Origin of the sequence: uncultured Pseudosulfitobacter sp., assembly GCF_963976325.1 — a bacterium.
Lineage (GTDB): Bacteria > Pseudomonadota > Alphaproteobacteria > Rhodobacterales > Rhodobacteraceae > Pseudosulfitobacter.
On sequence record NZ_CAXBJW010000001.1, the window covers coordinates 504,205 to 616,123 of the forward strand.

General features: G+C 62.8%; 110 protein-coding genes and 1 tRNA gene (2 of these 111 running past the window's edge). 52 read left to right on the forward strand and 59 right to left on the reverse strand.

Annotated elements, in window-relative coordinates:
* On the reverse strand, positions 1-260 hold the 5' portion of the coding sequence (locus tag AAC077_RS02495; protein ID WP_339766360.1) for a hypothetical protein. The gene continues 457 nt to the left of window position 1, outside the view; only the first 260 of its 717 coding nucleotides appear in the window; the start codon lies at positions 258-260; the stop codon falls past the left edge of the window.
* A gap of 173 nt (positions 261-433) precedes the next feature.
* Between AAC077_RS02495 and AAC077_RS02500 the strand changes: the two genes are divergently transcribed.
* Positions 434-1,306, forward strand: a complete 873-nt coding sequence (locus AAC077_RS02500) for a glycosyltransferase family 2 protein (protein ID WP_339766361.1) — start codon at positions 434-436, stop codon at positions 1,304-1,306.
* Here the strand turns inward: AAC077_RS02500 and AAC077_RS02505 are convergent.
* From AAC077_RS02505 to AAC077_RS02515, 3 genes are all read right to left on the reverse strand, one after another.
* The gene (locus AAC077_RS02505; protein ID WP_339766362.1) at positions 1,303-2,190 is read right to left on the reverse strand and encodes an alpha/beta hydrolase; all 888 of its coding nucleotides are present in this window, start codon (positions 2,188-2,190) and stop codon (positions 1,303-1,305) included. The two genes, AAC077_RS02500 and AAC077_RS02505, sit on opposite strands and share 4 nt — an antisense overlap.
* A 108-nt stretch (positions 2,191-2,298) precedes the next feature.
* Positions 2,299-3,684: a M20/M25/M40 family metallo-hydrolase gene (locus tag AAC077_RS02510; RefSeq protein ID WP_339766363.1), complete on the reverse strand. Its 1,386-nt coding sequence runs from the start codon at positions 3,682-3,684 to the stop codon at positions 2,299-2,301.
* Positions 3,685-3,741: 57 nt separating this feature from the next.
* Positions 3,742-4,038 (reverse strand): 5-aminolevulinate synthase, encoded by a 297-nt coding sequence (locus AAC077_RS02515; protein WP_339766364.1) that lies wholly within the window; start codon positions 4,036-4,038, stop codon positions 3,742-3,744.
* A 402-nt stretch (positions 4,039-4,440) separates the two neighbouring features.
* Here AAC077_RS02515 and hemA point away from each other — a divergent pair, with 402 nt between their 5' ends.
* The 3 genes from hemA (at position 4,441) to ispG (ending at position 8,265) form a co-directional block, all read left to right on the forward strand.
* Positions 4,441-5,676 (forward strand): 5-aminolevulinate synthase, encoded by a 1,236-nt coding sequence (gene hemA / locus AAC077_RS02520; protein WP_339766365.1) that lies wholly within the window; start codon positions 4,441-4,443, stop codon positions 5,674-5,676.
* Between the two features lie 116 nt (positions 5,677-5,792).
* The gene (locus AAC077_RS02525; RefSeq protein ID WP_339766366.1) at positions 5,793-7,025 is read left to right on the forward strand and encodes a RodZ domain-containing protein; all 1,233 of its coding nucleotides are present in this window, start codon (positions 5,793-5,795) and stop codon (positions 7,023-7,025) included.
* 112 nt (positions 7,026-7,137) lie between these two features.
* Positions 7,138-8,265 carry a flavodoxin-dependent (E)-4-hydroxy-3-methylbut-2-enyl-diphosphate synthase gene (ispG, locus tag AAC077_RS02530; protein WP_339766367.1) on the forward strand — a complete coding sequence of 376 codons (1,128 nt, stop codon included), beginning with the start codon at positions 7,138-7,140 and terminating at the stop codon, positions 8,263-8,265.
* A gap of 115 nt (positions 8,266-8,380) precedes the next feature.
* On the opposite strand, the gene AAC077_RS02535 is transcribed toward ispG, so the two are convergent.
* Together AAC077_RS02535 and AAC077_RS02540 are read right to left on the reverse strand one after the other, a co-directional pair.
* Positions 8,381-9,130 carry a DsbA family protein gene (locus AAC077_RS02535; RefSeq protein WP_339766368.1) on the reverse strand — a complete coding sequence of 250 codons (750 nt, stop codon included), beginning with the start codon at positions 9,128-9,130 and terminating at the stop codon, positions 8,381-8,383.
* A gap of 3 nt (positions 9,131-9,133) precedes the next feature.
* Positions 9,134-10,450: a M48 family metalloprotease gene (locus tag AAC077_RS02540; RefSeq protein ID WP_339766369.1), complete on the reverse strand. Its 1,317-nt coding sequence runs from the start codon at positions 10,448-10,450 to the stop codon at positions 9,134-9,136.
* A 68-nt stretch (positions 10,451-10,518) separates the two neighbouring features.
* Here AAC077_RS02540 and AAC077_RS02545 point away from each other — a divergent pair, with 68 nt between their 5' ends.
* The 6 genes from AAC077_RS02545 to AAC077_RS02570 all read left to right on the forward strand — a co-directional run bounded on the left by AAC077_RS02545 (position 10,519) and on the right by AAC077_RS02570 (position 20,868).
* Positions 10,519-11,661 carry an aminotransferase class I/II-fold pyridoxal phosphate-dependent enzyme gene (locus AAC077_RS02545; RefSeq protein ID WP_339766370.1) on the forward strand — a complete coding sequence of 381 codons (1,143 nt, stop codon included), beginning with the start codon at positions 10,519-10,521 and terminating at the stop codon, positions 11,659-11,661.
* Between the two features lie 72 nt (positions 11,662-11,733).
* Entirely contained in the window at positions 11,734-12,951 is a 1,218-nt protein-coding gene (locus AAC077_RS02550; protein WP_339766371.1) for an N-acetylmuramoyl-L-alanine amidase, read from the forward strand.
* A 220-nt stretch (positions 12,952-13,171) separates the two neighbouring features.
* Entirely contained in the window at positions 13,172-15,661 is a 2,490-nt protein-coding gene (locus AAC077_RS02555) for a penicillin-binding protein 1A (RefSeq protein WP_339766372.1), read from the forward strand.
* Between the two features lie 108 nt (positions 15,662-15,769).
* Positions 15,770-16,894, forward strand: coding sequence for a peptide chain release factor 2 (gene prfB, locus AAC077_RS02560; RefSeq protein ID WP_339766373.1), 1,125 nt, complete (start codon positions 15,770-15,772; stop codon positions 16,892-16,894).
* A 153-nt stretch (positions 16,895-17,047) separates the two neighbouring features.
* On the forward strand, positions 17,048-19,405 hold the full coding sequence (locus AAC077_RS02565; RefSeq protein WP_339766374.1) for a hypothetical protein: 2,358 nt from the start codon (positions 17,048-17,050) through the stop codon (positions 19,403-19,405).
* Between the two features lie 50 nt (positions 19,406-19,455).
* Complete coding sequence (locus AAC077_RS02570; RefSeq protein WP_339766375.1) at positions 19,456-20,868, forward strand: amidase; 1,413 nt, start codon at positions 19,456-19,458, stop codon at positions 20,866-20,868.
* A 16-nt stretch (positions 20,869-20,884) separates the two neighbouring features.
* Here AAC077_RS02570 and AAC077_RS02575 read toward each other — a convergent pair whose 3' ends face one another.
* The 3 genes from AAC077_RS02575 to AAC077_RS02585 all read right to left on the reverse strand — a co-directional run bounded on the left by AAC077_RS02575 (position 20,885) and on the right by AAC077_RS02585 (position 23,181).
* Positions 20,885-21,100 carry a hypothetical protein gene (locus AAC077_RS02575; RefSeq protein WP_339766376.1) on the reverse strand — a complete coding sequence of 72 codons (216 nt, stop codon included), beginning with the start codon at positions 21,098-21,100 and terminating at the stop codon, positions 20,885-20,887.
* A complete protein-coding gene (locus AAC077_RS02580) occupies positions 21,097-22,251 on the reverse strand; it encodes an aromatic ring-hydroxylating dioxygenase subunit alpha (protein ID WP_339766377.1) in 1,155 nt (384 codons plus the stop codon). Before AAC077_RS02580 ends, AAC077_RS02575 begins: the two co-directional genes overlap by 4 nt.
* Before the next feature lie 132 nt (positions 22,252-22,383).
* Positions 22,384-23,181 (reverse strand): helix-turn-helix transcriptional regulator, encoded by a 798-nt coding sequence (locus AAC077_RS02585; RefSeq protein ID WP_339766378.1) that lies wholly within the window; start codon positions 23,179-23,181, stop codon positions 22,384-22,386.
* A 132-nt stretch (positions 23,182-23,313) separates the two neighbouring features.
* On the opposite strand from AAC077_RS02585, the gene AAC077_RS02590 reads away from it, so the two are divergent.
* Entirely contained in the window at positions 23,314-23,709 is a 396-nt protein-coding gene (locus tag AAC077_RS02590; protein WP_339766379.1) for a hypothetical protein, read from the forward strand.
* Positions 23,710-23,765: 56 nt separating this feature from the next.
* Here AAC077_RS02590 and ilvN read toward each other — a convergent pair whose 3' ends face one another.
* From ilvN to AAC077_RS02610, 4 genes are all read right to left on the reverse strand, one after another.
* The gene (gene ilvN / locus AAC077_RS02595; protein WP_339766380.1) at positions 23,766-24,326 is read right to left on the reverse strand and encodes an acetolactate synthase small subunit; all 561 of its coding nucleotides are present in this window, start codon (positions 24,324-24,326) and stop codon (positions 23,766-23,768) included.
* Positions 24,327-24,338: 12 nt separating this feature from the next.
* Positions 24,339-26,090, reverse strand: a complete 1,752-nt coding sequence (locus tag AAC077_RS02600) for an acetolactate synthase 3 large subunit (RefSeq protein ID WP_339766381.1) — start codon at positions 26,088-26,090, stop codon at positions 24,339-24,341.
* A gap of 308 nt (positions 26,091-26,398) precedes the next feature.
* Entirely contained in the window at positions 26,399-27,055 is a 657-nt protein-coding gene (locus AAC077_RS02605; RefSeq protein ID WP_339766382.1) for a response regulator transcription factor, read from the reverse strand.
* Positions 27,056-27,067: 12 nt separating this feature from the next.
* Positions 27,068-28,561, reverse strand: coding sequence for a cache domain-containing protein (locus tag AAC077_RS02610; RefSeq protein WP_339766383.1), 1,494 nt, complete (start codon positions 28,559-28,561; stop codon positions 27,068-27,070).
* Between the two features lie 241 nt (positions 28,562-28,802).
* Between AAC077_RS02610 and AAC077_RS02615 the strand changes: the two genes are divergently transcribed.
* The 3 genes from AAC077_RS02615 (at position 28,803) to AAC077_RS02625 (ending at position 33,428) form a co-directional block, all read left to right on the forward strand.
* On the forward strand, positions 28,803-29,891 hold the full coding sequence (locus tag AAC077_RS02615; protein ID WP_339766384.1) for a twin-arginine translocation signal domain-containing protein: 1,089 nt from the start codon (positions 28,803-28,805) through the stop codon (positions 29,889-29,891).
* Between the two features lie 139 nt (positions 29,892-30,030).
* Positions 30,031-30,999 (forward strand): C4-dicarboxylate ABC transporter permease, encoded by a 969-nt coding sequence (locus AAC077_RS02620; RefSeq protein ID WP_339766385.1) that lies wholly within the window; start codon positions 30,031-30,033, stop codon positions 30,997-30,999.
* A 74-nt stretch (positions 31,000-31,073) separates the two neighbouring features.
* Positions 31,074-33,428, forward strand: coding sequence for a TRAP transporter large permease subunit (locus AAC077_RS02625; protein WP_339766386.1), 2,355 nt, complete (start codon positions 31,074-31,076; stop codon positions 33,426-33,428).
* 131 nt (positions 33,429-33,559) lie between these two features.
* Here the strand turns inward: AAC077_RS02625 and AAC077_RS02630 are convergent, their stop codons facing one another.
* The 5 genes from AAC077_RS02630 to AAC077_RS02650 form a co-directional block, all read right to left on the reverse strand.
* Positions 33,560-34,603 (reverse strand): nitronate monooxygenase, encoded by a 1,044-nt coding sequence (locus AAC077_RS02630; protein ID WP_339766387.1) that lies wholly within the window; start codon positions 34,601-34,603, stop codon positions 33,560-33,562.
* A 60-nt stretch (positions 34,604-34,663) separates the two neighbouring features.
* Positions 34,664-35,479: an arginyltransferase gene (locus AAC077_RS02635; protein WP_339766388.1), complete on the reverse strand. Its 816-nt coding sequence runs from the start codon at positions 35,477-35,479 to the stop codon at positions 34,664-34,666.
* A gap of 81 nt (positions 35,480-35,560) precedes the next feature.
* The gene (locus AAC077_RS02640) at positions 35,561-35,998 is read right to left on the reverse strand and encodes an RDD family protein (RefSeq protein ID WP_339766389.1); all 438 of its coding nucleotides are present in this window, start codon (positions 35,996-35,998) and stop codon (positions 35,561-35,563) included.
* 71 nt (positions 35,999-36,069) lie between these two features.
* Positions 36,070-36,480: a DUF2852 domain-containing protein gene (locus tag AAC077_RS02645; protein ID WP_339766390.1), complete on the reverse strand. Its 411-nt coding sequence runs from the start codon at positions 36,478-36,480 to the stop codon at positions 36,070-36,072.
* Positions 36,481-36,627: 147 nt separating this feature from the next.
* On the reverse strand, positions 36,628-37,092 hold the full coding sequence (locus AAC077_RS02650; RefSeq protein WP_339766391.1) for a YbaK/EbsC family protein: 465 nt from the start codon (positions 37,090-37,092) through the stop codon (positions 36,628-36,630).
* 478 nt (positions 37,093-37,570) lie between these two features.
* Between AAC077_RS02650 and AAC077_RS02655 the strand changes: the two genes are divergently transcribed.
* The 7 genes from AAC077_RS02655 (at position 37,571) to AAC077_RS02685 (ending at position 45,475) form a co-directional block, all read left to right on the forward strand.
* A complete protein-coding gene (locus AAC077_RS02655; protein ID WP_339766392.1) occupies positions 37,571-40,354 on the forward strand; it encodes a glutamine-synthetase adenylyltransferase in 2,784 nt (927 codons plus the stop codon).
* Positions 40,354-40,623, forward strand: coding sequence for a hypothetical protein (locus AAC077_RS02660; protein ID WP_339766393.1), 270 nt, complete (start codon positions 40,354-40,356; stop codon positions 40,621-40,623). Before AAC077_RS02655 ends, AAC077_RS02660 begins: the two co-directional genes overlap by 1 nt.
* 567 nt (positions 40,624-41,190) lie before the next feature.
* Entirely contained in the window at positions 41,191-42,141 is a 951-nt protein-coding gene (locus AAC077_RS02665; protein ID WP_339766394.1) for a class II glutamine amidotransferase, read from the forward strand.
* 59 nt (positions 42,142-42,200) lie between these two features.
* Positions 42,201-42,785: a poly-gamma-glutamate hydrolase family protein gene (locus tag AAC077_RS02670; RefSeq protein WP_339766395.1), complete on the forward strand. Its 585-nt coding sequence runs from the start codon at positions 42,201-42,203 to the stop codon at positions 42,783-42,785.
* A 166-nt stretch (positions 42,786-42,951) separates the two neighbouring features.
* On the forward strand, positions 42,952-43,656 hold the full coding sequence (locus AAC077_RS02675) for a DUF6778 family protein (RefSeq protein ID WP_339766396.1): 705 nt from the start codon (positions 42,952-42,954) through the stop codon (positions 43,654-43,656).
* Positions 43,657-43,694: 38 nt separating this feature from the next.
* Positions 43,695-44,927, forward strand: a complete 1,233-nt coding sequence (locus tag AAC077_RS02680) for a class I SAM-dependent rRNA methyltransferase (protein ID WP_339766397.1) — start codon at positions 43,695-43,697, stop codon at positions 44,925-44,927.
* An 8-nt stretch (positions 44,928-44,935) separates the two neighbouring features.
* A complete protein-coding gene (locus AAC077_RS02685) occupies positions 44,936-45,475 on the forward strand; it encodes a PIN domain-containing protein (protein WP_339766398.1) in 540 nt (179 codons plus the stop codon).
* Here the strand turns inward: AAC077_RS02685 and AAC077_RS02690 are convergent.
* Complete coding sequence (locus tag AAC077_RS02690; protein ID WP_339766399.1) at positions 45,472-46,158, reverse strand: M48 family metalloprotease; 687 nt, start codon at positions 46,156-46,158, stop codon at positions 45,472-45,474. The two genes, AAC077_RS02685 and AAC077_RS02690, sit on opposite strands and share 4 nt — an antisense overlap.
* Positions 46,159-46,196: 38 nt before the next feature.
* Positions 46,197-47,351: a cytochrome P450 gene (locus AAC077_RS02695; protein WP_339766400.1), complete on the reverse strand. Its 1,155-nt coding sequence runs from the start codon at positions 47,349-47,351 to the stop codon at positions 46,197-46,199.
* Positions 47,352-47,488: 137 nt separating this feature from the next.
* Between AAC077_RS02695 and AAC077_RS02700 the strand changes: the two genes are divergently transcribed.
* Positions 47,489-47,989: a YetF domain-containing protein gene (locus AAC077_RS02700; RefSeq protein ID WP_339766401.1), complete on the forward strand. Its 501-nt coding sequence runs from the start codon at positions 47,489-47,491 to the stop codon at positions 47,987-47,989.
* On the opposite strand, the gene AAC077_RS02705 is transcribed toward AAC077_RS02700, so the two are convergent.
* The 5 genes from AAC077_RS02705 to AAC077_RS02725 all read right to left on the reverse strand — a co-directional run bounded on the left by AAC077_RS02705 (position 47,986) and on the right by AAC077_RS02725 (position 52,240).
* A complete protein-coding gene (locus AAC077_RS02705; protein WP_339766402.1) occupies positions 47,986-49,173 on the reverse strand; it encodes a VWA domain-containing protein in 1,188 nt (395 codons plus the stop codon). The genes AAC077_RS02700 and AAC077_RS02705 overlap by 4 nt on opposite strands.
* On the reverse strand, positions 49,173-49,340 hold the full coding sequence (locus AAC077_RS02710) for an apolipoprotein acyltransferase (RefSeq protein WP_339766403.1): 168 nt from the start codon (positions 49,338-49,340) through the stop codon (positions 49,173-49,175). The genes AAC077_RS02705 and AAC077_RS02710 overlap by 1 nt, the downstream gene beginning before the upstream one ends.
* Before the next feature lie 13 nt (positions 49,341-49,353).
* A complete protein-coding gene (locus AAC077_RS02715; RefSeq protein WP_339766404.1) occupies positions 49,354-50,709 on the reverse strand; it encodes a DUF2927 domain-containing protein in 1,356 nt (451 codons plus the stop codon).
* Positions 50,709-51,164, reverse strand: a complete 456-nt coding sequence (locus tag AAC077_RS02720; protein ID WP_339766405.1) for a GNAT family N-acetyltransferase — start codon at positions 51,162-51,164, stop codon at positions 50,709-50,711. Before AAC077_RS02720 ends, AAC077_RS02715 begins: the two co-directional genes overlap by 1 nt.
* Before the next feature lie 233 nt (positions 51,165-51,397).
* Positions 51,398-52,240, reverse strand: a complete 843-nt coding sequence (locus tag AAC077_RS02725; protein ID WP_114295667.1) for a MoxR family ATPase — start codon at positions 52,238-52,240, stop codon at positions 51,398-51,400.
* A 139-nt stretch (positions 52,241-52,379) separates the two neighbouring features.
* Between AAC077_RS02725 and dksA the strand changes: the two genes are divergently transcribed.
* Entirely contained in the window at positions 52,380-52,835 is a 456-nt protein-coding gene (gene dksA, locus AAC077_RS02730) for an RNA polymerase-binding protein DksA (RefSeq protein ID WP_339767926.1), read from the forward strand.
* A complete protein-coding gene (locus tag AAC077_RS02735) occupies positions 52,835-53,983 on the forward strand; it encodes an FAD-dependent monooxygenase (protein WP_339766406.1) in 1,149 nt (382 codons plus the stop codon). The genes dksA and AAC077_RS02735 overlap by 1 nt, the downstream gene beginning before the upstream one ends.
* 55 nt (positions 53,984-54,038) lie before the next feature.
* Here AAC077_RS02735 and xth read toward each other — a convergent pair whose 3' ends face one another.
* Both xth and AAC077_RS02745 read right to left on the reverse strand, forming a co-directional pair.
* Positions 54,039-54,821 carry an exodeoxyribonuclease III gene (gene xth, locus AAC077_RS02740; RefSeq protein WP_339766407.1) on the reverse strand — a complete coding sequence of 261 codons (783 nt, stop codon included), beginning with the start codon at positions 54,819-54,821 and terminating at the stop codon, positions 54,039-54,041.
* A gap of 68 nt (positions 54,822-54,889) precedes the next feature.
* On the reverse strand, positions 54,890-55,213 hold the full coding sequence (locus tag AAC077_RS02745) for an iron-sulfur cluster assembly accessory protein (protein WP_339766408.1): 324 nt from the start codon (positions 55,211-55,213) through the stop codon (positions 54,890-54,892).
* Positions 55,214-55,316: 103 nt separating this feature from the next.
* On the opposite strand from AAC077_RS02745, the gene AAC077_RS02750 reads away from it, so the two are divergent.
* From AAC077_RS02750 to AAC077_RS02780, 7 genes are all read left to right on the forward strand, one after another.
* Positions 55,317-56,456 (forward strand): deoxyguanosinetriphosphate triphosphohydrolase, encoded by a 1,140-nt coding sequence (locus tag AAC077_RS02750; protein WP_339766409.1) that lies wholly within the window; start codon positions 55,317-55,319, stop codon positions 56,454-56,456.
* A 155-nt stretch (positions 56,457-56,611) separates the two neighbouring features.
* Entirely contained in the window at positions 56,612-58,345 is a 1,734-nt protein-coding gene (gene argS, locus AAC077_RS02755; RefSeq protein ID WP_339766410.1) for an arginine--tRNA ligase, read from the forward strand.
* An 81-nt stretch (positions 58,346-58,426) separates the two neighbouring features.
* Positions 58,427-59,422, forward strand: coding sequence for an SPOR domain-containing protein (locus AAC077_RS02760; RefSeq protein ID WP_339766411.1), 996 nt, complete (start codon positions 58,427-58,429; stop codon positions 59,420-59,422).
* Positions 59,419-60,408, forward strand: coding sequence for a beta-N-acetylhexosaminidase (gene nagZ, locus AAC077_RS02765; protein WP_339766412.1), 990 nt, complete (start codon positions 59,419-59,421; stop codon positions 60,406-60,408). Before AAC077_RS02760 ends, nagZ begins: the two co-directional genes overlap by 4 nt.
* Before the next feature lie 23 nt (positions 60,409-60,431).
* Complete coding sequence (locus AAC077_RS02770) at positions 60,432-61,214, forward strand: ScpA family protein (protein WP_339766413.1); 783 nt, start codon at positions 60,432-60,434, stop codon at positions 61,212-61,214.
* 4 nt (positions 61,215-61,218) lie between these two features.
* Complete coding sequence (gene scpB / locus AAC077_RS02775) at positions 61,219-61,869, forward strand: SMC-Scp complex subunit ScpB (protein ID WP_339766414.1); 651 nt, start codon at positions 61,219-61,221, stop codon at positions 61,867-61,869.
* A gap of 68 nt (positions 61,870-61,937) precedes the next feature.
* On the forward strand, positions 61,938-62,219 hold the full coding sequence (locus tag AAC077_RS02780; RefSeq protein WP_339766415.1) for a hypothetical protein: 282 nt from the start codon (positions 61,938-61,940) through the stop codon (positions 62,217-62,219).
* Positions 62,220-62,332: 113 nt separating this feature from the next.
* Here the strand turns inward: AAC077_RS02780 and AAC077_RS02785 are convergent, their stop codons facing one another.
* The 8 genes from AAC077_RS02785 to AAC077_RS02820 all read right to left on the reverse strand — a co-directional run bounded on the left by AAC077_RS02785 (position 62,333) and on the right by AAC077_RS02820 (position 68,420).
* On the reverse strand, positions 62,333-63,409 hold the full coding sequence (locus AAC077_RS02785; RefSeq protein WP_339766416.1) for a 2'-deoxycytidine 5'-triphosphate deaminase: 1,077 nt from the start codon (positions 63,407-63,409) through the stop codon (positions 62,333-62,335).
* A 62-nt stretch (positions 63,410-63,471) separates the two neighbouring features.
* Positions 63,472-63,548 (reverse strand) — tRNA-Pro (locus tag AAC077_RS02790).
* A 57-nt stretch (positions 63,549-63,605) separates the two neighbouring features.
* Entirely contained in the window at positions 63,606-64,955 is a 1,350-nt protein-coding gene (locus AAC077_RS02795; RefSeq protein ID WP_339766417.1) for a MerR family transcriptional regulator, read from the reverse strand.
* 4 nt (positions 64,956-64,959) lie between these two features.
* On the reverse strand, positions 64,960-65,262 hold the full coding sequence (ihfA, locus tag AAC077_RS02800) for an integration host factor subunit alpha (protein ID WP_089422185.1): 303 nt from the start codon (positions 65,260-65,262) through the stop codon (positions 64,960-64,962).
* A 109-nt stretch (positions 65,263-65,371) separates the two neighbouring features.
* The gene (locus AAC077_RS02805; RefSeq protein WP_339766418.1) at positions 65,372-66,343 is read right to left on the reverse strand and encodes a beta-ketoacyl-ACP synthase III; all 972 of its coding nucleotides are present in this window, start codon (positions 66,341-66,343) and stop codon (positions 65,372-65,374) included.
* On the reverse strand, positions 66,340-67,431 hold the full coding sequence (plsX, locus tag AAC077_RS02810; protein WP_339766419.1) for a phosphate acyltransferase PlsX: 1,092 nt from the start codon (positions 67,429-67,431) through the stop codon (positions 66,340-66,342). Before plsX ends, AAC077_RS02805 begins: the two co-directional genes overlap by 4 nt.
* A 27-nt stretch (positions 67,432-67,458) precedes the next feature.
* Positions 67,459-67,665: a 50S ribosomal protein L32 gene (rpmF, locus tag AAC077_RS02815; protein WP_028956368.1), complete on the reverse strand. Its 207-nt coding sequence runs from the start codon at positions 67,663-67,665 to the stop codon at positions 67,459-67,461.
* A gap of 200 nt (positions 67,666-67,865) precedes the next feature.
* Positions 67,866-68,420 carry a DUF177 domain-containing protein gene (locus AAC077_RS02820; protein ID WP_339766420.1) on the reverse strand — a complete coding sequence of 185 codons (555 nt, stop codon included), beginning with the start codon at positions 68,418-68,420 and terminating at the stop codon, positions 67,866-67,868.
* 92 nt (positions 68,421-68,512) lie between these two features.
* On the opposite strand from AAC077_RS02820, the gene AAC077_RS02825 reads away from it, so the two are divergent.
* From AAC077_RS02825 to AAC077_RS02835, 3 genes are all read left to right on the forward strand, one after another.
* Entirely contained in the window at positions 68,513-68,965 is a 453-nt protein-coding gene (locus tag AAC077_RS02825) for an outer membrane protein assembly factor BamE (protein WP_339766421.1), read from the forward strand.
* Between the two features lie 34 nt (positions 68,966-68,999).
* Positions 69,000-69,722 carry a GNAT family N-acyltransferase gene (locus tag AAC077_RS02830; RefSeq protein WP_339766422.1) on the forward strand — a complete coding sequence of 241 codons (723 nt, stop codon included), beginning with the start codon at positions 69,000-69,002 and terminating at the stop codon, positions 69,720-69,722.
* A gap of 155 nt (positions 69,723-69,877) precedes the next feature.
* Positions 69,878-71,692 (forward strand): ATP-binding cassette domain-containing protein, encoded by a 1,815-nt coding sequence (locus AAC077_RS02835; RefSeq protein ID WP_339766423.1) that lies wholly within the window; start codon positions 69,878-69,880, stop codon positions 71,690-71,692.
* Here the strand turns inward: AAC077_RS02835 and AAC077_RS02840 are convergent.
* Together AAC077_RS02840 and AAC077_RS02845 are read right to left on the reverse strand one after the other, a co-directional pair.
* Positions 71,689-72,234: a sugar O-acetyltransferase gene (locus AAC077_RS02840; protein ID WP_339766424.1), complete on the reverse strand. Its 546-nt coding sequence runs from the start codon at positions 72,232-72,234 to the stop codon at positions 71,689-71,691. The two genes, AAC077_RS02835 and AAC077_RS02840, sit on opposite strands and share 4 nt — an antisense overlap.
* Positions 72,235-72,264: 30 nt before the next feature.
* Positions 72,265-73,101 (reverse strand): GNAT family N-acetyltransferase, encoded by an 837-nt coding sequence (locus AAC077_RS02845; protein ID WP_339766425.1) that lies wholly within the window; start codon positions 73,099-73,101, stop codon positions 72,265-72,267.
* A gap of 84 nt (positions 73,102-73,185) precedes the next feature.
* On the opposite strand from AAC077_RS02845, the gene AAC077_RS02850 reads away from it, so the two are divergent.
* Positions 73,186-73,317 (forward strand): hypothetical protein, encoded by a 132-nt coding sequence (locus AAC077_RS02850; protein WP_339766426.1) that lies wholly within the window; start codon positions 73,186-73,188, stop codon positions 73,315-73,317.
* On the opposite strand, the gene tyrS is transcribed toward AAC077_RS02850, so the two are convergent.
* Positions 73,314-74,567, reverse strand: a complete 1,254-nt coding sequence (gene tyrS / locus AAC077_RS02855) for a tyrosine--tRNA ligase (RefSeq protein WP_339766427.1) — start codon at positions 74,565-74,567, stop codon at positions 73,314-73,316. The genes AAC077_RS02850 and tyrS overlap by 4 nt on opposite strands.
* A gap of 66 nt (positions 74,568-74,633) precedes the next feature.
* Here tyrS and AAC077_RS02860 point away from each other — a divergent pair, with 66 nt between their 5' ends.
* Positions 74,634-75,740 carry an anhydro-N-acetylmuramic acid kinase gene (locus AAC077_RS02860; RefSeq protein ID WP_339766428.1) on the forward strand — a complete coding sequence of 369 codons (1,107 nt, stop codon included), beginning with the start codon at positions 74,634-74,636 and terminating at the stop codon, positions 75,738-75,740.
* On the opposite strand, the gene AAC077_RS02865 is transcribed toward AAC077_RS02860, so the two are convergent.
* A complete protein-coding gene (locus AAC077_RS02865) occupies positions 75,737-76,159 on the reverse strand; it encodes a cupin domain-containing protein (RefSeq protein WP_339766429.1) in 423 nt (140 codons plus the stop codon). The genes AAC077_RS02860 and AAC077_RS02865 overlap by 4 nt on opposite strands.
* Before the next feature lie 45 nt (positions 76,160-76,204).
* Here AAC077_RS02865 and AAC077_RS02870 point away from each other — a divergent pair, with 45 nt between their 5' ends.
* Both AAC077_RS02870 and AAC077_RS02875 read left to right on the forward strand, forming a co-directional pair.
* A complete protein-coding gene (locus AAC077_RS02870; protein ID WP_339766430.1) occupies positions 76,205-77,296 on the forward strand; it encodes an FAD-dependent oxidoreductase in 1,092 nt (363 codons plus the stop codon).
* Positions 77,297-77,602: 306 nt separating this feature from the next.
* Entirely contained in the window at positions 77,603-79,321 is a 1,719-nt protein-coding gene (locus tag AAC077_RS02875) for a histidine kinase N-terminal 7TM domain-containing protein (RefSeq protein ID WP_339767928.1), read from the forward strand.
* A 13-nt stretch (positions 79,322-79,334) separates the two neighbouring features.
* Here AAC077_RS02875 and AAC077_RS02880 read toward each other — a convergent pair whose 3' ends face one another.
* Genes AAC077_RS02880 through AAC077_RS02890 form a run of 3 tightly spaced genes read right to left on the reverse strand, consistent with a single transcriptional unit; the run spans position 79,335 to position 82,071 of the window.
* Positions 79,335-79,847 (reverse strand): GNAT family N-acetyltransferase, encoded by a 513-nt coding sequence (locus tag AAC077_RS02880; RefSeq protein WP_339766431.1) that lies wholly within the window; start codon positions 79,845-79,847, stop codon positions 79,335-79,337.
* On the reverse strand, positions 79,847-81,121 hold the full coding sequence (gene eno / locus AAC077_RS02885; protein ID WP_339766432.1) for a phosphopyruvate hydratase: 1,275 nt from the start codon (positions 81,119-81,121) through the stop codon (positions 79,847-79,849). Before eno ends, AAC077_RS02880 begins: the two co-directional genes overlap by 1 nt.
* Positions 81,118-82,071, reverse strand: a complete 954-nt coding sequence (locus AAC077_RS02890; protein WP_339766433.1) for a DMT family transporter — start codon at positions 82,069-82,071, stop codon at positions 81,118-81,120. The genes eno and AAC077_RS02890 overlap by 4 nt, the downstream gene beginning before the upstream one ends.
* 134 nt (positions 82,072-82,205) lie before the next feature.
* Here AAC077_RS02890 and AAC077_RS02895 point away from each other — a divergent pair, with 134 nt between their 5' ends.
* Positions 82,206-83,558 (forward strand): potassium transporter TrkG, encoded by a 1,353-nt coding sequence (locus AAC077_RS02895; protein WP_339766434.1) that lies wholly within the window; start codon positions 82,206-82,208, stop codon positions 83,556-83,558.
* Between the two features lie 17 nt (positions 83,559-83,575).
* Here the strand turns inward: AAC077_RS02895 and AAC077_RS02900 are convergent, their stop codons facing one another.
* Complete coding sequence (locus AAC077_RS02900) at positions 83,576-84,277, reverse strand: NYN domain-containing protein (protein ID WP_339766435.1); 702 nt, start codon at positions 84,275-84,277, stop codon at positions 83,576-83,578.
* Between the two features lie 79 nt (positions 84,278-84,356).
* Positions 84,357-84,767: a Fur family transcriptional regulator gene (locus AAC077_RS02905; RefSeq protein ID WP_339766436.1), complete on the reverse strand. Its 411-nt coding sequence runs from the start codon at positions 84,765-84,767 to the stop codon at positions 84,357-84,359.
* A 364-nt stretch (positions 84,768-85,131) separates the two neighbouring features.
* On the opposite strand from AAC077_RS02905, the gene AAC077_RS02910 reads away from it, so the two are divergent.
* Positions 85,132-86,448 (forward strand): DEAD/DEAH box helicase, encoded by a 1,317-nt coding sequence (locus AAC077_RS02910; RefSeq protein WP_339766437.1) that lies wholly within the window; start codon positions 85,132-85,134, stop codon positions 86,446-86,448.
* Positions 86,449-86,630: 182 nt separating this feature from the next.
* On the forward strand, positions 86,631-87,239 hold the full coding sequence (locus tag AAC077_RS02915) for a LysE family translocator (protein ID WP_339766438.1): 609 nt from the start codon (positions 86,631-86,633) through the stop codon (positions 87,237-87,239).
* Positions 87,240-87,249: 10 nt separating this feature from the next.
* Here AAC077_RS02915 and AAC077_RS02920 read toward each other — a convergent pair whose 3' ends face one another.
* Positions 87,250-87,963 carry an MBL fold metallo-hydrolase gene (locus AAC077_RS02920; protein WP_339766439.1) on the reverse strand — a complete coding sequence of 238 codons (714 nt, stop codon included), beginning with the start codon at positions 87,961-87,963 and terminating at the stop codon, positions 87,250-87,252.
* A gap of 94 nt (positions 87,964-88,057) precedes the next feature.
* On the opposite strand from AAC077_RS02920, the gene AAC077_RS02925 reads away from it, so the two are divergent.
* Both AAC077_RS02925 and AAC077_RS02930 read left to right on the forward strand, forming a co-directional pair.
* A complete protein-coding gene (locus tag AAC077_RS02925; protein WP_339766440.1) occupies positions 88,058-88,423 on the forward strand; it encodes a helix-turn-helix domain-containing protein in 366 nt (121 codons plus the stop codon).
* A gap of 57 nt (positions 88,424-88,480) precedes the next feature.
* On the forward strand, positions 88,481-89,356 hold the full coding sequence (locus AAC077_RS02930; RefSeq protein WP_339766441.1) for a DMT family transporter: 876 nt from the start codon (positions 88,481-88,483) through the stop codon (positions 89,354-89,356).
* A 77-nt stretch (positions 89,357-89,433) separates the two neighbouring features.
* Here AAC077_RS02930 and AAC077_RS02935 read toward each other — a convergent pair whose 3' ends face one another.
* From AAC077_RS02935 to AAC077_RS02945, 3 genes are read right to left on the reverse strand one after another with little or no spacing between them, the layout of a single operon-like run.
* Positions 89,434-90,852 (reverse strand): YdiU family protein, encoded by a 1,419-nt coding sequence (locus AAC077_RS02935; RefSeq protein WP_339766442.1) that lies wholly within the window; start codon positions 90,850-90,852, stop codon positions 89,434-89,436.
* A 45-nt stretch (positions 90,853-90,897) separates the two neighbouring features.
* Complete coding sequence (locus AAC077_RS02940; protein ID WP_339766443.1) at positions 90,898-91,347, reverse strand: N-acetyltransferase; 450 nt, start codon at positions 91,345-91,347, stop codon at positions 90,898-90,900.
* Complete coding sequence (locus AAC077_RS02945) at positions 91,344-92,285, reverse strand: nucleoside hydrolase (protein WP_339766444.1); 942 nt, start codon at positions 92,283-92,285, stop codon at positions 91,344-91,346. Before AAC077_RS02945 ends, AAC077_RS02940 begins: the two co-directional genes overlap by 4 nt.
* A 128-nt stretch (positions 92,286-92,413) precedes the next feature.
* Here AAC077_RS02945 and AAC077_RS02950 point away from each other — a divergent pair, with 128 nt between their 5' ends.
* Complete coding sequence (locus AAC077_RS02950) at positions 92,414-93,298, forward strand: hypothetical protein (protein ID WP_339766445.1); 885 nt, start codon at positions 92,414-92,416, stop codon at positions 93,296-93,298.
* A 10-nt stretch (positions 93,299-93,308) separates the two neighbouring features.
* Here AAC077_RS02950 and mazG read toward each other — a convergent pair whose 3' ends face one another.
* Positions 93,309-94,133 (reverse strand): nucleoside triphosphate pyrophosphohydrolase, encoded by an 825-nt coding sequence (gene mazG, locus AAC077_RS02955; protein WP_339766446.1) that lies wholly within the window; start codon positions 94,131-94,133, stop codon positions 93,309-93,311.
* A 75-nt stretch (positions 94,134-94,208) separates the two neighbouring features.
* Between mazG and AAC077_RS02960 the strand changes: the two genes are divergently transcribed.
* The 3 genes from AAC077_RS02960 to AAC077_RS02970 are packed head-to-tail and all read left to right on the forward strand — an operon-like array spanning position 94,209 to position 96,795.
* Positions 94,209-95,378, forward strand: a complete 1,170-nt coding sequence (locus AAC077_RS02960; RefSeq protein ID WP_339766447.1) for a M20 aminoacylase family protein — start codon at positions 94,209-94,211, stop codon at positions 95,376-95,378.
* 3 nt (positions 95,379-95,381) lie between these two features.
* On the forward strand, positions 95,382-96,332 hold the full coding sequence (gene speB, locus AAC077_RS02965; RefSeq protein ID WP_339766448.1) for an agmatinase: 951 nt from the start codon (positions 95,382-95,384) through the stop codon (positions 96,330-96,332).
* A 49-nt stretch (positions 96,333-96,381) separates the two neighbouring features.
* The gene (locus tag AAC077_RS02970) at positions 96,382-96,795 is read left to right on the forward strand and encodes a DUF1499 domain-containing protein (RefSeq protein ID WP_339766449.1); all 414 of its coding nucleotides are present in this window, start codon (positions 96,382-96,384) and stop codon (positions 96,793-96,795) included.
* Here AAC077_RS02970 and AAC077_RS02975 read toward each other — a convergent pair.
* Positions 96,736-97,023, reverse strand: coding sequence for a hypothetical protein (locus AAC077_RS02975; protein ID WP_339766450.1), 288 nt, complete (start codon positions 97,021-97,023; stop codon positions 96,736-96,738). The two genes, AAC077_RS02970 and AAC077_RS02975, sit on opposite strands and share 60 nt — an antisense overlap.
* Positions 97,024-97,085: 62 nt before the next feature.
* On the opposite strand from AAC077_RS02975, the gene prfA reads away from it, so the two are divergent.
* The 3 genes from prfA to AAC077_RS02990 all read left to right on the forward strand — a co-directional run bounded on the left by prfA (position 97,086) and on the right by AAC077_RS02990 (position 99,832).
* Positions 97,086-98,135 (forward strand): peptide chain release factor 1, encoded by a 1,050-nt coding sequence (gene prfA / locus AAC077_RS02980; protein ID WP_339766451.1) that lies wholly within the window; start codon positions 97,086-97,088, stop codon positions 98,133-98,135.
* A gap of 14 nt (positions 98,136-98,149) precedes the next feature.
* Positions 98,150-98,974, forward strand: coding sequence for a peptide chain release factor N(5)-glutamine methyltransferase (prmC, locus tag AAC077_RS02985; protein WP_339766452.1), 825 nt, complete (start codon positions 98,150-98,152; stop codon positions 98,972-98,974).
* A 213-nt stretch (positions 98,975-99,187) separates the two neighbouring features.
* Positions 99,188-99,832, forward strand: coding sequence for a DUF4167 domain-containing protein (locus AAC077_RS02990; protein WP_339766453.1), 645 nt, complete (start codon positions 99,188-99,190; stop codon positions 99,830-99,832).
* 80 nt (positions 99,833-99,912) lie between these two features.
* Here the strand turns inward: AAC077_RS02990 and rsmA are convergent, their stop codons facing one another.
* From rsmA to lptF, 6 genes are all read right to left on the reverse strand, one after another.
* Positions 99,913-100,755 (reverse strand): 16S rRNA (adenine(1518)-N(6)/adenine(1519)-N(6))-dimethyltransferase RsmA, encoded by an 843-nt coding sequence (gene rsmA / locus AAC077_RS02995; protein WP_339766454.1) that lies wholly within the window; start codon positions 100,753-100,755, stop codon positions 99,913-99,915.
* A 64-nt stretch (positions 100,756-100,819) separates the two neighbouring features.
* Complete coding sequence (gene pdxA, locus AAC077_RS03000; RefSeq protein WP_339766455.1) at positions 100,820-101,794, reverse strand: 4-hydroxythreonine-4-phosphate dehydrogenase PdxA; 975 nt, start codon at positions 101,792-101,794, stop codon at positions 100,820-100,822.
* On the reverse strand, positions 101,791-102,996 hold the full coding sequence (locus tag AAC077_RS03005; RefSeq protein ID WP_339766456.1) for a peptidylprolyl isomerase: 1,206 nt from the start codon (positions 102,994-102,996) through the stop codon (positions 101,791-101,793). The genes pdxA and AAC077_RS03005 overlap by 4 nt, the downstream gene beginning before the upstream one ends.
* An 11-nt stretch (positions 102,997-103,007) precedes the next feature.
* On the reverse strand, positions 103,008-105,194 hold the full coding sequence (gene lptD / locus AAC077_RS03010; RefSeq protein WP_339766457.1) for an LPS assembly protein LptD: 2,187 nt from the start codon (positions 105,192-105,194) through the stop codon (positions 103,008-103,010).
* Position 105,195: 1 nt separating this feature from the next.
* On the reverse strand, positions 105,196-106,293 hold the full coding sequence (gene lptG / locus AAC077_RS03015; RefSeq protein ID WP_339766458.1) for an LPS export ABC transporter permease LptG: 1,098 nt from the start codon (positions 106,291-106,293) through the stop codon (positions 105,196-105,198).
* Positions 106,290-107,423: an LPS export ABC transporter permease LptF gene (lptF, locus tag AAC077_RS03020; protein ID WP_339766459.1), complete on the reverse strand. Its 1,134-nt coding sequence runs from the start codon at positions 107,421-107,423 to the stop codon at positions 106,290-106,292. The genes lptG and lptF overlap by 4 nt, the downstream gene beginning before the upstream one ends.
* A 215-nt stretch (positions 107,424-107,638) precedes the next feature.
* Between lptF and AAC077_RS03025 the strand changes: the two genes are divergently transcribed.
* Complete coding sequence (locus tag AAC077_RS03025; protein WP_339766460.1) at positions 107,639-109,102, forward strand: leucyl aminopeptidase; 1,464 nt, start codon at positions 107,639-107,641, stop codon at positions 109,100-109,102.
* Positions 109,103-109,105: 3 nt separating this feature from the next.
* On the forward strand, positions 109,106-109,555 hold the full coding sequence (locus AAC077_RS03030; RefSeq protein WP_339766461.1) for a DNA polymerase III subunit chi: 450 nt from the start codon (positions 109,106-109,108) through the stop codon (positions 109,553-109,555).
* 19 nt (positions 109,556-109,574) lie between these two features.
* Here AAC077_RS03030 and AAC077_RS03035 read toward each other — a convergent pair whose 3' ends face one another.
* The 3 genes from AAC077_RS03035 to AAC077_RS03045 all read right to left on the reverse strand — a co-directional run.
* Positions 109,575-110,156 (reverse strand): TIGR02281 family clan AA aspartic protease, encoded by a 582-nt coding sequence (locus AAC077_RS03035; protein WP_339766462.1) that lies wholly within the window; start codon positions 110,154-110,156, stop codon positions 109,575-109,577.
* A 26-nt stretch (positions 110,157-110,182) separates the two neighbouring features.
* Entirely contained in the window at positions 110,183-110,809 is a 627-nt protein-coding gene (locus AAC077_RS03040; RefSeq protein WP_339767930.1) for a MarC family protein, read from the reverse strand.
* Positions 110,810-110,897: 88 nt separating this feature from the next.
* Positions 110,898-111,919, reverse strand: partial view of an ABC-F family ATP-binding cassette domain-containing protein gene (locus AAC077_RS03045; RefSeq protein WP_339766463.1) — the 3' portion only. It continues 826 nt past the right edge of the window; only the last 1,022 of its 1,848 coding nucleotides appear in the window; its start codon lies beyond the right edge, outside the window; the stop codon is at positions 110,898-110,900.

The window sequence follows — 111,919 nt, forward strand, 5'->3', positions numbered from 1 at the left end:
AGCGATTGCAGCTCGGGCGTGGTGTGCCACGGCTTGTTGTGCATCGACAGCGCCCAGGCGTCCGCGCGCCGCACACAGGCGATCAGCGCGAGGTCGGGGGGGATGGCGGCGGCATGGGGAAACCCGTGCTTCCACCCCAGCGCCTCGGTCGGCGTCAGTGTGGTGTTGCGCCCCAGCAGACGTTTGACAAAATTGGTGCCCGAAGACCGCTCGCCCAGCACTTGAAACCGGGTGATGGTGGTGTCGGGGGCGCGGCGCACATGCAGGCCGAATGTGGCAAAATTGGCAGGTATCAGCGGTCAGGTCCTCGATCACGGGCAAAATGCGCAATTAACGATTCTCTTGTAGCAGCCAAGCCGTTACGGTGCGAGACAAAGCACCGCCCCGGCCCAAGGGGCGGACCAAGAGCAGAATATAGAAGCAAGGTGACGTGATGCAGACAGTGGCTGTGGTGACAATGGTGCGCGACGATGCGTTTTTCCTAAAGGCGTGGCTGCGCCATTATGGCGAGATGTTCGGGCGGCAGAACTGCTATGTCATCAACCACGGTTACGGCGAAGAGGTGGCGGAACTGGCCAAGGGCTGCAACATCATCGGCATTCCGGGCGATCCGCACAAAAACTTTGACGTCAAACGCTGGAGCTTGCTGAACAACCTGTTTGGCGGGCTGCGTCGCTATTACAACCACGTCATCGTGGGCGATGTGGACGAGCTGGTGGTGGTCGATCCCGACGCCGGTGTGAACCTGCTGCAATGGCTGGAAAAGGCGGACACCGACCGCGTTTACACCCCCGTCGGGCTGGAGGTGATCCACCGCATCGACATCGAGGACCAGCCCGCCGATGATATGATTCTGGGGCCGCGCCGGCACGTGCGCATTGCGCCGCATTATTCCAAGCCGTCCATCGTCTCGACCCCTGCGAAACTGTCGCGGGGCGGGCATTTTGCGCAATACCCCAAGCTGCACACGCCGGACGAGTTGTATCTGCTGCACCTGAAGTTCTGCGATTTCGGCGCCTACACCGGGGCCATGGACCGCCGCAACGCGGTCAGCGCCGACGTGGGCGTGGGGTTCAAGCAGGCCAGCATCGGGCGGCACTGGTTCGCCGAGGCGCGGGGCGAGGACCGCGCGGTGTTCGAAGGGTTTGCCGAGCTGCCGATGCAGGACGATTTCGACATGCGCCCCGTGCGCCGCAAGATGCACCGCAGCTTCAAGGCGCGCGGCGACACGGGGTATTTTGAATTCGACCGTCCGAACTACAAAGGACAGTACCTGCTGCCCGAGCGGTTCAACGGTATTTTCTAGGCCGCGTCGGGCTGCACCGACAGTAAAAAGTCCAATATCCTGGCGGCTGTTTCCAACGGATGTTGGTCGGGAAAGAAATGCCCGCCCGGCAGCGTGTCGACCTGCATGTTCGACAGCCGGTTCACCCATGTGGCCCCCACATCGTAATGCTTGGCCATCACCCCGTCGGCTCCGCTCAGAACCAGCGCGGGGCAGGCCACGCGGCGGCCCATGTCTGCGGCGTCCAGTGCCATGTCGTGGTCAATCGCGGCGCGGTAGTCGTCGCACATGGCGCGGATGGTGTCGGGGTCGCGCCAAGCGGTGCGGTATTGCTCCAGCGCGTCGGCGTCATAGGTGTCCAGCGCGCCCTTGCCCCAGCCGGTCAGGCAGTATTCGAAATAGGCGTCCGCGTCGTGTCCGATCATGGTTTCGGGCATCGGTGCGGGCTGGGCCAGAAAGAACCAGTGGTAATAGGCGCGCGCGACCTCATGTTGCAGGTCGGTCAGCAGCAGGTAAGTGGGCACGATGTCCATCAGCGTCAGCGACCGGATGGCGTCCGGGTGATCCAGCGCCGCGCGATGCGACGTGCGCCCGCCACGGTCGTGGCCCACAAGGTGAAAGCTGTCGAACCCCAGATGCGCCATCAGCGCCACCTGATCGGCGGCCATCTCGCGGAAGCTGTAGTTTTCCGCGCCTTGCGGTTTCGAGCTGGCGCCATAGCCCCGCAAATCTGCGGCGACGGTGGTAAAGTGCTGCGCCAGCGTCGGTGCAATGCCGTGCCACATGGCGTGGGTCTGCGGAAAGCCGTGCAACAGCAGCAACGGCGGACCGCTGCCCGCCATGGTGTAGTGGATGCGCTGGCCGTTCACGTCGACGGTGGCGCTGGTAAAGCCCTTGATGGTCATCGGTTTGCCCTTCATATCTGCGGGGGCCCACCGCTTTTGTCGGTGCAGTGGGGGCCAGCCCCCACACCCCCGGAGTTTATCCGGCAAGATGAAGGGGCGGGGCGGTGTCTACTTGCTGAGCGCGTCCAGGATGCGGACCCAGCTTCGCATGCCCTTGTGAAAGCTTTCCATGTCGTATTTTTCGTTGGGCGAATGGATCTGGTCGTCGTCCTTGCCAAAGCCGATCAGCATCGGCGTGGTGTCCACCAGGTTCTGGAAATGCCCCGCAATCGGGATCGAGCCGCCGCAGCCGATATAGGCGGCGGGCACCTGCCATTCGTCGCTAAGCGCTTGCCGTGCGGCCTCGAACGCCGGGTCGTCGGTTTCGAACATCGACGCGCGGCCGTTGCTGTGGCCTTTGAACTTGACCTCGCAGTCGGCGGGCAGGGCGTCCTGCACCATCTTGCGGAAACTGTCGCGGATGGCGTCGGGGTCCTGATCGCCCACCAGACGGAACGAGATTTTGGCGTGCGCTTGCGACGGCAGAACGGTTTTGAACCCCGCGCCGGTGTAGCCGCCCCAGATGCCGTTGACCTCGCAGGTGGGGCGCGACCAGATCATCTCGATGGGGGTTCGGTCCTGTTCACCTGCGGGCACCGACAGGCCCACGTCTTCCAGAAACGCGGCATGATCGAACGACAGGCCCTGCCACTGCGCGCGCATCTCTTCAGGCAGTTCGGGCACGCCGTCGTAAAACCCGGGCAGGGTGACGCGGCCCTGATCGTCGTGCAAGCCTGCCAGGATCTTGCTGAGCACGCGGATCGGGTTGATCGACACGCCGCCATACATGCCCGAGTGCAGGTCCTTGCTGGGTCCGGTGATGGTCAGTTCGTCGCCCATCATCCCGCGCAGCATGGTGACGATGCCGGGGGTTTTGCTTTCGAAGAGGCCGGTGTCGCAGATCAGCGCAAAGTCGGCGGACAGCTCGTCGGCGTTTTCCTTCATGAAGGGCACCAGCGACGGCGATCCTGATTCTTCCTCGCCTTCGAAGAAGAATGTGATGCGGCAGGGCAGGGTGCCGTTCACGGCCTTCCACGCGCGGCATGCCTCGACGAAGGTCATAAGCTGGCCCTTGTCGTCGGCAGCACCACGGCCGCGGATCATCTTGCCCTTGGGTGTGTCTTCGACTTGCGGGTCAAAGGGATCGCGGTCCCACAGCTCAAGCGGGTCGACCGGTTGCACGTCGTAGTGGCCGTAAAACAGCAGGTGCGGCCCGTTGCCGTCTGCGTCGCCGTCCACATGGCCCACCACCATCGGGTGCCCAGGCGTCGCGCGTTTGGTGGCTTCGATACCGATGCTTTGCAGATCGGCCACAAGCCAGTCGGCGGCGGTGTCGCAGTCGCCGGCAAAGGCCGGATCGGTCGAGATCGACGGGATGCGCAGCAATTCCAGCAGACGGTCGGTGGCCTGGGACAGGTTGGTGTCGATATGGGCGAGCGTGGCGTCGAGAGACATGTCGGTTCCTTGCAAATATCAGATTTGCGGCGACCGTATCAGCCAGCGGCGCGGTGTCTAGTGCTCGGCGCAGACCAATGCGAAACCGGCCAGCACCAGCGCCGCACCGCCCAGTTGGCTGAGGCTGATGCCGCTTTGCGCCCAACTGGCATAGGCCAGCACCAGCACCGTTTCGGTCACCACGATGCCTAAGTAGACCAGCGGCAGGCTGGCATGACGCAGCAGCGTGATTTCGGCCAGCGCGGCACCCGCCAGCCCCAGCCCGATGATCGCAAAGCTGAGTGCGGGCGGGGTGTGTGCGGACAACTTCATGCCGATGGTGGCCAGGGCATAGCCGCTGGCGGTGATCGTCATCAGAAATAATGTGGGAAACAGGGCAAGGGACGTGTTCATAACAATAGCTTTCCAAAAACCTGACGGGCGGACGGTGGTCTGCAATGCTTTGGGGCGATGCGGAATATTGCATCGCTTTGCTGTTGCAGCGCGGAAATTGCGTGTGCCGGCCTATCACCCAATCTTGTTGACCGGAGTGGCAACGTCACGGTGAACCATTCGGGATTTTTCGCACAGTCAGGTAAACCCTACCTCACGAAGCGGACGGATCGTGCGGCCTTGATATAGATCAAAGCTGCGACATCGTGCGCAGGGCATATGCATTGAAACCGGCGGCGGTAACCTATAACCGTTCCAAAAACCCGACCTATGGGGTATGGTTGCCACGCGCTTCGCCACCCCAACGACCAGGAGTTTCCTTTCGTGGACCACACCAAGGACTATGGCGCGCAGCTTGATGCCGCACTGAACCGTCTGCACGAAGAAGGCCGCTATCGCACCTTCATCGACATCGAACGCCGCAATGGCCAGTTCCCCCACGCGGTGCGCACGCGCACCGACGGGTCCGAGCAGGACATTACCGTTTGGTGTGGCAACGACTATCTGGGCATGGGCCAGCACCCCGTTGTTCTGGCCGCCATGCACGAGGCGATTGACGCCACCGGCGCGGGTTCGGGCGGGACGCGCAACATTTCCGGCACCACGGTCTACCACAAGCGGCTCGAGGCCGAACTGGCCGATCTGCACGGCAAGGAACAGGCGCTGCTGTTCACATCGGCCTATATCGCCAATGACGCAACGCTCAGCACGCTGCCCAAGCTGTTCCCGGGGCTGATCATTTATTCCGACGCGCTGAACCACGCCAGCATGATCGAGGGCGTGCGCCGCAATGGCGGGGCCAAGCGTATCTTCCGGCACAACGATGTCGCCCACCTGCGCGAACTGCTGGCGGCGGACGATCCTGCTGCGCCCAAGCTGATTGCCTTTGAATCCATCTATTCGATGGACGGCGACATCGGCCCGATCAAAGAGATCTGCGATCTGGCGGATGAATTCGGCGCGCTGACCTATCTGGACGAAGTGCATGCCGTGGGCATGTACGGCCCGCGTGGTGCCGGTGTGGCCGAACGTGACGGGTTGATGGACCGCCTGGACATCATCAACGGCACATTGGCCAAGGCATTTGGCGTCATGGGCGGCTATATTGCCGCCAGCGAACGCATGTGCGACGCGATCCGGTCCTATGCGCCCGGTTTCATCTTTACCACGTCGCTGCCGCCTGCGGTCGCGGCAGGGGCGGCGGCCTCGGTCGCCTTCCTGAAAACCGCCCCCGAACTGCGCGAGGCGCACCAGTTGCAGGCACGTATCCTGAAGATGCGGCTCAAGGGGCTGGGCCTGCCGATCATCGACCACGGCACACATATCGTGCCGGTGATCGTGGGCAATCCGGTGCACACCAAGTTGCTGTCGGACCTGCTGCTGGAAGATCACGGCATCTATGTCCAGCCGATCAATTACCCCACCGTGCCCCGCGGCACCGAGCGTTTGCGGTTCACGCCATCGCCGGTTCATGGTCCGCGCGAACTGGATGCATTGGTCAAGGCAATGGACGGTCTGTGGTCACATTGTGCGCTGAATCGCGCCGAATTGTCCGCCTGACATCACAGGTAGGTGAATTCTATATTGCCATGTGTTAAGCTGTGTTTAACAACAAACCTGCGTCGAATCGGGCATGGCGCACGGGTTTCAATAAACGGTTAATACGGGGCGAGGGTATGATCGGGCGGAAAACTCCCAAGATCATTGAGCAGAACGCAGATCCGAAAGGGTTTGACGATTTCGAATTGCGCCTTGGCGATGTCATGCGCGGCGAACGTGCCACGCTTGGCAAATCGCTGCTGGACGTTCAGCGCGAACTGCGGATCAAAGCCAGCTATATCGCCGCCATCGAAAACACCGATCCCACGGCGTTCGACACCCCCGGTTTCATCGCGGGCTATGTGCGGTCCTATGCGCGCTATCTGGACATGGACCCCGACCGCGCCTTTGCCGCCTTTTGCACGGAAAGCGGCTTTTCGGTGGCGCACGGCATGTCCGCCGAAGCTTCGGTCATCAAAAAGCCCAGCCGCGAGGACCGCCTGTCGCGCGACCGTGGCAACAGTGACATTTTTTCCGCGCCCAGCACGCCCTTTGTCCCTACGGGCGAGGGGTTCTTCAGCCGGATCGAACCCGGCGCCGTCGGATCGTCGCTGGTTCTGATCGCCCTGATCAGCGCCATCGGCTTTGGCGGCTATTCGGTGCTGCAAGAAGTGCAGCGCGTGCAGGTGTCGCCGGTGGATCAGACGCCGGTGGTGCTGTCGGACCTTGACCCATTGCAAGGCGCGTCGGTGCAACAGCCCGGCCTTGACAGCGCATCCGAAAATTCGCCCTCGGCGCTGGACACACCGCGTATCGAAGCGTTGGACCGGCTGTATCGCCCGCAGGCGCTGGACGTGCCGGTTTTGGTGGCCCGCGACGCTCCCATCGCGACGATTGATCCGCGTTCGGTCGGCAACTTTGGCCAGGATCCCGCCCAAGGTTCGGATCTGGACACACCGGTTCTGGCAGGGGCCGAGCCGCTGAAACCTGAAACACCCTCTGTGCCGCAAGTGGTTGAAAACGAAGCGCCCGCGTTGCAGATGGTTGCCGTGCGCCCCTCTTGGGTGCGTGTGCGCGGGGCCGATGGCACCGTGATCTACGAAACCGTGATGCAGCCCGGCGACACATGGACCGCCCCCGCCACCGAAGAGCCGCCCGTGCTGCGGACCGGCGAAAGCGGCGCGATCTATTTCGCGATGAACGGCAAGTTCTACGGCCCCGTTGGCCCCAATGGTTCGGTCACCTCGAACCTGCCGCTGGAAATCGCTGGATTGCAGGAAGCCTATCTGCCGGTTGATATCAATACCGACCAGGGCCTTGTGCGCTATGCCGAAGCCAGCGCGACTGCGCAGACTGTTCTGCCGGACTGATCCATTCCGACAATTCATTGCCGGTCGCGGGCATTGCCTGCGGCTGACGGTTGCGCAAGGCCCGCGCAGCGCATAGGTCTGTCGTTGAACCGATAGCCGAAAGAGGCGCAAAATGTCGCTTAATCACATCCGCCCGTGGCGCAACATCTACCGCCGGGAAAGCCGTCAGATCATGGTGGGCAACGTGCCCGTGGGTGGCGGCGCACCGATCACGGTGCAGACCATGACCAACACGCTGACCACCGATGTGGCGGGGACGCTGGCGCAGATCAACGCGGCCACTGACGCAGGCGCCGACATCGTGCGCGTGTCCGTCCCCGACGAGGACAGCGCCCGCGCGATGAAAGAGATTTGCGCCAATTCACCGGTGCCGATCGTGGCCGACATCCACTTCCACTACAAACGCGGCATCGAGGCCGCCGAGGCGGGCGCCGCCTGCCTGCGCATCAACCCCGGCAACATCGGGTCCGAGGCACGGGTCAAGGAAGTGATCAGGGCCGCGCGCGACAACAACTGCTCGATCCGCATCGGCGTGAACGCGGGCAGTCTGGAAAAGCACCTGCTGGACAAATACGGCGAGCCGACCCCCGACGCGATGGTCGAATCCGGTCTGGATCACATCAAGATCCTGCAAGACAACGACTTTCACGAATTCAAGATCAGTTGCAAAGCCTCCGACGTGTTCATGGCCGCCGCCGCCTACCAAAAACTGGCCGAGGCCACCGACGCCCCCATTCACCTTGGCATCACCGAGGCGGGTGGGCTGACGTCGGGCACGATCAAATCGGCCATCGGTCTGGGCAACCTGCTGTGGATGGGCATCGGTGATACGATCCGCGTCAGCCTGTCCGCCGATCCGGTCGAAGAGATCAAGGTCGGCTATGAGATCCTGAAATCGCTGGGCCTGCGCCATCGCGGCGTCAACATCATCAGTTGTCCCAGTTGCGCGCGTCAGGGCTTTGACGTGATCAAGACCGTCGAAATCCTCGAAGACCGCCTGTCCCACATCAAGACGCCAATGAGCCTCAGCATCATCGGCTGCGTGGTCAACGGCCCCGGCGAGGCGCTGATGACCGACGTGGGCTTTACCGGCGGCGGCAACGGGGCAGGGATGGTCTATCTTGCAGGCAAGCAATCCCACAAACAGTCCAACGCCGACATGATCGAACACATCGTCGAACAGGTCGAGAAAAAAGCCGAAGAACTGGCCGCAGCCGAAGCCACCGAAGCAGCAGAATAACCGCGCTTCTTTTGGCCCAAAATATCCCGGGGGAGCGCCGCAGGCGCGGGGGCAGAGCCCCCGCTCTTTAATAGAACTTGGGCAGAGCCCCCACACCCAGACCTGAATAAAACGCTTACCCGCGCTTTTCGTCGACCATCTGCATCATCTGGTCATAAGGCAGATAGCCGCGCAGCATCTCGTCGTGCATCACGAATGTCGGCGTGCCGGTGATCTGCAACCGCTGCGCCAGCGCGCGGGTGTCCACGATGCGCTGTGTCACCTCATCCGAATCCATACCCGCGACGATCTTGTCTGCGTCAAAGCCCAGCATATTGGCCAGACGGCTCAGCACTTCGACACTCAGATCGCCGTTCATCGTCATCAGCGCATCGTTCAGCGTGTGATAGGCTTCTGGTCCTTCGGCGATCAGCGTCGATATGGCAAAACGCGAGGCCATCAGGGACTGTTCACCCAGGATCGGGAATTCCTTGACGATCAGGCGGATGTTGCCGTCGGTTTCCAGCAGCTTGGCCACTTCGCCGTGGGCGCGTTTGCAGTACCCGCATTTGTAATCCAGGAATTCCACCAGCGTGATGTCGCCATCGGGATTGCCGCCGACAAAGGAATATCCGTCGTCAAAGATCGCATCGGCGTTGTCCGACACCATGGTCAGGTCGGCCTGTTCCTGTGCCACGGCCTGCTGTTCTTCCAGCAGGTTGACCGCTTCGATGATCACTTGCGGGTTTTCCAGCAGATAGGCGCGTACCTGTTCACCGAAATCCTGACGCTCGCTGTCGGACATGGCCGAAATGTCAAAGGCCGCCGCAGGCAGGGCAAGCGTCACGGTGGCCGCAGCAGCGGCAAGAAGGCGGTTGATCGTCATGGATTATCTCCGTTTTTTGCGTTTTTCGGCGCGTTCACTGGCAATCAGCACATCCTGTGCCCGTTGCCAAGGCCCCGATCCGGTGGCCAGCAGACCGCTGGCGCGTTTGGCGTGAATTCCGGCGTCTTCCATCCGGCCCGACAGGGCATAGCGTTCGGCCGTCACCAGCGCTGCCATGCCGGTCTGGCCGGATTTTGCATAGGCCACCGACAGATCGCGCAGCATGGTGCCATCGCGGAAATCGATCACGCGGGCTTGCTCCAGCGTGGTGCGTGCAGCGGCGATGTTGCCTGTGGCCAGCAAGGCGCGGCCATAGCCGGCCAGCAGCAGCGCATCGCGCGGGGCCAGTTTGACCGCTTGCCCGTATGCAGCGACGGCGGCCTGAAACTGGCGTGCATCCATCGCGATGTCGCCCTTGGCGGCATGAAAAAACGGGTCGCCGGGCCGCGTGGCGATGGCATTGTCGATGGCGCGCAGGGCCTGTTTGGTGCGTGACTGACGCGTTTCCGCGATGGCCTCGCGCAGGAAAGCCACGTCCTTGTAGCCGCTTTCGCCGGTCCGCCGCAGCGTCCATTTCGGCGCGCGGGTGTGGGCGCTGATCTTGCCTTTGACACGTTCGAACCAATAGGCGGCGGTCGGGTTCGGCCCGACGCCGTTGCCGTATGTCACGACATAGGCTTCCATCGCCCGCAACCGGTCGCGCGACAGCGGGTGCGATCGTGCGTAAGGGTCCTGGCGTGCTTCGGCCAGCATGTCCTGTCCGCGAAACAGCTCCATCACTTCCAGGAACCCGCGCGGATCGGCACCGGCGGCGCGCATGAACCGCACGCCCGACTGGTCGGCAGACGATTCTTCGGCGCGTGTGTGTGTCAGAAACCCCCGCTGCGCCGCCGATGTTGTGCCAAGCGCCAGACCGGCCGCCGCATCGCCATTGCCCGCAGCCGCAGCAACCGCGGCCAGCGCCAGCCCCAATCCTGCCAGCGTGCGCGCGTTGCCCATGTTGGTCATCCGCCGCGTGATGTGCCCGTTGGCGATATGGGCGGCCTCGTGGGCCAGCACGGCCTGCAACATCTCGGCAGAGGTGGCACGGTTGATCAGCCCGTGGTTGACGAAAATCGCGTCATTGCTGACGACAAAGGCGTTCAGGTCGCCATCGTTCACCACCAGAATTTTGACCTGTGCCGGGCTTAGCCCCGCGGCCCGCAGGATGGGCGATGCCAGTTGCGCCAGCCCGTATTCGACATCTGCATCGCGCAGCAATTCGATGGCACGGGCCGGCTGCGCCAGCAGCATGGCCAGCGTCAGGACAATTGCCCCCATTGACGACAGGGGCAAAGCCCTATGAAAAGCACCGGAATTCCACATTCGCGCAGCATAGGAGACAAGTGATGAAAACCTCAAGACGCAGCGCCGTTGATCCCTTTATCGTGATGGACGTGATGGAGGCCGCGCGGGCTGCCGAAGATGCGGGCCGTCACATCATCCACATGGAGGTCGGCCAGCCCGGCACCGGTGCGCCGCGTGCGGCAACCGATGCGCTGGCGCGGGCCATGAATGACGGGCCTTTGGGCTATACCGTGGCCCTGGGGTTGCCAGCGCTGCGGGCGCGCATCGCGCAGATGTATGGTGACTGGTACAACGTCGATCTGGACCCGTCGCGCGTGGTGGTCACATCCGGATCGTCCGGGGGCTTTATCCTGGCGTTCACCGCGCTGTTCGACACCGGCGACCGCGTGGCGATTGGTGCGCCGGGCTATCCCAGCTACCGCCAGATCCTGCGGGCGCTGGACTTGCAGGCGGTCGATCTGCCCGCAGCGCCCGAAAACCGCTATCAGCCGGTGCCTGCGGATTTTGCCGATATGGACATCGCGGGGCTGATGGTCGCCTCGCCCGCGAACCCGACGGGGACGATGCTGGATCAAAGGGCGATGGGCGCGCTGATCGACGCCACCCACGCCAAGGGCGCGTCGTTCATCAGCGACGAGATTTATCACGGCATCGAATACGAGGCCAAGGCTGTGACGGCACTTGAGGTGACGGACGAGGCCTATGTGATCAACTCGTTCTCGAAATACTTCTCGATGACCGGCTGGCGCGTTGGCTGGATGGTGGTGCCGCCCGATCACGTGCGTGTGGTCGAACGGCTGGCGCAGAACATGTTCATCTGCGCGCCCCATGCGGCACAGGTCGCGGCGCTGGCGGCGATGGATTGCGAGGACGAGTTGCAGGCCAACATGGACGTCTACCGCGCCAACCGCGCGCTGATGCTGGACGGGCTGCCCAAGGCGGGGTTCACGAAGATCGCGCCGCCTGATGGTGCGTTTTACGTCTATGCCGATGTGTCGGATCTGACCGATGACAGCCGCGTGCTGGCGGCGGACATTCTGGAACGGGCAGGGGTCGCGGTGACGCCGGGGTTGGATTTCGATCCGCTGCGCGGGCATCAGACGCTGCGCTTTTCCTATGCCCGCAGCACGCAGGACATCGCTGAAGGACTGGCGCGGCTCAAGGCGTATATGGATGCGCGATAATCACATGCTAAACACTGGCGCCGGTGGGGTGGCTGGGTTAGTGTGCCGCCAATTAAAAACGGGGCGGGCATAATGCGGCATGTGATCCTGATGATATGTGCGCTGGCGCTGGCCAGCGTGCAACGTGCCGATGCGCAAGAGCTGACCGGGCTGGCCCGTGTCGATGCCACACGCAGCACCCTGTCCGACGGCTGGTTCGGTGGCACCAAGCTGACCATTGGCCTTAATCAGGGCGTGCCGTTCCGCGTGTTCCATCTGGACAGCCCGATGCGGCTGGTCATCGACTTCCGCGAGGCCGACTGGACAGGTGTCGACGCGGCCAAACTGCTTGCCAACAGTAAAAAGGTCACCGCCGCCCGCTTTGGCCCCTTTCGTCCGGGGTGGTCGCGGCTGGTGCTGGATCTGGCCGATCCGCTGCTGCCCTCGAACATCGCCATGCCCATCGACACCAGCACCGGTGCCGCCATCCTGACCGTCGATCTGGTCAAGGCCACGCCCGAGGCTTTTGGCGCAGGTGCCGGCGCGCCCAAGGATGTCGCCTGGGCCACGCAGGCCGCGAATGTGCCCGAAGTGGTGGCCCCCGACGACAGCTTTGTCGTGGTGATCGACCCCGGACACGGTGGCATTGATCCCGGTGCGGTCCGTGACGGGGTCGAGGAAAAGGACATGATGCTGAAGATGGCGCAGGCGCTGGCCGAGGCGTTGCGCCGCAGCGGGCAGGCCCAGGTTGTGCTGACGCGCACCAGCGACGAATTTGTCTCGTTGCCGGGACGGGTGGATATGGCCCATGCCGCAGGGGCCGATCTGTTCATCTCGTTGCACGCCGACATCCTGACCGAGGGCGGGGCCAGCGGTGCCACCATCTATACGCTGGCCGATGATGCCAGCGACGCGGCGACGGCCCAACTGGCAGCCCAGCACAACCGCGCCGACATTCTGGCGGGGGCCGATCTGAACGGGGCTGACGATCAGGTGGCCGGTGTGCTGCTGGATCTGGCGCGTCAGGAAACCGCGCCGCGTGCGGAACAGGCATCGGCGGCGCTGATCGCTGCGATGGACGCCGCCGGTGGCCCGATGAACACGCATCCGGCGCGGCAGGCGGGCTTTTCCGTGCTGACCAGCGCCGATGTGCCGTCCCTGCTGATCGAGATCGGGTTTCTCAGCTCGCCGCGCGATCTGGCCAACCTGCGCGATCCGGTCTGGCGCGCGGTCATGGCCGGCGCGATGTCCGACGGCATTCTGGCCTGGCGCGCCGCCGATCTGGCGCAACGTCCATTGGTGCGCCAATAGGGCGCAACGCCCTTTGGTGCGCCAATAGGGCGCAACGTCCATTGGTGCGCCAATAGGGCGCAACGTCCATTGGTGCGCCAATAGGCGCAGTTATCACTGGTGCGCCACTGACGCGCAACGTAAGCGTAAATATGCCAGCATGACACCCAGACGTGTTTTGACCCCCCGCTGGGCGTGCCCTATAACACCGCCCTGAGCAGATTTCATAAAGGACGCCCGCGTGTTCCGATTCATCCTGTCGTTCTTCGGCGGTATCTTTACGGCCCTGACCATGGGCCTGTTGGCCATTGCGCTGAGCATTGGCGCGATTTTCTATATCTATGGCCGCGATCTGCCCAGCCACGAAAGCCTTGCGCAGTATACACCGCCCACCATCAGCCGCATCTACAGCGGTCAGGGCCAGATCATCGACGAATTTGCCCGCGAGCGGCGGCTGTTTGCCCCTGCGGACACCATTCCCGATCTGGTGAAACAGGCGTTCATCAGCGCCGAGGATAAAAATTTCTACACCCACGACGGCTATGACCTGCGCGGGATCGCGGCGGCTGCCATCGAAGCGGTGCGCACGCGCGGACGCGACGTGCGCGGTGCGTCGACGATCACCCAACAGGTGATGAAGAACTTCCTTTTGTCCGGCGACCGCCAGCTTGAGCGCAAGATCAAGGAAATCATCCTTGCCAGCCGCATCGAGGAAACCCTGTCCAAGGAGAAAATCCTGGAACTGTACCTGAACGAGATCTTCCTCGGGCAGAACAGCTATGGCGTGGCGGCGGCCAGCCAGACCTATTTCAACAAGACATTGGGCGAACTGGCCCCGCACGAGGCGGCGTTCCTGGCGTCCTTGCCCAAGGCCCCGTCCGATTACCACCCCGTGCGCCGCAAGGACCGGCTGTTGTCACGCCGGAACTACGTGCTGAAAGAAATGCACGACAACGGTTACCTGACCACCGAAGTCTACGAATCCGAGCGCGCGCAACCGCTGCGGTCGGTGCAGAACGGAGACTTTGAAAGCTTCAAGGACGAGCTGCCGCCGCGCGATTATTTCACCGATGAAATCCGCCGCCAGTTGTCCGAGAACTTTGGCGAGGGCGAGTTTTTCAGCGGCGGTTTGACCGTGCGTGCGACGATTGATCAGGAAATGCAGCCGATTGCCGCCAACTCCCTGCGTCAGGAATTGGAAAACTACGACCGCAGCCGCAGCACATGGCGCGGCACCGGCAAAAAGATCGACCCAGAGATCGCCACCGGCGACGATTGGGAAACGGCGCTGAACGGCGTGACCGTGGCCCGCGACATCGACCTGAACGGCCAGTGGTATCCGGCCGTCGTGCGCGAGGTCGGGGACCAGCGCATTGTTCTGGGCATCGAAGGGCAGGGCATCGGCGAAGTGCCGCGCGCTGACATCAAATGGCTCAAGGGCGACTTTGCCGCCAACTTCAAGGTGGGTGACGTCGTCCACGTGCGCCAGCGCGACGGCGCATGGTCGCTGCGGCAGGTGCCCGCGGTGCAGGGCGGTTTTGTGGCGATGGACGTGAACACCGGCCGCGTGATCGCGATGCAGGGCGGGTTCAGCTACCAGAACTCGGTCTTCAACCGCGCGACACAGGCGAAACGCCAGCCGGGTTCGTCGTTCAAACCCTTCGTCTATGCGGCGGCACTGGACAGTGGCTATACGCCGGCGACCATCATCGTAGACGCTCCGATTGAAATCAACACGCCGCAGGGCATGTGGCGGCCCAAGAACGCGTCGAACCAATATTACGGCCCGACGCCCATGCGGACGGGCATCGAACGGTCACGGAACCTGATGACCATTCGTCTGGCGCAAGAAATCGGCATGGACACCGTGGCCGACTATGCCGAACGTTTTGGCGTGTACGAAAAGGGCCAGATGGGCAAGTTCCTGGCCAACTCGCTGGGGTCGCAGGAAACCACGCTGTACCAGATGGTATCGGCCTATGCGATGTTCGCCAACGGCGGCGAGCGGGTCAAACCGACCTTGGTCGACCGCGTGCAGGACCGCTATGGCAAGACGGTGTACCGTCACGACGAACGCCAGTGCGCTGACTGCCAACTGGCCAGCCTTGATCCCGGTTACGGCCCGCGCATCTCGTCCAACCGCGATCGGATCATGGACCCGATCACCGCCTATCAGCTCACCTCGATGATGCGCGGCGTGGTTGAACGCGGCACGGCGTCTCGCACGGTGAACCTGCCGGTGCCGACAGCGGGCAAGACCGGGACCACCAACGACAGCAAGGACGTGTGGTTCGTGGGCTTTACCAGCAACATCGTGGCAGGCTGCTATATCGGCTATGACACGCCCCGCAACATGGGACGCGGCGCGTCGGGCGGCGGCATGTGCGGGCCGGTGTTCCAGCGGTTCATGCTGGAGGCGACCAAGAAATACGGCGGCGGCGACTTTGCCATTCCGCCCGGTGGCCGCTTTATCAAGATCGACCGCTTTACCGGCGGACGTCTCAGCGACGACGCCACGGGCGACAACGTGGTGGCCGAATACTTCCGCGACGGTGAAGAGCCGCTGTTTGGTGTGATGTTCGATGGCGGTTTTGCCATGGGTGCCGATCTGCCGCTGGTCGAGGAAGTGGGCCGCGCCACGGGCCGTACGGTCACCACATCGACCGGCGCCAAGGCCACCGTGGGACCAAAGGCCAACTTTGGCACGCTCAGCTCGGGCGGGCTGTATTAGGCCCATAAAACCTACATCCAAGCAGGCGCTGTCGTCACCCGACGGCTTGCCGCCTGCTTGGCGCTGGTTTACACCCGCATTTCAACACCATCCCGAAGGACACGAGCCATGCGCGCCGAGGCCCAAAACACCGTTGCCGAGATCGAAAAGTCGCTGGAGCTGCTGGGGCAGCGTCTGGGCGTGGAAACCGCGCAATACCGGCTGGAAGAATTCAACGCCCGCGTCGAGGACCCGAACCTGTGGGACGACCCCGAAGCCGCGCAAAAGCTGATGCGCGACCGCCAATCGCTGGTCGATGCCATCGACACCTATGAGGGCATCAAACAGGATCTGGCCGACAACGTCGAACTGATCGAACTGGGCGAAATGGAAGGCGACGAAGAGGTCATCAGCGACGCCGAGGCCGCCCTGAAAACGCTGGCGGTCAAATCCGCGCAAAAAGAGCTTGAGGCGCTGCTGGACGGCGAGGCGGACGGCAACGATACGTTCCTGGAAATCAACTCGGGCGCGGGCGGCACCGAAAGCTGTGACTGGGCGTCGATGCTGGCGCGGATGTATGTCCGCTGGGCCGAGAAGAAGGGTTACAAGGTCGAGCTGAACGCCGAAAGCGCCGGCGAAGAGGCGGGGATCAAATCCGCGACCTACAAGATCACCGGCCACAATGCCTATGGCTGGCTGAAATCCGAAAGCGGCGTGCACCGTTTGGTGCGCATCTCGCCCTTCGACTCGGCGGCCAAGCGGCACACGTCGTTTACATCGGTCAAAGTCTATCCGGTGGTCGACGACAACATCGAAATCGAAGTGAACCAATCCGACATCCGTATCGACACCTACCGGTCGTCCGGTGCGGGCGGACAGCACGTGAACACCACGGATTCGGCCGTGCGGATCACCCACCATCCCACCGGCATCGTCGTGACGTCGTCCGAGAAATCGCAGCACCAGAACCGTGACATCGCCATGAAGGCGCTGAAATCGCGGCTGTACCAGATGGAGCTGGACAAGCGGTCGGCACTGGTCAACGAAGTCCACGAAAGTGCGGGCGACGCGGGCTGGGGCAACCAGATCCGGTCCTATGTCCTGCAACCCTACCAGATGGTCAAAGACCTGCGCACCAACTACGAAACATCGGACACCAAGGGCGTGCTGGACGGCGATCTGGACGGTCTGATGGGGGCCACGCTGGCGCTGAACGTCAGCGGCAAAAGCCGGTCCGAGGCACAGGGCGACTGACAAACTGTGCCATTCTTATTTTCCCGCCATGGGTGAAATTTGATCCAATACCGCTGGAAAGTTCAATTTTTCCTTCCGTGAATCGGTTTTTTCCACTTCCTTGAATGCATTCCCTCCAAAGGCAATGGCCACCATGCATTCAAGGAAGTCACTATGACCGATATCGTATTCACCCGTACTCTCGACGGTTTCACCGACATCAATCAGCCGCAGGGCGGGACCATGTTCTGGTCCAACGGCATCGCACTGTCGGCGATCTTTGAGGATGGCACGGCGTCAGACAGTTTCACGGCGGACTTCACCATGACCGGGTCAAACTGGACCATCGATTCCATGTTCGTACTGTCCGCTGGCGAAAGCACCACCATACTGACGGACGGCGATTCCGGCACAGGGCGGGTGATCAACTATCTGAACGCGGGCAACAACACCCAGATCGACCTGATCAACACCGAAATCACCCATATCACCGCCTATGGCGGTGGCACCCATGACATCAACCTGGGCACGGCCTTTACCCGTTCCATCGTGATCGACGGTGCGTCCATGGACATCACAGTGAACAGCGGTGGCGTGGGCCACATGGACCTGACAGGCGGTGCGGCGAACCTGACGATCAACGGCAATGCCGACTATATCGCGACGGCTGAATTCGATGATGTGCTGGATGTCAGCGGCGAGGGTGGGTTGGTCAGCCTGGGCGACGGCAACAACACCGTGAGCGTTGACGGATTTGTCGCAACGCTGGCCACCGGCAACGGCGACGATGACGTGACTGTCAGCCAGGGTGGCCGGATCGAGCTTTGGTATTCCACCGGCGGCGACGATGTGGTGACGCTGACCGAATTTGCGCGCATCGGCGCATTGCGGGGCGGCAATGGCGGCTCGATGGACATCAACGTCGCAGACAGTGCGCGGGTGGAGTATGCGGAACTGGACGGTGTCGACGTTGACGTAACCGTGACAGATGATGCGCGCGTCGAAACGCTGCTGCTCTACCAGGGCGATGTGGTCGCCAATGTCAGCGGCAACGGGCGCATCGACCTGCTGCGCGTGGATTCCGCCGACGGTGACATCACCGTGACAGGCAATGGCCGTGTGCGCGAGATGCAACTGTGGGAGGGCACCCATACGGTCAGCACCGGCGATCGGTCGATGAACCTGATTGACCTGTACGAAAGCTCTTCGAATATCACCATCGGCACCGGCAGCGTGTCGATGATCCGCGCCTATGCGGAAACCGCACAAACCCACACGATCAACGCCACAGGCTGGATCGGCGCGATCCTGATCGGGGACAGCCAGACGGCGAATATCACGCTGGGCAGCGGCGGGGCCGGCTCGATCTCGCTTGACGATGGTGCGGACACGATCACCACCGGATCGGGCTACCTTGAATACCTGCGGTCGCGCGGTGGCGACGATACGGTGACCATCGGGGCAGGCGGCGCCGATGCGATCACCACGGGACTTGGCAATGACACTGTGACGGCCACCGGCAGCATCACGTCGCTGGACACGGGCGAGGGCGACGATGACGTGACCGTGTCGGGCTATGCGGTCAGCATCAGAACCCGCGAGGGCGCGGACAGCGTGGCAACAGGCGGGAATTTTGTCGAAAGCATCCACACAGGCGCGGACAACGACAGCGTGACCGTGGGCACCGGCGGCGTCGGTCGCGTCTATCTGGGCGATGGCAATGACACGATCACCACGGGGTCAGGCTGGGCCGAACTGATCAGCGCAGGCGCGGGCGATGATGAAATCAACATCGGCACCGGCGGCGGCGGCCTTGTGCGCGCAGGCGCAGGCAATGACCGGATCACACTGAGCGAGTCAAACCCCGACTACGGCATCGTGGTGCACGGTGGCGACGGTGTCGATACGCTGGACTTTTTCAACTATACCGCAGGCATCACCTTTTCGCTGGACGAAGACGGGCGTTGGCAGAACATCGGCGCCGCTGATCCGCTGGACGAAAACACTGCGGGCGTCTTTGGCTATGTCTCGGAATCCGGGGTCGAAAACCTGGTGGGCAGCCAGTACGACGACAAGCTGACCGGCGACAAGGGCGACAACCTGATTGAGGGCCAGAAAGGCCGCGACTTTCTGTTTGGCGGATCGGGGGCCGACACGCTGGACGGCGGCAAGGGCAAGGACCGCATCTATGGCGGCGGCGGCGACGATCTGATGTATGGCGGGCTTGGCTTTGACCTGCTGGAAGGCGGCAAGGGCGACGACACCCTGAACGGCGGCGAGGACAACGATGTGCTGCGCGGTGCCCAAGGGGCCGACGTGTTCGAATTCGGACTGAATTCCGGCGTCGACCGCATCAAGGACTTTGAAGACGGCAGCGATCTGATCCGCCTGGTGTCGACGGGCGGCTTTGCCGGGCTGTCGATCTATGATCAGGGCAGTGATCTGCGCATCGACCATGATGGCGGCAGCATCATTCTGGACGATCTGGCGGGTCTGGTGCTGACGTCGGCGGACTTTGAATTTCTCGCCTGACCCGGCGTATTCCGCTTGAACCTGCGCATGGCTGCGGCAAAGCTGCGGCCATGACAGATGACATTCTTTTCCAAGGCGCCCTGGCGCAATCGGATGCCCTGGCCAAGGGCACCCTGACCGCAACCGACCTGATGCAGGCCACGCTGGCCCGTATCGACGCTGTGAACGGGGCGGTAAACGCCATCGTGTCGCTGCGCGATGCCGACGACCTGATGGCCGAGGCGCGCGCCGCCGATGCCGCACCGCGCAGTGGCTGGCTGCATGGTATGCCCATAGCGATCAAGGATCTGGCCAATGCCGCCGGACTGCCCACGTCGATGGGCTCGCCCCTGTTCGAGGGGCAGGTGGCGGCCAGGGATGACATCATGGTCGCGCGCCTGCGCGCGGCAGGCGCGATTGTGATCGGCAAGACCAACACGCCCGAGTTTGGCCTTGGCTCGCACACGATCAACCCCGTGCACGGTCCCACGCACAACCCCTATGCGCACGGCCGTTCGGCGGGCGGCTCGTCCGGCGGTGCTGCGGCGGCGCTGGCCTGCGGGATGCTGTCGGTGGCCGATGGGTCCGATATGATGGGATCGCTGCGCAATCCGGCGGGCTGGAACAACGTCTATGGCATGCGCCCCACCTGGGGGCTGGTGCCATCGGAACCCGAGGGCGACAATTTCCTGCACCAACTGGCCACCAATGGCCCGATGGCGCGCAACCCTGCGGACCTTGCCGCACTGCTGGACACGATGGCCGGACCGGACCCGCGCCAGCCGCACGGGCTGGCCCAGGCGCCCGCGCTGCCGCAGATCGCGGGTGGCATGGACGGTGTGCGCATCGGCTGGCTGGGCAACTGGGGCGGCGCGCTGCCGATGCAGCAGGGCATCCTGGAGATTTCGCAGGCCGCGTTGCAACAGATGCAGGGCCTGGGCGCGCAGGTGACCGATCAGGCCCCGCTGTTCGACGCCGAAGCGATGTGGGACAGCTGGATCACCCTGCGGTCGTGGCAAGTGGGCGCGGGGCTGGCTGCGGTTTACGACAATCCGGCGCAGCGCGATCACCTGAAAGACACCGCCCAATGGGAGATCGGGCGCGGTATCGCATTGAGCGGGATGCAGGTCCACGCCGCCAGTGTGGTGCGCAGCAACTGGTTCAAAGCCGCCGCGAAAGCCTTTGAAACCTATGACATTTTGGCGCTGCCGTCGGCGCAGCTTTGGCCGTTTGACATTACGTGGGATTACCCGCGCGAGATCGCAGGCGTACAGATGGACACCTATCACCGCTGGATGCAGGTGGTGGTGCCTGCGTCGCTGCTGGGGCTGCCGGTGGTCAACGTGCCGGTGGGCTTTGGCGGGCCGGATGGCGCGCCTGCGGGCCTGCAACTGATCGGCAAACGCGGCGCGGACGCGGCGCTGCTGCGGGTGGCGCAGGCCTGGCATCAGGCAACTGACTGGCCGAACGCACGGCGGGTCTGATGCGCGGGCGGCGATATTACAAAGGTTCGCGGCCCTCTGCGGCCAGCCGTGCGCGCAATGCAGCACCCTGCGGCGCGTCCTGTTCCAGCGCAAAGACATAGGCCTGCGTCAGGAAGAAACAGGCAGCATCCACATCAGCCGTCCCGTCGGCGGCCTGCGCATAAAGTGCCACCAACGCCAGATGATCGCCCGCCGCATGGGCCGCCAGAAGTTGCGCGTTCAGGTCGGTCATTCCGCCGCCATCTGCCCCGCGCGGTGCGCCTGCAAACGGCCCGCGACCCACGCGTGAAACAGATGCGTCGGCCCGTCCATCGCAGGTGAAAACCGCCCTCCGTCAAAGCTTGGCGCGTGACGCCCGCGCTGCATCCCCTCGACGACAAAGATGTCTTCCTCGAACACCAGCTTCCACTGTTCGGCGTTGCGCGCGCGCAGGGCAGGGTCGGTGTCGGCGGCGGCATAGTAGATGTGCACGTTTTCCGTGGTCTTTTCCGTGCTTTCCGGCACCAGAACAATCGTAAACGTATGATCGCGGTGCACACCCAGCAGCACATTGGGATAGGCGGTGACATATTCGGCGGCGGTGTCCCACTTTGTGCCCAGCCCCGCAAAATCGGGAAACCGAACACCATCCGCGCCGGTCAACTGGCGATACACCAGCGTGCCCTGGCCGGAATACAGCTCGGGCGCTTCGATGTGGTAATGATCCTCAAGCCGCGAATAGCTGTTCAGACCGGGGTGGACCCACGGCAGGTGATAGCTTTCGCAGTAATTCTCGACCGCCAGCTTCCAGTTGCAGTTCACCGTCAGTTGAAACCTGCTGTCGGCACCGCCGTGATACAGCGGCTTGTCGAACTCGGCCCAGCGGGCCAGCAGGTCGGCGTTGTGCACCTCGAACGGGGCGGCATCGCCCGACAGGTTGATCCAGATGACATCCATCCAGACATGGCTGCGCACTTCGATCAGGCCCAGCAGGGCGCGGTCGATGCCTGCGTGGGTGTTGCGGCCCGGACCGCCCACATGCGGCGTGCTGACCAGCCGGCCATCGGTGCTGTAGCACCAACTGTGATAGGGGCAGCGAATGGCACCTTCGATCTTGCGCGGGGCGTCGACCAATATCATGCCGCGGTGGCGGCAGATGTTCTGAAACACCCGCACACGGGCGGCGCGGTCGCGCACGATCAGCAGGGGCATCCCCAGAAAGGTCAGCGGCACAGCGTCACCCACCTCGGGCACATCCGCGCCCACGGCCAGCCCGGACCACCCCGACGCCAGCACGGCGGTGCGTTCCTCGTCAAACACGGCTGCGTCGATGTAATGGGCATTGGGCAGGCCATTGGCCTGATCCAGCGGGCGGCGTACGGCGTCTAGATTGGTGTGGGTCATCGGGCAGCATCCCTTGGTGTGATGCCTCAGCCTTAGGCCAGAAAACCCGCCCCCGTCAGCGCGTCAGCGACAGGGGTTTTCTGCGGGCGACATCCCCATGGCGCCTACCGGAAGGGTTCGGCCCCATGGCGCCTACCGAAAGGGTTCGGCGGGGCGCAGCAGCCGTTTGTGATAGGGCAGCAGGTCGTCAACCTCGCAAAAACCGGCCGTGCGGGCCGCTGCCAATGCTTTGGACAGGTTGGTTCCCAGATGTTCATAAACCAGCCGTTCGACCCGGTTGTCGGTCAGGCTTTCGCGTATGGTGCGGGCCACGTAGCCGACCCAGTAATTGTTTTCGAAGGACGCTTGGCGCGCCATATAGTTGAACGAACAGGTCACCGCGCCACGCCGTGACACCATTGCGGCAATGCCATCGTCCTGTCGCACCACCAGCCCGCGAAACTCGCGTGCGCGGCTGTCATGGGGCAACCCTTGAACGGTCAGCGCCGCGCGCGGCTCGAACCCGCGCAAGAAGGTCGATTTGTTCTTGCGAAACACATAGACCACCCCGACGACACATTTGGGCTGGTCCATAAAGCTGCGGCGCGAGAACCGGTAAAAGCCCGATGGGAACAGGGTTTCCGGCACGTTGATGGCGGCATCGCTCAGGAAATCCTGCAAATAGGGATGGTTCAGGGTCTTCTCATCCGTGCCAATTTCGGCCACCGGCGACAGCAGGATGCGCGCATCGACGTGGAAAAAGTTACAAATGCGCGCCAACACATCGGGCCGGGGAAAGCTTTCGCCGGCCAGATAGCGGTTGAACTGCGTGCGGTTGACACCCAGCCGCCGGGACAGCTCGGAAATCGACGGATAGTCCTGTGCAAGTGCGCGCAAATTGGCGCCGAACATATTGCGCAGTTCAACGGGTGATTTGTCGCTATAAAGCATGTTCGGCCACTTCTGTTGCAGCGTCTAAGGATGTGGAATGCCAAAACTGAGGTTTCGGATCAGTGTATTGACGCGACTTCGCGTCACATTTGACGCGAATTTGATGCCAGACACTACGTAGGGTGTCACAAAATGCAAGGCGCGCTTCCCGCCAAGGTGGTTTTACACTCGTTATTTTTAAGGAGAGTGCATTTTTTGGGGCGGTTGGGTATGTTTGGTGTGGTTTTGTGGTGCGATTTTGCAAATCGCAAGGCTGTGATCCTGTGCGAAGATCACGTTGAACTGGCGTTTTTTCAGGCCGCGGAATCCATGCAGGACGGTGTCTTTGGTTTTGACGTAGGCGATCTGGTCAGCTTCGACCTGCGCACCGATGTATCGCCCAGGCTGGCCGAAAACGTTAAGTTGTACGTGGCCCACACCCCTTGCGCACCACAGCCCCTGTCCGTCGCACCCGCCCGCAACGACCAACGGGCCAAAACGATTGCATTTCCCCGCCACCAGCCGTGGGCAGCACCGAAACGGGCCTAGGGTCCTGACCCCATAGCAGGGCAGGGGCTGATCCGCCCCCACCCACCCGTGTTTCATCAGTCGCCGCGCGACAGGGCGGCCACGCCGGTGCGCGCCACATCGACCAGCCCCAGCGGGCGCATCAGGTCGGCAAAAGCGTCGATCTTTTCCGGCGCGCCGGTAATCTCGAACACAAAGCTGTTCAGCGTGCTGTCGACCACATTGGCGCGGAAAATATCCGCCAGCCGCAGCGCCTCGACCCGCTTGTCGCCGCTGCCGGCAACCTTGAACATCGCCAGCTCCCGTTCGACCGACGGGCCTTCGACCGTCAGGTCGTTGACCTTGTACACCGGAACGATGCGGCCCAACTGCGCCTTGATCTGCTCGATCACCTGCGGCGTGCCGGTGGTGACGATGGTGATGCGGCTCAGGTGGCCGGAATGGTCCACCTCGGCCACGGTCAGGCTGTCGATGTTATAGCCGCGCCCCGAGAACAACCCGATCACCCGCGCCAGAACCCCCGGTTCGTTTTCGACCAGAACGGCCAGCGTGTGCCGCTCTTCCACATCCGAAAAGTTGGGCCGTAGGTTGTACGCCGAATGGCTGGTCGCGCCTTTTTTGATTTTTAGAGCTGACATATCCGTATTCCTTTACACCAGCACCGAACCCTTGGCGTCGATCACGCCTTGGGTGTCGGCTTCGCCCAGAAGCATTTCGTTGTGCGCCTTGCCCGACGGGATCATCGGGAAACAGTTCTCGTGCTTTTCGACCAGACAGTCGAACAGGACCGGACCGTCGTGGTTCAGCATTTCCATGATCGCGTCGTCCAGATCCGCAGGGTCCGAACAAATGATGCCCTTGGCCCCGAACGCCTCGGCCAGTTTCACGAAATCAGGCAGGCTTTCCGACCACGAATGCGAATAGCGTTCACCGTGCAGCAGTTCCTGCCACTGGCGCACCATGCCCAGACGTTCGTTGTTCAGGATGAACTGTTTGACCGGCAGGTTGAACTGCATCGCGGTGCCCAGTTCCTGCATGTTCATCAGCCAGCTTGCCTCGCCCGCGACGTTGATCACCAGCGCCTCGGGGTGGGCCATCTGCACGCCGATGGACGCGGGAAAACCATAGCCCATGGTGCCCAGCCCGCCGGATGTCATCCAGCGGTTCGGACCCTCGAAATTCAGGTACTGCGCCGCCCACATCTGGTGCTGGCCCACTTCGGTGGTGATGTAGCGATCATGGTCCTTGGTCAGCGCCTCAAGCCGTTGCAGCGCGTACTGCGGCTTGATCACCTTGCCCTCTTGCTTAAAGCTCAGGCAGTCGACCTTTTTCCATTCGTTGATCTGTTTCCACCACTTGGCCACGCCTTCGGCATTGGTCTTGCGACCGCGCGATTTCCAGACCTTCAGGATGTCTTCCAGCACATGGGCCACGTCGCCCACGATGGGAATGTCGGCCTTGATCACCTTGTTGATCGACGACGGATCAATGTCGATGTGCGCCTTGATCGACTTGGGCGAAAACGCGTCCAGCACGCCGGTGATCCGGTCGTCGAACCGCGCGCCGATGTTGATCATCAGATCGCAGCCGTGCATCGCCATGTTGGCCTCGTACAGCCCGTGCATCCCCAGCATGCCCAGCCATTTGTCACCGGACGCCGGATAGGCACCCAGACCCATCAGGGTGCTGGTGATCGGAAAGCCCGTGGCCTCGACCAGTTCGCGCAGCAATTGCGAGGCTGCGGGCCCCGAGTTGATCACGCCGCCGCCGGTATAGAACACCGGACGCTTGGCGGTTTCCAGTGCGGCCACCAGTTCGGTGATCTCTTCCATGTCGCCCTTGAGGGTGGGCTGGTAATGCGACTGCGACGGTTTCGGGCCGGTGTAGGTGCCGGATGCAAACTGCACATCCTTGGGGATGTCCACCAGCACGGGGCCGGGGCGGCCCGAGGTCGCCACATGAAACGCCTCGTGGATGACGCCAGACAGCTTGTCGGTCTCTTTCACCAGCCAGTTGTGTTTGGTGCAGGGGCGGGTGATGCCAACCGTGTCCGCTTCTTGGAACGCGTCCGAGCCGATCATGAATGTCGGCACCTGTCCGGTCAGAACGATGATCGGGATGCTGTCCAGCAGCGCATCGGTCAAACCGGTCACCGCATTGGTGGCGCCGGGGCCGGATGTCACAAGGCACACACCCGGCTTGCCGGTCGAGCGCGCATAGCCTTCGGCGGCATGCACCGCACCCTGTTCGTGGCGCACCAGAATGTGCTTGATCGAGTTTTGCTGAAACACCTCGTCGTAAATCGGTAGGACGGCGCCGCCGGGATACCCAAATACCGTGTCCACACCCTGATCTATCAGGGCCTGAACCACCATCTTTGCTCCGCTCATTTGACGTGTCATAGCTCTACTCCGGTTACGCCATACTGTCTTTTGCACATAAAAAAACCCCCGTTCTGGCGGGGGCACATGGGTCGAATTCTGGTCTACCGTTACCGGCCCATGTGCGTTGATCCAATAATGACGACGACATCTAGCATGTCTTTGGTCCTCTCAAGTGCGTTTTGGGACATTATGAGCGGGGTCCAAGGCCGTCAACAGTCAAACGGCAAGAAAAAGTGTCGCCGGGGCGCTTTTTTGCGACATTTTATTTCGCGGGCCGCAATATTGGCGACACAAGCGCAAAATCAGCCAGAGAATCGGCGGGGCGGTCAGCGGCCCGTGCCTTGCAACACGCCATGTTCCATCGCGTAGCGGGTCAAACCGGCGGTGCTGGAAATGCCCAGCTTGCGTTTGATGTTCTTGCGGTGTGTCTCGACGGTGCGCACCGAAATATCCAGATCGCGCGCCACATCCTTGTTCGACAGCCCCTGCGCCAGTTGCAACAGGATCGTCTGTTCGCGCTCTGTCAGTTGTGACCGGATGTCGCCGGGTTTCGGCTCGATCGACCCTTGGGCGCCGGTGCACAGATAGCGTTCGCCGCGCATCACCGCGTCGATGGCGTCCTTGATCTCTTCTGTCGGCACATCCTTCAGCACATAGCCCCGCGCGCCGTGGTCCAGCGCCGAGGCGATGTATTCTGGGCCGTCGTGCATCGACAGGATCAGAACGGCAGTGTCGGGGCTGCGTTCCAGCACCAGTTCGGTGGCGGTCAGTCCGCCCATTTCTGGCATGTTAAGGTCCATCAGGATCACGTCGGGCATCAGCGCGTCCAACTGGTCGATCACATCGCGCCCGTTGCCCAGCGTGCCGACCACCAGCAGGTCATCATAGCTTTCCAGAATGGACTGAATGCCTTGGGCGACCATCGGGTGATCGTCGACCACCAGAACGCGGATGGGGTGGGGCAGTGGGCTGTGTTCGGTCATGTGTGGCTCTTTTTAGGGGGCAGGTTTGATTTTGGATGCGGCGCCGGATGTGGGGCCAGATTTAGGGTCAGTGCCGGATTTGGGGTCAGGCGGCAACAGATGCGTCAGGGGCACCGTGGCTTCGACCGTCGTGCCGGTCGTCTGTCCATCGGCCTCGTTCCGGCGCGACGATGTGATGCGCAGGGTGCCGTCCAGTTGTTCGACGCGTTCTTGCATGTTGCGCAACCCGATGCCGCGCTGGTTGCCCCGCGTCTCGCGGGATTCGCGCGGGATGCCACAGCCGTTGTCGGTGACCCGCAAGGTGGCACCCCGCCGGTGCCCGCGCAGATCGACGGTGACATGGGTTGCACCGGAATGGCGTTCGATGTTGGTCAGCGCCTCCTGGGCGATACGGTACAGCGCGATCTTCGAATCCTGATCCAGCCGGTTGCGAAACACCACGGTGTTAAAGGTCGTTTCGACCCCGGTTCGGGTCTGAAAATCATGGGTCAGCGCCTTGAGCGCGGGGCCAAGGCCCAGATCGTCCAGCACGCCGGGGCGCAAATCGCGGCTGATCCGGCGCACTTCGGAAATGGCGGTGGCCAGGTTCTCGATGCCCTGATCCAGCGATTTTTCGGCCGTATCCGAGGTGCCGGATTTCAACCGGCGCCGCGCGATGTCCAGGGCAAAGCGCACCCCGACAAGGATCTGGCTGATGCCATCGTGCAATTCCCGCGCCACGCGCCCGCGTTCCTCTTCCTGCGCGTCAAACACCCGCTGGGTCAGTCGCTTCAGCTTGGCATCGGCCAGCCTGCGTTCGCGGATGTTGATGACCATGCCTGACCCGAACACCAACAGAACGGCCAGCAGGGTGATCACTGTAATATAGACAAAAGTGCGCTGCACCCGCGCCTCGACCTCGGCGCGGGCGGCGGCGGTGGTGGCCAGCACGTCGTCGATGAACACGCCGGTGCCCACCGCCCACTGCCAGCTTGGGAACGAGGTGACATAGGAAATCATCCGCGCCTCCTGGCCCGTCGAAGGTTTCGGCCACAGATGTGTCAGATAGCCGTCGCCCTGCCGCGCGATGTTGATCAGGTCGCGCACGACAGGGGTGCCCTCGCTGTCGGTCTCGTCCATCCAGTTGTTGCCGATCCGGTCGGTCTGGCGTGGGCTGACCAGATTGTTGCCGTCATAATCATAGACAAAAAAGAACCCCTCGCGGCCATAGATCATCGCGGCCAGGATCTGCTTGACCTGCTGCTTGGCGGTTTCGTCGTCGGGGGCGGCGTTGCCATAGACAAAATAGAACCCGTTGCGCGCCTGGGTGACATAGTTGCGCAGCTCGGCCTTCTTGGCGCGGATAAGCTGGTTTTCCAGCGCCTGAATTTCCCGATCCGCCAGCGCGCGCGCCTGCACCGTCACCAGAATGGCAATGACCGACATGGCCAGAATCAACGGCAGGGCCGCGACCAGCGACAGCTTTTGCGCATAGCTAAGGGTGAAACGGGGCCAAAGACGTTGCATGGTGATTCGATAAGCGGTTTGGCCTCGAAATCATAGAGGGCAGGGCGCGCAGAGCGTCTGAACAGCTTGTGTAAGTGGAAAAAAACCGATGGTTTGTCATCTCTTTGACAGATCAAAGGGCCGCACTACGCAGTACTTGGTATTTCATTTTTTGGCGGCCTGCGTAGTGTGACCAACACTGAAACGGCCGCCTTCATTCAAAATCAGAGCGGTCGCTACATAAACTTTGGGAGGAGTTACCATGGACCGTCGTTCATTTCTGAAGACGTCTGCGTTGGGCGGCACAGCCGCCGCCGCAACCACGCTGGCCGCACCGCTTTACGCACAAGGCAAGCGCACCCTGACAATGGTTACAGCCTGGCCGCGCGGTTTTGCCGTGCTGGACGATGCGGCAACCTATTTCAACAACATGGTCGACGAAATGTCGGACGGCACACTGACCATCGAAAAGAAAGCCCCCGGCGAACTGGTCGGCGCGTTCGAAGTGTTCGACGCCGTGTCCTCGGGTCAGGCTGACATCTATCACGCGGCTGACTACTATTTCATCGGCCAGCACCCCGGTCTGGCCTATTTCACCGCCGTTCCCTTTGGCGGCACCGCCCAAGAGCTGACCAACTGGTATCTGCACGGCGGCGGTCACGAGCTGCACAACCAGATCGGTGAAATCTTCAACATGAAGATGTTCCTGGCCGGCAACTCGGGCTCGCAGTCCGGTGGCTGGTTCCGCAAGGAAATCAACTCGGCTGCCGACTTCAACGGCCTGAAATTCCGTATGCCGGGCCTGGGTGGCAAGGTGCTGGGCAAACTGGGCGCTTCGGTTCAGAACATCCCCGGCGGCGAGCTGTATCAGGCGCTGTCCTCGGGCGCGCTGGACGGTCTGGAGTGGGTTGGCCCGTTCGCGGACGAACGCGCAGGCTTCCAGGAAGTTGCGAAAATCTACTACACAGCGGGCTTCCACGAGCCGGGCTCGGGTCTGACCGCTTCCGTCAACCTGGACGTGTTCAACGAACTGACGCCGGCGCAACAGAAGATCATCGAATATTCCGCCATGGCCACCACGCACACCGGTCTGGCCGAAACGCTGGCCAACAACGGTGCCGCACTGGCGCGTCTGCAACAGCAGGGCGTGAAAACCATGCAGTTCCCCGATGACGTCTGGGACGCCTTCGGTGCCGCCTCGAAAGAGGTCATGGACGAGAACATGGACGACACCCTGTTCGCAGACATCCGTGGCAGCTTTGAAGCGTCGCTGAAATCTTCGGCTGAATGGCTGCAAAAATCCGACGCCTTCTATGTCGAACAGCGCCAGCGCGTGCTGAACCAAGGCTAATCCAGATTTGACCAGTACTTTGGGGCCGTGTCCGTGACACGGCCCCAAAGCTGCATCCGGCCTGTGGGAACAACGGGTCAAGACGGCAACTGTGCAAATCCGGCGACACGTCCGGCGCGCACACGGGGAGGGGATGAGAATGGAAAACGACGTGGCCTGCGAGGGATTTTTCCGGGCGGCAGAGGGCGCAAAGCTGAGCTGTCTCGATAAATTTCAGGACAGCGGACTGTTACAGTTCATTTTTGGCAACCTGCTGGAAGCAGTCTATAATTTTTTCGCCGCCGTGCTGAACCCCGGCATGTGGCTGAACTGGACCGACCCGCAAGCCATGATGCGCTTTATCTACTATGGCGGCTCGGTCGAGCTGTTCTTTGTGGCGCTGGTGTTCCTGATCATCATCACCGCTTTTGGCATCTGGCACCGCGGGTTCATGTGGGGCTGCGTGCGCGCGCTTGAAGGGTTCAACAACACCATCGGCCGCTTCGTCGCCTGGGCGGGCCTGTTGATGGTGCTGCAACAGATCATCATCGTGTTCATGCAGCGGATTTTCACCCGGCCCGACATTTCGTTCGGTTTCGGCATTCCGCTTCAGTTCGACATCTCGTGGTTTGGCGAAGAACTGAAGCTATACAACGCCTTGGTGGTCAGCCTTTGCGTGGCTTACACCTTTGTTCAGGGCGGGCACGTGCGGGTCGACCTGTTCTATGCAGGCGCGAAATTCCGCACCAAGAAGATCATCGACATGTTCGGCTCGGTCTTTTTCATGATGCCCTTTGCGATCATCACGTGGATGTACGGCTGGTTTTTCCTGTGGCGACACCTGGTCACCCCGAACCCGTCGGCTTCGGACAGCCTTGAATTGCTTTTGCGCAAGGCGCGCATCCTGAAATGGAACGTCGAAACCATCGGCTTTTCGCCCAACGGCTTTAACGGCTACTTCCTGTTCAAGATCCTGCTGGTCAGCTTTTGCGCCATGGTGATGTTGCAGGCGATTTCCACGTTCTACCGCAGCTGGTGCGAAATGCGCGAGGGCGAAGCGTCCGAAGGCAAATACATGGATCGCGACACACTGGGTGCAGGCGAAGAAGCCTATGAAGGCACGCACTGATGTGCGCACCGACCCCCACACACAATAATGACGGGCGCAGACCGCCTGCACGCAAAGATTAGGGACAGAATATCATGTTGTTTGGACTCGATGGCGTCGAAATTGGCCTGATCATCGTCTTTGTCTGCCTGTTTGGCGGCATCCTGTCGGGCTTTCCGGTGGCCTTTGCCATCGGCGGGGCCGGCATCATCTCGTTCGGGATCATCGCGGCGCTGGACAGTGCCGGCCTGCTGATCCACCAGGCGATTGACCAGTCCAGCGCAGTGTACCGCGACCTGGTCAACAGCGGGGTCAAGGCGGACACGATCAGCATCTTCCGCTACCCTGATTTGCCGCGTGTGGCGGAATCTGTGTTCCCGCAAGGCTGGGAAGTCGCGATGGACCGCAACGTGTCGTTCATCGTGAACCGCATGAACGAACGGGTTCTGGCGGGCCAGTCGATTGAAACGCTGCTGGCGGTGCTGATGTTCGTCCTGATGGGCATCACGCTGGAACGCTCGAAGATCGCCAACGATCTGCTGACCACGATGGCGCGTGTCTTTGGCCCGCTGCCGGGCGGTCTGGCCGTGTCGATCGTGGTGGTGGGAGCGTTCCTTGCCGCCTCGACCGGCATCGTGGGCGCGACCGTGGTCACCATGGGCCTGCTGGCGCTGCCGACCATGCTGCGCAACAACTATTCCCCCGAGATCGCCACCGGCGTGATCGCCGCCTCCGGCACGCTGGGGCAGATCATTCCGCCGTCCATCGTGATCGTTCTGCTGGGCACACTGGCGGGGGATCTGTATTCCGCCGCACAGGAACAGCGCGCGCAGCTTGCGGGCTGTACCGACGCGCTCAGCTATCTGGGCAAACCGGCGGTCCTGTCGGTAGGCACACTGTTCCAGGCGGCCCTGCTGCCCGGCATCCTGCTGGCGCTGCTCTATGCGCTTTATGCCTTTGTCTACGCGCTGCTGAACCCTGAAAAGGCACCGGCGGTGCCGATGGGGGCCAGCAATTCCGAACCGATCACCCGGCGTGAAGGGTTTACCTGGTTCCTGGGCGTTCCGATCCTGATGGTGGTGGGGACGATCCTGCTGGGCAATGTCGGCGTGGTTGGATCGCAGAACATGACCGTGTCGTCCTTCTCGGACATCGAACAGGGCGCGTCGCTGCGCACCAATGTGTCCGAAGACTGCAAGGCGTCGATGATAGAACTGCACGGCCAGTCCAAATGGGACACTGCCGTGGCCCAGCAGCAAGAGATCGACGCAGCCGGTGGCCTGAGCGCATCGGAGCGCCTGTCGCCCGAAGCCCTGCAAGAGGCCATCGACACCAAGGTCGCGAACGCAGCGCCCATCGGCACAGGCACGGCGATCCTGTTGATCCTGGCCGGTCTGATCCTGACAACAGCCCGCGGCGTCGCACCGTCGCGCGACAAACGCCCGCTGGTGATCGGTGCCATCGGGGCGGTGCTGGTGCTGCTGGTCGACGTCCTGCTGATCGGCCCGCGCACATCCTCGGGCGTCTATGTCGTGCTGACGGCGATCCCCTTCGCGGCCCTGCTCTACGGCTGCTACCACGGGGCCATCAGTTGCGCCAAGAACGAGCTGATCCGCGTGGTGTTCCCGCCACTGGTTCTGATCGTTGCCGTGCTGGGGTCGATCCTGGGCGGTATCACCAACCCGACACCGGCGGCGGCGCTGGGGGCAGGGGGGGCGATCATGCTGGCAGCCTACCGCAAGCTGACCGACACCGAGCGCAGCCCCAAGGTGATCATCTGGTCGACGCTGGCCATTCTGGTCTGCATCCTGGTCGGCGTAAACTTTGACCTGCGCATCAACACCGACGACGTGTCATTCGAAAGCTGGGTTGCGTTCTTCGTCGCCTATGCCGCGTACCTGTATGCGCTGTTCGGCCTGCTGTTCAGCTGCTGGATCCTGTTCACCTCGGGCGTGCTGACGCCCATCGTGCGCGAAACGGCCAAGGTGACGTCGATGGTGTTCACCATCCTGATCGGCAGCCAGATCCTGAACCTTGTGGTCATCAGCTTTGGTGGCGAACATTACATACAGATGTTCCTCAAGTCCTTTGACAACGAGATCACGGTGTTCCTGCTGGTGATGCTGGTGCTGTTCTTCCTGGGCTTTGTTCTGGATTTCCTCGAGATCATCTACATCGTCATTCCCATCGTGGGGCCGGTGATCTATGGCGGCACCTTTGACCCGAAATGGGTGACGATCATGATCGCGGTGAACCTGCAAACCTCGTTCCTGACGCCGCCCTTCGGCTTTGCGCTGTTCTACCTGCGCGGGGTTGCCCCCAAAGAGGTCACCACCGGCCACATCTACCGCGGCATCATCCCGTTCGTGTTGATCCAGGTGGCGGGGCTGGGGATCTTGTGGTTCTTCCCGTCGATCGTAACCATCGTGCCGGATTTGATCCCGAACTGATCCGCCGGGGATCGTGAGATGAAAAAGGGCGCGTCCGGTGGGATGCGCCCTTTTTGCATTTGTGGCGTGTGGGGACACCGCTGGAGGCTCTGCCTCCAGACCTCCGGGATATTTGGGGCCAAAAGAAGGGGTTATTGCGATTCCGCGTGCAGCAGCGCCAGCAGGTCGGCGGCGGGCATGGGGCGGTGCAGGGGGGCACCCTGTCCGGCCCATTGCGCACCAAAGCCGGTTTCGCCTGCGGCTTTGGCGGCGGCGTTCAATGCTTTGCCCGCGTCGTAGGCGATGGGATAGTCAGGCGCCTGCGCCGTGGTGTCGGCCCCCCACGCGGTAAAGCGGTTGGCCAGACCGCGCGCGGGGCGGCCCGAGATGGCGGTGGTCATGGTGGTGTGATGCGCCGCATCGCTGGACAGGGCCGCGCGATAGGCGGCATCGGCGCTGCTTTCGGGGCAGGCGACGAACGCGGTGCCAAGCTGGGCGGCGATTGCGCCAAGGTTGAGGGCCGCGCGAATGCCGGCACCGTCCATGATGCCCCCCGCTGCAATCACCGGCAGGGTCGATGTGGTGGCCAGCAGACGGGTCAGCGCGAAGGTGCCCAGCCGGTCGTCGGGCGCGGACGGATCAAACATGCCGCGATGGCCGCCGGCCTCGTACCCCTGCGCCACGACGGCGTCGCAGCCTGCATCGGCAATGGCGCACGCTTCGGTCAGATTGGTGGCAGTGGCAAGCAAGGTACAGCCCGCCGCCTTCAGTGCCTTGATCCGGTCCGCGCCCGGCAGGCCAAAGTGAAAGCTGACCACGGGCGGGGCGGTGTCCAGCAACATCTGGAACATGGCATCGTCTTCGGCAAAGCTTTGATAGATGGTGCGCAATTCCTTTGGCGGTTCAGAATTATAGGCGGCAAACAGCGGGCGCATCGTCTGAAGCCATGCCGCCTCGCGCGCGGCATCCGGTGTGGGCGTCGCGTGGACAAACAGGTTCACGTTGAACGCACGATCCGTCAGCGCGCGGGTCTCTTCGATCATCTTGCGCGCGCCCGCGGCATTCGTGGCCCCGACGCCAAGCGAGCCAAGCCCGCCCGCGTTGGACACGGCGGCCGCAAGCGCAGGGGTCGACACACCCGCCATCGGGGCCTGAACGATCGGCATGGTGATGTTCAGACGGTTTAGAAGTGTCATAGGGCAATCCCTTGCTGGCCGGTCCGACGTTGTGCTGAAACGCGACCCTCAGCGGGGCCCTCAGCGGCCTGCGCGGCTGTCGGGCAGGGCGATGTTGGCGACCTGTTCTGCAATCGGCTCGGACGACAGCGGATGGGTGTCGGGGCTGTAATCATCGGGATTGTTCAGCGTCTTCCACGTGCCGCCGGTGTAAATCTCCAGCCCCGAGAAGTTGGCCTTGTACCCCATCTTCTGGCTGCCCGGCACCCAGTAGCCCAGATAGACATAGGGCAGGCCGGCCTCGCGGGCGATGGCGATGTGATCGAGGATCAGATAGGTGCCCAGGCTGTTGCGCGGCATGTCGGGGCTGTAGAACGAATAGACCATGCTTAGCCCGTCAGCCAGCACGTCGGTCAGACAGGTGCCGATCAGCGCATTGTCGGGGGCGGTGTATTCGATGACGCGGCTGCGCACCGGCGTTTCCTCGATCATCGCGGCAAATTCGAACACGTCCATATCGGCCATGCCGCCGTCGGCGTGGCGGCTGTCCAGATAGGTGCGGAACAGATCGTATTGCGCCTCGGTCGCCCAGGGCGACGTGGCGCGGCGGCTGATGTCCGCATTGCGGCGCAGCGTGCGCTTCTGGCTTTTGCTGGGCGTGAAGGTGGCCACGTTGATGCGCGCCGACAGGCAGGACGCGCAATCGGTGCACGACGGGCGGTACAGCACATTCTGCGAACGGCGAAAGCCCTGTTGCGACAGGCTGTCGTTCAGCCGCCCTGCGTTTTCACCTTGCAGGGCGGTGAACAGCTTTCGCTCCATCCGGCCGTCCAGATAGGGGCAAGGCTGTGGGGCAGTTACATAGAACTGCGGAGCAAGAGGCAGAGAGTGACGCATGAATGATCCGTACGATTTTAGTCAATGATACCCGCACAGCACTCTCTGACAAGAGCCACTTCGATTCAAGGTTTACAAGAATTAGCGCAAGCTCCGGCGGTTCATTGCCGCCGTGCCCAATGCGATGTCGGTCAGGCTTTGACCGCGCGCTGCCGCACACATGAAGATCACCGACAAAAGTTGCAGCGGGAAAATGGCCCAGCTGACGTAATATCCCACCGTGTGGATCAGCGCCTGTCCCAGGTCCAGGGGTGTGCCGTCGTCATTGCGGATCTCGATGGCGGTCAGTCGCATCCCCAAGGTGGCGCTGCGGTTGGCCAGCGTGATCGTGCGGTAAGCAAAGTCGATGGTGGCATAGAGAATGGGAAAGAAAAACAGCGCCGTAAATGCGGTGAACGGCACGATGATCACGGCCAGCACCAGCACAAGGATGGTGTCGACAATCCACGCCATGAACCGTTTGGACGTGACATCGCGGTAAAACTTGGGGTCGTGGATCAGATCGTCGGAATAGGTCATGTCAGCCTTCTGTGGCAAGGGATGGGGCGGCCCCCGCAAAGGAGGGCCAGCCGTGGTGTCAAAGGTGCGCGTCAGGCTTGGGCGTCGTCTTTGCCCGGCTTGGCGCGTTCGTCCATGAACTGGTCGAACTCTGCCTTGTCCTTGGCGTCGCGCAGACGTTCCAGGAAGGCCTCGAAATTGGTTTGCTCTTCTTCCAGACGGCGCAGCGTGTCCGCCTTGTAGCTGTCAAAAGCCGAGTTGCCGGTGGACCGCATGGTGTTCAGCGAACGGGACATGCGACGGGACGAACAGGATTTGTTGAACATACGTTTGCTCCAGATCATGTAGAAAAGGGTGGCCAGGCCGACGGGCCAGAAAAACACAAAGCCCAGGACCATCAGGGCGATCCATGCGCCTTTGCCGCGATCATCCAGCCAACCTTCGGCGCGGGAGAACCAGCCGGGGTTCGAGGCCGAGGAGGCAGGTGCAGTAACAGTTGTCATCATGTGAACCTTTCATCATCAACGTGGAAATCCCGGTTTGATTGGGTCTTGGCCGGAATGTGAATGTCTTTCACATCAATCAATTTGGGCATTCTGCGCGATGACACAAGGGGGGTATGTGAATGTTTTTTACATTAACTTGGAAGGTTAAGTAAAATCAGAGACTTGACCGTCGCAAATTCTTGCAAGCTCGGCCGGTTCGGCCTGAAAAACATGGTGCGGGGTGCCTGCGGCGGCCCAGATCACATCGAAATCCATCAACCGGCGGTCGAAAAAACACTGGATCGGGGACAGATGGCCCACCGGCGACACGCCGCCAATGGCAAAACCCGTCTGCGCGCGGATCAACGCGGCGTCGGCCTTGCCCAGTTCCTCGCCTGCCAATGCCGTGGCCTTGGCCACGTCGACGCGGTTGCCGCCTGCGGTGACGAACAGCACGGCGCGGCCGCTGCTCTGGCCCTGAAACACGATCGACTTGCCGATCTGGTCCACCTCGCAGCCGACGGCGCTGGCGGCGTCCTCGGCGGTGCGGGCCAGGGCGGTTTCGGTGATCTGCGGGGGCAGCCCGGCGGCCTCAAGGGCGGCGCGGACACGTTTCAGGCTTTTGCTCATGGGGGCATAAGTGGCAATTGGCGGCAACGGGCGCAAGGGGCGAAATGGGCCTGCTGTTGAGGGTCAGATCGCATTGGTCTTTACGGAACAACTGACCCGACCTCGAAAACCGGATGTTCGCGCAAGATGTGGCGAGGGTCGGGGTAGAAGCCCTCTCAGACTATTCCCGCGCGGAACAAAGGCCGCAGGCCGCCGCGCATCGACGGGCCGCCCCACGGCACGGCGATTTGGTTTCTGTTGAGCGTGACAGACGGGTCGGATGTGCTTGGCTGCCATTAAGTGGCAGACATTGAAGTTGCATCGCCGCACCTCGGCCCCACGATGCACGGCTTTGCAAACTGTAACTATGTTCGCGCAACAGACGTTGGCGCAGATCGTGGTAAAGGTCCGATCCGGGTCAGCAGTCCTTGACGTTTGACCAAGACTGCCTGCGCGCGCGCCCCATTGACGCGACAGGCACAGCGGGCAAAGTGGGGCCATGACACATCCCCTGATCCCCACCCGTATCCCGCGCCCCTTTGACCCTGACCGCGGGGCCGAAGCGCGCGCGCGGGTGCGTGACGTGACCCCGGAACAGGCCGACCTGCTGGCGGGCACGGCGGCGTGCAGCCCCTATCTGGCGGGCCTGATCGAGAAAGAAGCCGATTGGATCGCACCGGCCCTGCAAGACCCCGATGGCGCGCTGGCGGACACGTTGCAGACCGTCGCCGCACTGGAACAGGCCGATCTGATGGGCGGCCTGCGTCAGGCGAAACGCCGCATAGCGCTGCTGACGGCGCTGGCCGATCTGGGCGATGTCTGGCCGCTGGAACAGGTCACCGGTGCGCTGACGGCGCTGGCCGATGCCGCCTGTGACACGGCACTGCGGGCGGGCATCGCCACGCAGATCAAACGTGGCAAGCTGCCGGGCATGGGACCGGACGACGTGGCCGACGCAGGCGGCATGGTGGTGCTGGCCATGGGCAAGATGGGCGCGGGCGAGCTGAATTACTCTTCGGACATCGACCTGATCTGCCTGTTCGACGAAAGCCGCTTTGACCCCGCCGACTACTCCGAGGCACGCGCCGCCTTTGTCCGCGCCACCCGCGCGATGAGTGCGGCGCTGAACGACATCACCGGCGAGGGCTACGTGTTCCGCACCGACCTGCGCCTGCGCCCCGACCCGGCGGTGACGCCCGTGTGCCTGTCGATGGAGGCCGCCGAGCGGTATTACGAAAGCCTGGGCCGCACATGGGAACGCGCCGCCTATATCAAGGCGCGACCGGCGGCGGGCGATCTGGCGGCAGGGGAAAAATTCCTGACCGCCTTGCGCCCTTTCGTCTGGCGCCGCCATCTGGATTTTGCCGCCATCCAGGACGCCCACGACATGCGGCTGGCGATCCGCGAACACAAGGGGCTGGGCGGGCCGATCACATTGCCCGATCACAACATGAAGCTGGGGCGCGGCGGCATCCGCGAGATTGAATTTTTCACCCAGACCCGCCAGTTGATCGCAGGCGGGCGCGACGCCGACCTGCGGGTGCGCGGCACGGTGCCGGGCTTGCAGGTGCTGTCGGAAAAGGGCTGGATTCCCACCGAGGTCGCAACCCGCCTGACCGACCACTACCGCGCCCACCGCACCGTGGAACACCGCCTGCAAATGGTGCGCGATGCGCAAACCCACCGTCTGCCCGCGACCGACAAGGGCTTTGCCCGGCTGGCGGCAATGATGGACACCGATGTGGGTAGCCTGACCGCCGACCTGCGCACCCGGCTTGAGGCGGTGCACGAAGACACCGAAGGCTTCTTTGCCCCCTCGGCCCCGTCCGAGGCGCAAAGCAAGGTGCCTGATATTGATCTGTCGATCACCAACCGCTGGCCGACATACCCCGCCTTGCGCAATGCGCGCGGTGCGGCGGTGTTTGAACGCATCCGGCCGATATTTCTGGAAAAGCTGTCACGCGCCGCCCGACCGGACGAGGCACTGCGCGCGCTTGACGGGTTTCTGGCGGGGCTGCCTGCGGGCGTGCAACTGTTTTCGCTGTTCGAGGCAAATCCGCAACTGGTCGATCTGTTGATCGACATCGTCGGCACATCGCCGGCGCTGGCAAAACACCTGAGCCAGAACGCCGGCGTTTTCGACGCGGTGATCGGCGGCGCGTTCTTTGACGCATGGCCCGAGGGCGACGTCTGGCAGGCCGATCTGCAAAGCGCGTTGCAGGACGAGGCAGACTACGAATCCAAATTGGACATCGCCCGCCGGTGGGCCAAGGAATGGCATTTCCGCATCGGCGTCCATCTGCTGCGCGGGGTCATCACCCCACAAGAGGCCGCCACCTATTATTCCGATCTGGCGCGCATCTGCGTGCGGGGCCTGTGGCCGGTGGTGGTGGACGAATTCGCCCGCCGGTTCGGCCCTCCGCCCGGACGCGGGGCGGTTGTGCTGGGCATGGGGTCGCTGGGGGCAGGGACGCTCAGTGCGACGTCGGACCTGGACATGATCGTGGTCTATGACCCGCTGGATGCCGATGCCTCGGACGGGCCAAAATCCCTGGCCACGCGTCCCTATTACGCGCGTCTGACACAGGCGCTGATCACCGCGATCACCACCAGCACGGCACAGGGCAAACTCTACGAGGTCGATATGCGCCTGCGCCCCTCGGGCAATCAGGGGCCGGTGGCGACCAGTTGGACCAGCTTTCAGGATTACCAAAGCAAAGAGGCCTGGACATGGGAGCATCTGGCGCTGACCCGTGCACAGGCAATTGCGGGGCCGGAGGATCTGATCGCGGACATCGAGACTTTCCGGCAAAGCATCGTGACCCAGCCGCGTGACCACGCCGACACCCTGCGCGATGTGGCCGAGATGCGCGCGCGCATCGCGGCGGCCAAATACCCCGCTGGACCATGGGACACCAAGCTGGGGCGCGGGCGGATGCAGGACATCGAACTGGCCGCGCAACTGGGCGGTCTGCTGTCGGGCCGGCTGGCCCGCGATGTGGCCAGCGGTGTTGCGGGGGGCGTGGACTGCGGGCTGTGGGATCAGAGCGCGGCGGATCTGTTACTGCGGGCCTACGGGCTGTGCTTTGATATGCAGACCGCGGTGCGCTTGCTGACACAGGCGCCGCTGGACACTGACGCTTTGGGGCAGGGAGGTGTCGCGTTCTTGCTGCGGATTACGAACCAGCCTGATGTAGATGCTCTGGCACGTGCGTTGGCAGATCGCACGGCTGCTGCTGCGGCGGTGATCGACGCGGCCTTGCCCGAGGGGGAAGAGACTTGATGCAAAAGGGTGACCACAACGACCCCAAGGGGCTGATCTTTGAATCGTTCCGCATTGATGGGATCACCCCGTCCGAATGCCGCACGATCTTTCTGGACTGGGCGCTCAGCCTGCCGCTGGACGCCGACACGCGCACGTCGCTACAGGCGCTGCTGGCGCAATACGGCGCAGCACCCGACCATCCGATGACCCAGGTGATGACCGAAGGGCTGGCCGCCATGGACAAACCGCGCAGGCGCGGCGGCTGGCGCAGCCGCGCGCGGGATTAGGCGGGATGTCAGTTGCCAAGCATAAAACGGCTTTTGTGTCAGGTGACTGACCTTGGGTGCGGGGGGCCAAGCGGTCATTCGTGAAAAACGCGGCGAAGGTCGGGTTTGAGGCCTTGGTGACCTTGCCACTGAGGGCAGCGCCCGACCGCGGGTGGGCATCACGACGCTCGTGACCGCCACTTTATGTCTAGTCTTTGGCGTGGGGATGCAGAATCGCAAGACGGTGAAGAAGCGCCCGCCCATGGGGCGGTCGGGCGCTGCCCGGCGGTGCTAAAGCACCTTGATTCCGGGCTTTGGTGGTTGGCAGCTTCGTCCCGCTTACCGGACGTTGACGCAGAATAGACCGAAGGTCCGGTTCGGGTCAGCTTTGCCTGGTACGCATCACCGGCATGACCTGGAATGTCAGTCGCGTTTAGGCAGATTGCATGCCGTTCGACCCAAGGTCCACCACACGCGCGTCCCCCTTTGCCCCTCCAAACGGCCCGCGTGCCCCACGGTCTGGCCTTTGAAGGCCCGCGCGCTACCTAAAGCCCAACTGTTCACCAGATACGATCGCAAAGGGAATATATGTGCCGCGTCTTCGCCTATATCGGGCCGGAAATACCGCTTGAAAGCCTGCTGATGAAGCCGGAAAACAGCCTGATCAACCAAAGCCTCGACCCGGAACTGCATCCGCACCTGCAACTGGCGGGCTGGGGCTTTGGCATCTGGAGCGAACATCTGGTGAACCCCGACGCACCGCTGCTGTATCACAGACCCAAGGCGGCGTTTTACGACGACAACGTCGAAGGCATCGTGCCAAGCCTGCAATGCAGCACCCTGCTGTCCCACGTCAGGGCCTCGGGCTACGATTCCAGCGTCGTCCAGACCGACGAGAATTGTCATCCCTTTTCCTTCGACGGCACGCCATGGATCATTGCCCAGAACGGCGCCTTGCCGAACTGGCGGATCTTGCAACGCGGGTTGCTGACGCATTGCAAGGATAAGTATCTCAAGCAGATGCGCGGCACCACCGACACCGAATTCCTGTACGTCCTGCTGTTGTCGTTGCTCGAAGGTGACAGCGACGAGGACGTGCAAAAGGGCTTTGAAAAACTGCTGGCTGTCATCGTTCAGGCCATGAAAAAACTTGATCTGCCCGCGCTGACAAAGCTCAAGATTGCCCTGGTCGCGCCGAACCGGATCATCGGCGTGAACTACGGCTGTGGACACGACGCGGAAACCGACGTTTCCGGCGACTGGAAGGCCCTGCGCCCCTCTGCACCCGGCAAGGACGATCTGTCTCTCTCCATGCTGCTGGAGCCGATGTACCTGCTGCTGGGCACCAACTTTCAGGACTATGAGGACAGCTACAAGGTCGATGCCTGCCCCGAAGGTGAAGCGACATCCGCCATTTTCGCGTCCGAACCCCTGACAGAAGACGGCGACGCATGGGTGCATATCGCATTCGGTGAAATGGTCGCACTTGAACGTAAGGGCGACAAGATTTCGAAAAAGGTGACCAAACTGAACGTGTGACCCTGCACAGGCAGGTCCGCGGCTGTGTCACTGGCATTTGACGAACAGGAAAACCCACAATGGCCGACCGCTACGATACATTCGAAGATCTTGCAGCGGACCTGCAAGAGGGCGTCGATTACCGCATCCGGTCCTCGGATCGCGGGACGTCCGTGGTGTTATTGGCGCCCCACGGCGGCACGATAGAACCGGAAACCGCCGAGATCGCCGAGGCGATTGCGGGCAGCGACCTTTCGTTCTACGCCTTCGAGGCACTCAAATCCGGCGCGCACGGCGACTTTCACATCACCTCGCACCGCTTCGATGAACCCGGTGCCGTCGGGCTGGTCGGCAAGGCTGATACAAGCGTCGCCATTCACGGGCGCAAGGACGGCGATGATGATGCCGTCTGGCTGGGCGGCCGCGCGACCGCGTTGCGCGATGCCATCGGGGCCGCATTGCGCGAGGCGGGGTTCGACGCGACGCCGAACAAAAGGTTGCCCGGCGTGCACAAGATGAACATCTGCAACCGGACCCGATCCGGCGCGGGTGTGCAGCTTGAACTTTCCCGATCACTGCGGCGCAGGCTGGCGGGCAATCCGGCGCTGCTGGATGCGTTCAGCACCGCGGTGCGCACCGCCATTCGGACGCCCCCCGGAAACTGACTGCGCAGCGGCGTTCATTGTTCACGCGACGCGAAACAATCCCTTGCGCCATCAACAATTCATCACAATTCTTCAATATTGACGTAATCACGCCCCATTTCAGGGTCAGACACATCTTCGAAGGCACACGAACCCCGAGCATAGAACCGTGCCACAGGAGACAGAGATGAAACTGATGAAACTGATCACATTGCTGGGACTGGGCGCCATGGTGTCGGCCTGTGCAAACATCGAAACCGCCACCCGCAACGCGCCTTTCGAAGCCACGCCAGCCGTGACATCGGCATCCGTGGACATGATGAGCTTTGCCGCGACCGGCCCCGCCACAGCGCCCGCCATTGACGCACCGCAGGCCGCCGCATCGGCGTTTCACATCACCCAGATCAACGTAGATGTGCCGCAGTCGCTGAAAGTGTCCGAAGCCAACCGCTATTACCCCAGCGGCGACATCGTTTGGCGCGAGGACCCGCTGGGCGACCGCCACGATCAGGTCAAGGCCATCTTTCAGACCGCCCTGCAACGCGGTGCCGACACGATGACCAGCGGCGCGCCCGTGATCCTGGACGTCAAGGTTTCGCGCTTTCACGCCCTGACCGAAAAGGCGCGCTATACCGTGGGCGGCGTGCATTCCATCGCCTTCACCATGCAACTGCGTGACGCCAACACCGGCGCGCTGATCGGCGAGCCGCATCAGGTCAAGGCCGCCCTCAAGGCCTTTGGCGGCCAGCACGCCATCGAAGCCGAAGCGCGCGGCGAGACGCAAAAGGTGCGCATCACGGCCCATTTGGCGGACGTGCTGCGTCAGGAAATGGCCTCGGTCGGTTTTCAGACCCCGAACTTGGGTGTCATGCAGGCCGCCAACCAACTCTGATCTTCCATTTCACCACAATTTCCATGTAAGAGGGCGCTATGACAGCGCCCTCATTGCATTCCGATGCCCCCGCAGGTGGTCCATCCGACCGTCCCGTGGTCCGCCTTTTGCCCAAAGCCAACGCACGTGCCATCCGGCACGGGTTCCCTTGGGTCTATGCCAACGAACTGGTGACCGACCGCCGCACGCGCGGTCTGGCCCCCGGCACCATTGCCGAACTGGTCGACGAGAACCGCACGCCCATGGGCGTGGTCACCGTCAACCCCGACAGCAAGATCATCGCACGGATGCTGGACAGCGATCCGGCCGCGCAGATCAACCGCGAATGGCTGGTCAAACATCTGGCCCGCGCCCAGATCCTGCGCGCGCAACTGTTCGACGAACCGTTTTACCGTCTGATCCACGCCGAAGCCGACGGGCTGCCCGGTGTGATCATCGACCGTTTCGGTGACACCTGCGTGATCCAACCCAACGCCGCATGGGCCGAAATGATGCTGCCCGATCTGGCCTCTGCCGTGGCCGAAGTGACGGGCTGCACCAACGTGCTGAAAAACGCCGGTGGTCGCACCCGCAGCCTTGAGGGGCTGAACGACGTCAACGAAGTGTTGATGGGCACCCAGCCCGATGGCCCCGTCGCCGTGTCGATGAACGGTGCCACCTATATGGCCGATCTGGCCACGGGTCAGAAAACCGGCCTGTTCTTCGACCAGCGCCCCAACCACGCCTTTGCCAAACGCCTGTCCAAGGGCGCGCGGGTGCTGGATGTGTTCAGCCACGTCGGCGGCTTTGGGCTGGCCGCTCTGGCGGGCGGTGCCGAACATGTGCTGGCGGTCGACGGGTCTGCCCCGGCGCTGGACCTGGCGCGCGCCGGTGCGGATGCGATGGGCGTGTCGGACAAGTTCGACACCCGTCAGGGCGACGCCTTTGAAGTGTTGGCCGATCTTGAGGGGCAGGTTGAGCCCTTTGAAGTGGTCGTCTGCGACCCGCCCGCCTTCGCCCCCTCGCGCAAGGCGCTGGAACCGGGTCTGCGCGCTTATGAGCGTGTCGCACGGCTGGCGGCACCGCTGGTGGCGGAAAACGGCATTCTGGTGCTGTGTTCCTGTTCGCACGCAGCGGACCTGACCCAGTTCCGTTCGGCCTGCGTACGCGGCATCGGGCGGGCAGGGCGGCACGCGGCGCTGATCCACACCGGTTTCGCCGGACCCGACCACCCGCTGCTGCCGGCACTGGCCGAAAGCGGCTATCTCAAAGCTTTGTTTTTCCGGCTGTAAGCGGGCCGATGAAGATTCTGATCGACGCCTGTGTGCTGTATCCCACCGTGATGCGGGAAATGGTGCTGGGCGTCGCATCGGCCGGCGTGTTCGAACCGCAATGGTCGCCGCGCCTGCTGGAAGAATGGGCGCGGGCGGCGGCGCGGCTCGGCTCCGAAGGCGAGGCGCAGGCGCGCGGCGAGATTGCGCTGTTGCAGGCCGCATGGCCCCGCGCCAGCGTCACCCCGCAGGCGGGGCTGCTGCAACGGCTGTGGCTGCCGGATGAAAACGACATTCACGTGCTGGGCGCGGCAATTGCCGGATCGTCCGACGTGATCATGACCCTGAACGCCAAGGATTTCCCCCGCAACATTCTGGCCGAAGAGGGGCTTTCCCGCATCGACCCAGATGGCTACCTGCATCAGGTCTGGCAGAACCAGCCCGAAGTTGTACAGGATGTGGGCGAATATGTACTGAAACAGGCGCGGGCGATGTCAGGCACCGATTGGACCATGCGCGCCCTGATGAAAAAGGCGCGCCTGCCACGGATCGGCAAGGCGCTGGGTTAACGCTGCTCCCATTTCGCATCCAGGCTGCGCAATGCGGCGATGCGTTCGGTGGTTTTGGGGTGGCTCATCAACCACGCAGGGGCAGCGCCGGAATTGCTTTGCGTCAACGCCTCAAGCTTTTCAAACAGGCTGATCTGCGGCGCGATGCCGATGCCCGCCTTGGTCAGCAGCGCGGCGGCATAGGCGTCTGCCTCGTATTCATCCGACCGCGACAGCCGTGCCGCCAGCAGGCTGGTCAGCCCGTTGGCGATCAGCACACCGATGCCGGGCAAAAACCGCGACAGCACCATCGCCATGGCGGTGCGCAGGGCGTTCTGCCCCGAAAAGTCGATCATCCGGCGGCGCGAATGCCCCAAGGCCACATGCCCCAGCTCGTGCGCAATGACCGAGGCCAGCTCGTCCGCCGTCACCTTGCCCTCGCGGAACGCCTTGTAGAACCCGCGCGTGATAAAAATGCGCCCGTCGGGGGCGGCCAGCCCGTTGATCGGGGCAACCTCGTAGATGTGCACACGGATGCGCGGCAGGTCCAGTGCGGCGGCCATCCGGTCGCACAGCGTGCGCAGCATCGGGTCGGCCAGCTCGGTCGATTTCTGGTCCAGCTCGCCCTTCAGCCGCCAGATGGAGAACCGGTACATCACAAGGGCGTAGACAACCGCCAGCAGGATCGGGGTGAACTTTAACATCTGTCAGATATGGGGGGTGAAGCGGGGCAGGGCAACACTCAGGTGTCCCATTTGACCGGCATTTTCACCGGCCCGCGAAAGGCCCAGCCGGTGAACGGCACATCGCCCGCCAGCCGCAGGTTCTTCAGGTGGGTGAACGCCAGCGGCAACGCCACCTCGGTGATCAGGCAGCGCGATGCGGCGGCCCCTGCGCAGAAATGCGGCCCTGCGCCAAAGCTGATGGCGGGCTGGGTGTTGCGGGTGATGTCGAAATTGTCGGGCACCGTGAAATGCGCCTCGTCGCGGTTGGCCGAGCCGTACATCAGGAACACGCGGTCCTCGGGTTCAAAGGTCACGCCCAGCACGGTGTCGGCGCGGTCCACACGGCGCGGGGACATGCCGATGGGGGAAATCCAGCGGGCATATTCGGCAAAGGCATCGGCCCATGTGGCGCGCCCGTCGTCGATCATGGCCAGTTGCGACGGATGTTTCAGAAGCGCCCAGATGGTGCCCGCAATCGCATCGCGCGGCTCGTTCTGGCCGCCCGAAATGATCAGCTTGATATTGGCGCGAATGCTGGCGTCAGGCAGGCCCGCGTCGGTCATCACTTGCAAGGCCGAGCGGTCGGGCGGATCAGGCGCCGCATCGCTGATGTGATCGTCGATGAACCGCGTGGCGCGTTTGCAGCGGCTTTCGATCCCCTTGTCGCCTGCATAGTTGGCGCAGCCGTCGATCATCGACTGGCTGACATCGTCCATTTCGGCGTTGGTCATCGCCTCAAGCCCGGTGATCGCCTTGAGCGCCATGGCCGACACCGGCATGGCGAAATCGGTCACCAGATTGCACGCCCCGCGCGGGATCAGCCGCTTGATCTGTTCGCGGGCGGCGGCGTGAAAGATCGGCTTCCAATGCTCTTGCACCGTGCGCGGGCTGAGGGCAGGGAACAGCGCGCGGCGTTCGGCCATATGCGCCTCGCCGTCCTTGCGCATCATGTTTTCACCCATCAGGCGCGTCATCAACCCGTCGGGCTGGCGTGACGAAAACACCTCGGTGCGCTTTTCCTGTGTGTGCACATCATCGCGCCGTGTGATCAGCGTGGCGCCCAGTTCGGGGACGTATGTGACAGGCGTCTTTGCACGCATTCGTGCCAGCGCCGGATAGGGGTCGGCGGCAAAGTCGGCCAGGTTGATATGGGTCACGGGTGCGTCAGACATTGCGGCACGTTACGGTGGGCCGTGACCTTCGCCAAGTGAAATTACACAGCCCCCAAAGACCTGCGGATTTCGGCGCACAGGGAACGTAACGGTGGGGCCGACGTTGAGAGACTGTACATAAAGGCGGGGGAAAGCAGATGCCATCAACGGGAACACTCTTGCAGGCGGGCGTCGAGGCGGCGGTCATGGTGGTCGTCATCCTGATCCTGACACGCATCAACGGATTGCGGTCCTTTTCCAAGATGTCGGGCCATGACTTTGTGATCACGGTGGCGATGGGGTCGGTTCTGGCCAGTGTTGTGGTGGGCACGGATACCGGGGTGGCCATCGGGATTGCCGCAATTGTCGCGCTGTTTGTGGTGCAGGCGGTGATCGGGCGTTTGCGGACCCATTTCGATGCGGTGCGCGAGGCCGTCGACAACACGCCGCTGCTGGTAATGGAAGACGGCGCGTTTCTCGATCACAACATGAAACGGGCGAAACTGACCCGCGCCGACCTGATCGGCAAGATGCGCGAGGCGAATGTCTTGCGATTGGACGAGGTGCGCGCGATCGTGTTCGAGCCGACGGGCGACATAAGCGTCCTGCACGGCGAACGCACCGTACAGGACGACCTGTTAGAGGGCGTGCGCCGCTAGCGCGTCAGCGCCTTCATCCCGCGCGACAATCCTTCCAGCGTCATCGGCACCATCGCATCCGGCCCCATGATCTCGCGGATCATCTTGATCGACTGGGTGTAGTCCCAGTATTTTTCAGGGATCGGGTTGATCCACAGCGTGCTGTTCCACTGCGCGCGCACCCGTTCCAGCCAGACCTGACCGCTTTCGGGGTTCCAGTGTTCATTGGCCCCGCCGGGGTAGGCGATCTCATAGGGCGACATCGACGCATCGCCCACAAAGATGCATTTGTAATCCGGCCCATAGGTGCGCAGCACTTCGTGCGTGGGGGTCTGCGCGTCCCAGCGGCGGCGGTTGTCGCGCCACACGCCTTCGTACAGGCAGTTGTGAAAATAGAAATGTTCCATGTGCTTGAATTCGGACTTGGCGGCCGAAAACAGCTCTTCCATGACTTTGACGTGGGGGTCCATCGACCCGCCGATGTCCAGAAACAACAGCACTTTGACGGCATTGCGCCGCTCGGGGCGGGTTTTCACGTCCAGATAGCCGTGTTCGGCGGTGGCGCGGATGGTGCCGTTCAGGTCCAGCTCTTCCTGCGCACCGTCGCGCGCCCAGCGGCGCAGGCGTTTCAAGGCCACCTTGATGTTGCGCGTGCCCAGCTCGACGCTGTCGTCCAGATTGCGAAACTCGCGTTTGTCCCAGACCTTGACCGCGCGCTGGTGGCGGGATTTGTCCTGACCGATACGCACGCCTTCGGGGTTGTAGCCATAAGCGCCAAAGGGCGAGGTGCCCGCGGTGCCGACCCACTTCGATCCACCCTGATGGCGTTTTTTCTGTTCTTCCAGACGCTTTTTCAGCGTCTCCATCAGCTTGTCGAACCCGCCTGCGGCTTCGATCTCGGCCTTTTCTTCTGCGCTCAGGTGCTTTTCGGCCAGCTTTTCCAGCCAGTCGGCGGGGATGTCCACGGCCTCGAGCACCTGTTCGATGCTGATCTCCTCCAGCCCGTCAAAGGTGGCGGCAAAGGCGCGGTCGAATTTGTCGATGTTGCGTTCGTCTTTGACCATCGACACGCGGGCCAGGTAATAGAACGCCTCGACGTCATAGGTCGCCAGACCCGCCTTCATGCCTTCGAGAAAGGCCAGGAATTCGCGCAGCGACACCGGCACACCGGCCTTGCGCAACTGATCGAAGAACCGCAGGAACATCAGCCGGCGGCCCGGTCGATCAATACGGTCAGGACCAGCCCGACAAGGGCAAAGGCGATGCCATATCCGGCGGCATATTGTGCGATGTCCAGCCGGTTGCCCTTGCGACGGCGTGCGGTCAACCCGCCGATGATGGCCCCGATGATGGCCCCTGCGATTACGATCATATGGTCTACCCGTTTATCCGTTAAGCGGGTTCAGCGACGCAATCTCGCGTTCCTTGGCCCGCACAGCCCAGTCTGGACCAAAGCCGTATCGCGCCCACCCAAGGCTGTCCACCCTGACGGTGCGTGCTTCGGCATCCCGTCCCGTCAGTTCCAGCGCCTCGGCGCGCAACATCAGCAGGGTGGACAACAGCGCGGCATTCTCGCTTTGGGCGGCCAGATCCAGATAGGGATCGACCAGCGCCAGCGCCTGCGCGCCTTCGCCCCGGCTGATCGCAAAGGCGGCCAGTTGCGTGGCCACATAGGCGCGGTGCAGCTCTGCACCCGGCGTGGCGGCGTAATAGCGGTCGGCCAGCGCAAAATGCTGTTGCGCCGCTTGCGGGTCGCTGTTCATCAGCAACCGCCCGTTGGCGTAATGGGCAAAGGCAAGGCGGTGATCGGTCCAACCCATCTGCGCGGCAATCGCCAATGTCTGTGCGGCAGCGGCGCGCCGTTGATTGGGCGTGGAACCGGGGCCAAGGGCGGTTTGCACAGCGTCCGACCATGCGCGCGGTGTTTCGGAAACGCGGGTCGCGGGCAGGCCCCGACCTGCGGGATTGATCCGCGCGAACACCTGCGGCAGACGCGCCGCCACTTGCGCACGGGTCATGCCGTTTTGCAGCTCGGGCGCGTAATAGGCCCGCAGCATCAGCATATCAAAGCCGGTCAGAACCGTGTGCACATTGTCGTCGTTGAACACCGAATCCGGCAGCCGGTACAGATCGTTCAACGGCCCGATGGCCTGCGCCAGTTCCTCGTGCAGGCAATCGCGGGCCTCTTGCGGGCTGGCGTCATTGGGCAGGAAAATCGCCAGTTTCTCGCGTTTCTGCAAGGTGCTCCAACTGGTGCGGGACGACCAGCGCATGTGGCGGTATTCGTCCAGCGACGACACGTTCGGGACCACGAAACAGGCGGCATCGGGAATGGTGCGGCGGATGTCGTCGCGGGCGACGGCCTGAATGGTGATGTTGGCCTGCTGGCCAGAGATCCGGCTGATGTCGATGCCCGCCTCGGACCGCAGCCGCGTGATCAGCCGGTTCAGATCAGGCGACAATGATGCGGGCGGCGCGCCGGTCACCCGCACGGTGATCGGCCCGTCAAACCGGGTGAAAATCGGCAGCAACTTCCCCGATTCCAGAGCAAAGCCAAGCGCCAGGAAATCCTGCGCCAGATCGGCGTTCGATTTGACCGTGCGCACCGGATGCGGGGTCGAGAACACCTTCATCGCGGGCAGGGCGGCCTGCGAGGCGATGGCGCGCGTGGGGATGTCGCTGTACGACACCGGCATACAGGCGTTCAACGCCAGCAGCGCAGGAAACACGAACTTGCGCATCAGCCTCTCGTGTATTTGATGAACGGGGACTTGGTGCCGATCCGGTCATAAAGCTTGCGGGCGGTGTGGTTGAAATCCTGCGTCAGCCAATAGACCGACGGCGCACCGGCGGCGTCTGCTGCGGCATAGACCGCCTCGATCAGCGCGCGGCCGATACCCAGGCCACGCACATCCGGGTCGGCATAGAGGTCCTGCAAATAGCAGGTGTCTTCGACCTTCCAGCCGTGGCGGTGAAACAGGTAGTGGGTCAGCCCCACCAGCTTGCCGTCCACTTCGGCCACCAGACAGGAATAGTCGCGCGGATCATCGCCCAGCAAGCGGTCGAAATAGACGTCGTAAATCTCGGGGGGCAGGGTGGTTTCGTAGTAGTCCAGATAGCCGGTCCACAGCTCATTCCAGCGGCTGCGATCTGCGGCCTGCAAGGGGCGCACGTGCACCGGGGTCTTGTCTGTCATCGGATCGCCCGCCTTTTATTCTGTCTGTTCAGGGTCTTTTTGCCCACATTCCCGACCTTGGTAGGGAGCAATTGGGGCAAGTTCATGACACTTTTGACAGATTGCACAACGATCACGCAAGTCCCTGTGGTTGAGCAAGGACGCGGGCAACAATCGCAGGCGGTCAGACGACAAAACCGCGCCGCAGCGCGACGCGGTTTGCCATATTTTTCATCACTTCGGGCGGTGTGGTCTTAACGTTGCTGACCGCGTGCCATGAAGGCCAGACGTTCAAACAAATGCACGTCCTGTTCGTTTTTCAGCAGCGCACCGTGCAGTTTGGGCAGGGCAGATTTGCCGTCTGATTTCAGGTCCTCGGCGCTCATATCCTCGGCCAGAAGCAGTTTCAGCCAGTCCAGAACCTCCGACGTCGACGGCTTTTTCTTCAGCCCGGCCTGTTCGCGGATCTCGAAAAACTGGGTCAGCGCCGTGGTCAGAAGCTGTTCCTTGATGCCCGGATGGTGCACTTCGACGATGGTGCGCAGGGTGTCCATGTCGGGGAACTGGATGTAGTGAAAGAAACACCGGCGCAGGAACGCATCGGGCAATTCCTTTTCGTTGTTCGAGGTGATGATGACGATGGGCCGGTTTTCGGCACGGATTGTTTCGCCGGTCTCGTAGACGAAAAACTCCATCTTATCAATCTCTTGCAGTAGATCGTTCGGGAATTCGATGTCGGCCTTGTCGATCTCGTCGATCAGCAGCACGACTTTTTCGTTGGCCTCGAACGCCTCCCACAGCTTGCCCTTGCGGATATAGTTGGACACATCGTGCACTTTTTCCTCGCCCAACTGGCTGTCGCGCAACCGGCTGACCGCGTCGTATTCGTACAAACCCTGTTGCGCGCGGGTGGTTGATTTGATGTTCCATTCGATCAGACGCAGACCCAGCGAATTGGCCACTTGTTTGGCCAGTTCCGTCTTGCCGGTGCCCGGCTCGCCCTTGACCAGCAGGGGGCGCTCCAACGTGACGGCGGCGTTGACTGCAATCGTCAGATCGTCGGTTGCCACATAGCTTTCTGTGCCGGTGAATTTCATCTGGAATACCCTCATTTCGAAACGCTGTTTCGCTGCAATTTGCCCCAGCCATGCCGCATTGTGTAGTGACATTCAACCGCGCCTGTATTAGACGCTGCGGCAGGGGGCCAATGCTTCGCGTAGAATGGTAGAATTTCACATGAACAGTGTCGGCCAAGTTGAGGGGAAATCTATGAAACAGGAAATGTTTCTGCCAAAGGACTACAGTCCGGCAGAGGACGAGCCGTTCATGAATGATCGGCAGGTTGAATACTTCCGGCGCAAGCTGCTGACCTGGAAAACCGAACTTCAAGCAGGCAGCCGCGACACCATCGAAGGCCTGCAAGACGGCACGCGCAACATCCCCGATGTGGCCGATCGCGCGTCCGAGGAAACCGACCGCGCGCTGGAACTGCGCACCCGGGATCGTCAGCGCAAACTGGTCAGCAAGATCGACGCCGCCCTGCGCCGCATCGACGAGGGCGAATATGGCTATTGCTCGGTCACAGGCGAGCCGATTTCGCTGAAACGTCTGGACGCACGCCCCATCGCCACCATGAGCCTTGAGGCGCAAGAACGCCACGAGCGCCGCGAGAAAGTGCACCGCGACGACTGATGTCACATCTTGAAAACGCATCCGTCGCCATCATCGGCGGCGGCATCGGAGGGCTGGCGGCTGCGCTGGCCTTTTCGCATTTTGGCGCTGTGGTTACGGTCTATGAACAGGCGGATGCGCTGACCGAAGCGGGTGCCGGCATCCAGATCACCCCCAACGGCGGCCGCGTTCTGGCCGCATTGGGGCTGTCTGGCCAACTTGACGCGTTCAGCCTGCGCGCGCAGGCGGTGCAGCCACGTGACGGGCTGACGGGGCGTGTGATCGCCCGCTTTGACCTTGGCGCGCAGATGCCGCCTTATCGCTTCTTTCATCGCGCAGCTCTGATCGACATGCTGGCCGACGGGTGCCGACAGGCGGGCGTGACCGTGCATCTTGGCGCGCGCGTGGCGCAGGTCACACGCGACGGTGCCGTCGTGACGCAAAACGGGTCGGAACGCCATGATCTGGTGGTCGGGGCAGACGGTTTGCATTCTGTCGCGCGCGGGGTGTTGAACCCGCAGGGTGCGCCGTTTTTCACCGGTCAGGTGGCATGGCGCGGCACGATCAACGCCCCTGACATGCCGCCCGAGGCCAACATCTGGATGGCCCCCGGCAAGCATGTGGTGACCTATCCGCTGAAAGACGGCCTGCTGAATGTCGTCGCGGTGCAGGAACGCACCGACTGGGCCGCCGAAGGCTGGCACCACGCCGACACCCCCGACAACCTGCAAGCCGCCTTTGCCGACACCTGCGCCGATCTGCAAAAGCTGATCGCACAGGTGCAGTCCCCCAAGCTGTGGGGGCTGTTCCGCCACCCGGTCGCAGACTGTTGGCATCGCGACCGCCTGACCATCCTTGGCGATGCGGCCCACCCGACGCTGCCGTTTCTGGCGCAAGGCGCCAATCTGGCGCTGGAAGACGCATGGACCCTTGCCGCCGCCTGCGCCGATGCACCGCTGACGCAGGCCTTGCCAATCTACCAATCCAAACGTGCCCCGCGTGTCACCCGCGCGATCAATACCGCCAACGCCAATGCGAAAAACTACCACCTGGACGGCCTGCCACGCCGCATCGCCCATGCAGGCCTGCGCACATTGGGCACACTCGCCCCCGACGCTTTCCTCAAGCGCCTAAGCTGGCTCTACGATCACGACGTAACTGCCTCGTAACCGCTTCTTTTGGCTAAAAATATCCCGGGGGGACAGGGGGCAGAGCCCCCAAATCCTACGCCGCCAGTTCCACCCAGACCGGCACGTGGTCCGACGGCTTTTCCCGCCCGCGCACATCGCGGTCGATGCCCGCATCGGTCAGCATATCCGCCACCGCAGGCGACATCAGAAAATGGTCAATCCGGATGCCGTCATTCCGGTTCCACGCACCCGCCTGATAATCCCAGAACGAATATTGACCGGGGCGCGGATCGCGGGTGCGGAAGGCTTCGGTTAACCCAAGGTTGAGGATACGCCGATACGCCTCGCGCGATTCCAGACGGAACAGCGCGTCCTCGCGCCATGCGTCGGGGCGGGCTGCGTCTTCGGCCTGGGGGATGATGTTGTAATCGCCCGCCATCAGGAACGGCATTTCCTCGGCCAGCAGCGCCTCGGCGCGGGACTGCATGCGGGCCATCCACGCCAGCTTGTAGTCATACTTTGGCCCCGGCACCGGATTGCCGTTGGGCAGGTACAGACCGCACAGCCGCACGGCCTCGTGCTCACCCACAACGGTGGCCTCGATCCAGCGGGCCTGTTCGTCTTCGTCGTCGCCGGGTAATCCACGGGTTACCTCTTCAAGCGGCAGTTTCGACAGGATGCCGACGCCGTTGAACGACTTTTGTCCGTGCACCTCGACGTTATAGCCGCGTTCCTCGAACAGCTCGCGGGGGAACCCTTCGTCGACGGATTTGATCTCTTGCAGCAGCACCACGTCGGGCTGGAAGTCGTCCAGCCAGTCGGGCAGGGCCTGTGCCCGCGCCTTGATGCCGTTGATGTTGAATGTCGCGATTTTCATCTGCTGGCCCTCTGCGCTGCTGGTGTCTCAGCTATCGCCGATCAGGGCGCGGGGGGCAAGCGGATGGATCACATCGAGAACGAGGTGCCGCAGCCGCAGGCGCTGGTGGCGTTGGGGTTGTCGATGACAAAGCGCGCGCCGATCAGTTCCTCGGAAAAGTCGATGATGGCATTGGCCAGAAACGGCAGCGATACGGAATCGACCACGACCTTTTCGCCGGACCCTTCCAGCACCAGATCGTCGTCTTTGGGGGCATCCAGCGCGATGTCGTACTGGAATCCCGAGCATCCGCCGCCCTCGACCGCGACGCGCAGCGCCTGTCCTTGGCCGGCCGCACCGATCTCGGCAAGGCGGGCAAAGGCGCGTGGGGTGACTTTTGGTGGCAAATTCATAGGATTATCCTGTGTTTCACAAGGTTTCCCGCTGTTGCAGGGGTGTCATGTTTGCGTGGAACCAATATAGATACCCAAAGGACAGGCCACAAGGACCAGCCACATGCGCGCACCCTTTGCCTCGGACCCAGCCCGCGCCCGGGGACGGCGCGTGTCGGAAGAGGAAAGCACATTCCGCTCCTGCTTTCAGCGGGACCGCGACCGGATCATTCACGCCAGCGCCTTTCGGCGGCTGAAGCACAAGACGCAGGTGTTCATCGAACACGAGGGCGATTATTATCGCACCCGTCTGACCCATTCGATTGAGGTGGCTCAGGTCGCGCGGACCATATCGGGCGCGCTGGGGCTGAACGCAGAGCTGACCGAGGCGGTGGCGCTGGCGCATGATCTGGGCCACACCCCGTTCGGCCACACCGGCGAGGATGCGCTGGGGGCGCTGATGGCGCCCTATGGCGGGTTTGACCACAACGCACAGGCCATTCGCATCGTCACCCATCTGGAACGGCATTATGCCGATTTCGACGGTCTGAACCTGACGTGGGAAACGCTGGAAGGCATTGCCAAGCACAACGGCCCCGTCACCGGCGACATCCCCTGGGCGCTGGCGGCGTACAACCGTCATCACGATCTGGAACTGTACACCTATGCCAGCGCCGAAGCACAGGTGGCGGCGATTGCGGACGACGTGGCCTATAACCACCACGACCTGCACGACGGGCTGCGCGCCGAGCTGTTTTCGACCGACGAACTGGCCGAACTGCCGATCCTGCGCGACAACTTTGCCGCCGTCGATGCGCTGTACCCCGACCTGAACTATTACCGCCGCCGCCACGAGGCGCTGCGCCGGTTCTTTGGTGTGCTGGTCGAGGATGTGATTAACTTTGCCCGCACCCGTCTGGCCGAGATCGACCCGCAGTCGGTGACGGATGTGCGCATGGCGGGGCAGACGGTGATCCGCTTTTCGGACCCGGTGTTTCAGGACCTGAAAGTGATCCGCGCGTTCCTGTTTGATCGCATGTACCGCGCCCCGTCGGTGGTGAAGATGCGCGCCGAGGTCACGCAGGTGGTGGAAGAGCTGTTTCCCTACTTCATGGCCCACACCGACCATTTGCCCAAGCAATGGCGCAAGGATGTGGAAGAGGTGGACAGCGAAACCGCACTGGCGCGGATCGTCAGCGACTACATCGCGGGCATGACCGACCGCTTTGCCTTGCAAGAGCACGCGCGCCTGATCGGGCGTTGATGCGAGAGGCGACCGGGCTTTTGGGGGCGCTGCCCCCTGGCCCCCCGGGATATTTGTGGCCAAAAGAAGCGGGCAACGGCCTTGCGTGCGCACAGAGATTGACCACATGCGCAAAGGTGCTAAACCCGCGCAAACCTAAGACATGGACCTGACCGATGAACCTTTTTGCTGAAATCCGCGCGCTTGTGATCGAAAACCTGAACGCCATGCAATCCGAGGGCAGCCTGCCCGAGGGTCTGGACATGGGGAACGTCACGGTCGAGCCGCCGCGCGATGCGGCACATGGGGACATGGCGACCAATGCCGCGATGGTGCTGGCGAAACCTGCGGGGTTGAAACCGCGTGACATTGCCGACGCTCTGGCAGCCAAGCTGGTGGCGGACGACCGCGTGGTCAGCGCCGATGTGGCGGGGCCGGGGTTCTTGAACCTGCGGTTGGCACCTGTGGTCTGGCAAGGCGTCGTCGGGGCGGTTCTGGCGCAGGGCACGGACTTTGGCCGGTCGGACATGGGGCAGGGGCGCAAGGTGAACGTGGAATATGTCAGCGCCAACCCCACGGGGCCGCTGCATGTGGGGCACACGCGGGGTGCTGTCTTTGGTGATGCGCTGGCGTCGCTGCTGGATTTTGCAGGCCACGAGGTCACGCGGGAATATTACATCAACGACGGCGGCGCGCAGGTCGATGTTCTGGCGCGGTCTGTCTACCTGCGCTATCTGGAAGCGCACGGGCAAGAGGTGGCCTTTCCCGATGGGACATACCCCGGGGACTACCTGATCGAGGTGGGGCAGACGCTGAAGGACAAGGTGGGTGACGCCTATGTCGGGCAGGATGAAAGCGTCTGGCTGGAAGAGATCCGCAACTTTTCGACTGATGCGATGATGGACCTGATCCGTGCCGATCTGAAATCGTTGGGTGTCGAGATGGACGTGTTTTACAGCGAAAAGTCGCTGTATGGCACGGGCCGGATCGAAGCCGCGATCGAGGATCTGAAGAACAAGGGTCTGATCTACGAGGGTGTGCTTGAGCCGCCCAAAGGCAAGAAGCCAGAAGATTGGGAGCCGCGCGAGCAGACGTTGTTCCGGTCGACCGAACACGGCGACGATGTGGACCGTCCGGTGATGAAATCGGATGGTGCCTGGACCTATTTCGCGCCTGATATTGCCTATCATTACGACAAGGTGCAGCGCGGGTTTGACGCGTTGATCGACGTGTTCGGGGCCGATCACGGCGGCTATGTCAAACGGATGAAAGCGGCGGTGTCGGCGCTGTCGGGCGGCACGGTGCCGCTGGACATCAAGCTGTGCCAGTTGGTCAAGCTGTACAAGAACGGCGAGCCGTTCAAGATGTCGAAACGGGCCGGGACATTCGTGACCCTGCGCGATGTGGTCGATCAGGTTGGCCCCGATGTGACCCGTTTCGTGATGCTGACGCGCAAGAACGACGCCTCGCTGGATTTCGATTTCGACAAGGCGGTCGAGCAAAGCCGCGAGAACCCGGTGTTCTACGTGCAATACGCCCATGCGCGGGTAAACTCGGTGCTGCGCAAGGCGGCCGAGGCGGGGATCGACACCGGTGCCACGCCCGATCTGGCGTTGCTGGACCATCCCGCCGAGCTGGCGTTGGCCGGCAAGCTGGCGGAATGGCCGCGTCTGGTCGAGACTGCGGCGCGCACCAACGAGCCGCATCGGGTGGCGTTTTACCTGTACGAACTGGCGGGCGATTTCCACGGTCTGTGGAACAAGGGCAACGACGAAACCACCTTGCGTTTCATTCAGGACGACAACCACGCGGCCAGTGTTGCAAAAATCGCGCTGGCGCGTGCCGTGGCGATTGTAATTGCCGCCGGTCTTGGTATTCTTGGCGTTACACCGGCTGACGAAATGCGCTGATCCAACAGCGCCGCAGCCCGAAGCAGGCAAATATCACAGTAGACCAGCGCGGCGACGTATCGTGCGGGCAGCGAGGCAGAAATGGCAGACGTTTACGACACCCATGGCTTGGGCGAAGACAGCTATGTCGCGCAATATGGCGCGGCAGGGAATGCGACGGCCAAGTCTTTGACCAACATGACAAATATCGCCGGGGCAGTGGTGTCTTTGGCGTTGATCACCGGCGTTGGCGTCTGGGGTTACAAGCTGATGGTGCGCGATGTGACCGGCATTCCGGTGGTGCGCGCCATCCAGGGCGACATGCGCGTGCGCCCCGAGGAACCGGGCGGCCAACTGGCGATGAACCAGGGGCTGGCGGTGAATTCGGTGGCCGCCGACAGCGGCGCGCAGGCCCCTGCCGATCGCTTTGTGCTGGCACCGCGTCCGATCAAGCTGACGGATGAAGATACGCCCATTCTGGCGTCGATGCAGGTGCCGCAAGTGGCATCTGCGCCACAGTCTGGCGGGGCGGAAACACGCGGCACGCCGGATGTGGCGGCGGCGTTGCAGTCGGGATCGGTTGACGATCTGGTCAGCCAGCTGACCGACGGTGTCGAGCCCATCGACGAGGATGGCGAGGCCGACCGTATCGACGGCACCGCAGACCTTGGCGCCGACGAAATCACCCAACCCGCGCCGGTTCAGGCCGTGTTCAACGGCCCCGGTCCACAGTTTTCCCTGCGCCCCAAGGTACGCCCCGCCGATGCACCGGCCACGGTGATCCCTGCGCGTGCTGTTGTGGTCGAAAAGACCCCTACCGCCGAGATCGACGCGGCAAGTCTGGCGACCGGCACCCGTCTGGTGCAACTGGGTGCCTTTGACAGCGAAGCGGTGGCCCGCGAACAGTGGACCCGTATCGAAGGCCGCTTTGGCGACTATTTGAACGGCAAGTCGCGTATTATCCAAAAGGCGCAAAGCGGCGGGCGCACGTTCTACCGCTTGCGCGCGCATGGCTTTGCCGATCTGTCCGACGCGCGCCGCTTCTGCTCGGCTCTTGTGGCAGAGGGGGCTGACTGCATTCCGGTCGTCACACGATGAACTTTGGCGCGACCATCCTGGACGCGGACGGGCTGCGGCTGAGCTCGGACGAGATCGCGTTTTTCCGCGATGTGCTGCCGTTCGGGTTTATCCTGTTTGCGCGCAACATCGACACTCCCGATCAGGTGCGCGCCCTGTGCGCCGACATGCGCAATGCGGTGGGGTTTGAATGCCCGATCACCATCGACCAAGAGGGCGGGCGCGTACAGCGTTTGCGTGCGCCGCAGTGGCGTGAATGGTTGCCGCCGCTGGATTTTGTCACCGCTGCCGGGGCGCAGGCCGAGCGGGCGATGTACCTGCGTGGCCGTGTGATTGCGCACGAGCTGCGCGCCATCGGCGTCGACAGCAACTGTGCACCGATGGTCGACGTGGCCTGTGACGACAGCCACCCGTTCCTGCGCAACCGTTGCTATGGCACGGACGCGGGCACGGTGGCCACGCTGGGCCGCGCCCATGCGCAGGGGATGTTGGATGGCGGCGTGCTGCCGGTGGTCAAACACATTCCGGGACATGGTCGCGCCACACAGGACAGCCATTTCGACCTGCCGACGGTTGCCGCCCCGCGGGCCGCTCTGGATGCGCAGGATTTTGCGCCCTTCAAGGCGTTGAACGACCTGCCGATGGGGATGACCGCGCATCTGGTCTATGACGCCATCGACACCGCCCCCGCGACCCTGTCGCGCACTGTGATGGATGTGATCCGCAGCGACATCGGCTTTGACGGGCTGATCATGACCGACGACATTTCGATGAAGGCGCTCAGCGGATCACTGACCGATCTCACGCGTGGTGCGCTGGACGCGGGCTGTGATGTGATCCTGCATTGCAACGGCACATTGGCCGAGCGCATGGAGGTTGCCGCCGCCGCGGGCGAGATGGGGGCGGGTGCGCAACGCCGTGCCGAGGCAGCATTGGCCGCACGCCACACGCCCGACGACATTGACATTTCCGCCGCTGACGCCGAACTTGAGAGCCTGTTAAAATAGGGCGCTGACGGGCGCGATTGCGCATGGCTGAAAATCTGTTCGAAGAAGACAAGGTCAGCGTCAGTGAACGGCTGGCTGCCGAGGCGTTGATCGTCGATGTCGACGGCTTTGAGGGGCCGCTGGACCTGTTGCTGACCCTCAGCCGCACGCAAAAGGTTGATTTGCGCAAGATCAGCGTGCTGCAACTGGCGCATCAGTATCTGGCGTTCGTGGAAAAGGCCAAGGCGCTGCGGCTTGAGCTGGCGGCGGATTATCTGGTGATGGCGGCCTGGCTCGCGTTTCTGAAATCGCGGTTGCTGTTGCCGCCCGACCCGTCGGAAGAGGGGCCATCGGGCGAGGAACTGGCCGCGCATCTGGCGTTTCAGCTGGAGCGGTTGCAGGCCATGCGTGACGCCGCCGCGCGGCTGATGGCGCGCGACCAGTTGGGGCGCGATTTCTTTGCGCGCGGTCAATCCGAGATGGTCACGCGGGTGCGCAAGGTGACCTATTCCGCGACGCTGCTGGACCTGATGCAGGGCTATGCCCGGATCCGCACCCGCGACGATTTCCGCCCCTTCGTGATGGACCGCGACTCGGTCTTTACGATGGAGCAGGCGCTGGACCGGATGCGCGGGTTGATCGGATATGCGGGCGACTGGACCGAAATTTCGACCTATCTGCCCGAGGGCTGGGACGGCGATCCGGTGCGGCGGCGGTCGGCCACGGCGGCGACCTTTGCCGCCTCGCTTGAGCTGGTCAAAGAGGGGCATCTGGAGATCCGGCAGTCGGAAATGTTCGCGCCGATCCAGTTGCGGAAACGAGATTAAGAATATGTCGGAAGATATTGACCAAAAAGAAGAAAGCCTGTTCGAGGCGCCGCCGATGGGCGAACAGGAGCGCATGGTTGAAGCCATATTGTTCGCCACCGCCGAGCCGATCACCGTGCGCGAGCTTGAGGCGCGGCTGCCCCATGGCTGCGACCCTGCCGAGGCGCTGGTGTACCTGCGCAAACGCTACGAGGGGCGCGGCGTTGCCGTGACGCGCGTGGGCGACGCCTGGGCCATTCGCACCGCGCCGGATCTGGGGTTTCTGATGCAGAAGGAAACCGTCGAGACCCGCAAGCTAAGCCGTGCGGCCATCGAAACCCTTGCGATCATCGCCTATCACCAGCCCGTCACCCGCGCCGAGATCGAGGAAATTCGCGGCGTCAGTGTCAGCCGGGGCACGGTGGATCAATTGCTGGAACTGGAATGGATCCGCTTTGGCCGTCGCAAGATGACACCGGGGCGGCCGGTGACATTTGTGGTCACGCAGGATTTTCTGGATCATTTCGGGTTGGAAAGCGCGCGCGACCTGCCGGGGTTGAAGGAACTGCGGGCTGCGGGCCTGTTGGAAAACCGTCCGCCGCCCGGTGGCGATGTGCCGCGCGACGAGGACGAGGATGAAAGCGCCGAGGGTCAAAGCGAACTTTTCGAAGACTAAGGCGATACAGACCTGAAATCTGCCGCAATCCTTGCTATATAGTAAGGAAATCAGCAGGAGAGACGGCAATGAACGTCAATCAGATTATCAACATGATCATCAAACTGGTCATGCGCAAAGCCATCAACAAGGGCATTGATGCGGGCATCAAGGGGGCCAGCAACATGGGCGGCCGCCGCAAACAGGGTGACGCCGAAGTGGATGAATATGGCCAGCCTACGGGACAGGACGGACGCCCCCGGCAGGGTGGTAACGGCCAAGGGAACGGCCAAGGCAACGGCATGACCAAACAGCAGGTGCGTCAGGCGCGGCAGGCGGCCCGTGTGGCAAAACGCATCGGCAAGATGTAAGGCTTTTAAGCACTTCTCGGAAAACATGATACACAGTCTATCGCTTAACGCGTTGAAATCTATGATTTCAGGCAGCGTTGAGTGATTCAGTTTTTTTCGAAAGTGCTATCGGATCAGGCCGTTTTGAAGTGCTTTGACAGCTTCAGACCCTGACCCTGATAGTTCGACGCAATGCCCGCACCATATAGCTGTGTGGGCACTTGCGACATTTTCTCATAGACCAGACGGCCCACGATCTGCGCGTGCTCCAGCACGAAGGGCGCCTCGTGACAGCGCACTTCGAGCACGCCGCGCGATCCGGCACCGCCTGCGGCGTCGTGGCCGAAACCGGGGTCGAAGAACCCCGCATAATGCACGCGGAATTCACCGACCATCGCCAGATAGGGCGCCATTTCGGCGGCACAATCGGGTGGGATGTGCACCGCCTCGCGGCTGACCAGAATGTAGAACGCGCCGGGGTCCAGAATGATCTGGCCGGTGGCGCTGTGCACCTGTTCCCAATATTCGGCGGGGTCGTAGTGGCCGATCTTGTCCAGATCAATCACTCCGGTGTGCGGCTTGGCACGGTAACCGACCAGCGTGCCGTCAGCAGGGCGCAGATCGACGGAAAAGCCCAGGCCGTCGTCGATCACCGCATCCCCATCCACCAGCACCTGTTCGGCGTGCAGGGCGCGCAGAGCGTTGTCGTCCAGCACCGCCTGACCGTCGCGGAAGCGGATCTGGTTCAGGCGCATACCGGGGCGGACAAGGACGGAAAACGAACGCGGGCAAATCTCGGCGTACAGCGGGCCGGTGTAGCCCGGTGCGATGCGGTCGAATTCGGTGCCGCCGTCGGTGATCAGACGGGTCAGCAGGTCCAGACGGCCCGTGGAAGATTTGGCGTTGGCCACGGCTTGGATGCCGTCGGGCAGGGCCAGTGATTCCATCAGGGGCACCACGTACACCGCGCCTTTTTCCAGCACCGCGCCCTCGGACAGGTCGATGCGGTGCATTTCAAACTCGGCCAGCCGGTCGGTGACGCGCGCGCCGTGCCCGGCCAGAAACGAGGCCCGCACGCGGTAGGCGACGGTGCCTAGGCGCAGATCAAGGCTGGCGGGCTGTATCTGGGCGGGGATGATCGCGGGATCGCCGGACAGGGCACCCTGCGCAATCATCTGTTCAATCTGCTGGTTGGGAATCACGCCGGTCATAATATTCGCCCTTCAGATGCACAAACCGCCCGAACCCCATGCAGGGCCGGGCGGTGTGTTGTTGGTCGGGCTAGCAGGACTCGAACCTGCGACCTTCCGTCCCCCAGACGGACGCGCTACCAGGCTGCGCCATAGCCCGACTTGATGGGGTTCATACCCGATTTGACGGGTGCTGCAAGGGTAAATTGGCAAAGAGTCAGTCTTTACTGTGCGGTTTCCGTCCCGCGGCCATCCGGTCGCGCAAAGCGGTCAGTTGCGCCAGCAGCGGACGCAGTGTTTTTTGCTGATCCGGCGCGATCTGCGTGACACGGGCAAGGGCCGCCAGCGTGGCGGGTGTGGTTGCGATCTGGTCCAGTGGGGGCGGATCTGGCGCATCGACGACACGCGGTTTGGGCGTGGGGGCAGGGGCCGGTTCAGCCGGTTCGGCATCCGGGTCCGGGGCCATGTTCGATGTGCTGAGAAAGGCGGGGACCGCGTTTTCGGCAGGGGGTTCGGGTTTTGGTTCGGGGGGTGACGCTGGTTTGTCGCCGGTCTCTGCCGGCGCGGGTGCGTCGTCGGGCTCTGCGGATGCGGCGGGGGCGTCAGTGTCCACCGACGCTGCGCCTTCGTCTTGTGCGGTTTCAGAGGGGGTGTCTTGGGGATCGAGGGCAATGCCCTTGTCTGTGTCAGTCGGCGCGAAAGATACCGCAGTTGCGTCAGGTTCGGGCGCATTCACGTCGACAGGCTCCGGCGCAGCTGTCGCTTCGGGCGACGGGGATTGGGCGGCTTCGGGCTCATCTGGATGCGAAACGTCCGCCGGCCCCTCATCCGAATCGATTTCCGCCACCGAATCAAAGCTTTGACCGGGTTCGATTGGCTTAAATGTTTCGGGCGATTCTTCGACCGGTTCCGGCGGCTGTGGCGCTGCGGGCGCTGTCTGTTGCGTTTCCACCTCGTCCGGCGTCACAGGCGGTGGTGCCGCTGTCAGCCCTTCGGGTGCGGTGTCGGGTTCCGGGAGCGTTGGCAGGTCTTCTGGTTCTGCATCAGCCGCTTCCGGCGCGGACACCGGATCGTTCGGTTCTTGCTGTGCTGCGACCTCGTCCGGTGTCACAGGCGGCGGTGCGGCGGCGGGTGGCTCGGGCTGGACAACAGGCGTTTCCGCCACGGGGGCAGCGGCAGGAAATTCGACCACTTCGCCGATCATCGGTTCCGGTTCGGGCGGGGGTGGATCGTAAAACGCAGGGGCGGGTTGTTGCGAGGTGACCGCCTCGATCGCCTCCATCGTGTCGTCGTCCAGCGGCAGCGACAGGTCGGACACATAGGCCATGCCCTGTTCGCGCAAGATCTTCTGGACGCCTTTGATCGTCAGCCCGTCGTCGTGCAGCAATTTGCGGATGCCGCCCAGCAGCAGCATGTCGGCAGGGCGGTAATAGCGCCGCCCGCCTGCGCGTTTGACCGGTTTGACCTGCGAAAACTTGCTTTCCCAGAACCGCAACACGTGCGCCTGTACGCCCAGCCAGTCGGCCACTTCCGAGATGGTGCGGAACGCATCAGGCGACTTGGACATGAATTCAGGACTTGTTGCCAGAGGCGACGCGGTCTTTCATCAGATGCGACGGACGGAACGTCAGCACACGGCGCGGGTTGATCGGAACCTCTTCGCCGGTCTTGGGGTTGCGGCCCACGCGCGCGGATTTGCTGCGCACGGAAAAGGTGCCGAAGGACGAGATTTTGACCTGTTCGCCGTCCACCAGCGCGTCGGACATATGTTCCAGAACGCTTTCCACCAGCTGTGCGCTTTCGTTCCGAGAAAGGCCCACTTCGCGGAAAACGGCCTCGCTCAGGTCCATCCGCGTCAATGTCTTGTCAGCCATGTCGTCCCCCTTGTTTTGACCAACAATAGGGGGCTTGGAATTTACGAGTCAATATCAATGACTTGATCCGGGGTCGCCTCAGGCGGAGAATCGCAAGGATTCGAGGTATTTACCAGCGCAGAACCACCGCACCCCATGCCAGCCCGCCGCCAATCGCCTCGGTGACGACAAGGTCACCCTGCTTGATCTGGCCGCGTTGCTTGCCCACGGACAGGGCCAGCGGGATCGACGCGGCCGAGGTGTTGCCGTGATCCTGAACGGTGACGACCACGCGGTCCATCGAGATGTTCATCTTTTTGGCAGTGCCCTGGATGATGCGGATGTTGGCCTGATGCGGCACAACCCAGTCGACATCTTCCGCCGTTACACCGGCGCGGTCCATCGCGGTTTGCGCGGTGGCGGCCAGTTTCTCGACCGCATGGCGAAACACCTGATTGCCCTGCATCCGCAGATAGCCGGTGGTGCCGGTGCTGGAGCCGCCATCGACATAAAGCAGATCCTTGTGGCGCCCGTCCGAGTTCAGGTCGGTCGCCAGAATGCCACGGTCGGCGGGGGTGCCTGCACCCTCTTGCCCTTCCAGCAGCAGCGCGCCTGCGCCGTCACCGAACAGCACACAGGTGCCCCGGTCGGTCCAGTCCATGATGCGGCTGAAGGTTTCCGAGCCGATGACCAGCACACGCTTGGCCTGACCGGACGCGATCAGGGCGTTGGCATTGGCCAGCGCATAGACGAAACCGGCGCAGACCGCCTGTACGTCAAAGGCAAAGCCCGAGGTCATGCCCAAACCGGCCTGCACCATGGTGGCGGTCGACGGAAAGGTCAGATCGGCGGTCGAAGTGGCGACGATGATCGCATCCACGTCATCCGCCGTGCAACCGGCATCGGCCAAAGCCGCCGTTGCTGCGGCCACGGCCATCGACGACGTGCTGTCGTCGTCGCCCGCGAAATGGCGGTTCTCGATGCCCGAGCGCGCGCGAATCCACTCGTCAGAGGTATCCAGCGTCTTTTCAAACTCGGCGTTTGGCACAATCCGTTCGGGCAAATAGTGGCCGACACCTGTGACCACGGCTCTGAGGGTCATGCGCTGTTTCCTTCTGTATTCTCGTCTTCTTGCGGCAGAACCGCAGCCACGCGCGCGGCCAGCTTGCTGTTGAAGCCCGACTGCGACAGTTGCGCCGCCAGCGTGATCGCGGCGGCCACGCCCAAAGCATCGGCGGAGCCGTGGGATTTTACAACCGTGCCGTTCAAACCCAGAAAAACACCGCCGTTTTTGCCACGCGGGTCGATCCGTTTTTGCAAGCGGCGCAGCGATGTCAGCGCCAAAAGCGAAGCGATGCGCGACAGGATGGTGTATTTGAACGCTTCTTTCAGCAGATCGCCGATCAGCTTGGCGGTGCCTTCGCCGGTCTTGATTGCGACGTTGCCGGTAAAGCCGTCAGTCACGATCACATCGGCGATGTCGCCCTGAATGTCGCCGCCTTCGACGAATCCCACGTAATCAAAGTCGGCGTTGCCCTGATAGTCGCGGATCAGCTCGTTGGCGTCTTTCAGTTCCTGACGGCCCTTGTGATCCTCGGTGCCGACATTCAGCAGGCCGACGCGGGGGCGGGGCAGGTTCATGCCGTTGCGGGCATAGGACGCGCCCATCAGCGCGTAACGCAACAGGTCATCGGCGTCGGCGCGAATGTCCGCGCCCACGTCCAGCATCACGTTGAACCCCTGCGGGTTGCGCGAGGGCCACAGCACCGCAATCGCGGGCCGGTTCACGCCGGGCAGCTTGCGCAGCCGGATCATCGACAGCGCCATCAGCGCGCCGGTGTTGCCACAGCTTACCGCCACATCCGCCTTGCCGTCGCGCACCGATTCGATGGTCGACCACATCGACGTGTCCTTGCCGTGACGCACGACCTGGCTGGGCTTGTCGTCCATTGTCACAACACCGGTGGCGTCGACAATGGTGCAGCGGCCTTGAAGATTGCGGCGTTTGGCGACCAGTTCGGTCAGCGTCTCGACAGGGCCGTGCAGGATGAACTGAGTGTTGCGATCCTTCTTGGCGAACAGACTAAGCCCGGCAACAACGGCTGCCGGGCCCTGATCGCCACCCATGGCGTCAACAGACAGAATGGTGGATTTGGCCGCAAAGCTTTTCTGGTCTTTGGAGACCGTCATAATGCGTGCCTGTCCTGTATTTCTGACTTAAGCTGCGTCTTCGTCCAGATCGATGTCGTCGGTCAGGGCGACGATTTCCTGATCGTCATAGTGACCGCAGGACGCGCAAATGTGGTGCGGGCGTTTCAGCTCGCCACAGTTGGGGCATTCGTTGGGGTTCGCTGCCGTCAGCGAATCGTGGGCGCGGCGGTTGTTGCGACGCGATTTCGATACTTTGTTCTGTTGAACAGCCATGTGCTCGGCCTTTTTGTCTGTGCGGCCCTGCGCAGTGCAGGGGGTGTCGGTTACGTTGTTACATGCAGCGTTTGGCAGCGTTTAGAATGCGGCGCTTCCCATGTCCAACCCTAAATTCCAAGAGGGCGGCAAAATACTGCGAATTGACCTGTGCGCAAGCCGATTCTTTACCGGTATTATTGCACAGTCGTGAAGTGGCCTTAATCGGTGTCGTCGTCAAGCTGACTGCGCAGTGCAGCCAGCCCTGCAAAGGGGCGCGCGTCTTCGTCGGTCATCGGTTTTACGCCGTCTTTGCTGAAAACGGTCTGTTCCAGTTCGGCATCGGGCGCACGCGGGTACAGCGGCAGGTTCAGGCTGAGCGCTTCGACCATGACCATAGCGGGGTCGATCCACGCGCCCAGCGGTTCGGTGCGGTCGTCTTCATCCATTTCAACCTCGACCTCGCCATCGGGCGTGGTGAAGCTTTTCAGGAAAATGCGTTCAACCGGGGCGTCGATGCGTGTGGTGACAGGCTGCAAGGTGACCACGCAGGGCTGCACGACGGTGGCGCCGATCTTGCCGGTCAGCTTCCAGTCGGCGCGGTCCATCGCCTCGATCTGGCCTTCGAACCGCAGCTTGCGTAGGCCAGACAGGCCCAGTTCGGCGGCAATCTGTTGCATTTCGGCGGGCGTCGGCAACAGTGCAAACAGCTTGGGTGCGTTTTGCGGCAGGCTGGACACGCGCAAAGCGGTGGGGGATGGTGGTGTCGCGGACATACGATGAAGTCGCTTTCGTTTCTTGAACCGGTGGCATTCATTTAGTAAGCCTGACGCATAGCCGCAACCGCAAGGCCACAGAAGGGCAGACAATGGGAATACGTTCCACCATTCGGATCACAGGCATTGGCCTGTTGTGCCTGACCTTGGGCGCTTGCACGCCAAGCTATCGCAATCATGGATACATGCCGCCAGAGGATGTGCTGGACCAGATCGTTGTCGGCGTGGACACCCGTGCCAGCGTCGAGGAAACAGCAGGCCCTCCGGGTGCCAGCGGCGTGGTGAACGGTGGCGGATATTATTACGTACGCAGCCGCACGCGCACTTTGGGCTTCCTTGCCCCCGACGAGATTGACCGTCAGGTGCTGGCCATCAGCTTTGACCCCTCTGGCGTGGTCAGCAACATCGAAACCTTTGGCCTTGAAAAAGGACAGGTGGTTCCGTTGACCCGCCGTGTCAGCGACAGCGCCGTGACCGACAAGTCGTTCTTGCGGCAACTGCTGGGCAACATCGGGCGCATTGGCCCATCCGGACTGGGCGGCTAACCATGGCAAGCCGCCACGATATGTGGAGGCTTGCATGATTTCATTGCACCGTGGCCGTTATGCCGCCAGCGCCGCAACCGGACCCGAGCCGGTTGCGCAGGCCCAGGCCCTGCGGGCGCTGTGTTTTGGCAAGGACTCGGATGTCGATGACTTTGACGCGCTGTGCACCCATATCCTGATCCATGCGGTCGACACCGGCCAGTTGGTGGCCTGTTTCCGCATGTTGCCGCTGACCGGCCCCGAGATTTCGCGCAGCTATTCGGCGCAGTATTACGAGCTGAGCGGGCTTGCATCCTTCGAGGGCAAGATGGTCGAAATGGGCCGCTTTTGCGTGCATCCCGATTGCCACGACCCCGATGTGTTGCGCGTGGCCTGGGGCGCGATGACGGCCTATGTGGACCGCGAAGAAGTCGAGATGCTGTTTGGCTGTTCGTCTTTTGCGGGGACCGAAACGGCCGATTATCTGGACGCCTTTGCCGTGCTCAAGGCGCGCCATCTGGCGCCGAAACGCTGGCTGCCACAGATCAAGGCCCCGGATGTCTTCCGCTTTGCCGCCAAGCTGCGGCGCAAGCCGGACCTGAAAAAGGCGATGCTGCGGATGCCGCCCTTGCTCAAGACCTATCTGCTGATGGGCGGTTGGGTCAGCGATCATGCGGTGGTCGACCGGCAGATGAACACGCTGCATGTGTTCACCGGCGTTGAGATCGGGGCGATTCCCCCCGCGCGCAAGAAACTGTTGCGGGCGGTGGCGGGATAAGGTGACGCCCCGAGATTATAGGTCCGAGGGGCCAGCCCTTCGGGCTCCCCGGAGTTTGTCTGGCAAGATGAAGACCGGGTGCAGGACCGCAGTTATTTTCTGCGCCATGCGCGCTGCCCGTTGACCGCGACACGGGCTGCACATAGATGGCTGCCATGGCACGTATACCCCTTTTGCAATTGAACGAAATTTCTCTGACCTTCGGAGGCGATCCGGTGTTCGAGAACCTGTCGATGATCGTCCAGCCGGGCGACCGCCTGGCGCTGGTCGGGCGCAACGGCTCGGGCAAGTCGACCTTGATGAAGGTTGCCGGCGGTCTGGTCGAACCTGACAAGGGCGAGGTCATCGCAGGCCCCGGCGTGACGGTTGGCTATATGGAGCAGGACCCGGACCTGTCGGGCTATGCCACATTGGGCGATTTCGCATCTGCCACGCTGCACGAGGGCGAGTTGTACAAGGTGGAACGCGCAGGCGAGGGGTTGAAGTTTGACCCAGCACGCGCGGTCGAAACCGCATCGGGCGGGGAACGGCGGCGTGCGGCGCTGGCACGGCTGATGGCGGAAGAGCCGGAGCTGATGCTGCTGGACGAGCCGACCAACCACCTGGACATCGAGGCCATCGGCTGGCTGGAAAACGAGCTGAAGCAGACCCGTGCCGGGTTCATGATCATCAGCCACGACCGTGCGTTCCTGCGTGCGTTGACGCGGGCGACGATGTGGATCGACCGCGGCGTTGTGCGCCGGCAGGAAAAGGGGTTCGAGCACTTCGAGGAATGGCGCGACAAGGTCTGGGAAGACGAGGACATGCAGCGCCACAAGCTGAACCGCAAGATCAAGGCCGAGGCCCGTTGGGCGGTCGAAGGCATCAGTGCGCGGCGCAAGCGCAACCAGGGCCGCGTGCGTGCCTTGGGCGAATTGCGCGCCGAGCGGGCGTCGCAGATCAACCGGCAGGGTGCGGCAGCGATGGCGTTGGATGCGGGCACCAAATCGGGCCGCAAGGTGATCGAAGCGGAAGGGATTACAAAGGTTTACGGGGACAAGGTGATCTTGAACCCCTTTGACATCACCGTCATGCGTGGCGACCGGATTGCGCTGGTCGGCCCCAACGGCGTGGGGAAAACCACGCTGTTGAACATGATGATCGGCAAGGAAACACCGGACAGCGGCACGATCAAGCTGGGCACCAACCTGGACATCGCCCTGTTCGATCAGGCCCGCGCGCAGTTGGACCCGGACATGAGCCTGTGGGATTCGCTGACCGGCGACCCCGACATGCGCGTCAGCGGCAAGGCGGATCAGGTCATGGTACGTGGCACGCCGAAGCACGTGATCGGCTATCTCAAGGAATTCCTGTTCGACGAAGCACAGGCGCGCGCGCCGGTGCGGTCGCTGTCGGGCGGGGAAAAGGCGCGGCTGCTGCTGGCCAAGATCATGGCCAAGCCCAGCAACATGCTGGTGCTGGACGAACCGACCAACGATCTGGACGTGGAAACGCTGGACCTGTTGCAGGACTTGTTGGGCCAATACGACGGCACCGTTCTGCTGGTCAGCCACGACCGCGACTTTCTGGACCGCGTGGCGGTGACCACCATCGCGCTGGAAGGCAAGGGCAAGGCAACCGTCTATGCGGGCGGTTGGTCGGATTACATGGCGCAGCGCGATCAGGATGATTTCGCAGGCAGCGTGGTCAAATCCAAGCAAACGGTCGCACGCGAGGCCACTGCGGCTGCACCCGCCAAGGCGTCGGGTCTGAGTTTCACCGAAAAACACCGGCTTGAGGCGCTGCCCAAGGAAATCGCGCGGCTTGAGGCCGAGATTGCCAAGCTGGAAGAGCTGATGAGCGACCCCGAGCTGTTCACCCGCGAGCCGGTCAAGTTCCAGAAGGCGACCGACGCGCTGGTTGCACGGCACGAAAAGCTGCAAGAAGCCGAAGAAGAGTGGCTGTTGCTGGAAGAAAAAGCCGACGCTTAACGGGATCTTGCGGGGTTTCCGGTCACGATGGCACCCGGTGCCACGTCGCGGGTGACCACGCTGCCCGCGCCGACGATGGCGCCGTTACCGATGGTGACACCGGGCAGGATCAGCGCCGCCGCCCCAATCCAGACATCCGCGCCGATGGTGACGGGCAGGGCGCGCTCCAGCCCCTGACGGCGTTTGGCCGCGTCGCGGTGGTGGTCGGCGCACAGGATCTGGGTTTTGGGGCCGATCAACGTGTGATCGCCGATCGTGACCTGCCCGCTGTCCAGAATCACGCAGCCTGCATTCAGATAGACATAGTCCCCCAGCGTGGTGTTGCATCCGTAGGCACAGTGAAACTGCCCTTCGATCATGCAGTCCTGCCCGTGCGCCGCAAACAGGCTGCGCAGCGCAGGGCTAAGCCCGCGGCGGTCGGGCGCAGGCAGGGCATTGTGGGCGTCACAGGCCAGCGCGGCTGCGGTGCGCTGGGATTCCAGTTCGGTATCAAGGCAACTGTACCAGTCACCGGCGGCCATTTTTTCGCGTTCCGTAAGCATCGGCGCATTTGAACGGTGCGCCTTGTCGCGTCAAGGGGTCATCATCCGGCGGTCCAGCCACGTCAGCCTGCGCAACGGCTGCAAGGGGGGCCAGTGCAGCCATGTGCCGCCCAATGGCATCACCTGCGCGCCGGTGCCCAATTTGAAACGCGCCAGACCGGCGGTGTGTCGGGTGTCGACCAGTCCCAGGTCCAGCCAGTGGTGCCCGTGACGCGCGCACCAGCACATGGCGGTCCACATCAGCAGCGTGTGCGCCGAGGCGGCGCGGCCTGCGGCGGTGGTGTGGCCGATGTGATAGGTGGCCGTGTCGCCGTGCCGCAAGATCAGCAGGGCGGCCACGGGGTCGGCCCCCTGAAACGCCTCGAACAGGATCGCGGCGCGGGGTGTGGTGGCGGCAAAGCCCAGCGTCAGCGGCACCGGCCAGTTGCGATAGCGCCGCGTGCGCTGCTGGGCGACGTCGGCCTGCAACAGCCAGTGGTCCGTGCGGCGTGGCATCGGGTGGTGCTGTACCCGCAGGCCCGCTTTTTCGGCATGTTTCAGACGGTTGCGCCATTTGCCATGCAGATGTCCGCGCATCACATCCGGGTCGGCGTTCAACGAAATGACAGCCTGTTGCGCCGGGCTGATCAGCGGCAGCGCGCCATACAGCGACAGGTCCGCAGGCCGCGCGGGCGATATGAGAAGCGGCGCACGGGTGACCTTGCGGGCCAGTGAAAGCGTGCGGGCCGGATCGGACAACACGGCCCGTGGCAGCATCGCGACAGGCAGGCCCGCAACCTTGCGGCGCAACATCAAAGTGCCACAGGACAGGCGCACGGGACGTTGCCCGCAGGCGCGCAAGGCCGCCTCGAACGCGGCGGATTGCATCAGGGGGGTGGGGCACAGGGGCGGAGCACAATCAAACATGCCGCCATTAACCGGATGGAAACTTAACGCGTGATTAATGGGGTCATGAAAAAATCAGTCTACGGCATCACCGCCACTGCCCCGCGCATCACAAAAACCGCCGCCATTCTACTGGCGACGGCTTTGTCGGTTCCTGCGTTCGCGATTCTCAGCCTGATCGAGGTGCTTATGTTCTAGCCCAGTTGCACCAGCGCATGACGCTTTTTGCCCGCGCTCAGCTTGATCGGTGAAGCCAGTGCGCCGGCATCAATCATCAGGCCCGCGTCGGTCAGCGGCGCGTCGTCCAGACGGGCGCCGTTTTCGGCAATCAGGCGCTTGGCCTCTTTGCCCGAACCGGCCAGCCCCGATTTGACGATCAGTTGCACGATGGACATGCCATCGCCCAGCTCGTCGGGCGTCAGGGTCAGGGTGGGCAGGTCATCGCCCACGCCGCCCTTTTCGAACACTTCGCGGGCGGTGTCTGCGGCGGCCTTGGCGGCCTCGGCCCCGTGCAGCAGGGTGGTGACCTCGTTGGCCAGCAACGCTTTGGCGGCGTTGATCTCGGCCCCTTGCAGGGCACCCAGACGGTCGCATTCGTCCACCGGAAGCTCTGTGTACAGCTTCAGGAAACGGCCCACGTCTGCGTCGGTGGTGTTGCGCCAGAACTGCCAGAATTCATAGGGCGACAACATATCGCCGTTCAGCCAGACGGCACCGCCTGCGGTCTTGCCCATCTTCTTGCCGTCGCTGGTGGTCAGCAGCGGCGAGGTCAGGCCGTAAACTTCGCCGTCGATCACGCGACGGGTCAGGTCGATACCGTTGACGATATTGCCCCACTGGTCGCTGCCGCCCATTTGCAGAACACAGCCGTAACGGCGGTGAAGCTCCATGAAATCATAGGCTTGCAGGATCATGTAGTTGAATTCAAGGAACGACAGGGATTGCTCGCGGTCCAGCCGCGATTTGACGCTTTCGAACGCCAGCATCCGGTTGATCGAAAAATGCCGCCCGATGTCGCGCAGGAATTCAAGATAGTTCAACCCGTCCAGCCATTCGGCATTGTTCAGCATCTTCGCCGCATTCTGCGCGCCGCTGTCATAGTCGATGTAGGCCGCAAACACCCTGCGGATGCCTGCGATATTCTCGTCGATCTGCTCTGGCCCCAGCAGCGGGCGTTCATCGGCGCGGAACGACGGGTCGCCCACCTTGGTGGTGCCGCCGCCCATCAGGGTGATCGGCTGGTGACCGGTTTTCTGGAACCAGCGCAGCATCATGATCTGGATCAGCGACCCCACATGCAACGACTTGGCCGTCGCATCAAACCCGATATAAGCGGCGCGTGTTCCGCTCATCAGAGCGTCATCCAGCCCTTGATAGTCGGTGCAATCGGCGACGAAGCCGCGCTGTTGCATGACATTGAGAAATTCGGAACGGGGTTTGTACGACATGTGACTTGTCCTATGACATCTGTGCGGGGCACTCTATAGGGGCCTAAAGGGCAAAGGAAAAGACCGATGAACAAGGTCAGGCAAGCAGGCGTGCCAATCAGGGCACTGGGCGCGATGAGCGGGACGTCACTGGACGGGGTGGATGCGGCGGTGATCACGACCGATGGCGTCACCATCACGGGGTTCGGCGAAAGTGGCTACCGGCCCTATACGGATGCCGAACAGCGGGTGATCGCCGCCGCTTTGGGGCGCTGGGAGGGGGCCGAGGTTGAGGCCGCGACGCAGGTGATTCAGGACGCCCATGCTGAAGCGCTGGCGGGGTACCAAGACGTTGATCTGGTCGGTTTTCACGGCCAGACGCTGGCCCACGCGCCGCGCATGCGCGGTACATTGCAGGTGGGCGACGGCGCGGCACTGGCGGCCAGTCTGGGCGTGCCGGTGGTCTGGGATTTCCGCAGCGCCGACGTGGAAATGGGCGGCGAGGGGGCACCGCTGGCGCCGTTCTTCCACTTTGCCTGCGCCAAGTACCTGAACCGCGATGCGCCCGTGGCGTTCCTGAACTTGGGCGGCGTGGGCAACATCAGCTTTGTCGATCCCCGCTTTGACGCGCCAGACGTGCCGGGGGCTTTGCTGGCCTTTGACACGGGGCCTGCGAATGCGCCGCTGAACGATCTGATGATGGCGCGGCTGGGCAAACCCTTTGACGAGGGGGGCAAAGTGGCGCGCCGCGGCGATGTGGTCAGCGGTGCGCTCGAATTGTTTCTGGCCGAGCCGTATTTTTCCCGTATCCCGCCCAAATCACTGGACCGGAACGATTTTTCCGAAATGATAGCACTGGTCGGCGAGTTGTCTGATGCCGATGCGGCGGCGACGCTGACCGCCATGGCCGCCGCTGGCGTGGCCGAGGCGATGCAGCATTGCCCGCAACCCCCGACCGAGGTTCTGGTGACCGGTGGCGGGCGCAAGAACCCGGTGCTGATGCAAATGCTGGCGGTCTCGTTGGACTGTCCGGTGCGCCCTGTCGAGGATGTCGGGCTGGACGGTGACATGCTGGAAGCGCAGGCCTTTGCCTATCTGGCGGTGCGCGTTGCGCGGCGGTTGCCGACGTCGTGCCCCAGCACCACAGGCGTGCGGGCGTCGGTGGCGGGCGGCACGCTTAGCTTTCCTGCCTAGTCGGCGTCCGCAATGTCGAAATCCGGCGGGGCCAGTGTAAACCCCTCGAACCGGAATCCCGGCGAGACGGTGCACGACACCAGCGTGTGACCGCCGATGCTGCGCGCCGATTGCCAGTGATCTTGTGGCACGATGATCTGCGGCGCGCCTGCGGTCAGGTCTGGCGTCAGCAGATGGGTCACGGCAGGGCCTGTGTCGGTGGCCGACAGGCGCAATTCCAGCGGCGCGCCTGCGTGATACAGCCAGATTTCGGTGGCATCCACACGGTGCCAGTGGCTGCGCTCGTCGGCTTGCAGCAGGAAATAGATGCAGGTGCCGCTGGGGCGCCCAATGCCGTCGCCCACCCACGTCTGGCGGTAATGGCCGCCTTCGGGGTGGGGCGACAGGTTCAGGCGGGCGATGATCTCTTGCGGTGACATGGCAAGAGTTTAGGTTGCGACGCGAACAGGTCCAAGGGGTTTGCCATGAAAGTTGTCGTCGTCGGAGCAGGGGTGATCGGTGCCTCGGTCGCCTATCATCTGGCCAAGGCCGGAGCGCAGGTGACCGTTGTCGATGGTGCTGGCGTGGCAGCGGGGGCGACGGGGCGGTCCTTTGGCTGGATCAATGCCAGTTTTCATGCCGATGAGGCGCACTTTCGGCTGCGCCACGAAAGCATCGTGGCCTATCACCGGATTGCGCAGCAGATGGATCTGGAGGCGGTGCGCTGGACGGGCTGTTTGTGCTGGGAAGAAAAGGGCGGCGCGCTGGAGGCGCAGGCGGCAACGCTTGCGGCTTTGGGATATGGCGTCGATATTATCGACCGCGCCGAGTTTGCGCGGCGAGAGCCGCATCTGGCCAACCCGCCTGCGCAGGCCTTGGCCTTTGACGCCGAAGGGGTGGCCGAAACCGCGACACTGGCGCAGGCGCTGATCGACGCGGCCACCGGTTTGGGCGCGCAGCTGCTGTTGGGCGTCACAGCGCTGGCCGTTGAAACCGCGGGTGATACCGTGACCGGTCTTCGCATTGAACAGGGGGTCATCCCGGCCGACCGCGTGGTGGTCTGTACCGGCACCGGCAGCCCGGGCCTGCTGGCCAGCGTAGGCGTGGCCCTGCCGATGCTGTCGCGCCCCGGTCTGCTGTTGCGCAGCGCGCCGGTGGCGCCCGTGCTGTCGCATGTGATGGCGGCCCCGGGGCAAGAGTTTCGTCAGGACGCATCGGGGCGCATCATCGCGCCGACCTCGGCCAACCATCAGGCAGACGACGCCGACCGCGTCACCCAGCGCCCCGACGTGCTGGCCGATGCCGCGATGGCGCGCCTTCAGGCGATGCTGCCCGAGGTTGCCCTGCGGTGGGAGCAGGTGACACAAGCCATGCGGCCCGTCCCGCTAGACGGTCTGCCCGTCATGGGCCACTGCGGGCCCGAGGGGCTGCATATGGCGGTGATGCATTCGGGGATCACGCTGGCACCGCTGGCTGGTGAGCTGGTCGCCACAGCCGTGCTGGACCAGCCGTTAAGCAACCACCAAAGCGATCTGATCGCGCCCTACACCCCGCAGCGGTTTCAAGAACAGCCTTAGCCACATTTTTGTCCAAAAGCTGTGGCAAACCGCGACCATTCTTTGATCTAATGGATGCTGGGCGGTGACATTATCACGATGCTCAGTGCAACGTAACGCTCTCTTTATGCGGTGATTTTACTGATGAAACCCAGTTAAAGGTTGTGGTGTCCACACCAGAATATTATCCATCGAAACAGCAGAACCTGCGGACGTGATGACGTTGTTTCGGAACGTATGACGTGAATTTCGGCTTAGGAATGCGGTATTTTTAGCAACGCCTTTCAATGTATCAGCATCGACGCAAGCTTGCCTGCTGTTCAACTGGTGGCTGCGACCTGTGGTGTCGTTTGCCTGGTCATCCTGTGGGCAGGCAGGCACAAGGGTTTGCCGGGACACCGCTGGTTTATCCTGACCAATTTCGGAATGCTGGGATGGCTGGCTGCCATCGCGATGGAGCTGTCCGTTCCCACCCAGGCCTGCAAAGTGATCTGGGCCGAACTGGCGTGGCCCTTCATCATTCTGATGCCGACGGCGTGGTCGTTCTTTTTGTACGAATACGCGCTGATCCGTAACGTCGGGCGCGCGGTTGCAGTTGTGGGTGTTGTCTTTCATCCGCTGTTCATTCTGGTGGCGTCTTCGACCAACGACTTTCACGGTCTGTTGTACGGACCGGACACACGGCTGGTGGTTCAGAACGATATTTCCTTTGTCATCTATGACCACGGGCCGCTGTATTTTCTGGCGATCACCTTTCTGTATACGATCATCGCCATAAGCTGTGCGATTGCCTGGCGCGCTGCGCGTCAGGCCAATCCGGCGGTCAAAGGGTTCTTCAAAAAGCTGTTTCTGGTCACTGCGATCCCCGTGGCGTTCAGCATGTCTTATGACTTTTTCGGCTTCATGATTTTCGGGATGGACCCCACGCCGCTGTCGTTTGCCTTTTCGATCTGCATGGTCGGCTGGATGATCATCGACAACCGCTGGGTGGACGTAAACGCGATTGCACGCGACCTGCTGTATTACAATTCACGCGAGTTGATTTTTGTATTGGATGTGAATGGCGCGCTGATCGAGACGAACCATTCGGCAAAACAACTGATGCAGGATCAGGGGATCACCCACGATTGCGTGTTCGCGGTTGAAGGAATGGGCCGCGCGTTGCGGATGCTGGCCGATCAGCAGGAATTGCCCGACACGCTCGAGGTGGAAAACGGCGGGCGCTATTTCGTGCCGCGTGTCTATCGGATGTCATTGGGGCAGGGGCAGCGGCTGTTGGGATGGGCGGTGTCATTCGTGGACATCACAAGCCAGAAAGCCGCCGCCGAACGCGCGATTGCGTCAGAGCGGTTGCAAAGCCAGTTCCTGTCCACTGTCAGTCACGAACTGCGCACGCCGCTGACGGTGATCAACGGATCGCTACAGATGCTGACCCACAACCGCGCAAACACATCGCCCGAACAGGCCGACAGGCTGATCGAGCTTGCCACCAAGAATGCCGCGACGCTGGCCAAGCTGGTCAACGACCTGTTGGAAACGCAACGGCTGGAAAACTCTGATTTGCAGTTGAAACTGGACAAGTGTGATCTGGACGAAATTATCCTGGACGCCGTTGACGGCATGGAAACATTCCTGCCCGAAAAGCACATCAAGATCCTGTATAAGAGAGAGTTAAGGAATGTCGAAATCCTGGCGGATTGCGACCGACTGCGACAGGTCATCGTGAACGTATTGTCGAATGCGATGAAATTCTCGAAGCCGCGCAGTTTTGTCGAGGTGCATCTGTCTGTCGAGGCAGGCCTGGCGCTTGTCGACGTCAGGGATTTCGGTTTGGGCATTCCGCCGGGTGCGGAGGATACCGTGTTCGGCCGCTTTACCCAAGTGGACGCCACGGACACGAAAGCGGTCTATGGCAGTGGTTTGGGAATGCACATCTCGAAGCAGTTGATGGTGCGACACGGCGGCAATATCCACTATGTCAGCGAATTGGGTGTCGGCACGACATTCACGATCACAATTCCGGTGACCCCCGAAACACTAACCTAGCCGGCTTGCCTGCCTAAAGCGCGTGATCGAAAAACCGCAGGATCGGGACAAATTCGGGGTCTGGGTCGTAGAACGGCGGGCAGGGGGCAAAGCCCAGCACCTCGTACAGCGCAATCGCTTCGGTCAGCAAATACATCGTGTCCAGCACCATGCGGTCGTAACCGTCCGCGCGGGCGCGCGTCATCGCGGCGCGCATCAGCGCCTTGCCCGCACCGTGGCCACGGGCGCGGTCTTCGACAAAGACACGCTTGATCTCGCAGGTGGCGGGCAGGGACAGCGGGTAATACATGGCACAGCCCACCGGCATGCCGTCCAGATCGGCCAGCAGGATGTCACCGGCGGGTCTGGCGTGAATGCGCGGCAGATCGTCGATCAGCGCGCTATAGCTGTCAGTGGCGTAATAGGTGTCCACAATCGCCGGCGTCGCGGCACAGCGCGCCGCCAGCAGATCGCGGTAGCCCCAGCACAGGCGCGCCAGCGCCTGTGCGTCCTCCGGAAACCGGGCGGGGCGGATGGTCAGGGTCATCAGCGCAGGATGCTGCGGCCCGCGTATTCGGCGGTTTCGCCCAATGCTTCTTCGATGCGGATAAGCTGGTTGTATTTGGCCAGCCGGTCCGAACGCGCCAGCGACCCGGTCTTGATCTGACCGCAGTTGGTGGCGACCGCCAGATCGGCAATGGTCGCATCCTCGGTCTCGCCCGAACGGTGGGACATCACGTTGGTGTAGCCCGCGCGGTGGGCCATATCGACGGCCTTCAGCGTTTCGGTCAGGGTGCCGATCTGGTTGACCTTGACCAGCATCGAATTGGCGCAGCCGCGCGCGATGCCATCGGCCAGACGCACAGGGTTGGTCACGAACAGATCGTCACCGACCAGCTGCACCTTGTCGCCCAGTGCCTCGGTCAGGGCCTTCCAGCCGTCCCAGTCATCTTCGGACATGCCGTCCTCGATCGAGATGATCGGATAGTCGTTCACCAGCGCCGACAGATAGGCCACGTTTTCGTCCGAGGTCAGCGATTTGCCCTCGCCGGACAGTTCATATTTGCCATCGCGGTAATATTCGGTCGCCGCACAGTCCAGCGCCAGATAGATGTCCTCGCCCGGTTTGTAGCCTGCTTTCTCGATGGACTTCAGGATGAAGTCCAACGCGTCGCGCGACGAGCTGATGTTGGGGGCAAAGCCGCCTTCGTCGCCGATGCCGGTGGACAGGCCCTTGGCCGACAGTTCTTTTTTCAGGGTGTGGAACACTTCGGCGCCCATGCGGACCGCGTCGCGGATGCTGGTGGCGGACACCGGCATGATCATGAATTCCTGAATGTCGATGGGGTTGTCGGCATGTTCGCCGCCGTTGATGATGTTCATCATCGGAACCGGCAGGATGCGCGCCGAGGTGCCGCCGACATAGCGGTACAGCGGTTGCGAGCAGTAATCGGCCGCAGCTTTGGCCGCAGCCAGCGACACGCCCAGAATGGCATTTGCGCCCAGACGGCTTTTGTTGTCGGTGCCATCCAGTTCGATCATGATCTCGTCGATCTCGACCTGTTCGGTGGCGTCGATGCCCACAAGCGCCTCGGCGATCTCGCCGTTGACGGCAGCGCAGGCTTCCAGCACGCCCTTGCCCATGTAACGCGCCTTGTCGCCGTCACGCTTTTCGACCGCCTCATAGGCGCCCGTGGATGCGCCCGATGGCACGGCGGCGCGGCCCATTGTGCCGTCTTCCAGGATCACGTCGACTTCGACGGTGGGGTTGCCACGGCTGTCGAGGATCTCGCGGGCGTGAATGTCTATGATGGTGCTCATTGGGAAATGTCCTTTGTGCTGGGCTCGGCTGCCTCATAACTTGGGTCGATCCGCAGGGGAAGGGGTGTGATAGGGCCGGAGGTGGATTTGCGGCCTGTCCGGCGTTCGCGCCAGACGGTGTATATGCCCGATGCGACGATGATCGTGGCCCCGACGTAGGTCAGAAAGTCGACGCTTTCCGAGAAGGCAAGGATGCTGATGAACAGCGCAAACACCAGCCGCGAATAGCGGAAGGGGGTGACAAAGCTGATCTCGCCCACGCGCATGGCCGCGACGATGCCATAGTAGGACACAACGCCAAAAGCGACCGCACCGGCCATCAGCAACCAATGCATCGGCTCGGGGCGGATCAGGGGCGTGCCGCTGACCACCAACAGGATGGCGCCCGTGGGGATCAGGGTCAGAAAAGCCAGAAAACTCAGTTGCATGGAGGACGTTGTCGCAGGCACACGGCGCGTTGCCAGATCGCGGATCGCCAACCCGATCACCCCTTGCAAGGCAAACAACGACAGGATGTCAAAGCCGTCCAGACCGGGGCGGATCACCAGCATCACGCCGGCAAAGCCCACAAGGATCGCGGTCCAGCGCCGCCAGCCCACGGGATCGCCCAGAAACAGCGCGGCCCCCAGCGTGACCACAAGCGGTGTCGCTTGCAGGATCGCCGAAGCGGTCGACAGCGGGATCAGTGCGATGGCCGTGATGAACCCCAGCGTGCCGAACAATTCACCGGCGTTGCGCAGCAGCACCGGTCCGGACAGGGCAGCCCGTGGAAACAACGCCTGATCCTGGGCGCGCACCAGCACGGCAAAGATTGCCGCTGCCCCGATTCCCAGCAGGCCCATGATCTGTCCGACCGGCATGTCCTCGGCCAACAGCTTGATAAAACTGTCTTCGATGGCAAAGCCCAGCATCGCCAGAACCATGATCAATGCGCCACGTAAATTGTCCATGCCCGTCCTCATTCTTGTGTTGTGGTGGGGATGGGGATAATCGGGCGCAGTTGCAAGGCGCAAAAACAGCGGTTTTCGGTGAACCTTTTGCCGCGTTGCAGCGTTAGGCTGGAAACCGCACAAAGGCATCTGTGGTGGGTATCAAACGACACGTTCGCAAGGTCGCCTTGGGCGCCCGTATCGGGGTGATGCAAGCGGCACCGGCACGGCTTTTGCTGTTTGGCTATGTTTCTTACATGCTGGTGGGCTGGGCGCTGCTGGCGCTGCCGGTGTCGCAAATCCAGCCGGTGGCGGCGATCGACACGCTGTTCACCGCCGTGTCTGCCGTGTCCACGACGGGGCTGGCCACTGTGTCGGTGGGCGGCAGTTTCAGCCCCTTTGGCGAAGTGGTGATGCTGGCGCTGATCCAGGCGGGCGGCTTGGGGTATATGACCATCGGGTCGTTTGCGGTGCTGTCGGTTTATCACCGCCTTGGACGGATGCGCACGCACACGGTCCGTCAGGCGTTCAACCTGCCCGAAGGTATCTCTCCGGTGATGTTCCTGCGGTCGGTCGTGTGGTTCACGCTGATCTGCGAAGGCATCGGCGCGCTGGCGCTGTTCTTGATGTTCCACCACGCGGGCGTGCCCGATGCGCTATGGATGGCTATTTTTCACAGCATATCAGCGTTTTGCACGGCAGGGTTCAGCCTGTTCGACAACTCGCTTGAGATGTTTCACGACCATGTGGGGATCAATCTGGCGATTTCGATCCTGAGCCTGCTGGGCGCCATGGGGTTCCTGATTATCGTCGACGGCTGGCGCGCGCTGATGGGGCGCGAACGGGCGTTAGGGTTCACGTCCAAGGTGATCGTGCGCATGACCATGGTGTTTCTGGGGCTGGGCACGCTGATTCTGTTCGTGACCGAACCCGAACTGGCCCCGCTGCCCCCGGACGAGCGGTTGATGGCGGCGTTTTTCCAGACCATGTCGGCCAGCACCACGGTGGGCTTTAACACGGTGTCGATCACCGGCATGTCGCAAGCGGTGCTGATGGTGCTGATGGCGCTGATGGTGGTCGGCGCGTCGCCGGCGGGCACCGGGGGCGGGCTGAAAACCACGTCTTTTGCGGCGCTGCTGGGGCTGGTGCGCTCGACCCTGAAAAACCGCGAGGCGGTGCGGTTCTTCAAGCGGCGCGTGTCGGATGAAAAGCTGAACATGGCCACCGCGTCGCTGGCCTATTACGCGGGGCTGTGCGGGCTGGCGATGTTCCTGCTGTTGCTGACGGATTCGGGGCAAAAATTCGAAGCCCTGCTGTTCGAGGCGACCTCGGCCATGGGCACCGTGGGGCTAAGCACGGGCATCACCGCCGATCTGTCCGATCTGGGCAAACTGATCGTGATCGTGCTGATGACGGCGGGGCGCGTTGGCATCCTGACATTCGGCATTGCACTGGCCGCCCACGACGAAAGCCGCGCGGAAGAACAGGACGACAATCTGGTTCTGTAAGCCTTAGGGCCCTGACCCTAGGCTTGCAGGCGGATCATCAACTGGTTGCCGTCCTTGCGCGTCTCGATCTCGGTGATCTCGCGCACCAGCGCGCTTAGCTTGGAATGGCCATAGCTGCGGGTGTCGAAATCCGGGTGCGACGACTGGATCGTCTGGCCGATCTGACCCAGCGAATACCATTCATCCTCGCGCTCGATCTTTTCCATCGCCGCCTCGATCAGGGGCAGGGCATCACGGGATTTTTCACGCATGGCGGGGGCAGGGCCATCTGCCGTGGGGCTGAGGTTTTCGATAAAGATGAACCGGTTGCACACATTGCGCAGCGCCTCGGGTGTCTTTTTCTCGCCGATGCCGATCACGGTCAGACCGTCCTCGCGCAGGCGGTTGGCCAGCGATGTGAAATCGCTGTCGGACGACACCAGCACAAAGCCGTCAAAGCGGCGGGTGTGCAGGATGTCCATCGCATCAATCACCAGACCGATGTCGCTGGCGTTCTTGCCGGATGTGTTCGCGGTTTCCTGATGTGCCACCAGCCCCAGCGACAGCACATGTTCCGACCAGTTGCGCAGCCGGCCCGACGACCAGTCGCCATAGACACGGCGCAGGGCCGGTTCGCCAATGCTGGTCACTTCGCGCAGGATGGCGGCGGCGTGTTTGGCCGGCACGTTGTCGGCGTCAATCAACACGGCAAGAAGCGGGCGGTCGCGGTCAACGGGCATATGGGGTCCAATTTCTGTGGTGGCTGTTACGCATGTAACAGTCTGTGGGTTAACGGCACATCACCTGTGCCGGTTCCGGCTACTTCTTCAGCGGCACGCCGTAAAGCTCAAGCCGGTGGCCGCGCAATTCGAACCCCAGCTTGGCGGCGATCCGCTCTTGCAGCGCTTCGATCTCTTCGTCGACAAATTCGATCACCTCGCCCGAGTGCATGTCGATCAGATGGTCGTGGTGGTCGCGTTCCGCATCTTCATAGCGCGCGCGGCCGTCGCCGAATTCCAGCTTGTCCAGTATGCCGGCCTCTTCGAACAGTTTGACGGTGCGATAGACGGTGGCAATCGAAATGCCCGCATCAATGGCCGAGGCGCGCGCATATAGCTGTTCGACATCCGGGTGGTCATCGCTGTCTTGCAACACTTGTGCGATCACGCGGCGCTGGCCGGTGACACGCAGGCCTTTGGTTTCACAGCGGGCGATGATCGGCAGGCTCATGGGGGTGTCCCTTGTCGAGTTGAGCTTTGGCGGCCTTCAGGCGCGCAATTCGGACCTTTGTGTAACTTTGTTTGACCACAGGGACCAGAGGCAAGGTTGACTTATCCCCCGCAAACCGCCATGTGCCCCTCAGGCGTTACCGTCTGCCGCGTGAGCAGAGACAGGAAAGAGCGGGATCACACCCGCCGACCGCACCCTTGGGATAAGGGGAGGTCAGGACCAGCGGACGCCCATCTGTTCCCGATATCACGCATGGGGCAACGCGACCGGACGGGGCGTTGGCATGTGGCCTGCGCTTGCGGATTTTCCGGCCGCCCACCTCAATGTGATGCCGTGCGCGTTTGCGTGCGGCCAAGGATATGACATGAGCGATTTCGATATGATGGACCTGCCTTCCGAGCTGGTCAAAAAGCTGGCGGACATGGGTCTGAAAGACCCGACGCCGATCCAACGACAAGCCATCCCGCACGCCCTGAACGGGCGCGACGTGATGGGGCTGGCACAGACCGGCACCGGCAAGACGGCGGCCTTTGGCGTGCCGCTGGTGGCGCAGATGCTGCAAATGACAGGCCGCCCGAACCCGCGCACCGTGCGCGGTCTGGTGCTGGCACCGACGCGCGAGCTGGCCAACCAGATCATGGAAAACCTCAAAGGGTTCTGCGCAGGCACACCGCTGAAGGCGCAGATGGTGGTTGGCGGCATGTCGATCAACCCGCAGATCAAGCGGCTGGAACGCGGTGTCGACCTGCTGGTCGCCACGCCGGGCCGTCTGCTGGACCTGATGGACCGCCGCGCGGTGGACCTGCGCGAAACCACGTTTTTGGTGCTGGACGAAGCCGACCAGATGCTGGACATGGGCTTTATCCACGACCTGCGCAAAATTGCGGCTGTGCTGCCCAAGGAACGCCAGACGATGCTGTTCTCGGCCACCATGCCGAAGCTGATGAACGAGATCGCCAACAGCTATCTCAACAGCCCGATCCGCATCGAAGTGAACCCTCCGGGCAAGGCCGCCGACAAGGTGACCCAAGAGGTGCACTTTATCGCCAAGGCCGAGAAATCCAAATTCCTGATGGAGCTGCTGGACAAGCACCGCGACGAACGCGCGCTGGTCTTTGGCCGCACCAAACACGGGATGGAAAAACTCAGCCGGATGCTGGACAAGGCAGGCTTTGCCGCCGGTGCGATCCACGGCAACAAAAGCCAGGGCCAGCGCGACCGTGCCATCGCCGCGTTCAAGTCGGGCGAGATCAAGGTTCTGGTGGCCACCGATGTGGCGGCGCGGGGTTTGGACATTCCGGATGTGAAACACGTCTATAACTACGAATTGCCCAACGTGCCCGACAGCTATGTGCACCGCATTGGCCGGACCGCGCGCGCGGGCAAGGATGGCGCAGCCGTGGCCTTCTGCGCACCGGACGAGATTGATCAGCTGCGCGACATCCAGAAAACCATGGGCGTGAAGATCCCGATCGCAACGGGCCGTGCGTGGGAATCTGTCGACCTGCCCGCCAAGGGCGGCAAGCCGGGCGGCAAACCCGGTGGCGGTCGTCGTCGCGGTGGCGGCGGTGGACGTCCCGGTGGCGGTGCCCCCGGTGGCGGCGCGCCTGCGGGCGGTGGCCCACGTCGCCGGCGTCGCGGTGGCGGCGGTGGCAAACCGGGCGGCAGCGCAGAGGCCTGATCCCTGCGGATGATGGAATGAGATTGGCCCGGACCTTTTGGTCCGGGCCTTTTTTGTGGGTGAGTTACCCCGGCGCAGAAGCACAGCAAGGCCCAACAAGGCCCATGTGACCCCTCACAGACCAACAAATCGTTGACGCTGTGCCACGATCCCGCAAGACTGATGCCAAAGGGAGCTGCCATATGTCACTGGAATTTCTTCTCACCTCGCTCGTGGTGGTCCTGCTGCCTGGAACCGGCGTCATCTACACGCTGGCCATCGGCCTGGGGCGTGGGTTTCGGGCCAGTGTCGCGGCGGCAGTGGGGTGTACGGTCGGCATCGTGCCCGCAGCCGTGGCCAGCATCATCGGGCTGGCGGCACTGTTGCACACCAGCGCGCTGGCCTTTCAGGTGATCAAATATCTGGGCGTGGCTTACCTGTTCTACATGGCGTGGAAGCTGTTGCGGGATAAGTCCGTCATGGATGTCTCTGAGAACGCGGCACCCGCCAGCTATGCGCGCATTGCGACCTCGGGTGTGCTTCTGAACATCCTGAACCCCAAGCTGTCGCTGTTCTTTCTGGCCTTCCTGCCGCAGTTCATCGCCCATGACGCCCCCAATGCCACCGCCGCACTTGTGGGGCTGGCGGGTGTGTTCATGGCGATGACCTTCGTGGTGTTCGTGGGCTACGGGGCTTTTGCATCCTTTGCGCGCGACTATGTGATCCGCAGGCCATCGGTGATGACGTGGATCAAGCGCAGCTTTGCCGGCACCTTCGGGCTGCTGGGGGCAAAGCTGGCGATTTCGAACTAAGGGTCGGCGTTCAAAGCAATTTGCGCAAATTCCCGACATGCCGCGCGATGGCCTGCGCGGGCAGCGGTCCGCCGTGCCCCAGATAGAACTGCGTGCAGCCTTGGGCCAGCAGATGCTCAAGTGACGCGATGACGCCTGCGATGTCTTCCTCGAAGGGGGGCGATTTCGGCCTGCCGCGCAGGGCGAGGCCCCCCAGCAAAATGCCCGAGGCCGCCAGATCACCGGCAATCACCCGCCCGTCGTCCAACAGAACCGAAACCGATCCCGCCGTGTGTCCGGGCGTGTGCACCAGCCGCGCCGCAAACCCATAGTCGTTCAGGTCCAGCATCTGGCCCTGCAGGGTCCGGTCGGGGCTGAAATAGTCAAACCTCTGCTGGATCGCACCCGTCTTTTGAAACAGGCGCCCGAACGGCCCGCTGGGCTTCAGCACCGGCGGCTGTCCCTGACAAAGCGCAACCTCGTCCGCATGTGCCAGCACGGGCGCCTGCGACAACTCTCGCACCGCCACAGCCGACCCTGCGTGGTCGATGTGGGCGTGGGTCAGCACGGTCAACGCCAGATCGGACCAGCCTAACCCCCGAGCCCTGAGTGCTTGGGCAACCTTTGGCGCCGCGTTCGGCAGGCCGGTGTCGACCAGCATGGCGCGGCCATCCTGGACCACCAGAAAAGCGTTCAACATGCCAAAGGGCAGCATCGGGATCGTGTCGACAAAACTCTGTGTCATCGTGGCATTCCTTGCTATTATCGCGCATTGGAACGCTGATGCCATTGCGCTGGCCGGTGCCGCAATTGGGCACCTTTTGGTAACCGGAGGGGCCATGAAGGACACCACACAGGACCGCAAACCGTGGCTGGACCCCGTCACCGGCACCTGTCCGGTGGGCGAAACGCTGCGGCTGCTGGGCGGCAAACACGGCCCCAGTGTGCTGCACTGCCTGATGGCGGGCGAAATGCATTTTCTGGAACTGACACGCGCGCTGGACGGGATCAGCCGCAAGGTGCTGACTGCGCAGTTGCAAGAGTTCGAGCGCAGCGGGCTGGTCGCACGCATCGAAAAGCACGACGCGCGGCGGCGGGTGGGATATTCGTTGACCGGCAAAGGGGCCGATCTGGGCGCAATCCTGTCGCAGCTTTATGACTGGAGCCAGGACCATCTGGCCGGGATCACCCAAACCAAAACCTGACGCGCGCGCCGCAGCGGCACAATTGACTTTAGGGCAGCCGCACCGCTTGGTGGCGGCATGGAACGCAAAACATATATCGACACATTCGGCGCGGTGGCGCTGGTGCTGTTCGCGCTTAATCTGGCGTTTAACCAGGTGGTGGTCAAAGTGACCAACGGCGGCTTTGGTCCGGTGTTTCTGGCGGGATTGCGGTCGGTTGGCGGGGCGGTGGTGCTGGTGCTGTGGATGAAGGCGCGCGGCGTGTCGTTCAGCTTGCCGCGCAGCAGTGTGATGGCCGGCGTGATTTCGGGCGCGTTGTTTGCCATTGAATTCATGTGCCTTTTTACGGCGCTTGACCTGACCACGGTGGGCCGCGTGTCGATCATTTTCTATTCGATGCCGGTCTGGCTGGCGCTGTCGGCCCATGTGCTGCTGCCGACCGAGCGGCTGAACAGCCTGCGCGCGATCGGGCTGGTGCTGGCGATGGCCGGTGTGGCGCTGGCGCTGCTGGACCGCAGCAACGGGCAGGCGTCGCTGCTGGGCGATCTGCTGGCGCTGTGTGCGGCGCTGTGCTGGGCCGCGATTGCGATGTTGGTGCGTGTGACGCCGCTGTCCCGTGTGCCGCCCGAGCAGCAATTGCTGTGGCAATTGATCATCTCGGCACCGATTCTGGTGCTGGCGGCGCCGTTTTTTGGCGACCTGTTGCGCGATGTGCAGCCCATCCACCTGTGGGGGCTGGCGTTCCAGATTGTCGCCGTGGCTAGCTTTGGCTTTCTGGCGTGGTTCTGGCTGATGTCGATCTATCCGGCATCCTCTGTGGCGTCGTTCAGCTTTCTGTCACCGGTGTTTTCGGTGATCCTGGGCTGGATGCTGCTGGGCGAGCATGTGGGCTGGACGATCTGGGCTGCGCTGGTGCTGGTGGCGGCGGGGATTTTCCTGATCAACCGGAAGTAAGGGGGAGACCGGGCTTTGGGGGCGCTGCCCCCCGGCCTGTGGCCGTCCCCCGGGATATTTGGGGCCAAAAGAAGGGGTTACGTGCCGCAGAAGGTTGCGGGGACGATTTCTTGTGATGTGGGCGCGCGCATCAATTCGGGGTCGCAGGCAGGGTCAAAGGGTGTGGCCAGTGCGGTGATTTCGCGCTGGAACGGGGCCATGTCGCCCGCGACGGCGGCTTCGATCATCTGCTCCATCCGGTGGTTGCGCGGGATGATGCGGGGGTTGGCGCGGCCCATGCGCGGTTCGGCGTCGGTTTCCGAGGCGACGCGGGCCTGCCAGCGGGTGTTCCACGCATCAAAGGCGTCGCGGTCGGTGAACTGGTCCTGTGCCGTATCGGTGCCAAGGGCGGCGAACGTGTTGGTGAAATCCGCGCCGTTTGATTGCATCAGGGCCAGCAGATCCTCGATCAGCGGCTGGTCTTCGGGGGTGGTGTTGGACAGGCCCAGCTTTGCGCCAAAGCGGTTCAGCCACGCGGTTTGCAACTGTCCGGGCATGGCGTGCACGATGGCGGTGGCCTGATCCACGGCGGCGTCCATATCGTCCATTTGCCGGATCAGGGCGGTCGCCAATTGCGCACAGTTCCACACCGCGATGCGCGGCTGGTTGCCAAAGGCATAGCGGCCCTGTTGGTCGATGGAGGAGAACACCCGCGCCTCGTCATAGGCGTCCATGAACGCGCAAGGCCCGTAGTCGATGGTTTCGCCGGATATGGCACAGTTGTCGGTGTTCATCACCCCGTGGATAAAGCCCACCGACATCCATGCCGCGATCAGTTCGGCCTGTGCTGCACAAACGGCGGCCAGCAAGCCCATGGGGCCGTCGGCCTGCGGGTAGTGCCGCGCGATGGCATAGTTGGTGAGGGTTTTCAGTTCCTCCACCTGACCGCGATGGGCAAAGACCTGAAAGGTGCCGACGCGCAGGTGGCTGGCGGCCACGCGGGTCAGCACGGCGCCGGGCAACGCGCCCTGTTCGCGCCAGATCGGCTCGCCCGTGGCGACAGCGGCCAGCGCGCGGGTGGTGGGGATGCCAAGGGCATGCATCGCCTCGGACACCACATATTCCCGCAGCACGGGGCCCAGCCACGCGCGCCCGTCGCCCATGCGGGAATAGGGCGTGGGGCCTGCGCCCTTGAGCTGGATGTCGCGGCGCGTGCCGCCTTGGTCGATGACCTCGCCCAGCAGCAGCGCGCGCCCGTCGCCAAGCTGCGGGTTGAAATGGCCAAACTGGTGGCCTGCATAAAGCTGCGCCAGCGGCGCGGCACCGTGAGGCACGGTGTTGCCGGCAAAGACAGTGGCAATTTCGCCCGCATCAGGCGCGTCAATGCCCAGCTCTGCCGCAAGCGCGGCGTTATAGGCCAGCAATTCCGGTGATTTGACCGCCACAGGCGATTGTGCGGTGAAAAAGCCCGATGGCAGGGCGGCATAGGTGTTGTCGAAGGGGATGTGCATGGTCATTGGTGTAACATAAGCCGTCTTGGTCAGGATGCCAGAGGCCAGCGCCTAAAGCATCCGTGTCATCAGGTGATAGCCGTCGCGCATCTGAAAACCTGCGCGTTTGTACAGGCGCTGCGCGGTGTCGTTGTCGGTGGACACTTCCAGATGCAGCGCCTTGAGGCCCGCAGCCCCCAGCGCGCGGGGCAGGGCCATCAGAACCTCGGTCGCCACGCCGCGTCCGCGCACGCCCGGGCGGATATACAGCTCGTCGACAAAGCCTTCCATACCGCCGAATTCGACCGACCAGCCAAAGCAGACGATGATATAGCCGATAGGCGCGCGTGGCGGCCCGATCAGATAGGCCGCACCATGCGGGATGCCGTCCAGCAGCGGGGCGACGCCCGCGCGGCGGGTCTCGGGGGTGCTGGCGATGCCGTCCTCGCCGTGGAACCGCTCGACCAGCGCCAGCAGCGCGTCCAGGTGGTCTGGGGTGGCAAGGGTCAGGGCCGCGCTCATAGCCGCGCGATCCGCTCGGTCAGCAGGGCAAAGAAGCCGTCGGCGTCCAGATCGCCGATAAACGTGGCATTGGGCGCACGGTCTGTCACGTGCCACCAGTCTGCGACGGTCATGCCCAGCGTCAGCTCGGAGGTGGTTTCGATCTGCACGTTGACGTGGCGGCCTGTGAACAGGTCGGGACGGATCAGATAGGCGGTCACACACGGATCGTGCAGCGGCGCACCGGCGCTGCCGTATTTCTCCTTGTCGAAGCGTTCAAAGAATTCGGTCATTTGCGCCACGGCAATGCCCACCGGCGTGCCGATGTTGCGGAACGCGTCGTTGCGCGCGGCGGTGACCAGCGCCTTGTGCGTGACATCCAGCGGCATGACCACGATGTCGATGCCGGATTGAAACACGATATCAGCGGCTTGCGGATCGACGTAAATGTTGAATTCGGCTGCGGGGGTGATGTTGCCCACCTCGAAATATGCGCCGCCCATCAGCACGATCTGCTGGACTTTCTCGGCGATGTCGGGCGCACGTTGCAAGGCCGTGGCGATGTTGGTCAGCGGCCCCAGCGGGCACAGGGTGACGGTGCCCGCGTCATGGGCGCGGAGGGTGTCGATGATGTAATCCACCGCGTGCTGCGCTTGCAATGGCATGGTCGGATCGGGCAGCGACGGACCATCTAGGCCGGTCTGACCGTGCACATGTTCCGCCGTCACCAGCGGACGGCCCAGCGGGCGGTCGCAACCGGCATAGACGGGAATGTCGGGCCGTCCGGCCAGCTCGCACACGATCCGCGTGTTCTTTTCGGTCAGGGCCAGCGGCACGTTGCCGGCCACGGCGGTGATGCCCAGAACCTCGATCTCGTCGGGGCTGCCCAGGGCCAGCAGGATAGCGACGGCGTCGTCCTGTCCGGGGTCGGTGTCGATAATGATTTTGCGGGGCGTCATGGCGGGGTCCTTGGTCTTGAAATTATCCGCCCTGTGGCGTTGCGCGACAGTCGCAATTGGGGCGCGCGATGTCCAGTGGCGGCGGCGGAGCCTTGCGCAAGACCGCCTGCGCCGCTTATCGCTGTAACATGGCTGATCAGAAACCCTTTTTCCTGCACGCAGGTGCACATCGGACCGGCACATCGTCGTTCCAGATGTGCCTGCATGACAACCGCGATGTCTTGGCAGATGCGGGTTATGATCTGGCCTATCCGGGGCGCGACGGCATTCCCACCGGAACCCTGGGGCTGCGGCTGCCCGGACCACGGCATGGGACCGACCAGACCGAGCGGTTCGCGGCGCGGGTTGCGGACGCCGTGGCAGCGCACAGCCCTGATGACAACCGTCCGCTGATCCTGTCGGAAGAGAATATTCCGGGGCGGATGATGCATTTTACCCAAGGGCGTTTTTATCCCGCTTGCGAGGCGCGGTTGATGGCGCTGAAGGCGGGGTTGCAGGGCCGGGTGGCGCGGGTCCTGTTCGTGCTGCGGCCCTACGACCAGTTGTTTGTCTCGGGCTATCGCAAGCGGGCCGAGGACAACAAGGTCGAGGATTTCAACACGTTGCGGCCCAAATACATGGCGATGGATCGCGGCTGGCCTGAAATCGTGGCGGCCTTGCGCGACATCTTGCAGCCCGAACGTTTGCTGGTCGTGCCCTATACGCGGCGCGGCAGCAGCGTCGAGGCGTTGCAGATGCTGGTGCCCGCGCTGGCGGACCGTCCATTGATCGAACCGCAGCAGGTTGTGAACCTCAGCGCCACCGACGCGGGCCTGATGGCCTTGCAGGCGCGGTATCATGCGGGCGAGGCGTTGGAGCGCGCGCAGTGGAAAGCGGTGATTGCCGATCACGCCGACGACCGGACGGATCACGGCTTTGCCGCGTTTTCGGATGCCGAGGTGGCGGTGCTGATGCAACGCTATGCCGACGATCTGGCGCGGATTGAGGCGATGGACGGGGTGACGCTGGCGTAGAGAAGCAGGGTTACTGTGCCTTCAACGCCTTTTCCGCCGCCTTTTCCGCATCCCACAACGCGTCCATTTCGGCCAGATCGCTTTGATCGGGTGTCTTGCCCATATCCTTCAGCCGCCGCTCGACCCCTTCGAACCGGCGGGTGAATTTGGCATTTGCGGCGCGAAGGGCCTCTTCGGGGTCGACACCCAGATGCCGGCCCAGGTTGGCCATGACGAACAGCATATCGCCGTATTCTTCCGTTACCTCGTCGTGGCTTAACGTATCGCGCGCTTCGACCAGCTCGGCGGCCTCTTCGGTGATCTTGTCGATCACCTGATCCGTGTCCGGCCAGTCGAACCCCACACGCGCCGCCCGTTTTTGCAGCTTGACCGCGCGCATCAGGGCCGGCAGGCCAATGGCCACCCCGTCCAGCGTGCCGCGCTGCGCCTTGCCTGCGCGCTCGGTGGCCTTGATCGCCTCCCAATCCGCCGTCTGCTGTTCGGCGGATTTGTCGCGGCTTTCATCACCGAACACATGCGGATGGCGCGCGACCATCTTGTTGCTGATGTTGCGCACCACCGATTGAAAGGTGAAATGCCCATCTTCTTCGCCCATGGCGGTGTGATAGACCGATTGCAGCAGCAAATCGCCCAATTCGCCCTCAAGTTCCGGCCAGTCGCGGCGCTCGATCGCGTCGGCGACCTCGTATGCCTCCTCGATGGTATAGGGGGCGATGGTGTCAAAGGTCTGTTCGATGTCCCATGGACAGCCGGTTTCGGGATCGCGCAGGCGGCGCATGATCTCTAGCAAACGCTCGATCCCCGCAGTTTGGTCGTGGATCAGGTCGTTCGTCATTTCAGCCCCCATTGCAGCCCGCAGCACTTCGGTGTCAGATGCACCAAGCCGCAAATTGCCCAAGGAGTCCACCCAATGGCCGTCGTCAACCGTATCGCAGATTTCGCACCGCAAATGGCCGAGTGGAGACAGCACCTGCACACCATTCCCGAATTGGGCCGCGCCTGTCACAAAACGGCGGCCTTTGTCGCGGAACGCCTGCGCGAGTTTGGCGTGGACGAGATCCACGAAGGCATTGCCGAAACCGGCATCGTGGCGATCATCAACGGGCAGGGCGCGGGACCGACCATTGGCCTGCGTGCCGATATGGACGGGCTGCCGATCATCGAGGCGACGGGACTGCCCTATGCCAGCACCCACGCGGGCCGGATGCACGCCTGTGGTCACGACGGGCACACCACCATGCTGCTGGGGGCTGCGAAATACCTGTGCGAGACGCGCAATTTCGCGGGACGCGTGGCGCTGATTTTCCAGCCCGACGAAGAAGCGACCGGCGGCGCCGAGGCGATGGTGCAAGAGGGGATCATGGACACCTTTGACATCGGCGAGGTTTATGGCATCCACAACGTCCCGGGCTTTGACGAAGGCACGTTTCACGCGCGTTCTGGCCCGTTGCTGGCGGCGGCGGATACGTTTCACATCCACCTGACCGGGCGCGGTGGCCACGGGGCACAGCCGCAGGACACGGTTGATCCGGTGGTCTGTGCCGCGTCGATCACGCAGGCGCTGCAAACCATCGTCAGCCGCAATATCGAGGCCGGGCAACAGCTTGTGATCTCGGTCACGCAGATTCACACCGGCACGATCGACAACGTGATCCCCGAAACCGCCTATCTGAACGGCACCGTGCGTACCTTTACCCCCGAAATCCGCGATCTGGCAGAGCGGCGGATGTCCGAGATTGTCGCAGGACAAGCGGCCAGCTTTGGCCTGAACGCGACGGTGGATTATGTGCGCGGCTATCCCCCCACTGTGAACCACGCACGCGGTGTCGAAAGGGCGGCGCGTGCCGCGCGCGATGTGTCGGGCGACGCGGCGGTGGATGTGGACAGCCCCGCCAACATGGGCGCCGAGGATTTCGCCTATATGCTCGAGGCACGCCCCGGCGCTTACTTCTTCATGGGCATCGGCGAGGGCGCGGGGCTGCACCATCCTGAATACAATTTCAACGACGCCGCGGCGCCAGTGGGCGCCTCGTTCTTTGCCCGTCTGGTGGAAACCGCACAGCCGGTGAAAGGGGCCTGATTGATGACGACAGCCAAGAACCAACCGATCAGCGGCAACGATCTGGCCCGTTTTTCCGGCCCCAACACGTTCATGCGGCTGCCTTCGGTCAATGACCTCAAGGGGCTGGACGTTTGCGTGCTGGGCGTGCCCATGGACATCGGCACCTCGTGGCGGTCGGGCACACGGTTCGGGCCGAAACAGGTGCGCGCCGAAAGCGCGATGATCCGGCCCTATAACGTGCAAACGGGGGCTGCGCCCTTTGACAGTCTGCAAGTGGCGGATATCGGCGATCTGGCGATCAACACGTTTTCGCTTTCGGACAGTTTGCGTATTATTGCAGAGAGTTACGATGCGATCCTCAAGTATGACGTGATTCCCATGGCCATCGGTGGCGATCATTCGATCACCCTGCCGATCCTGCGCGCCATCGCCAAACGGCACGGCCCCGTGGCGCTGGTGCATGTGGATGCCCATGCCGATGTGAACGATGAAATGTTCGGCATGCGCGAAACCCACGGCACCGTGTTCCGCCGCGCCTACGAGGAAGGGCTGATCATTCCGCAAAAGGTCTATCAGGTCGGCCTGCGCGGCACCGGCTATGCCGCCACCGACTTTACCGAGGCGCAAGGCTGGGGTTTTCAGCAATGGCAGGCGTCGGAACTGTGGCACCGCCCGCTGGACACGCTGGGCGCGGAAATCCGGCGCGACATCGGCGATGCGCCGGTCTATGTAACCTATGACATCGACAGCCTGGACCCGGCTTATGCCCCCGGCACCGGCACGCCCGAGATTGGCGGGCTGACCACGCCGCAGGCGCTGCAACTGATCCGTGCGCTGAAGGGTTTGAACATCGTGGGCTGTGATCTGGTCGAGGTCAGCCCGCCCTATGACACATCCGGCAACACGGCGCTGACGGGGGCGAATATCCTGTTTGAACTGTTGTGCGTCCTGCCGGGCGTTGCCTATCGTTGACGGGGCAGGACGCTCCGCGGGGGATTTTATGAACCAGAGAAAAGGATGGATGCGCGTGATTTATTGGATTTTGGCCCTTTTGGTGGTCCTGGGGGTGGCGGCGGTGGCCTATGTGCGGCTGGCGCCATCTGATCCGGCACGATGGAATCAACCCGTCGCGGCGACCGAGGACAAGGATTTCGGCAACGGCGCTGTGCGGGTACTGCCTGCCACCGACGGGCTGCTGGCGCGGCTGGATGCGGCGATGCAGGCACTGCCGCGCACGCAGGTGTTGGCGGGGTCGGTCGCGGATGGGCGCATCACTTACGTCACGCGCACGCCCACCATCGGCTTTCCCGATTACACCACGATCGAACAGACCGACGGTCAAGTGCGCCTGTTGGCGCGGTCGCGGTTTGGATCGTCAGATATGGGGGTAAATGCCAAAAGATTGAAGGGGTTGCTGGCCACTGTTCAAGGATGAGCTGAGGCAGCCCCGCTGCACCTCGCGCCACATCGGCACGTTCAGCGACATCTGGCATTGCGCCATGAACATGCGCCCGTCGACTTGCAGGCAGATGATGTCGCCCAGTTCGACCCGTGATCCGCTTTTGTCGGTGCAAAAACAGTCAATCGTCTTGCCCCCCGGTGTTTTCACATCGCCGAGGGCCGGAGTGGCCAGCGCCAGAACAAGAACGGCTGCGCGTATCATGCCACCACTATACCACTTCCCTTGGTCTTGACCAAAGCCTTTCAATATCAGATGGAACGCCCATGATCCCGTCAGAACGCCTTCAGCAAATCACCGAGAGGTTCGAATACCTCGAAGCCGCGATGTCCGCGGGCGGTGGCGATATTGCGGCGCTGGCCAAGGAATATTCCGATCTGCGCCCCGTGGTCGAACAGATCGCCCTGTATCGCCAGTTGCAAAGCGACATGGCCGACGCGCGCGAAATGCTGGACGATCCCGAGATGGCCGACCTGGCCCGCGAGGAACTGCCGCGCCTGAAGGCGGCGCTGCCCGATGCCGAAGCCGCCTTGCAACTGGCCCTGTTGCCGCGCGATGCAGCAGATGCCAAGCCCGCGATGCTGGAAATCCGCCCCGGAACGGGGGGCGACGAGGCGGCGTTGTTCGCGGGTGATCTGCTGCGCATGTACATGCGTTACGCCGAGGCGCGGGGCTGGGGGTTCGAGATTATCGAGGAACAGGCGACCGAACTGGGCGGGATCAAAGAGGTCGTGGCCCACATCAAGGGCGACAATGTCTTTGCCCGGATGAAATACGAAAGCGGCGTGCACCGCGTGCAACGGGTGCCGACCACCGAAAGCGGCGGACGCATCCACACCTCGGCGGCGACGGTTGCCGTGCTGCCCGAGGCCGAGGAGGTCGACATTCACATCGACGCCAACGACATTCGCATCGACACCATGCGGTCGTCGGGCGCGGGCGGGCAGCACGTGAACACCACCGATTCCGCCGTGCGCATCACCCACATCCCCACGGGGATCGTCGTGACCAGTTCGGAAAAATCCCAGCACCGCAACCGCGACAAGGCGATGCAGGTGCTGCGCGCGCGCCTGTACGACATGGAACGCAACCGCATCGACAGCGCCCGCAGCGCCGACCGTGCAGCACAGGTAGGCGGCGGCGACCGGTCGGAACGCATCCGCACCTATAACTTCCCGCAGGGGCGCATGACCGACCACCGGATCAACCTCACGCTCTATAAGCTGGACGCGGTGATGCAGGGCGATCTGGACGAGGTGATCGACGCGCTGCGGGCCGACGCTCAGGCGCGTCTGCTGGCCGAGATGGGGCAATGACCGCGGCACAAGCCATGGCAGCCGCCACCGCTCGGCTGCGCGCGGCAGGCGTGCCGGACCCTGCGCGCGATGCGCGTCTGTTGCTGGCCCACGCCGCACAGGTGGACGCCACCCGCGTCACCCTGATCGCCCCCGAGGACATCGCCCCCGAGATCGCCGAACGCTATGACGCGCTGATCAGCCTGCGCGCGGTGCGGGTGCCGGTCAGCCATCTGATCGGGGAACGGGCGTTCTATGGCCGCCGGTTCAAAGTCAGCAGCGACGTGTTGGACCCGCGCCCCGAAACCGAAACCCTGATCGAGGCGGCGCTGGCTGAACCCTTTGCCAGCGTGCTGGACATCGGCACCGGATCGGGCTGCATTCTGGTGACCCTGCTGGCCGAACGCACCATGGCCGTGGGCACCGGCACCGACCTGAGCGAAGCGGCCTGTTTGCAGGCCAGCGCCAATGCGGTGATGCACGACGTGGACCCACGCGCCGAGGTGATTCAATCGGATTGGTTCGGATCGGTGCGCGGGCGCTATGACCTGATCGTGTCGAACCCGCCCTATCTGGCCGCCGACGAAATGGACGACGTCGCCCCCGAGCTGCGCGATCACGAACCGCGCATGGCCCTGACCGACGAGGCCGACGGGCTGACCGCCTACCGCGTGCTGGCGGCAATGGGGCCGGCGCATCTGGAAAAGGGCGGGCGGCTGATCTGCGAAATCGGCTGGACCCAGGCGGCGGACGTGGTCGAGATCTTTTATGCAGCGGGCTGGCAGGACGTGGTTTGCCTGCCGGATATGGATGGCCGCGACCGCGTGATCTGTGCCAGAACCCCGCCCGGAACGGCATAAACCCGCACAATGCGTGGAAAAGTGACGCAGTCCGGCAATTAATGCTTGTCCCACGCCCCCACGCATGTTTATTCAAAGGTGTTGCAGCGGTGGATACCTTTTGGTGGTCCCGCTCGGCGTCAAGCCCAACACATCGCATTCTTCGGACCATGATGGCGCATGTCGCGCAATCCGATCAACGCAGCGATAGGCACAATAAGGCTAAGCTATTTCATGAAATCTTCGAGATCCCGGTCCCGGTCAAAGAACACGCGCAACCGCAGCACGAACAATGGCGGGGGTGGTGGCAACGTCGTCAACCGCGTGTTCGACAGCTCTGGCCCCGAGGGCAAAGTGCGCGGCACACCGCAACAGATCATCGACAAATACAACCAGCTTGCGCGCGACGCGCAACTGTCCGGTGACCGCGTGGCCACAGAGAATTTTCAACAGCACGCGGAACACTACCTGCGCCTGCTGAGCGAAGCGCAGCGCGAGATCGACGCCAAGCGCGAAGAGCAAGAGCGTCAGAACCGTGACCGCCAGGCCGAACGCGACCGTCAGGCCGAGCGTGACCGCGAGCGCAACGAGCGTCAGGAACGCGAATCGAACGGCGGCCAGAACAACAACAGCAACAACGGGTCAGGCGACGCGGGCGGGCAAGAGCAGCCTCAGGCGCGCAGCCAGCCTCAGCCCGATGTGATCGACACCGAATCCGACAGCGGTCTGGTGGACACACCCGAAAGCGCGCCCAAGCCCAAAGCGACCCGGTCGCGTCGCAAGCCAAAGCCGCCCGTGGAAGCCCCGAAAGAGGCCGGCGCCTCTGCATCAGACAATGGTCAGAACGAGGGTGGCAGCACACCGGAAGCTGCCGAATAAGGTCTGTCTGACGGGTTGAATTGAAAAAGGCCCTGCATCGCCGCGGGGCCTTTTGTTTTGATCACGGCTATTTTCGCGCATCAAGGGGCTGCAACAGCCCGTGCCAGCGCACAGAACCCTTCCAAAGACACCTGTTCGGCCCGTTCGGTGGGCTGAATGCCCGCCGCCAACAGTCGGTCCTCGATGTCGGGTGCCACACCTTTCAGCGCCGCCCGCAGCATCTTGCGGCGCTGGTTGAAGGCGGCGGCGACCACGCGGTTCAGCACGGCGGCATCGGCTGGAAAACGGGGTTGGGGCAGGGCGGTCAGGTGGACCACGGCCGACGAAACCTTGGGCGGCGGTGTGAACGCCTCGGGCGGCAGGTTCAGCACGATCTGCGCGTCGGCCCGCCACTGCGCCAGAAGCGCCAGACGCCCATAAGCCTTGGACCCCGGTTCGGCCACGATCCGGTGTGCGACCTCGCGCTGGAACATCAGCGTCAGCGACTGCCAGTAGGGTGGCCAGTCCTTGGGCGTCAGCCAGCGCACCAGCAGTTCGGTGCCGACGTTATAGGGCAGGTTGGCGGCCACACGGATCGGCGGCGTCAGGAATTGCAGCGGGTCGATCTCCAGCGCGTCGCCTTCGATCACCTGCAACCGGTCGGGATAGGCGTCGGAAATCTCGGCCAGTGCGGGCAGGCAACGCGGGTCTTTTTCGATGGCCAGCACACGGCGCGCGCCCTCGGACAGCAGGCCGCGCGTCAGACCGCCGGGGCCGGGGCCGATTTCCAGCACGTCGCAGCCCGTAAGGTCCCCCGCCTGACGCGCGATTTTGGCCGTCAGGTTCAGGTCCAGTAAAAAGTTCTGGCCCAGCGATTTGCGCGCACGCAGCTCGTGGGTTTCGATCACGTCGCGCAGGGGCGGCAGGTTGTCGATGGTGCTCATGCGGGGGCCCTGGGGGTAAAAGATTTTATGCCTCCGGCGGGGATATTTATGGCCAAAAGAATGCTCATGGGTTGGCCATCCGGTGCGCCATGCGCAAGGCTTCGATCATCGAGGAGGGATTGGCCACGCCGGTGCCTGCGATGTCAAAGGCGGTGCCATGGTCGGGCGAGGTGCGGATGAAGGGCAGGCCCAGCGTCACATTTACGCCGCGGTCGAAATCCAGTGTCTTGATCGGGATCAGCGCCTGGTCGTGGTACATGCACACGGCCGCGTCATAGCTGGCGCGGGCGGTGGCGTGGAACATGGTGTCGGCGGGCAGCGGGCCGCGCAGGTCATAGCCTTCGGCGGTCATGTCGCTGACCAGCCCGGCGATCCAGTCGGCCTCTTCACGGCCCATGGCACCGCCTTCGCCCGCGTGGGGGTTCAGCCCGGCGACGGCAATGCGCGGCTGTGCGATGCCGAATTGCTGACGCAAGCCCTCGGCAGTGATGCGGATGGTGTCGCGCAACAGCGCCGGCGTCAGCATTTTGGGCACGTCGCGCAGGGCGATGTGGATGGTGGTGGGCACCACCCGCAACTGTTCCGACGCCAGCATCATCACGGCGCGGTCGGCCCCCGCCAAGGCTTGCAGGTATTCGGTGTGACCGGGATAGGCAAAGCCCGCGCCGTCTTGCAGTGCCTTCTTGTGGATGGGGGCCGTGCACAAGGCGGCGGCCTGACCCGATTGCACCAGATCGACACCGCGCGCGATCACGTCGATCACCCCTTGCGCGTTGGCAGGCGTGGCAATGCCCGGCGTGCTGGGGGCGGCAAAGATATGTTGCAGCACCGGCAGGCCCTGCGCCATGGCGGCGGCGGCCTGTGTCGGTGTGTCGATCAGGACCACCGGCACGTCGGCAGGCAGATGCGCGGGATCACCGATCCAGAACAGCGGCACGTCACCGCGCAGGGCGGCCCATGCCTTGGCCGCGATCTCGGGCCCGATGCCCGCAGGCTCGCCACAACTGATCGCAACCGGCAGCGCGGTTGCGGGTGTCATTCGCGCGAAATGCGGGCGTCGGCGCGCAGCTCTTCCAGCAGGCTGTCCGAATAGCCCGACAGACGTTGCTGGCGCAATTGCAATGCAACCTCTTCACGGCTCGCAGTCTCGTTCAGGGCGGCGGTGCGGCCACACAGCATCAGGAACACCAGCGTGTTGCCGTCCGAACGGGTCAAAGCTGTCGACACCTCGCCCGGGTCCAGCTTGGCCAGCTCATAGGCGATGTCCTGCGGAATCTCGCCGGGGGCCTTGCTGCCACGGTCAAGGGCCGCTTCGGGCTGGCCTTTGGCAATGCCATAAAGGTCGTCACAGACATCGACCTGCGACGCCAGTTTTGCGGCACGTGCCAGTGTTTCGGGGCTGCGTCCGCCGGCCATGTAATAGGCGGCATATTCGATGGCGGCATATTCGGGGCTGGGGGCGCTGGTTTCCTCAATGTCGCGCAACTGGAACAGTGCCAGCGCGTTCGGGATCGGCAGCGGATCGGTCACTTCGCCCGGTGTCAGGCCCAACAACACGCCGCGCAGGCTGGGCGGCAATGTGTTCAGATCGACCCAGTTCAGCCGTCCGCCGTTGTTGCGCGACGGCGTGGCAGAATAGCGGCTGGCGTAGCTGGAGAATTCGGCCTCGGATGTGCTGGACGCGGCCTGTTCGGCGCGCGCCATCGCACCGGCCTGATCGTTGGGCGGCGCGGGGATGATGATTTCCGAGATCAGCACGCGGATACCGCTGGCGCCGCTGGTTGCGGACAGGGCGCGGTCAATCTCGGCCTCGGAGATTTGCACGCGGCTGCCATAGCGGGCGCGGATCAGTTCGCGCCACGACAGGTTCACGCGCACAAAGTCGCGGAAGGTCTCGCCTGCGACGCCGGCGCTTTCCAGCGCCTTGACGAATTCGTCGGTGCTCAGGTTCGCGCGGCCTGCGAATTCGGCCAGCCCTTCGGCCAGCCCTTCGGGTGTCAGTTCAAGCCCGACAGCCTGCGTTGCGTTCAGCCGCAGCCGGTCGTCGATCAGCGCATCAATGGCGCTTTTGCGGGTCGCCCCCGCGGCGTTCAGCACTTGCAGGAACCGCACGCGCTGTTGCACTTCGAATTCGGTGATCACGCTGTCGTCAACCTTGGCCACAGGCGCAAAGAGGTTCTGCGCCGCCACGGGCAGGGCCGTCGTGATGGCCACGGCCACGGCCAGTCCAAATTGTTTCATCGTTTTCCCGCTCATTTCGCCTGCTTCCCGCATGATCTAACGTATTTTTCCGTCCCTTGCGAGACCGAGAAGCCCCGCAATGTCACTGTAAAGCCCAGATTGGTCGAGGGCTCAACACTTGTCGACGAACTGTACCGACGGCTTACCGAGAATCTGGCCGACACACATTCGTTGTTATAGGTCAGGCCCGCCCCCGCATAGGCTGCCCGGTCATCCACCAGATCGTAACGCCAGTTGGCGCTGGCGGTCCAGCTTTGGTTCAGGTCGTAGCTGCTGGCCAGTGTCAGCTCGGACACCGCCAGTGCGCGATCCTCGGCGGCATCTTCGCCCAGCCAGACATAGCTGCCGCCCACTGTCAGACGCTTGCCAATCCAGTCGCCGCGCAATTCGGCCTTGGCCACGTCGAACTTCTCGTTGAACACGGTGCGCCCGGTCAGCGCCAGCCCGTTGCGGGTTTTCCATTGGGCCGCCAGCAGGAAATCGGACGTGGTGCCGGACAGGCCCGAGGTTTCGGAATAGTCCGGTTCGCCATCGCGGCGCACCACCTGGCCGAAAGTCAGGCGGGTTTCCCATCCGGCAGGGTCAAAGCGTGACCAGTTCACGCCATAGGCCGCCGCCAGTCCGCGCTCGCGCCGGTCGGGGCGCGGAAAGCGCGACAGCGACAACAGATTGCCCTCGTCGAATTCGACACGGGTGCTTTCGTCATTGGGCACGTTCAGGTCATGGCCGCCGACATAGCCCAACTGAAAGATCGGTTCGAGCAGTTGCGCCGACCCGTCGCCGCCATGGCGCACCAGCGGATAGCGCAGGGTCAGTTGCCCCTGTGGCGTCAGCCCCGCGTCACTGCCGGTAAAGACATTGTCCTGGCTGACGTTGATCGCATCTGCCGCGACGCCCAGGGACGCCTCGGCGCGCACGCCGCCTGTCAGGGTCCAACTGCGCAGCCATTCGGCCTGAAGGTTGATGCGTTGAATGTCGCGCCCGTCGGCAATGCCGTCCAGGTTCACATCATTTGCGTCGTCCGAGCTGCGATAATGCGCGTGGGCATTGCCGCTGAACCGCAATTCGCCGCCGAAGGCACGCGGAAACATGCGTTTTTCAAAGGTTGCGTCCAACACGTTGGTCGGGATCGTGTCGTTGTCTTCGCTGTCGCGCAGGCTGCGAAAGTTGGTGTAGCGGAAGCTGAGGTATTCATCCCGCTTGACCCGCGCCAGTTCAACATTGCTGGTCAGACGGTCCTTGTCGGAATAATCGTAGTCGGTCAGATAGGCGGTGTCGGTCGTCGTCTCGATGTTGAACGTCAGCACAAAGTCGCGCGCCATGTCGAACCGGCCGGTGCCGAACAGATAGCCGCGCGTGTCACCCGGTTGCAGATCGTCGTCGGACACCGCCCCGTTGAATTCGATCCGCCCGTTGCGGAATGCCTGACGATAGCGGAATTCCAGCGTTTTGGTGTGGCTGGTCAGATAGGGGGCCAGCGTCAGATCGCGGTGATCGCCGATCTTGATGAAATAGGGCAGCTTGATGCCTGTGCCCAGTTGCGAGTCGCTGTTCAGCGACGGGATCAAAAAGCCCGAGGCACGCTTCAATGTCGGATCGGGCAGGCGCAGGCGGGGCAGGTAGAACACCGGCACGTTGCCAATGCGGAACTGTGCGTTGTCGAAATAAAGCTGCCGTTCCTGCTTGTCGTGCACCACGCGGCGGGCGCGGATCTGCCACAGCGGCGGGCGGCCATCGTCGCAGACGTGGCACGAGGTGACGGCGGTTTTGTAAAGCTGTGTGTAGCGTCCCCCGACGTGGTTCATTTCCACCGATGCCAGTTGCAGTTGCTGGTTCAGCACCATGCGCGCGCCGGTCAGCAGCCCGTTTTGCAGATCGCGGCTTAGCTCGGCCTGATCCGCGACAATGACCACATCTGCGCCGTCCTCGATGGTGATCGGGCCGGTGATGACCAACGCGCCGGTCTTTTCGTCATAGCTGATCGCGGATGCCCGCAGGCGGGTGGTGCCCTGGTACGCCTCGACGTTGCCGCGCGCGGTCAACACGCGGTCGCGGGTGACAGTCACATCGTCGGCCACAAGCATCGCAGGCGCGGCCGTCTGCTGCGCGCTGACGGTTTGCGCCACAACCGGTGCATCCATCAGCGGCGTTGCCAGCAAAGTCGCAGAAAACAGGATATGTCTGAAACAGCGCGCCATCCTAGCCGTCCTCGGCATGAAGCAGCAGCCCAAGGGCCAGGAAAATCGCGGCGGCGGGCGGCGCCCAGGCGGCAAAGGCCACCGGGATTTGCCCGTTCTCACCAAGAATCTGTGCAAAACTGCGGATGAAATACAAACCGAACCCCAAAAGCACTGCTGCCAGCACCGCCGTTCCGGTGCCCCCAAAACGGGTATGCCGCATGGTGAAGGCAGCGGCAACAAGAACCATCGCCATCAGGAACAAGGGACGCGCCAGTTCGGACTGAAACCACACGATCTGATGGCGCGCGGAAAAGCCTGCCTGCTCAAGCTGGCGGATATAGGTGGGCATGTTCCAGATCGACACACCGCCCAACGTGCCAAGGGTTTCGCGGATACGCTCAAGCGTCAGGGTGGACGGCACTTGCAGAACGGCATGGGTTTCCGAGCTGGCCTCGGGATTGACGTCGCCGCTCAGCGGCCAGACCTTGGCATCGCGCAGCGCCCACGCGCCGTTGCCCAATGCAGCGCTTGCCGCTTCGATCCGGCGCTGTGGGCCACCCTGGGGGGCATATTCCAGAAAGGTCACGTCATACAGAACCGACGCGTCGGAATTCGACCGCGCCGCACGGATCACCGTTTGCCCGTCCACGCCGCCCTGACGCAGCCAGACGCCGTCGCCCGACACCAGCACCGCCGACCGCCCGCCGGTGCGATAGTTTTCGGACAGCAAAGCATAGCGTTTGCTTGTTGCCGCCACGATCGGCCCCAGCATGGTCACCGCCAGCCCGCCGATCACCAGCGCCACCACAACAGGCGCCACCAGCGATCCGAACGCCGACCGTCCCGCCGCGCGGGTCACCACCAGTTCGGAACTGCGGGCCAGTCCGATGAACAGCACCACGGTGGTCAGGATCATGATCAACGGCAGGATCTGGTTGATCGTCTCGGGGGCGTGCAGCAGCGTCAGCCCGATCCGGTCTGTCAGACTGACATCATAGTCGGCAAAGCGGCGGGTCTGCTCGATCAGGTCGACCAGCGCCACCAGTGCAAAGAACACCGCCGTCAGCATGGCGAAAGCATAGGCAAAGCGGCGGGCGAAATAGAAATGCAGGATCATGTCGCGTCCACCGTCTGTCGTCTGCGCCGGCGCAAAAGGGCCGGGTGCGCGGCCCATGTCAGCATTCCGGCCACCAAAATGGCCCCCAACAAGGACGGCACATACATCGTGGGCCACAGGCTGGCGTCTGCAAGAACCATCTGCGCAAAGGTGCTGCGCAGCCCGTCAATGCCGATCAGCAGGCCAAAGGCGATCACCGCCTCGCGCCAGACACCAAAGCGGGAATAGCCGCCGATCATCAACGTGGCAAAGCCGATCAGCGCGGCGACAATGCAAAACAGCGGCTGGGCAAAGCGGCTGTGGACCTCTTCGGCGATGTCGCCATTGCGCGCGCCGGTCTCGTCGGCGATGCGGTCCCAATCGGTCAGCAGGGCCAGCGTGCTCATGTTGCGGATCGAACCGGTGACTTCGCTGTCCGAACTGACCAAAGTTGTAATATCAAACGAGAAATCCTGAAACTTGGCTGTCGACAGACGGTTGTCCTTGGTGTTCAGCCGCTGCGCCAAACCGTCCACCATGATCAGCGTGGTGCCCGCGTCGTTGCGCACCAGATAGGCCTCGGCGGCGGTGTAGATCACCCGTTGATCCATATTGCGGCGGTCCGACAGGAACACATCGCGCAAAACGCCGTCCTCGCCGATGGCGCGGGTGTAGAACGTGACCTTGTCAGCAGGCGACAGGAACGTCCCCTCGGTCAGCAGCCGCGAGGTGACGTTGCGCGAAATCTCGGCCTCGCGGATGCTCAGCTGCCCTTGGGCTGCGGGCACCAGCACATGCGCCAGCAAGGTCATCATCGTGGCCACGATCAGACCGTAAACCACCACAGGCCGCGCCAGCCGCCATGGACCCGACCCGGTGGCCTGCATCACCACCAGCTCGGATTCACCCGACAGGCGGTTGGTGACATAGACCGACGCGGCAAAGGTTGCGATTGGCAGCACCATGACGATCAGCTTGGGCAGGCTGAGCGAGGTGAATTCAAGAAAAACCAATGCCGTCTGTCCGTCACCGATCAAACGGTCGAACAGAACCACCGCGCGGTTGATCCAGAACACAGCCACCAGCACCAGCGCGAAAAAGCCGAACAACAGCAGAAACTGCGACAGCATGTACCTGTCGAATCTGGCCACATAACCCCCCGGATGCACATGGTTTGGCAAATTTGACGGCAACTTACCCCAAGGTGTCGCGGTGGGGAACCTGTAATTCCACCATATTTGCGGTGTCGGCGGGTTGGTGTACGTCACGCATCTGCTGCTCTGGCCATGTCCGCACACCCGCGCTAACAGTTGTGCAACCCAATACTCCCGCGAAAGGATGCGCCATGACAGCCCAACCCACTCCCATGACCCCAGTCAGCTTCGAGGCGCTGGACATCGACGCGCTGGCCACCGCCACGGGCCGCGTCGCCGTGGTGCTGGAGGCCGATGGCAAGATGGACGCCGCAGGCCGGCGCATCAACAAGCTGACCCGCGGCGCGCTGGCGCGGCTGGCGGCGGGCAAGGCCTTTGGCGATCTGAAAGAGGGCGGTCTGACCACGCTGGCGATGCCGGCCGGAATGGCTGCCGATGCGGTGGATGTGCTGTGCCTGTCGCGCCGCCCGACGGTGCAGGACGCCCGCAAGGCCGGCGCCGCGCTGGCCAAGGTGCGCGGCACGGCTGACCTGCTGGTGGCTGCGGGCAGCACGCGCCATGCCGCTGATCTGGGCTTTGGCCTTGCGATGCGCGACTATGGTTTCAACGCCCACAAATCCGACGCCAAGCCCGCCGAGGGGGCCGTGCGCATCATGTGTGCCAAACCGGACGAGGTGCAGGCCGAGGCGTTGCCTCTGATGGCGGTGGCCGAAGGCGCGTTCTTTACCCGTGATCTGGTGAACGAGCCTGCCAACGTGCTGACCACCACCGAATTCGCCAACCGGCTTGAGGCGATGACGGATCTGGGTCTGACGGTTGAGGTTCTGGATGAAGATCAGCTTGCAAGCCTTGGAATGGGTTCGCTTTTGTGCGTGGGGCAGGGATCTGATAGCCCGTCCAAAGTGGTGGTGATGCAATGGAACGGCGGCACCAAGGGCGACGCGCCGCTGGCGTTGATCGGCAAGGGTGTGGTGTTCGACACCGGCGGCATCAGCCTGAAACCCGCCGCCGGCATGGAAGACATGACCATGGACATGGGCGGCGCGGGCGTCGTGGCGGGCGTGATGCGCACGCTGGCGCGGCGCAAGGCCAAGGCGAACGTCGTCGGGCTGGTTGGATTGGTCGAAAACATGCCCTCGGGCAATGCCGTGCGCCCCGGCGATGTCGTCAAATCCATGAAGGGCGACACCATCGAGGTCATCAACACCGACGCCGAGGGCCGTCTCGTGCTGTGCGACGTGATGTGGTACGCGCAAGAGCGGTTCAAACCGGCCGGCATGATTGATCTGGCGACGCTGACGGGGGCGATCATCATCGGGCTTGGCCATGAAAACGCCGGTGTGTTTTCCAACGACGATACGCTATGCAACGCCTTCCTGAAATCCGCCGCCGCCGAGAACGAAGGCGCATGGCGGATGCCATTGGGGCAGGCTTACGACGACCAGTTGAAAAGCCGGATCGCGGATATGAAAAACGTGGGCGGACGTCCTGCGGGTTCGATCACGGCAGCGCAGTTCCTCAAACGGTTCGTCAAGGACGAGACCCCGTGGATTCACCTCGACATCGCCGGCGTGGCCTCGGTCACCGCGGAAACGGCGCTGGCCCCCAAGGGCGCGACGGGCTGGGGTGTGGCGGCCCTGAACCGGTTGGTCGCGGACAAGTTCGAAAGCGAATAAACCATGGGCGCCGCCTATTTCTACCACCTGACCCAGCGCTCGATGGAGGACACTTTGTCGATGCTGCTGGGCAAGGCGCGCGGCGCGGGCTGGCGCGTGGCCGTGCGCGGCTGTGACATGGCCCGCATGGCGCATCTGGACAACCGGCTGTGGCAGGGCGACGGCTTTGTCCCGCACGGGGTCGCGGGCGGTGACCACGACGCGGCGCAGCCGATCCTGCTGACCACGCAGCCCGATTGCCCCAACGGCGCCACCTGCATCATGTCCGTCGACGGGGCCGAGGTGACCGCCGACGAGGTGGCACAGATGGAGCGCGTCTGCGTGCTGTTCGAGGATTACGACGAAGCACTCAGCACCGCGCGCAGGCAGTGGAAGGCGTTGAAAGACGCAGGCGCATCGGCGCAATACTGGTCGGACGAGTCCGGCGGATGGGAGAAAAAAGCCGAAACCTGAACCGGTTACGGGCCGTAGTTCATCTGGTCAGTGTCAGCGTATCCCGGGCAATCGAAATGCTGCCCCAGTGCTGCAAATACCCCATACCCAGAAGCGATCCGAACATCTCGCCGTCCGTCACCACGGCGTGCACATTGCGGTCCTCGACCGGACCCAGCGCAATGCGGTCCAGCCGCACCGATGCGGTCGCCACCTCGCCATTGGCGGTGCTGGCACGGCCCAGAAAATCCAGCGCATCCACATCAACACCCGCGCGCACCGCGTCATCACGGGTCAGCACGATGTCGGTGGCCCCGGTGTCCACGACAAAACGCACGTCGGCGTCGTTCACCTTCAAGGTCAGGTAATAATGCCCGTCACGGCTGCGCGGAACGGAAATGGTGTTTTCGCCCACAACACTGGCCTGATAGGGCATGGACGCGCGTGAAATGTCATCCCACAGGCCCACGGCGGCCACCGCGCCCAGAATGATCAGCCCCCAGACGGCGGCGTATTGCAGCGTCTTGTTCCACGACGTGCGCCGCGATGCGACGGCCCAGCCGACAACCATCAGCAAAAGCAGAACAAGATAGATCAGTTGGCCGGTGTCAAAAGTGTCCATGGATCAAATATAGGCAGGCGCGGGGCCTAGCCAAGGCCTTCGTAGAAACTGAAGGCGCGCAAGCCGTCCAGAACGAACTGAACCGAAAGCGCCGCCAGCAACATGCCCAGCAAACGGGTGACCACGTTAATGCCTGTCTTGCCCAATGCGCGCTCCAGCAGGCCCGAGGCCAGAAACAGCACGAAGACCACCAACAAAACCGCCAGCGTGATGCCCGCGACAATGCCCAGACCGGCAAGGCCGGGTTTCTGGCCGGTCAGCAGGATCACCGACGCAATCGCTCCGGGGCCCGCAATCAGCGGGATCGCCAGCGGAAAAATCGACGGATCGTCGCCATGCTCCTCGGACGTATCCTCGCGCCGTTTGGTGCGGCGCTCAAACAGCATGTCCAGCGCGGTGATGAACAACAGGATACCGCCCGCAACGCGAAAGGCGGGCATGGAAATGCCGACAAAACCCAGCAGTTTTTCACCAAAGGCGGCAAAGGCCAGCAGCAGGATAAAGCCGGTCACGCAGGAGCGCACGGCAATGGCGCGTCGGCGCTGCCGCGACATGCCTTGGGTCAGCGCCACGAACAGCGGGGCCATGCCCATCGGGTCGATCACCACGAACATGGTGACAAAGGCGGTGATCAGAAAGGCGGTGTCGATCATCATCGGTCTTCCTCGCGGTGGGGCGGGATGGGGGCGCTGCCCCCAACGCTGGCGCGTCTCCCCCGGGATTTATTGAACCAGAGACCTATCAGACCGCGTCGGCGCTTTCCAGTTTTTCAAGGGCCGCCATCCACATGGCTTCGGCGCGGTCCAATGCGTTCATCACTTCGGCGTATTTCTTCTGCCAGACTTCGGCCTCGCCCTTTTTGCTGTCGTCATAGAGCGCAGGGTCGGCCAGTTTCTTGGCCAGCTTGTCGCGCATCTCGTTCAGCTTGTCGACGCGGGCTTCGGATTTGCGGGCCTCGGCGCGCAGTTCCAACACCTTTTCACGGCTGGGGCGTTTGGCCTTGGGGGCCTCGACCTTGGCCGGTTTGGCAGGCTTGTCTGCTGAAAGCAGCATCTTGCGATAGGCTTCCAGGTCTTCGTCATAGGGTTTCACGGTGCCATTCGACACCAGCCACAGACGATCCGCGACCAGACCCAGCAGGTGCATGTCGTGGCTGACCAGGATCACCGCACCGGTATAGGCGGTCAGCGCCTCGACCAGGGCTTCGCGGGATTCGATGTCCAGGTGGTTGGTTGGTTCGTCCAAAATCAGCAGGTGCGGCGCGTCGATGGTGGCCAGCAGCAGCGACAGACGTGCCTTTTGCCCGCCCGACAGACGGCCCACGGCGGTGTCGGCCTGATCGGGGCCCAGGCCAAAGCCCGCAAGTGTCGCGCGCAGTTTTGACTGCATCACACCGGGACGCAGCGATTGAATGTGCTGCAACGGCGTTTCGTCAATGTGCAGCTCGTCCACCTGATGCTGCGCGAAATAGCCGATGCGCAGCTTGGTTGACCGCGTCGCCTTGCCCGACATCAGGGGCAGGCGGTCGGACAGCAGTTTCGACAGGGTCGATTTGCCCTGACCGTTCTTGCCCAGCAGGGCGATGCGGTCGTCCTGATCAATGCGCAGGTTCAGCTTGGACAGGATCACCGTGTCGCCATAGCCCGTTGTGCCGCCTTCGATGTTGATGATCGGCGGCGACAGCTCTTCAGGCTCGGGGAAGGTGAACACGCGTTTGGCCGCCTCTTCGGGGGCTGCGATCATGTCCATTTTCTCGATCATCT

Bases quoted from the DNA above. Each gene is read 5' to 3' on its own strand.
- AAC077_RS02500 (WP_339766361.1), top strand. From the start codon at position 434: ATGCAGACAGTGGCTGTGGTGACAATGGTGCGCGACGATGCGTTTTTC.
- AAC077_RS02505 (WP_339766362.1), bottom strand. From the start codon at position 2,190: ATGACCATCAAGGGCTTTACCAGCGCCACCGTCGACGTGAACGGCCAG.
- AAC077_RS02510 (WP_339766363.1), bottom strand. From the start codon at position 3,684: ATGTCTCTCGACGCCACGCTCGCCCATATCGACACCAACCTGTCCCAG.
- AAC077_RS02515 (WP_339766364.1), bottom strand. From the start codon at position 4,038: ATGACGATCACCGCCAGCGGCTATGCCCTGGCCACCATCGGCATGAAG.
- AAC077_RS02525 (WP_339766366.1), top strand. From the start codon at position 5,793: ATGATCGGGCGGAAAACTCCCAAGATCATTGAGCAGAACGCAGATCCG.
- ispG (WP_339766367.1), top strand. From the start codon at position 7,138: ATGTCGCTTAATCACATCCGCCCGTGGCGCAACATCTACCGCCGGGAA.
- AAC077_RS02535 (WP_339766368.1), bottom strand. From the start codon at position 9,130: ATGACGATCAACCGCCTTCTTGCCGCTGCTGCGGCCACCGTGACGCTT.
- AAC077_RS02540 (WP_339766369.1), bottom strand. From the start codon at position 10,450: ATGGGGGCAATTGTCCTGACGCTGGCCATGCTGCTGGCGCAGCCGGCC.
- AAC077_RS02545 (WP_339766370.1), top strand. From the start codon at position 10,519: ATGAAAACCTCAAGACGCAGCGCCGTTGATCCCTTTATCGTGATGGAC.
- AAC077_RS02550 (WP_339766371.1), top strand. From the start codon at position 11,734: ATGCGGCATGTGATCCTGATGATATGTGCGCTGGCGCTGGCCAGCGTG.
- prfB (WP_339766373.1), top strand. From the start codon at position 15,770: ATGCGCGCCGAGGCCCAAAACACCGTTGCCGAGATCGAAAAGTCGCTG.
- AAC077_RS02565 (WP_339766374.1), top strand. From the start codon at position 17,048: ATGACCGATATCGTATTCACCCGTACTCTCGACGGTTTCACCGACATC.
- AAC077_RS02570 (WP_339766375.1), top strand. From the start codon at position 19,456: ATGACAGATGACATTCTTTTCCAAGGCGCCCTGGCGCAATCGGATGCC.
- AAC077_RS02575 (WP_339766376.1), bottom strand. From the start codon at position 21,100: ATGACCGACCTGAACGCGCAACTTCTGGCGGCCCATGCGGCGGGCGAT.
- AAC077_RS02580 (WP_339766377.1), bottom strand. From the start codon at position 22,251: ATGACCCACACCAATCTAGACGCCGTACGCCGCCCGCTGGATCAGGCC.
- AAC077_RS02585 (WP_339766378.1), bottom strand. From the start codon at position 23,181: ATGCTTTATAGCGACAAATCACCCGTTGAACTGCGCAATATGTTCGGC.
- AAC077_RS02590 (WP_339766379.1), top strand. From the start codon at position 23,314: ATGCAAGGCGCGCTTCCCGCCAAGGTGGTTTTACACTCGTTATTTTTA.
- ilvN (WP_339766380.1), bottom strand. From the start codon at position 24,326: ATGTCAGCTCTAAAAATCAAAAAAGGCGCGACCAGCCATTCGGCGTAC.
- AAC077_RS02600 (WP_339766381.1), bottom strand. From the start codon at position 26,090: ATGACACGTCAAATGAGCGGAGCAAAGATGGTGGTTCAGGCCCTGATA.
- AAC077_RS02605 (WP_339766382.1), bottom strand. From the start codon at position 27,055: ATGACCGAACACAGCCCACTGCCCCACCCCATCCGCGTTCTGGTGGTC.
- AAC077_RS02610 (WP_339766383.1), bottom strand. From the start codon at position 28,561: ATGCAACGTCTTTGGCCCCGTTTCACCCTTAGCTATGCGCAAAAGCTG.
- AAC077_RS02615 (WP_339766384.1), top strand. From the start codon at position 28,803: ATGGACCGTCGTTCATTTCTGAAGACGTCTGCGTTGGGCGGCACAGCC.
- AAC077_RS02620 (WP_339766385.1), top strand. From the start codon at position 30,031: ATGGAAAACGACGTGGCCTGCGAGGGATTTTTCCGGGCGGCAGAGGGC.
- AAC077_RS02625 (WP_339766386.1), top strand. From the start codon at position 31,074: ATGTTGTTTGGACTCGATGGCGTCGAAATTGGCCTGATCATCGTCTTT.
- AAC077_RS02630 (WP_339766387.1), bottom strand. From the start codon at position 34,603: ATGACACTTCTAAACCGTCTGAACATCACCATGCCGATCGTTCAGGCC.
- AAC077_RS02635 (WP_339766388.1), bottom strand. From the start codon at position 35,479: ATGCGTCACTCTCTGCCTCTTGCTCCGCAGTTCTATGTAACTGCCCCA.
- AAC077_RS02640 (WP_339766389.1), bottom strand. From the start codon at position 35,998: ATGACCTATTCCGACGATCTGATCCACGACCCCAAGTTTTACCGCGAT.
- AAC077_RS02645 (WP_339766390.1), bottom strand. From the start codon at position 36,480: ATGACAACTGTTACTGCACCTGCCTCCTCGGCCTCGAACCCCGGCTGG.
- AAC077_RS02650 (WP_339766391.1), bottom strand. From the start codon at position 37,092: ATGAGCAAAAGCCTGAAACGTGTCCGCGCCGCCCTTGAGGCCGCCGGG.
- AAC077_RS02655 (WP_339766392.1), top strand. From the start codon at position 37,571: ATGACACATCCCCTGATCCCCACCCGTATCCCGCGCCCCTTTGACCCT.
- AAC077_RS02660 (WP_339766393.1), top strand. From the start codon at position 40,354: ATGCAAAAGGGTGACCACAACGACCCCAAGGGGCTGATCTTTGAATCG.
- AAC077_RS02665 (WP_339766394.1), top strand. From the start codon at position 41,191: ATGTGCCGCGTCTTCGCCTATATCGGGCCGGAAATACCGCTTGAAAGC.
- AAC077_RS02670 (WP_339766395.1), top strand. From the start codon at position 42,201: ATGGCCGACCGCTACGATACATTCGAAGATCTTGCAGCGGACCTGCAA.
- AAC077_RS02675 (WP_339766396.1), top strand. From the start codon at position 42,952: ATGAAACTGATGAAACTGATCACATTGCTGGGACTGGGCGCCATGGTG.
- AAC077_RS02680 (WP_339766397.1), top strand. From the start codon at position 43,695: ATGACAGCGCCCTCATTGCATTCCGATGCCCCCGCAGGTGGTCCATCC.
- AAC077_RS02685 (WP_339766398.1), top strand. From the start codon at position 44,936: ATGAAGATTCTGATCGACGCCTGTGTGCTGTATCCCACCGTGATGCGG.
- AAC077_RS02690 (WP_339766399.1), bottom strand. From the start codon at position 46,158: ATGTTAAAGTTCACCCCGATCCTGCTGGCGGTTGTCTACGCCCTTGTG.
- AAC077_RS02695 (WP_339766400.1), bottom strand. From the start codon at position 47,351: ATGTCTGACGCACCCGTGACCCATATCAACCTGGCCGACTTTGCCGCC.
- AAC077_RS02700 (WP_339766401.1), top strand. From the start codon at position 47,489: ATGCCATCAACGGGAACACTCTTGCAGGCGGGCGTCGAGGCGGCGGTC.
- AAC077_RS02705 (WP_339766402.1), bottom strand. From the start codon at position 49,173: ATGTTCCTGCGGTTCTTCGATCAGTTGCGCAAGGCCGGTGTGCCGGTG.
- AAC077_RS02710 (WP_339766403.1), bottom strand. From the start codon at position 49,340: ATGATCGTAATCGCAGGGGCCATCATCGGGGCCATCATCGGCGGGTTG.
- AAC077_RS02715 (WP_339766404.1), bottom strand. From the start codon at position 50,709: ATGCGCAAGTTCGTGTTTCCTGCGCTGCTGGCGTTGAACGCCTGTATG.
- AAC077_RS02720 (WP_339766405.1), bottom strand. From the start codon at position 51,164: ATGACAGACAAGACCCCGGTGCACGTGCGCCCCTTGCAGGCCGCAGAT.
- AAC077_RS02725 (WP_114295667.1), bottom strand. From the start codon at position 52,240: ATGAAATTCACCGGCACAGAAAGCTATGTGGCAACCGACGATCTGACG.
- dksA (WP_339767926.1), top strand. From the start codon at position 52,380: ATGAACAGTGTCGGCCAAGTTGAGGGGAAATCTATGAAACAGGAAATG.
- AAC077_RS02735 (WP_339766406.1), top strand. From the start codon at position 52,835: ATGTCACATCTTGAAAACGCATCCGTCGCCATCATCGGCGGCGGCATC.
- xth (WP_339766407.1), bottom strand. From the start codon at position 54,821: ATGAAAATCGCGACATTCAACATCAACGGCATCAAGGCGCGGGCACAG.
- AAC077_RS02745 (WP_339766408.1), bottom strand. From the start codon at position 55,213: ATGAATTTGCCACCAAAAGTCACCCCACGCGCCTTTGCCCGCCTTGCC.
- AAC077_RS02750 (WP_339766409.1), top strand. From the start codon at position 55,317: ATGCGCGCACCCTTTGCCTCGGACCCAGCCCGCGCCCGGGGACGGCGC.
- argS (WP_339766410.1), top strand. From the start codon at position 56,612: ATGAACCTTTTTGCTGAAATCCGCGCGCTTGTGATCGAAAACCTGAAC.
- AAC077_RS02760 (WP_339766411.1), top strand. From the start codon at position 58,427: ATGGCAGACGTTTACGACACCCATGGCTTGGGCGAAGACAGCTATGTC.
- nagZ (WP_339766412.1), top strand. From the start codon at position 59,419: ATGAACTTTGGCGCGACCATCCTGGACGCGGACGGGCTGCGGCTGAGC.
- AAC077_RS02770 (WP_339766413.1), top strand. From the start codon at position 60,432: ATGGCTGAAAATCTGTTCGAAGAAGACAAGGTCAGCGTCAGTGAACGG.
- scpB (WP_339766414.1), top strand. From the start codon at position 61,219: ATGTCGGAAGATATTGACCAAAAAGAAGAAAGCCTGTTCGAGGCGCCG.
- AAC077_RS02780 (WP_339766415.1), top strand. From the start codon at position 61,938: ATGAACGTCAATCAGATTATCAACATGATCATCAAACTGGTCATGCGC.
- AAC077_RS02785 (WP_339766416.1), bottom strand. From the start codon at position 63,409: ATGACCGGCGTGATTCCCAACCAGCAGATTGAACAGATGATTGCGCAG.
- AAC077_RS02795 (WP_339766417.1), bottom strand. From the start codon at position 64,955: ATGTCCAAGTCGCCTGATGCGTTCCGCACCATCTCGGAAGTGGCCGAC.
- ihfA (WP_089422185.1), bottom strand. From the start codon at position 65,262: ATGGCTGACAAGACATTGACGCGGATGGACCTGAGCGAGGCCGTTTTC.
- AAC077_RS02805 (WP_339766418.1), bottom strand. From the start codon at position 66,343: ATGACCCTCAGAGCCGTGGTCACAGGTGTCGGCCACTATTTGCCCGAA.
- plsX (WP_339766419.1), bottom strand. From the start codon at position 67,431: ATGACGGTCTCCAAAGACCAGAAAAGCTTTGCGGCCAAATCCACCATT.
- rpmF (WP_028956368.1), bottom strand. From the start codon at position 67,665: ATGGCTGTTCAACAGAACAAAGTATCGAAATCGCGTCGCAACAACCGC.
- AAC077_RS02820 (WP_339766420.1), bottom strand. From the start codon at position 68,420: ATGTCCGCGACACCACCATCCCCCACCGCTTTGCGCGTGTCCAGCCTG.
- AAC077_RS02825 (WP_339766421.1), top strand. From the start codon at position 68,513: ATGGGAATACGTTCCACCATTCGGATCACAGGCATTGGCCTGTTGTGC.
- AAC077_RS02830 (WP_339766422.1), top strand. From the start codon at position 69,000: ATGATTTCATTGCACCGTGGCCGTTATGCCGCCAGCGCCGCAACCGGA.
- AAC077_RS02835 (WP_339766423.1), top strand. From the start codon at position 69,878: ATGGCACGTATACCCCTTTTGCAATTGAACGAAATTTCTCTGACCTTC.
- AAC077_RS02840 (WP_339766424.1), bottom strand. From the start codon at position 72,234: ATGCTTACGGAACGCGAAAAAATGGCCGCCGGTGACTGGTACAGTTGC.
- AAC077_RS02845 (WP_339766425.1), bottom strand. From the start codon at position 73,101: ATGCAATCCGCCGCGTTCGAGGCGGCCTTGCGCGCCTGCGGGCAACGT.
- AAC077_RS02850 (WP_339766426.1), top strand. From the start codon at position 73,186: ATGAAAAAATCAGTCTACGGCATCACCGCCACTGCCCCGCGCATCACA.
- tyrS (WP_339766427.1), bottom strand. From the start codon at position 74,567: ATGTCGTACAAACCCCGTTCCGAATTTCTCAATGTCATGCAACAGCGC.
- AAC077_RS02860 (WP_339766428.1), top strand. From the start codon at position 74,634: ATGAACAAGGTCAGGCAAGCAGGCGTGCCAATCAGGGCACTGGGCGCG.
- AAC077_RS02865 (WP_339766429.1), bottom strand. From the start codon at position 76,159: ATGTCACCGCAAGAGATCATCGCCCGCCTGAACCTGTCGCCCCACCCC.
- AAC077_RS02870 (WP_339766430.1), top strand. From the start codon at position 76,205: ATGAAAGTTGTCGTCGTCGGAGCAGGGGTGATCGGTGCCTCGGTCGCC.
- AAC077_RS02880 (WP_339766431.1), bottom strand. From the start codon at position 79,847: ATGACCCTGACCATCCGCCCCGCCCGGTTTCCGGAGGACGCACAGGCG.
- eno (WP_339766432.1), bottom strand. From the start codon at position 81,121: ATGAGCACCATCATAGACATTCACGCCCGCGAGATCCTCGACAGCCGT.
- AAC077_RS02890 (WP_339766433.1), bottom strand. From the start codon at position 82,071: ATGGACAATTTACGTGGCGCATTGATCATGGTTCTGGCGATGCTGGGC.
- AAC077_RS02900 (WP_339766435.1), bottom strand. From the start codon at position 84,277: ATGCCCGTTGACCGCGACCGCCCGCTTCTTGCCGTGTTGATTGACGCC.
- AAC077_RS02905 (WP_339766436.1), bottom strand. From the start codon at position 84,767: ATGAGCCTGCCGATCATCGCCCGCTGTGAAACCAAAGGCCTGCGTGTC.
- AAC077_RS02910 (WP_339766437.1), top strand. From the start codon at position 85,132: ATGAGCGATTTCGATATGATGGACCTGCCTTCCGAGCTGGTCAAAAAG.
- AAC077_RS02915 (WP_339766438.1), top strand. From the start codon at position 86,631: ATGTCACTGGAATTTCTTCTCACCTCGCTCGTGGTGGTCCTGCTGCCT.
- AAC077_RS02920 (WP_339766439.1), bottom strand. From the start codon at position 87,963: ATGACACAGAGTTTTGTCGACACGATCCCGATGCTGCCCTTTGGCATG.
- AAC077_RS02925 (WP_339766440.1), top strand. From the start codon at position 88,058: ATGAAGGACACCACACAGGACCGCAAACCGTGGCTGGACCCCGTCACC.
- AAC077_RS02930 (WP_339766441.1), top strand. From the start codon at position 88,481: ATGGAACGCAAAACATATATCGACACATTCGGCGCGGTGGCGCTGGTG.
- AAC077_RS02935 (WP_339766442.1), bottom strand. From the start codon at position 90,852: ATGACCATGCACATCCCCTTCGACAACACCTATGCCGCCCTGCCATCG.
- AAC077_RS02940 (WP_339766443.1), bottom strand. From the start codon at position 91,347: ATGAGCGCGGCCCTGACCCTTGCCACCCCAGACCACCTGGACGCGCTG.
- AAC077_RS02945 (WP_339766444.1), bottom strand. From the start codon at position 92,285: ATGACGCCCCGCAAAATCATTATCGACACCGACCCCGGACAGGACGAC.
- AAC077_RS02950 (WP_339766445.1), top strand. From the start codon at position 92,414: ATGGCTGATCAGAAACCCTTTTTCCTGCACGCAGGTGCACATCGGACC.
- mazG (WP_339766446.1), bottom strand. From the start codon at position 94,133: ATGACGAACGACCTGATCCACGACCAAACTGCGGGGATCGAGCGTTTG.
- AAC077_RS02960 (WP_339766447.1), top strand. From the start codon at position 94,209: ATGGCCGTCGTCAACCGTATCGCAGATTTCGCACCGCAAATGGCCGAG.
- speB (WP_339766448.1), top strand. From the start codon at position 95,382: ATGACGACAGCCAAGAACCAACCGATCAGCGGCAACGATCTGGCCCGT.
- AAC077_RS02970 (WP_339766449.1), top strand. From the start codon at position 96,382: ATGCGCGTGATTTATTGGATTTTGGCCCTTTTGGTGGTCCTGGGGGTG.
- AAC077_RS02975 (WP_339766450.1), bottom strand. From the start codon at position 97,023: ATGATACGCGCAGCCGTTCTTGTTCTGGCGCTGGCCACTCCGGCCCTC.
- prfA (WP_339766451.1), top strand. From the start codon at position 97,086: ATGATCCCGTCAGAACGCCTTCAGCAAATCACCGAGAGGTTCGAATAC.
- prmC (WP_339766452.1), top strand. From the start codon at position 98,150: ATGGCAGCCGCCACCGCTCGGCTGCGCGCGGCAGGCGTGCCGGACCCT.
- AAC077_RS02990 (WP_339766453.1), top strand. From the start codon at position 99,188: ATGAAATCTTCGAGATCCCGGTCCCGGTCAAAGAACACGCGCAACCGC.
- rsmA (WP_339766454.1), bottom strand. From the start codon at position 100,755: ATGAGCACCATCGACAACCTGCCGCCCCTGCGCGACGTGATCGAAACC.
- pdxA (WP_339766455.1), bottom strand. From the start codon at position 101,794: ATGACACCCGCAACCGCGCTGCCGGTTGCGATCAGTTGTGGCGAGCCT.
- AAC077_RS03005 (WP_339766456.1), bottom strand. From the start codon at position 102,996: ATGAAACAATTTGGACTGGCCGTGGCCGTGGCCATCACGACGGCCCTG.
- lptD (WP_339766457.1), bottom strand. From the start codon at position 105,194: ATGGCGCGCTGTTTCAGACATATCCTGTTTTCTGCGACTTTGCTGGCA.
- lptG (WP_339766458.1), bottom strand. From the start codon at position 106,293: ATGATCCTGCATTTCTATTTCGCCCGCCGCTTTGCCTATGCTTTCGCC.
- AAC077_RS03025 (WP_339766460.1), top strand. From the start codon at position 107,639: ATGACCCCAGTCAGCTTCGAGGCGCTGGACATCGACGCGCTGGCCACC.
- AAC077_RS03030 (WP_339766461.1), top strand. From the start codon at position 109,106: ATGGGCGCCGCCTATTTCTACCACCTGACCCAGCGCTCGATGGAGGAC.
- AAC077_RS03035 (WP_339766462.1), bottom strand. From the start codon at position 110,156: ATGGACACTTTTGACACCGGCCAACTGATCTATCTTGTTCTGCTTTTG.
- AAC077_RS03040 (WP_339767930.1), bottom strand. From the start codon at position 110,809: ATGATCGACACCGCCTTTCTGATCACCGCCTTTGTCACCATGTTCGTG.